Origin of the sequence: Pantoea nemavictus (genome assembly GCF_037479095.1) — a bacterium.
Lineage (GTDB): Bacteria > Pseudomonadota > Gammaproteobacteria > Enterobacterales > Enterobacteriaceae > Pantoea > Pantoea nemavictus.
Window position 1 is genome coordinate 346,028 of the sequence record NZ_JBBGZW010000002.1, and the last position, 115,343, is coordinate 461,370.

At 54.6% G+C, this 115,343-nt stretch carries 75 protein-coding genes (2 of these 75 running past the window's edge); 27 read left to right on the top strand and 48 right to left on the bottom strand.

What is annotated here, in order from left to right; translation table 11 throughout:
• The 5 genes from proP to WH298_RS21355 form a co-directional block, all read left to right on the top strand.
• On the top strand, window positions 1–64 hold the 3' end of the coding sequence (gene proP, locus WH298_RS21335) for a glycine betaine/L-proline transporter ProP (protein WP_007891707.1). The gene continues 1,376 nt to the left of window position 1, outside the view; the window shows 64 of its 1,440 coding nt (coding positions 1,377–1,440); the start codon falls outside the window, past its left edge; its stop codon occupies window positions 62–64.
• A gap of 259 nt (window positions 65–323) precedes the next feature.
• On the top strand, window positions 324–2,108 hold the full coding sequence (gene treZ, locus WH298_RS21340; protein WP_180823960.1) for a malto-oligosyltrehalose trehalohydrolase: 1,785 nt from the start codon (window positions 324–326) through the stop codon (window positions 2,106–2,108).
• Window positions 2,105–4,591: a malto-oligosyltrehalose synthase gene (treY, locus tag WH298_RS21345; protein ID WP_180823961.1), complete on the top strand. Its 2,487-nt coding sequence runs from the start codon at window positions 2,105–2,107 to the stop codon at window positions 4,589–4,591. Before treZ ends, treY begins: the two co-directional genes overlap by 4 nt.
• A 34-nt stretch (window positions 4,592–4,625) precedes the next feature.
• Entirely contained in the window at window positions 4,626–6,701 is a 2,076-nt protein-coding gene (glgX, locus tag WH298_RS21350; protein WP_049853297.1) for a glycogen debranching protein GlgX, read from the top strand.
• Window positions 6,702–6,937: 236 nt separating this feature from the next.
• Window positions 6,938–8,581, top strand: a complete 1,644-nt coding sequence (locus WH298_RS21355; protein WP_180823962.1) for a methyl-accepting chemotaxis protein — start codon at window positions 6,938–6,940, stop codon at window positions 8,579–8,581.
• A gap of 51 nt (window positions 8,582–8,632) precedes the next feature.
• Here the strand turns inward: WH298_RS21355 and WH298_RS21360 are convergent, their stop codons facing one another.
• The 10 genes from WH298_RS21360 to WH298_RS21405 all read right to left on the bottom strand — a co-directional run bounded on the left by WH298_RS21360 (window position 8,633) and on the right by WH298_RS21405 (window position 22,848).
• The gene (locus WH298_RS21360) at window positions 8,633–12,145 is read right to left on the bottom strand and encodes a transporter substrate-binding domain-containing protein (RefSeq protein WP_180823963.1); all 3,513 of its coding nucleotides are present in this window, start codon (window positions 12,143–12,145) and stop codon (window positions 8,633–8,635) included.
• 155 nt (window positions 12,146–12,300) lie between these two features.
• The gene (locus WH298_RS21365; protein ID WP_180823964.1) at window positions 12,301–12,930 is read right to left on the bottom strand and encodes a LuxR C-terminal-related transcriptional regulator; all 630 of its coding nucleotides are present in this window, start codon (window positions 12,928–12,930) and stop codon (window positions 12,301–12,303) included.
• Between the two features lie 5 nt (window positions 12,931–12,935).
• On the bottom strand, window positions 12,936–13,655 hold the full coding sequence (locus tag WH298_RS21370) for a response regulator transcription factor (protein WP_180823965.1): 720 nt from the start codon (window positions 13,653–13,655) through the stop codon (window positions 12,936–12,938).
• 51 nt (window positions 13,656–13,706) lie between these two features.
• Entirely contained in the window at window positions 13,707–15,650 is a 1,944-nt protein-coding gene (locus tag WH298_RS21375) for a TolC family protein (protein WP_180823966.1), read from the bottom strand.
• 2 nt (window positions 15,651–15,652) lie between these two features.
• Complete coding sequence (locus WH298_RS21380; protein ID WP_176972936.1) at window positions 15,653–16,897, bottom strand: HlyD family type I secretion periplasmic adaptor subunit; 1,245 nt, start codon at window positions 16,895–16,897, stop codon at window positions 15,653–15,655.
• Window positions 16,894–19,185 carry a type I secretion system permease/ATPase gene (locus WH298_RS21385; protein WP_180823967.1) on the bottom strand — a complete coding sequence of 764 codons (2,292 nt, stop codon included), beginning with the start codon at window positions 19,183–19,185 and terminating at the stop codon, window positions 16,894–16,896. Before WH298_RS21385 ends, WH298_RS21380 begins: the two co-directional genes overlap by 4 nt.
• A gap of 253 nt (window positions 19,186–19,438) precedes the next feature.
• Window positions 19,439–19,945, bottom strand: a complete 507-nt coding sequence (locus WH298_RS21390) for a hypothetical protein (protein ID WP_180823968.1) — start codon at window positions 19,943–19,945, stop codon at window positions 19,439–19,441.
• Window positions 19,946–19,986: 41 nt separating this feature from the next.
• Entirely contained in the window at window positions 19,987–21,273 is a 1,287-nt protein-coding gene (locus tag WH298_RS21395) for an Ig-like domain-containing protein (protein WP_180823969.1), read from the bottom strand.
• Between the two features lie 177 nt (window positions 21,274–21,450).
• Window positions 21,451–22,263 (bottom strand): DUF2846 domain-containing protein, encoded by an 813-nt coding sequence (locus WH298_RS21400; protein ID WP_180823970.1) that lies wholly within the window; start codon window positions 22,261–22,263, stop codon window positions 21,451–21,453.
• Window positions 22,264–22,446: 183 nt separating this feature from the next.
• A complete protein-coding gene (locus WH298_RS21405) occupies window positions 22,447–22,848 on the bottom strand; it encodes a hypothetical protein (RefSeq protein ID WP_180823971.1) in 402 nt (133 codons plus the stop codon).
• Window positions 22,849–23,263: 415 nt separating this feature from the next.
• Here WH298_RS21405 and WH298_RS21410 point away from each other — a divergent pair, with 415 nt between their 5' ends.
• Both WH298_RS21410 and WH298_RS21415 read left to right on the top strand, forming a co-directional pair.
• Window positions 23,264–26,851, top strand: a complete 3,588-nt coding sequence (locus WH298_RS21410; RefSeq protein ID WP_180823972.1) for an ATP-binding protein — start codon at window positions 23,264–23,266, stop codon at window positions 26,849–26,851.
• A 98-nt stretch (window positions 26,852–26,949) separates the two neighbouring features.
• Window positions 26,950–27,567 carry a response regulator transcription factor gene (locus WH298_RS21415; RefSeq protein WP_180823973.1) on the top strand — a complete coding sequence of 206 codons (618 nt, stop codon included), beginning with the start codon at window positions 26,950–26,952 and terminating at the stop codon, window positions 27,565–27,567.
• A 434-nt stretch (window positions 27,568–28,001) separates the two neighbouring features.
• On the opposite strand, the gene WH298_RS21420 is transcribed toward WH298_RS21415, so the two are convergent.
• The 7 genes from WH298_RS21420 to WH298_RS21450 form a co-directional block, all read right to left on the bottom strand.
• Window positions 28,002–28,373 (bottom strand): ASCH domain-containing protein, encoded by a 372-nt coding sequence (locus WH298_RS21420; protein WP_180824297.1) that lies wholly within the window; start codon window positions 28,371–28,373, stop codon window positions 28,002–28,004.
• 238 nt (window positions 28,374–28,611) lie between these two features.
• The gene (locus WH298_RS21425) at window positions 28,612–29,520 is read right to left on the bottom strand and encodes an OmpA family protein (protein WP_180823974.1); all 909 of its coding nucleotides are present in this window, start codon (window positions 29,518–29,520) and stop codon (window positions 28,612–28,614) included.
• Window positions 29,521–29,586: 66 nt separating this feature from the next.
• Complete coding sequence (locus WH298_RS21430; protein WP_180823975.1) at window positions 29,587–39,267, bottom strand: Ig-like domain-containing protein; 9,681 nt, start codon at window positions 39,265–39,267, stop codon at window positions 29,587–29,589.
• A 313-nt stretch (window positions 39,268–39,580) separates the two neighbouring features.
• Complete coding sequence (locus WH298_RS21435) at window positions 39,581–45,664, bottom strand: Ig-like domain-containing protein (RefSeq protein ID WP_180823976.1); 6,084 nt, start codon at window positions 45,662–45,664, stop codon at window positions 39,581–39,583.
• A gap of 346 nt (window positions 45,665–46,010) precedes the next feature.
• A complete protein-coding gene (locus WH298_RS21440; protein WP_180823977.1) occupies window positions 46,011–51,161 on the bottom strand; it encodes an Ig-like domain-containing protein in 5,151 nt (1,716 codons plus the stop codon).
• A gap of 287 nt (window positions 51,162–51,448) precedes the next feature.
• Window positions 51,449–55,483 (bottom strand): Ig-like domain-containing protein, encoded by a 4,035-nt coding sequence (locus tag WH298_RS21445; RefSeq protein ID WP_180823978.1) that lies wholly within the window; start codon window positions 55,481–55,483, stop codon window positions 51,449–51,451.
• Between the two features lie 219 nt (window positions 55,484–55,702).
• Window positions 55,703–56,185 carry a cold-shock protein gene (locus WH298_RS21450; RefSeq protein WP_180823979.1) on the bottom strand — a complete coding sequence of 161 codons (483 nt, stop codon included), beginning with the start codon at window positions 56,183–56,185 and terminating at the stop codon, window positions 55,703–55,705.
• Window positions 56,186–56,375: 190 nt separating this feature from the next.
• Between WH298_RS21450 and WH298_RS21455 the strand changes: the two genes are divergently transcribed.
• Entirely contained in the window at window positions 56,376–57,074 is a 699-nt protein-coding gene (locus WH298_RS21455; RefSeq protein WP_180824299.1) for an RluA family pseudouridine synthase, read from the top strand.
• Window positions 57,075–57,090: 16 nt separating this feature from the next.
• Here the strand turns inward: WH298_RS21455 and WH298_RS21460 are convergent, their stop codons facing one another.
• A complete protein-coding gene (locus tag WH298_RS21460) occupies window positions 57,091–57,630 on the bottom strand; it encodes a DUF2058 domain-containing protein (protein ID WP_007886025.1) in 540 nt (179 codons plus the stop codon).
• 133 nt (window positions 57,631–57,763) lie between these two features.
• A complete protein-coding gene (gene eptB, locus WH298_RS21465; protein ID WP_180823980.1) occupies window positions 57,764–59,422 on the bottom strand; it encodes a kdo(2)-lipid A phosphoethanolamine 7''-transferase in 1,659 nt (552 codons plus the stop codon).
• 467 nt (window positions 59,423–59,889) lie between these two features.
• Between eptB and WH298_RS21470 the strand changes: the two genes are divergently transcribed.
• The 4 genes from WH298_RS21470 to licT all read left to right on the top strand — a co-directional run bounded on the left by WH298_RS21470 (window position 59,890) and on the right by licT (window position 63,574).
• Window positions 59,890–60,873, top strand: a complete 984-nt coding sequence (locus WH298_RS21470) for a DUF1852 domain-containing protein (protein WP_049853282.1) — start codon at window positions 59,890–59,892, stop codon at window positions 60,871–60,873.
• Window positions 60,874–60,899: 26 nt separating this feature from the next.
• Window positions 60,900–61,931 (top strand): methionine synthase, encoded by a 1,032-nt coding sequence (locus WH298_RS21475; RefSeq protein WP_007886022.1) that lies wholly within the window; start codon window positions 60,900–60,902, stop codon window positions 61,929–61,931.
• 233 nt (window positions 61,932–62,164) lie between these two features.
• On the top strand, window positions 62,165–62,512 hold the full coding sequence (gene yajD, locus WH298_RS21480) for an HNH nuclease YajD (RefSeq protein ID WP_007886021.1): 348 nt from the start codon (window positions 62,165–62,167) through the stop codon (window positions 62,510–62,512).
• A gap of 198 nt (window positions 62,513–62,710) precedes the next feature.
• Window positions 62,711–63,574: a BglG family transcription antiterminator LicT gene (gene licT, locus WH298_RS21485; RefSeq protein ID WP_180823981.1), complete on the top strand. Its 864-nt coding sequence runs from the start codon at window positions 62,711–62,713 to the stop codon at window positions 63,572–63,574.
• A gap of 47 nt (window positions 63,575–63,621) precedes the next feature.
• Here licT and WH298_RS21490 read toward each other — a convergent pair whose 3' ends face one another.
• From WH298_RS21490 to WH298_RS21505, 4 genes are all read right to left on the bottom strand, one after another.
• Window positions 63,622–65,016, bottom strand: coding sequence for a glycoside hydrolase family 1 protein (locus WH298_RS21490; RefSeq protein WP_007886017.1), 1,395 nt, complete (start codon window positions 65,014–65,016; stop codon window positions 63,622–63,624).
• 15 nt (window positions 65,017–65,031) lie between these two features.
• Window positions 65,032–66,912, bottom strand: coding sequence for a PTS beta-glucoside transporter subunit IIABC (gene bglF, locus WH298_RS21495; RefSeq protein WP_180824300.1), 1,881 nt, complete (start codon window positions 66,910–66,912; stop codon window positions 65,032–65,034).
• A 215-nt stretch (window positions 66,913–67,127) separates the two neighbouring features.
• Window positions 67,128–67,844, bottom strand: a complete 717-nt coding sequence (locus WH298_RS21500) for a YoaK family protein (protein WP_180823982.1) — start codon at window positions 67,842–67,844, stop codon at window positions 67,128–67,130.
• Window positions 67,845–67,908: 64 nt separating this feature from the next.
• Window positions 67,909–69,363, bottom strand: a complete 1,455-nt coding sequence (locus tag WH298_RS21505) for a sugar porter family MFS transporter (protein ID WP_007886011.1) — start codon at window positions 69,361–69,363, stop codon at window positions 67,909–67,911.
• Window positions 69,364–69,663: 300 nt separating this feature from the next.
• Here WH298_RS21505 and WH298_RS21510 point away from each other — a divergent pair, with 300 nt between their 5' ends.
• The 3 genes from WH298_RS21510 to map all read left to right on the top strand — a co-directional run bounded on the left by WH298_RS21510 (window position 69,664) and on the right by map (window position 71,185).
• Window positions 69,664–69,849, top strand: a complete 186-nt coding sequence (locus tag WH298_RS21510; RefSeq protein WP_007886009.1) for a con-10 family general stress protein — start codon at window positions 69,664–69,666, stop codon at window positions 69,847–69,849.
• 311 nt (window positions 69,850–70,160) lie between these two features.
• Window positions 70,161–70,406 (top strand): ParD-like family protein, encoded by a 246-nt coding sequence (locus tag WH298_RS21515; protein ID WP_007886008.1) that lies wholly within the window; start codon window positions 70,161–70,163, stop codon window positions 70,404–70,406.
• Window positions 70,403–71,185: a type I methionyl aminopeptidase gene (map, locus tag WH298_RS21520; protein ID WP_180823983.1), complete on the top strand. Its 783-nt coding sequence runs from the start codon at window positions 70,403–70,405 to the stop codon at window positions 71,183–71,185. The genes WH298_RS21515 and map overlap by 4 nt, the downstream gene beginning before the upstream one ends.
• Window positions 71,186–71,271: 86 nt before the next feature.
• Here map and WH298_RS21525 read toward each other — a convergent pair whose 3' ends face one another.
• Together WH298_RS21525 and WH298_RS21530 are read right to left on the bottom strand one after the other, a co-directional pair.
• Window positions 71,272–72,837: a methyl-accepting chemotaxis protein gene (locus WH298_RS21525; protein WP_180823984.1), complete on the bottom strand. Its 1,566-nt coding sequence runs from the start codon at window positions 72,835–72,837 to the stop codon at window positions 71,272–71,274.
• A gap of 402 nt (window positions 72,838–73,239) precedes the next feature.
• Window positions 73,240–73,746 (bottom strand): DUF892 family protein, encoded by a 507-nt coding sequence (locus tag WH298_RS21530; RefSeq protein WP_007886004.1) that lies wholly within the window; start codon window positions 73,744–73,746, stop codon window positions 73,240–73,242.
• A gap of 449 nt (window positions 73,747–74,195) precedes the next feature.
• Between WH298_RS21530 and WH298_RS21535 the strand changes: the two genes are divergently transcribed.
• The 3 genes from WH298_RS21535 (at window position 74,196) to WH298_RS21545 (ending at window position 76,382) form a co-directional block, all read left to right on the top strand.
• On the top strand, window positions 74,196–74,399 hold the full coding sequence (locus WH298_RS21535) for a con-10 family general stress protein (protein WP_007886002.1): 204 nt from the start codon (window positions 74,196–74,198) through the stop codon (window positions 74,397–74,399).
• Window positions 74,400–75,077: 678 nt separating this feature from the next.
• Window positions 75,078–75,500: a hydroxyisourate hydrolase gene (uraH, locus tag WH298_RS21540; RefSeq protein WP_007885995.1), complete on the top strand. Its 423-nt coding sequence runs from the start codon at window positions 75,078–75,080 to the stop codon at window positions 75,498–75,500.
• Window positions 75,501–75,650: 150 nt separating this feature from the next.
• Window positions 75,651–76,382 (top strand): hypothetical protein, encoded by a 732-nt coding sequence (locus tag WH298_RS21545; protein ID WP_180823985.1) that lies wholly within the window; start codon window positions 75,651–75,653, stop codon window positions 76,380–76,382.
• Here the strand turns inward: WH298_RS21545 and WH298_RS21550 are convergent.
• On the bottom strand, window positions 76,371–77,375 hold the full coding sequence (locus WH298_RS21550; RefSeq protein ID WP_180823986.1) for a helix-turn-helix domain-containing protein: 1,005 nt from the start codon (window positions 77,373–77,375) through the stop codon (window positions 76,371–76,373). The two genes, WH298_RS21545 and WH298_RS21550, sit on opposite strands and share 12 nt — an antisense overlap.
• 116 nt (window positions 77,376–77,491) lie before the next feature.
• Here WH298_RS21550 and WH298_RS21555 point away from each other — a divergent pair, with 116 nt between their 5' ends.
• Window positions 77,492–78,985 carry an MFS transporter gene (locus tag WH298_RS21555; protein WP_180823987.1) on the top strand — a complete coding sequence of 498 codons (1,494 nt, stop codon included), beginning with the start codon at window positions 77,492–77,494 and terminating at the stop codon, window positions 78,983–78,985.
• On the opposite strand, the gene WH298_RS21560 is transcribed toward WH298_RS21555, so the two are convergent.
• From WH298_RS21560 to WH298_RS21575, 4 genes are read right to left on the bottom strand one after another with little or no spacing between them, the layout of a single operon-like run.
• Window positions 78,986–79,540: a pyridoxamine 5'-phosphate oxidase family protein gene (locus WH298_RS21560; protein WP_180823988.1), complete on the bottom strand. Its 555-nt coding sequence runs from the start codon at window positions 79,538–79,540 to the stop codon at window positions 78,986–78,988.
• A gap of 34 nt (window positions 79,541–79,574) precedes the next feature.
• Window positions 79,575–80,150 (bottom strand): TetR/AcrR family transcriptional regulator, encoded by a 576-nt coding sequence (locus WH298_RS21565; RefSeq protein ID WP_180823989.1) that lies wholly within the window; start codon window positions 80,148–80,150, stop codon window positions 79,575–79,577.
• Window positions 80,147–80,740, bottom strand: coding sequence for an NAD(P)H-dependent oxidoreductase (locus WH298_RS21570; protein WP_180823990.1), 594 nt, complete (start codon window positions 80,738–80,740; stop codon window positions 80,147–80,149). Before WH298_RS21570 ends, WH298_RS21565 begins: the two co-directional genes overlap by 4 nt.
• A 56-nt stretch (window positions 80,741–80,796) precedes the next feature.
• Window positions 80,797–81,255, bottom strand: a complete 459-nt coding sequence (locus WH298_RS21575) for a GNAT family N-acetyltransferase (RefSeq protein ID WP_180823991.1) — start codon at window positions 81,253–81,255, stop codon at window positions 80,797–80,799.
• Window positions 81,256–81,308: 53 nt separating this feature from the next.
• On the opposite strand from WH298_RS21575, the gene WH298_RS21580 reads away from it, so the two are divergent.
• Window positions 81,309–81,749, top strand: a complete 441-nt coding sequence (locus tag WH298_RS21580) for a GNAT family N-acetyltransferase (protein WP_049853266.1) — start codon at window positions 81,309–81,311, stop codon at window positions 81,747–81,749.
• Window position 81,750: 1 nt separating this feature from the next.
• Here the strand turns inward: WH298_RS21580 and WH298_RS21585 are convergent, their stop codons facing one another.
• Window positions 81,751–82,629, bottom strand: a complete 879-nt coding sequence (locus WH298_RS21585) for a LysR family transcriptional regulator (RefSeq protein ID WP_180823992.1) — start codon at window positions 82,627–82,629, stop codon at window positions 81,751–81,753.
• A 157-nt stretch (window positions 82,630–82,786) separates the two neighbouring features.
• On the opposite strand from WH298_RS21585, the gene WH298_RS21590 reads away from it, so the two are divergent.
• Window positions 82,787–83,623: an MBL fold metallo-hydrolase gene (locus tag WH298_RS21590; RefSeq protein ID WP_238344500.1), complete on the top strand. Its 837-nt coding sequence runs from the start codon at window positions 82,787–82,789 to the stop codon at window positions 83,621–83,623.
• A gap of 21 nt (window positions 83,624–83,644) precedes the next feature.
• Here WH298_RS21590 and malT read toward each other — a convergent pair whose 3' ends face one another.
• Window positions 83,645–86,347: an HTH-type transcriptional regulator MalT gene (gene malT / locus WH298_RS21595; protein WP_180823993.1), complete on the bottom strand. Its 2,703-nt coding sequence runs from the start codon at window positions 86,345–86,347 to the stop codon at window positions 83,645–83,647.
• Between the two features lie 278 nt (window positions 86,348–86,625).
• Here malT and malP point away from each other — a divergent pair, with 278 nt between their 5' ends.
• Complete coding sequence (malP, locus tag WH298_RS21600; RefSeq protein WP_180823994.1) at window positions 86,626–89,019, top strand: maltodextrin phosphorylase; 2,394 nt, start codon at window positions 86,626–86,628, stop codon at window positions 89,017–89,019.
• Between the two features lie 8 nt (window positions 89,020–89,027).
• Window positions 89,028–91,070 (top strand): 4-alpha-glucanotransferase, encoded by a 2,043-nt coding sequence (gene malQ / locus WH298_RS21605; protein WP_238344501.1) that lies wholly within the window; start codon window positions 89,028–89,030, stop codon window positions 91,068–91,070.
• A 245-nt stretch (window positions 91,071–91,315) separates the two neighbouring features.
• Here malQ and malM read toward each other — a convergent pair whose 3' ends face one another.
• The 3 genes from malM to malK form a co-directional block, all read right to left on the bottom strand.
• Complete coding sequence (gene malM, locus WH298_RS21610) at window positions 91,316–92,239, bottom strand: maltose operon protein MalM (protein ID WP_007885962.1); 924 nt, start codon at window positions 92,237–92,239, stop codon at window positions 91,316–91,318.
• A gap of 97 nt (window positions 92,240–92,336) precedes the next feature.
• Window positions 92,337–93,638, bottom strand: coding sequence for a maltoporin (locus tag WH298_RS21615; RefSeq protein WP_049853262.1), 1,302 nt, complete (start codon window positions 93,636–93,638; stop codon window positions 92,337–92,339).
• A gap of 41 nt (window positions 93,639–93,679) precedes the next feature.
• Window positions 93,680–94,789, bottom strand: coding sequence for a maltose/maltodextrin ABC transporter ATP-binding protein MalK (malK, locus tag WH298_RS21620; RefSeq protein WP_061719670.1), 1,110 nt, complete (start codon window positions 94,787–94,789; stop codon window positions 93,680–93,682).
• 363 nt (window positions 94,790–95,152) lie between these two features.
• Between malK and malE the strand changes: the two genes are divergently transcribed.
• The 3 genes from malE to malG are packed head-to-tail and all read left to right on the top strand — an operon-like array spanning window position 95,153 to window position 98,824.
• A complete protein-coding gene (gene malE, locus WH298_RS21625) occupies window positions 95,153–96,343 on the top strand; it encodes a maltose/maltodextrin ABC transporter substrate-binding protein MalE (RefSeq protein ID WP_180823996.1) in 1,191 nt (396 codons plus the stop codon).
• Window positions 96,344–96,403: 60 nt separating this feature from the next.
• Window positions 96,404–97,924, top strand: coding sequence for a maltose ABC transporter permease MalF (gene malF / locus WH298_RS21630; protein WP_180823997.1), 1,521 nt, complete (start codon window positions 96,404–96,406; stop codon window positions 97,922–97,924).
• A 9-nt stretch (window positions 97,925–97,933) separates the two neighbouring features.
• Window positions 97,934–98,824: a maltose ABC transporter permease MalG gene (gene malG, locus WH298_RS21635; RefSeq protein ID WP_007885946.1), complete on the top strand. Its 891-nt coding sequence runs from the start codon at window positions 97,934–97,936 to the stop codon at window positions 98,822–98,824.
• A 181-nt stretch (window positions 98,825–99,005) separates the two neighbouring features.
• Here malG and WH298_RS21640 read toward each other — a convergent pair whose 3' ends face one another.
• From WH298_RS21640 to WH298_RS21690, 11 genes are all read right to left on the bottom strand, one after another.
• Window positions 99,006–100,217, bottom strand: a complete 1,212-nt coding sequence (locus WH298_RS21640; RefSeq protein WP_180823998.1) for a DUF4236 domain-containing protein — start codon at window positions 100,215–100,217, stop codon at window positions 99,006–99,008.
• Window positions 100,218–100,495: 278 nt separating this feature from the next.
• Window positions 100,496–101,014 carry an O-acetyl-ADP-ribose deacetylase gene (locus WH298_RS21645; RefSeq protein ID WP_180823999.1) on the bottom strand — a complete coding sequence of 173 codons (519 nt, stop codon included), beginning with the start codon at window positions 101,012–101,014 and terminating at the stop codon, window positions 100,496–100,498.
• A 31-nt stretch (window positions 101,015–101,045) separates the two neighbouring features.
• Window positions 101,046–101,525: an Hcp family type VI secretion system effector gene (locus WH298_RS21650; RefSeq protein ID WP_180824000.1), complete on the bottom strand. Its 480-nt coding sequence runs from the start codon at window positions 101,523–101,525 to the stop codon at window positions 101,046–101,048.
• Between the two features lie 1,039 nt (window positions 101,526–102,564).
• On the bottom strand, window positions 102,565–103,044 hold the full coding sequence (locus WH298_RS21655) for an Hcp family type VI secretion system effector (protein ID WP_049853256.1): 480 nt from the start codon (window positions 103,042–103,044) through the stop codon (window positions 102,565–102,567).
• Between the two features lie 198 nt (window positions 103,045–103,242).
• Window positions 103,243–103,941, bottom strand: coding sequence for a hypothetical protein (locus tag WH298_RS21660; RefSeq protein WP_180824001.1), 699 nt, complete (start codon window positions 103,939–103,941; stop codon window positions 103,243–103,245).
• A gap of 235 nt (window positions 103,942–104,176) precedes the next feature.
• Window positions 104,177–104,983 carry an ABC transporter permease gene (locus WH298_RS21665; protein WP_180824002.1) on the bottom strand — a complete coding sequence of 269 codons (807 nt, stop codon included), beginning with the start codon at window positions 104,981–104,983 and terminating at the stop codon, window positions 104,177–104,179.
• Complete coding sequence (locus WH298_RS21670; protein ID WP_180824003.1) at window positions 104,976–105,842, bottom strand: ABC transporter permease; 867 nt, start codon at window positions 105,840–105,842, stop codon at window positions 104,976–104,978. The genes WH298_RS21665 and WH298_RS21670 overlap by 8 nt, the downstream gene beginning before the upstream one ends.
• A complete protein-coding gene (locus WH298_RS21675; protein ID WP_180824004.1) occupies window positions 105,842–106,924 on the bottom strand; it encodes an ABC transporter ATP-binding protein in 1,083 nt (360 codons plus the stop codon). Before WH298_RS21675 ends, WH298_RS21670 begins: the two co-directional genes overlap by 1 nt.
• Entirely contained in the window at window positions 106,921–107,997 is a 1,077-nt protein-coding gene (locus WH298_RS21680) for an ABC transporter substrate-binding protein (RefSeq protein WP_180824005.1), read from the bottom strand. Before WH298_RS21680 ends, WH298_RS21675 begins: the two co-directional genes overlap by 4 nt.
• Window positions 107,984–110,011 (bottom strand): hydantoinase B/oxoprolinase family protein, encoded by a 2,028-nt coding sequence (locus tag WH298_RS21685; RefSeq protein ID WP_180824006.1) that lies wholly within the window; start codon window positions 110,009–110,011, stop codon window positions 107,984–107,986. The genes WH298_RS21680 and WH298_RS21685 overlap by 14 nt, the downstream gene beginning before the upstream one ends.
• Window positions 110,008–112,065: a hydantoinase/oxoprolinase family protein gene (locus WH298_RS21690; protein ID WP_180824007.1), complete on the bottom strand. Its 2,058-nt coding sequence runs from the start codon at window positions 112,063–112,065 to the stop codon at window positions 110,008–110,010. The genes WH298_RS21685 and WH298_RS21690 overlap by 4 nt, the downstream gene beginning before the upstream one ends.
• Before the next feature lie 210 nt (window positions 112,066–112,275).
• Between WH298_RS21690 and WH298_RS21695 the strand changes: the two genes are divergently transcribed.
• Window positions 112,276–113,748, top strand: a complete 1,473-nt coding sequence (locus WH298_RS21695; RefSeq protein ID WP_180824008.1) for a Sapep family Mn(2+)-dependent dipeptidase — start codon at window positions 112,276–112,278, stop codon at window positions 113,746–113,748.
• A gap of 100 nt (window positions 113,749–113,848) precedes the next feature.
• On the opposite strand, the gene WH298_RS21700 is transcribed toward WH298_RS21695, so the two are convergent.
• Together WH298_RS21700 and WH298_RS21705 are read right to left on the bottom strand one after the other, a co-directional pair.
• Window positions 113,849–114,616, bottom strand: a complete 768-nt coding sequence (locus tag WH298_RS21700) for a 3-oxoacyl-ACP reductase (RefSeq protein ID WP_180824009.1) — start codon at window positions 114,614–114,616, stop codon at window positions 113,849–113,851.
• A 107-nt stretch (window positions 114,617–114,723) separates the two neighbouring features.
• On the bottom strand, window positions 114,724–115,343 hold the 3' end of the coding sequence (locus WH298_RS21705) for an acyl-CoA reductase (protein ID WP_180824010.1). The gene runs 829 nt beyond the window's last position; the window shows 620 of its 1,449 coding nt (coding positions 830–1,449); its start codon lies beyond the right edge, outside the window — the gene reads right to left on this strand; its stop codon occupies window positions 114,724–114,726.

The window sequence follows — 115,343 nt, forward strand, 5'->3', positions numbered from 1 at the left end:
AGCGGAAGCGCATCGCTTGATTGATAAGCTGCGTAAACGCAAAACGAAGCATAAACCGGCTTAACTTACAGCCTGCGAAATCAATGAGGTTGCTGCTGCTGGCAACCTCATCTGTTACTAAGCGAAGCGTTAAAATCCCCCTCTTATTCGATAATTTCCGAAACCCGCCTGAAATCCGTTGGTAAGCGCCAGAAAAGGCCAAAATATCGACTATGATTTGATGTCCGACCCAACTTTTATCCCGATTTTTATATCGTTTTCAGCCAGTAGCGAATCGCTTGATGTCGTCCATTGCCCCTGCGTGGGCTAAACGAGGCAATTGAATGGAATTCAGATCATTTGAAAAATCCTGGGGCGCTGAGATTCTTGCGGATAGCAGCGTCCGTTTTCGTGTTTGGGCACCTGGGCAGCGGCAGATTACGTTGAGACTTGCCGACAAGGATACGGCCATGGCGCAGGTGGGCGACGGCTGGTTTGAGCTGCAGCTCAGCGGCGTGGTAGCCGGTGCAGAGTATAACTTTGTGCTGGCTGACGGCACGGTGGTGCCGGATCCCGCCGCACGCGCGCAGCAGGGCGACGTCAATGGCCCTTCCCTGGTGATCGATGCGCACAACTATCGCTGGCAGCACACCGCCTGGCAAGGTCGGCCTTGGCAGGAGAGCGTGGTGTATGAGTTGCATATCGGCACCTTCACACCTGAAGGCACCTTTCGGGCAGCGATTGAGAAGTTGCCGTGGCTGGCGGAGTTAGGGATCACTCAGCTGGAAGTGCTACCGGTTTCGCAGTTTGGTGGCAATCGCGGTTGGGGCTACGACGGTGTGTTGCTCTACGCACCTCACTCCGCTTACGGTTCGCCGGATGATTTCAAAGCCTTTATCGACGCCGCGCATGCGCACGGTTTATCGGTGGTGCTGGATATCGTACTCAACCATTTTGGTCCGGAAGGCAACTATCTGCCGCTGCTGGCACCTGAATTCTTCCATCAGGAGCGTATGACGCCGTGGGGCGCGGGCATTGCTTATGATGTCGATGCCGTACGCCGCTATATCGTTGAAGCGCCACTTTACTGGCTGCAGGAATATAACCTCGATGGCCTGCGTTTTGATGCCATCGATCAAATTGAAGATAGCTCCAGCAAGCATGCTCTGATTGAGATCGCCGAGCGTATTCGCCGGGAGATTCCCGACCGCCCTATTCATCTCACCACCGAAGATTGTCGTAACGTCATCTTCCTGCATCCGCGCGACAAACAGGGTAACGCGCCGCTGTTTAGCGGCGAATGGAACGATGATTTCCACAATGCGGTGCATGTGTTCGCCACCGGTGAAACCCACGCCTATTACCAGGATTTCGCCGACGTGCCAGAGAAGTTGGTGGCGCGCGTGCTGACCGAAGGTTTTGCCTACCAGGGCGAACTGTCGCCGCAAAGCGGTCAACGTCGTGGCGTGCCCAGCGCCGGACAGCCACCGGTGGCGTTCGTCGATTTCATTCAGAACCACGATCAGGTCGGCAACCGTGCGCAGGGTGATCGATTAATCACCCTCGCCGGCAGCGATCGCACTAAGGTGCTGCTGGCGACGCTGCTGCTGTCACCGCATATTCCGCTGCTGTTTATGGGCGAAGAGTACGGCGAAACTAATCCGTTCCTGTTCTTCACCGATTTCCACGGTGATTTAGCCAAAGCGGTACGTGAAGGCCGGGCCAAAGAGTTTACCGGCCACGCCGGTCATGACGAAGAGGTGCCCGATCCCAATGACCCGCAAACCTTCACGCGTTCGAAACTCGACTGGAACAAACTGCAAACGCCCGCAGGCCAAAGCTGGCTGGCATTGACGCGCGAGCTGCTGGCGCTGCGCCAGCAATATATTGTGCCGCTGCTGGCAGATGCCGGCGGCAACAGCGGCAAGGTGCTCGCCACGGCTGAAGGCTTTGTTGCCGTTAGCTGGCGTTTCCCGCAGGGCGAGCTGTCGCTGGCGTTGAATATCGGTACACCAAACCAACCGTTGCCGGATATGCCGGGCAGGACGATTTTCGCCTGGCCGCAAGAGGCTGAAGCATTGCCACAACACGCCATCGTGGTGCGTTTGGCACAGGGAGCAACAACATGAGTATTCCAACCGCGACGTACCGTATTCAGTTCCGTAACGGCATGACCTTTGATCGCGCTGCTGCGCTGGTGCCTTATCTCAAACGCCTCGGCATCAGCCATCTGTATGCCTCGCCGATTTTCAGCGCCACCGCCGAATCGACGCACGGCTACGACGTGATCGATGCCAATGAGATCGAACCGGCCATTGGCGGTCGTGCCGGTTTTGATCGTTTGGTTGCGGCGCTGCAGCAGGCGGACATCGGTTTGATCCTCGATATCGTGCCGAACCATATGGCGGCCTCGCTGGAGAATCGCTGGTGGCGTGATGTGATTGAGTATGGCGAAAGCAGCCGCTATGCCAATCACTTTGATATCGACTGGACGCGCCGCCTGACGCTACCGTTTCTTGGCGACAGCTTTGACAACGTGCTGGAAAACGGTGAGCTGAGCATTCAGGCAGATCCGCAAACGGGCCATCCGGCGCTGGCCTATTTCGACAGCTTCTATCCGCTCACGCCGGCGAGCTGGCAGGATCGCGCTGATGAAGTGCTTGCCATTACCGATGCCAAAGCGATTGCTGAACTGCATGATCAACAGCCGTGGCGCCTTATCAGCTGGCGCGACGCACGCAGCGAACTTTCCTATCGCCGCTTCTTTGAGATTACCGGTTTGGTGGGCGTGCGCGTGGAGGATCCGGCCGTATTTGCCGATTCTCACCGCTTGATTCTGGAGCTGGTGCATTCCGGCGCAGTCAGCGGTTTGCGTGTCGATCACGTTGATGGCCTGGCCGATCCGCAAGGCTATCTGCAGCAGCTACGCCGCGCCACCGGTGAGGATTGCTATATCACGGTGGAAAAAATCCTCGCCGAAGGTGAGCACATTCCCGCCGACTGGCCAATTTCAGGCACCACCGGTTACGAGTTTATTGCTGCGCTCTCACATGCGCTGATCGACGATGCGCAGATTGATACGCTGCATCTGGCGTATGAGTCCACCACCGGCGAACGCAACAACGTTGAAGCCGGATTACGCGTGGCGCGTGAACTGATGGTCGATCGCAATTTCGCCGGTGAATTTTCCCGCCTGCTGCAGCTGGCGACGCAGATTGCCGGCTCGGAACACCGCAACCTTGGCGAAGCGGAACTGCACGTTGCGTTGCGTGAGATCCTCATCGCCTTCCCGGTATATCGCACTTACGGTCAGTTGAAGGGCATGCCGCTGGAGGGCGAGGAACTGCTGCAACAGGTGCTGGAGATCGTGAAAAACAGCGCCTCGCCGACGGTGCTGAGTTTGCTGCAGGCGATTTTACTGGGCGCGGTATCTGAAGAGAGCGAACACCATGCCCATGAATTCCGCATACGCTTCCAGCAGTTAACCGGACCGCTGATGGCGAAGTCGGTGGAAGATACCCTGTTCTTCCGCAATCACGTGGCGTTAGCCATCAATGAAGTAGGCGCTGAACCGTTGCCGCACGCCTTTTCGCTGGCGCACTTCCACAGCGAAATGCAGACGCGGCTGCAACAGCAGCCTGACGGCATCTCATCCACGTCAACCCACGATACTAAACGCGGTGAAGATGCGCGCGCGCGTCTATATACGCTAAGCGAAGCCCCTTCGCTGTGGGCCGAAAATGTCACGCGCTGGCGCCAGATTAATCAAGCGCAGGTAGTTGAACTGGAGGACGGTGCCGCACCGGAACCCGCGGTGGAGTGGATGCTGTATCAGGCATTAGCTGGCGTGTGGCCAACGACTCTGCAACCGCAGGACGCCAGCGAGCTGGAGTCGCGCTTTATCCCGTTTGTCGAAAAAGCGTTACGCGAAGCCAAGCTGCGCACTGACTGGGCTGAGAACAACGAAGCCTATGAAAAAGCGGTGCTGGATTACGCGCGCCACCTGCTGTCGCCTGCCAATCAGCTGTTCCTCAGTGATTTCAGCCACGCCCTGCAGCCGTTTATTCAGGCTGGGCTGATCAACAGCCTGACGCAAACGGTGATCAAACTGACCGCGCCGGGCGTACCGGATATCTATCAGGGCAGCGAAGCGCTGGATTTCAGCCTGGTCGATCCCGATAACCGCCGCACACCCGACTTTGAGCAGCTGGAACAGCAGCTGGATGAATCGGCGTCTCCCGACTTTAACGATGCGCAACACTGGCTAAGCGGCAAGCTTAAACAGCAGGTGATTGCGCGCTTACTGCAGCTGCGTCGTGATTATCCGCAGCTGTTTCGCATGGGTGATTATCAGCCATTAAACGTTAGTGGCGAACATCAGGAGAAAGTGATTGCCTTTGCGCGCCAGGACAGCGACCACGCGCTGCTGGTGATCCTGCCGCGCCTGAGTTTCGACAACGCCCAATGGACGCAAACTGAAGTGGTATTGACCGAATCACTTGCCCATCGCCACTACCGCAATCTCTGGACCGGCGCAACCGTGACGATTGGCGATTATATCGCGCTGGATGAGGCGGCCTCGAGTGCGCCATTAGTGCTGCTTAGCAACTAACACATTGTCTGTTAACGCTGTTTGAGGAAATAACATGGAAAACGGTAAGCCTACAGAAATTACAGCAGGTTCGGGACAAGTGCTTGGCGCTAACTTTGATGGCGAGGGCGTGAATTTTGCCCTGTTCTCGGCCTGTGCCGAGCGGGTTGAGCTGTGTTTATATGACGAGAGCGGTGAAAATGAGATTGCGCGTTTCGATTTGCCAGAATATACCCACGAAGTGTGGCACGGCTATATTCCCGGCTTACAGCCTGGCGCGCTGTATGGTTATCGCGTGCACGGCCCGTATGAGCCGGAAAACGGTCACCGCTTTAATCCCAACAAACTGTTGCTTGATCCTTACGCGCGCGAGCTGGCGGGCGAACTGCATTGGGATGAATCGCACTTTGCCTACGATTTGCTGCACGAAGATAAAGATTTAAGCTTCGATACTCGCGACAGCGCGCCGTTCACGCCGAAATGTCGCGTCATCGATCCTAACGAGTTTGACTGGCAGGATGCCAATCGCCCGAATATTCCGTGGTCGAAAACGGTGATTTATGAGGCGCACGTGAAAGGCTTCAGCCAGCTCAATCCGGCGGTGCCCGCTGAAATGCGCGGCACTTATGATGGTTTGAGCAATCAGGCTTCGATCGACTACATCAAAAGCCTCGGCGTCACCACCGTTGAGCTGCTGCCGGTGCACGGTTTTCCAGACGATCAGCATCTACTGGATCGCGGCCTGAAAAACTTCTGGGGCTATAACACGCTGGCCTTCTTCGCGCCGGCAACGCGCTACTTTGGTCCGCGCGGCATTCAGGGTTTCCGCGATATGGTGCGCGCTTTCCACGATGCCGGGATCGAGGTGATTTTGGATGTGGTGTACAACCACACGGCCGAAGGCAATGAGCTGGGCCCAACCTTGTCGTTTAAAGGCATCGACAACTACTCCTATTACCGCACGCTGCCAGATCAGCATCGCTACTACATCAATGACACCGGCACCGGCAACACGGTAAATACCTCACATCCTCGCGTACTGCAGATGATCCTCGATTCGCTGCGCTACTGGGCTGAATCCATGCACGTGGACGGTTTCCGTTTCGATCTCGGTACCGTGCTGGGACGTGAACCGGAAGGCTTTGATCAGCGTGGCGGCTTCTTCGATGCCATCATGCAGGATCCGGTGCTCTCCAAACTGAAGCTGATTGGCGAGCCGTGGGATATCGGCCCGGGCGGCTATCAGGTGGGCGGCTTCCCGCCAGGTTGGGCGGAATGGAACGACAAGTATCGTGATACGGTGCGTGAATACTGGAAAGGTGACATGGTCACCAATGATTTTGCAGCACGCCTGCTCGGTTCCGGCGATCTCTACGATCAGCGCGGCCGTCGGCCCTGGGCCAGCATCAACTTCCTCACCGCCCATGATGGCTTCACCCTGAATGATTTGGTTTCGTACAACGAGAAGCACAACGAAGCCAATGGTGAAGATAATAATGATGGCCACAACGAGAACCGTTCGTATAACTACGGCGCTGAAGGCCCAACCGACGATGAAGGTATCAACGCGGTGCGCGAGCGGCAGAAGCGCAACTTCCTCGCCACCCTGCTGTTCTCGCACGGTACGCCAATGCTATTGGCGGGAGATGAATTTGGCCGTAGCCAACTCGGCAACAACAATGGCTATTGTCAGGACAGTGAAATCTCCTGGCTGCATTGGGAGAATTTGCCGCCCTCAGCCGATGCACTGCGCGATTTTACCCGCCAGGTACTGGCGTTGAGAGCCGCGCAGCCGCTGCTGCGCCGTGAAAGCTGGCGCGATGGCATGGATATCAAATGGTTCAACGCCGGTGGCGGATTCCAGCAGGCCGACCAATGGGATGATGGCACCACGCTCGGCGTGTATCTAGGCCGCCCTGACCTGCAGCCGGAAGATGGCATCTGGCATGACGTGCTGATGCTGTTTAATCCGTATGAAGGCAACGTACCGTTCCGCATCCCGCAGTTCGGTGAAGGTGGTTGGGTGCTGGAGCTTTCTACCTCCGACGGCGTGGAAAAGGGGTTGGTGATTACCAAAGAGAAGGATTTCGAGCTGGAAGGCCGAAGTATGGCGCTATTCCGCAGGCCTTGATCATCCCTTGCTGAATGCGCAATAAATTGCGCCGCTACAGAATGAGCACACGTATCCGTAGCGGCGCGATTTATCGCGCTCTGTTGTTATTCTCGCCAACGCTCGCTTTCCGCAACGATTTTTGCGCCCGCTGATAAAAATAAATTAACTAAATTCCCTCATCTGCCGATGGTTATTAATCTGCCCTGTTCTCTGCGCGCCGTTCGCAGGGAGGCTTTTAGATTAAGGATAATAAGATGAACATCTCCCAACGCCTGTTCCTGACCTTTTCCATGCTGTTCGCCGCCATCATTCTGCAAGCCGTGCTCGCCATTAGTTTGCTTTCCGGCTTTCAGGATCGTTTTGAATATGTGCAAGCCAATGCGATTCCCTCGATCAAAGATCTCGGTAAGCTGATCGACGGAAGTAATCGTCTGGCGCTGACGCTGTATAAACATAAAAGCCAAACCGATGACAACAAAATTCCGGCGGTTGAAGAGGAGATCGCTAAGCAGCTGGCTGAGTTGAAATCGCTTACCGATTACTACATGGCACACGATATCTCCAGCGATGAAGATAAGCGTTTAACCGAACTCGCTTACGACAATATTCAGCGGGTGAGCGCCGCGCTCCCGGCCTTTCTGACGGCTTCCCGCGCCCATCAAAATGACCTTAGCCTGGCGTTGATTGAAGAGCAAAACGGCATCGGCGGCGCGATTCGTCAATTGATTGCGGATTACCAAAAGCAGCTGGCGCTGAATATTGCCATCGGCGATGAACTGCGCGCCACCAACCGTAGCACCTTCCATTCGGTACTCTGGACCACCATCACCGGCGTCACCGCCACCGTGGTGATTTTTGGCTTGCTGTCGCTGTTCACCGTGTTGCGTATCCGTCGTAGCTTGTCCGCCGCCGGCAAGGTGATGATGGCCGCCAGCGAAAACCTCGATCTGACCCTAAAAGCAGACGAAAGCCGTCGCGATGAAGTCGGGAATATGGCGCATTCGTTCAATATCCTGATGGAGCGTGTGTCAGGCGCCCTGTCGTCTGTGCGTCAGGCTTCGCAATCGGTCAGCAGCGCCTCCGTGCAGATCTCCGCTGGCAACGAAGATCTCTCATCACGTACCGAGCAGCAAGCCGCCTCGCTGGAGCAAACCGCCGCGAGCATGACCGAGCTAAGTGAAACCGTGCGTCAAACGGCGGATAACACCCATCAAGCCAGCCAGCTTGCCGCTAACGCCAGCGGACTGTCGGAAAAAAGCAGCGCATCGCTTACCACCATGCTTTCGACCATGGACAACATTCGCGGCAGCTCGCGCAAGGTAACGGAAATCGTCTCGATCATTGAAGGCATTGCCTTCCAGACCAATATTCTGGCGCTGAACGCCGCAGTAGAAGCCGCGCGTGCCGGTGAGCATGGGAAAGGGTTTGCGGTGGTGGCAGGCGAAGTGCGCAGTTTATCGCAACGTTCAACCACCGCCGCGCGTGAGATTAAGACGCTAATCGAAGAGTCGCACCGTCTGACCGAAGCGGGTGCTGAGCAGGCGAGCGATGTCGGCCGCAACATGAGCGTGATGAACGATGCCATCCATCAGGTGAGTCAGCTGGTGGAAGAGATCGCCGCGGCCGCCGTCGAGCAGAGTCAGGGCATTGTGCAGGTGCAGCAAGCGGTAAATCAGATGGATGACGTCACGCAGCAGAACGCCGCGCTGGTGGAGGAGGCCTCTGCCGCTTCGCAGTCACTGCAGGAGCAAGCCGGGAATCTTAATCAGCTGGTGGGTAAATTTCACGTTGCAGAGACTGCAGAGGCTCATCGCCCCGCAGCGGTGGCGCGCACGCCGTCACCGGTGAAATCCTCGCGCGTTGCGCTGGTGAATGACGCGGATTGGCAGAGTTTTTAATGCGCTGCCCTCCACAATGCTCTTGTGGAGGGCATTTATGCTGTTAGCGCTTTACGCTTGATCAAGTAAGACAGCTAACTGCTGTAAAGCGCTTTGCAATTGATATCCCGCCTGAATCCGCTCCACTTCATTGGCTTGCTCAACGCTGTCACAGGCACGCAGGATAAAATCTGCGTGAATACGCTGTGCCGAAGCACGAATTTGCGCATTGAGCTCAAGTAACGATTTGCCATCTCTTTTTGCCAGCAGTTGGTTCAGCTCTTCCTGATAATCGGCATTACTGCGTTTGAGTTGCCCGATGATCTGCGCGTTAAGTTGACTATCGTTGCCGGTTATTTCAGCCAGATGGAAGGTCGGCACGGCTTCGGAGGGTTGAGCGAACACCTCAAGTAGCGCGCGCCGCACGTCGTCCAGCGTACAGGGTTTGAATAAGCAGCCATTCATCCCGGCCTGTAAACAGCGATCGCGTGCTTCATTCATGGCATCAGCCGTAAAACCGATAATCGGTAGCGCGGGCAGTTGCTGAGCTTGCTCCAAATCACGAATGGCGCGGGTCAGTTGATAACCATCCATGCCCGGCATATTGCAGTCGGTAATGACCAGATCCCAGCGTTGGTGATTAATCAACGCCAGCGCCGCCAGCCCGTCTGCCGCTTCTGTCACCTGATGCCCTAAATGGCTTAACTGTTTATTCATCAGCAGGCGGTTGGCAACGTTGTCATCCACCATCAGAATGCGCATTTCACTGAGGTTTTTGCTGATCGGCATAGCAACCTCAGCGGCGGGTAATTGACTGGCCACCGGCAGTAAAATCGTTGCGGTTACGCGCGTGCCCTGCGACGGCTGGCTCTCAAGCGTAATGTCACCATTCATCATGCGGCAGAATGACTGGCTAATATAGAGTCCCAGCCCGGTGCCTGTTCGACGGTTATCCGCCTGTTCAAAAGGCTGAAACAGCTGGGATTGCTGCTCCAGAGGGATACCAATACCACTGTCACTGACGCGCAGCGTAATTTCAGCCTGTTGCGTCATCTGGTTTAACTGCTGCTCAACTTCCAGTAGCACGCCGCCGCTGTCGGTAAATTTAATCGCATTACTTAATAGATTGGCCATCACCTGCTTAATACGCAGCGCATCGATCTCCACATTCTCAACCGTATGAGACGGAACTTGCAGGGACAAAGATATCTGTTTTTGTAACGCCAACCCTTTAAAGGTATTCACCACACTCTGCGCGATATCCACAATATTGCCGGGTTTAGGCATTAACTCCACTCGCCCATTTTCGATGCGCGAGATGTCGAGAATATCGCCGATCAACTCGACCAATCCCTCTGCGGAATCTGACGCCACTTCCAGTGCCTGCATATCCAGCTCGCCAGTTTTGCCTTTACGAATCGCAATATCGAGCATGCCAATAATCGCATTCATCGGGGTGCGAATTTCGTGGCTCATGGTGGATAAGAAGGTAGATTTAGCCCGGCTGGCCTCTTCGGCCTGCTCTTTAGCAATGCGCAGCGCTTCCGTCATCTGCATGCGTTCAGTGATATCCATCCACCCGCCTAATACGCCGGCTATGTGCCCGGAGGCATCCTGATAAGGTAAAAACCAGGAGTAAAAAGCCATGAACTTCTTTTTCCCGGTGTTGGGATTTACATCAAAGGTTTCATCGACAAAATAGGGTTGGTTATTTTTCATCACATCCATAAAAATCTGGTGGATGCGAACTGCATGCTCCTGCCGATGAAAAGGCGCTTCTTCCAGAATGGTTTTGCCCAGCGCCTGCGATCTTTCCAGACCCACGATATCAAGATAATGACGGTTACAGTCGATCAGGCGTCCCTGCACATCGCGGGTAAACATCGGGAACGGCATGCCATCCAGCAGATGACGCATTTTTTGGTTTTGATCATCCAGAGCCTGTTGCGCTTGCTCTTTCAGTATCGTCTGGCGACGCAGATAAAAGGCCCAAACGGCGGAGATGAGTACTAACGCTAACGCAGCACTTAATGAGCCGATAATGACGGTGCTATAGCGATACCAGAAGCTGTCCTCCACCACCATGTTATGAGGTCGCCAGCGGTTACCAATAAGATCTAATTCATCCGGGGGATAAGAGAGTAAAACTTTATCAATAATATTTTGTAGCATCGGTTCATTTGCAGAGACCGCAAAAGCAATAAAAGCAGGATTATTGCCGACCGTATTAACGATTTTAAATGCGTCGTTGTAGATGCTGACTAATTGATATTCGGTGTTAACCATCGTATTGACTACCGCATCCACCTTGCCCTTATCCAGCAGCTTCATCACGTGATTAGCATCAGTGGCATGAACTATTTTGATGGTGGGATATTGCTGCGCGATCATCGGTTCTACTGCGGTGCCGGCAATAATGCCCAATCGCTTACCTTGTAAATCCGCTACTGACAGAGTCTGTCGATCTTTTTTAGGCACCACTAATACAAAGGCATTACGTAAATATCCGCGGGTAAAACGCAGTTTTTCCAGCCGACTGGCGCTCGGCGTTAAAGCCACCAGCATGTCTGCTTTATTTTCAGTGACCTGTTCAATCATCGATTCGACATTATCGCCACGAATAAAACGAAAATTCAAGCCCGTGGTGAGCGCCACCATTGACAGCACATCCGGCCCCACGCCTCTTACATTACCGTTATTATCAATAAACGAGACGGGTGCATAATTTTTAAGCGTTAATACATCTAATTGCGGGTGATTTTTAATCCACAATAGCTCTTCGCTATTGAGTGGAATGGGCTGACCTTCCTGCAATAGTCCCGATCGCCCAGGCAACCAGAATTGTAAAATCTTGCGAGAGAATTCCGCTGGCAGTGCATTTAGCGCCTGATTCAAAATAGTCAGCAAGGTTGCGTTGTTGGTATTTACCGCAAAGCTGATTTTCGTTTCAGGTGTGCTGGCGTATTGAGCAATGCGCAAATTATTTAGAAAATTACGACTGACTGGATAGGCATCGCCGAAATAGACCTCTGCGCGACCAAAAGTCACCGCACTGATTGCATCCTGGTAATTATCATAGATTTGCAGTTTCGCCAGTGGATAATAACGCTTAAATGTTGCTTCAGGCATAAAACCGCGCGCCATTGCCACGGTACGATCGGTAAGATAATACCCCGGCTGCTGATTTTGTCTGGAGGGTACGGCAATAATTGATTGTACGCCGGTATAAGGCTGAGTCAGTTGACTTCCCTGCGGCGCTCCCCACGACGTTACGGTAGGAATGAGATCAATTTTGTCATCTTTTAACGCTTGCCACAGTGCCTGCTCACTCTCAAAGCGGGTAACCTCAACCGAAACGCCCAACATAGCGGTAATTTGATTAAGATATTCAGCAGAAATTCCCTGCAATTCGTTACGACTGCTGCGAAAGGTGAATGGCGGCCAGTCACGTGAAAAAACGCCAACTTTTAATACCGGATGGTGCTTAACCCACTGTTCACCTTCAGGAGATAACGTTAGCGGAATAGTGGCATCGACTGCATCGTTGACACGACTGAGCAGGGTCATTTGTTCGGTTGCAGCCATAACCTGAGTCAATCCACAACTTAGGATAAATACGCTGAGAGATAACTGTAATCTGACCCGACGCCAAAATCTCATAATGCTCCTTTCACGTTAAAACCCTCATTTGTAGCAGGTCAACTCGATAACCCTCAGCGGCTTCTCTTCTTAATAGCGTGTCAAAACAGCTTTGTCGCGGGAGATAACTTCCCGACCAGCTCAACCAAATTTCTTGCCTGGGTCTTTTGTAACACACGCGCTTTATAGGTGCTGACCGTTTTACAGCTCAGCCCCATCATTTGCGCGATTTCACTGTTACTTAATCCACGCAGCAGGAATTGCAATACTTTATGCTCTTGCGCCGAGAGTTTATCTTCCAACGAGTGCGGTGAATTGCTGGCACTTAATTCCACCACATCACTGCAGGTTTGCAATGGAAAAAAAGCATAGCCGTCCTGAACGGCATCAATGGCGCGCGGCAGATCCTGGGGAAGATTATCTTCGCCAATCAGTGCTGCCGCGCCACAGCGACGAAAAGCCTCCGTTGATTGTTGCTCGGGCTGCGCGGCAATCAGGATAGTTTTTCCCGTATATTGACGTTTATTGAGCAGTTCCAGCACCTCAATAGCCGAAATAGCGGGTAATTCCGTGCTCATTATTACTGTATCCGCCGCAACGGTTTCTACCAGTTGCAGGGCTTCATAACCATTAGTTGCACTCCCTAATACCCGCATATTTTGCGTGAGTAATACAGACTGAATGACTCTTCGTCTTTGCTCGAGCGTTTCGACAATGATTACGTTATTCATAATGATCAGTTGAATAAATCATCGCGATATTTGAACAGCTCAATATCGCTTTTGATACCCAGCTTACGCATGCCGGATTGTTTATGGCCGCTGATGGTCTTGCGACTGCGCTTTATTTTGGCGGAGATTTGCAAAATCGTCATGCCATCGAGGAAGCAACGCAAAATTTCAGATTCACGCGGAGTAAGCAATTGCACATTACGGAAAACATCTTCACGACTTTCCGCCGCTTCACCTTCTACGCCCTCTTCGCCCTTATTTATGGGGGCAGATGGCGCTTTTACCGGCATGGCCAGCAGCTCATGTTTAATATTTTCCGGGCGGTAAATCTGACCACTCGCGACCTGACGAATAGCATGAAAATACTCTTCCATCGTCGCGCGTTTACTCACGTAGCCACGAATACCAATGTTATAAGCCGTGCGGATCACCGCCAGGCTCTCAACTGAAGAAGAGAGCAAGATTTTCATCGCCGGATAGTGATTTAAAATCTGACGAATCAGCGATAATCCATCTAACTCTTCATCGCCTAAAATATAATCGAGGATCAACACATCAGGCCGATCGGTACGTAAGTAACGCATTAACTCGTTGCTCAGGCCAAAACAGCCGCTGAGCACAAAGTCTTTTTCATCCGTAATCACCATCTGCAGCGAACTGCGGATAATGGGGTGATCATCCAGTAGAACGATAGATATTTTTTTGTTATCAGATAACCAACTCATCTTTAATGACCTCAGTAAATAATCTCTTTGTTTGACTGATATCCAGTGAAATCAGCGTAAGTTGCCACTCAGCCATGGAATGAGCTGGCCTGCGCTGGCGTAGCCGCGGAAGGTGGCACTGTAACTGTCGAAGCGATTGGTCACTTCGGCCACGCGGTTGTTGTAGTAATCAGATTCTGCAGATAACACGTCAAGCAAAGTCCTTTTCCCAAGGTGGTACCACTGGTCAAAGAACGCCAAGCGAATACGATCGGACTCAACCGTCAAATTACGGTAAAGATCAGCACGCTGCAGCATGGAGCGCGCGTCCTGGTCGGCGTTACGTATACGATAGTCAAGATCGCGCTTTTGTTCTGCAATTTGTTCGCGCTGCGCTTCAGCACGTTGCAGTGCAGCCTGTTCTGCAGCGGTACCTGAACCGCCACGGAAAACACCCCAGGTAACATTGACACCGGTCTGCCAGGCTTGCTGACGACCAAATTGATCCTCAGCGGTATTTTTACTCACTACCCAGTTAATCTTAGGCAAATTTGATGATCGCACCGCTTTCGCTTCAGCGACAGCGGCTTCAGTTTGCGCGCGCGCCTGACGAATCACCGGATGGTTATCCACTGTGCCCAGCAAACGCTCAATCGACGCCAGGCTGACATTCCACTGCGCGGTGCGCGGTAACGGAATATCGGTCTGCCCGATTAACTTATGCAAAGTAATTTCGGTTTCGCGCGCTTTGGCCAGTGCATTATCCAGCGAGGATTGCGCCTGCAGCTCACGTCCTCTGGCCTGGGTTAATTCACTGCGGCGGCCTGGGTCCGAACCGACAATGCCACTCAGCATTCGCACCAGCTCTTTCATCCGCGCCACATACTGCTGGCTGAGCTCGATAATCAGGCGCTGTTTACTCAGTTCAACCAACGCAGAGCTCACCTGCCATGCCAAATCTTCTGCCGATGCATTAACCGCAATACCGGCCGCCTGCGCGGTTTTCTGGCGGCTCTCAATGGTGTTGCTGGTTTGACCGAAGTCATACAGCGTAGTCGCCATGTTGAGATTCACTGCCGGCGTATTGCTCTGCTTACTCTTCTCGCCACCGCCAAACTGATACGAACGCGAACTGGTGCCCACATCAACCTGCGGCCAGCGTTGGCCTTTCGCTTCGTCGACGCTGGCATCGGCGGCCTGAGCACTGAACTGCGCGCTACGCAGCTGTGGGCTGGTCTGCAACGCAATTTGGGTGGCGCGATAGAAAATGGCTCTGAGCGCATTTTCATCCGGACCACCAACATGATGGCTGCGATTCAACGCGCTAGCAGGCGGTAACGCATTAATCCGGTTAAGTTGGTTCGCTTCCTTAGTAGAAGCCGCAACCGGCTCTTCCGGTACGGCGGTGAACGGATCGAAATCCAGCTTTTGTTGCTGATACAGCTCCTGCGCCGCCTTTTGCTGCGCTTGCGTGGTTACCGCAGGGCCTTGACCTTTATTCACCTCCACCGGTGTGGCGACTTTCTCCGCCACTAACGTGGGTTGTGGCAGCACAGAGCTGGCCGAAGCTTGCGGCGCACGTTGTCCGGCTGGCTTGGATGGCGCCGTTTCCCACACCAGCATGCCGCCGGTTCGATCCGTCGCGCGCGGAGCCGTCACAGGCACCGGCGGTTTGGCGGGTACCGGCGTGGGCACTGCCGCTCGAATCGGTGCCGGTGTCTGGGTTGCTACAGGGCGCGGCGGTACTGCGGTCAGCGGCGCGGATCGTGCCACCGGCGCAAGCACAGGTGCTGGAGCCGGTGCGGATGGGATGATGACCGCAGGTGCAGGCATTCTTACCGGCGCCGGCGCAGGTGCCGGCACAGGTTTAGCTGCGCCCTGCTGCGCCACCGTAACGAACGCTAACAGCTCGTCATCTTCTGTGCTGGCATCTGCCGGAACCATCCAAAATTGCGCAGCAATTAACAGCGCCAGCAAGCCAACCTGCGTTTTCATCTGTGAAGTAGAGTTATTCATTATTAACGCTCACGGAATGCTTCACGGGCTTTCATCACCGGTTTCAGCAAGTAGTCAAGGATGGTTTTCTCACCGGTACGAATTTCAACCGTGGCGATCATTCCAGGGATAATCGGCAGTTCCTTGCCACCTGCGTGCAACGAACTGTTATCCGTCAGGACCATCACGCGGTAATAGGTGTCATCCGGGCGACCCGCAGCGGATTTCTGGTCATCTTTTAAGGTGTCGGGACTGATAAACTCCACTTTCCCGGTCAGACCGCCATAAATCGCATAGTCGTAGGCAGTGATCTTCACCATCGCCGGTAAGCCAGGACGCAGGAAGGCGACATCAGAAGGACGGATTTTTCCCTCCACCAGCAGCTGATCTTCCAGTGGAACGATCTCCATGATGTGTTCGCCCGGCTGAATAACGCCGCCGATGGTATTGACGCGCACATTCTTCACCGTGCCGCGCACCGGAGCACTAATGCTGGTACGGTCGAGCACGTCAGAGCGACCAATCAGGTTTTCCGAGGTTTGCGACAGCTCCAGCTCCAGTTTGATTAACTCGGAGTTGGCATCGGCCTGGAAGCGGTTCTTACGCTCCACGATTTGCGACAGCAGATCGTTGGCTGAACGGCGCATACGCAGCAGCTCGACTTCTGACAGCAATCCGCGTTTCGCTAGCGGTTCGGCCAGCGAGACTTCGCGCATCGAGAGCGCATAGCTACGCTGTAAGGCTTCAACGCTCTCATCCAGCGCTTTCATACGCGAGTTGTAGGCACGCGTCTCCTGCTGAACCACCGCCGGGTCGGACATCACCTGCTCATCAAACTTCAGCGGCATTTGGTAAGCTTCAGCACGCAAACGCGTAATGGTGGCTTTCAGGCCAATGACTTTATTCAGCACTTCGCGATAGCTCGATTGCGCACGCGTTGGGTCAATTTTCAGCAGGATTTGCCCCTGCTCGACGATGCCGCCTTCGCGCACGTTCATCTCCGCCAGGATACCGCCTTCAAGACTCTGAATAACCTGCTCGCGGCTCTTAGAAATAATGGTGGCGTCGCCGCGCGTGATCTCTTCCACCCTTGCCAGACTGGCCCAGATAATGGCGGAGCTAAAAATAAGCAGAATCATCCACAGCACCAGGCGCGAGCCCGGCGTGCTCTGTGACATCAGTGATTCCTGGATGTCACTCATAAATTGGGCATCGGCGGCAGAGACCGTTTTCTTCTTTTTGCCGAAACCGAAACGGAGCCATTTCATACTGTCTTCTCCTCAGCTTGCGCCTCTGGGTTCACGGGCTCGTTCGCTGAGGCCTGCGGGGTGGCAACGGCTTTCTGTTGCGCCCGCGGCTGAGCGTTATCGCCACGCAGGCTCGCCAGAATTTTGTCTTTAGGACCGTCAGCGGCCACCTTGCCGTTTTCGACGATGATGATGCGATCAACCAGTGCCAGCAGTGAGGGACGATGTGTCACCACCACCAGCGTCTGTTCCGCCGTGGCACGCTTCAGGTGCTCAAGGAAAATGGCCTCGGTTTGGTTGTCCATCGCGCTGGTGGGTTCATCAAGCAGCAATACTTTAGGGCGCAATAACAGGGTGCGCGCCAGGGAGACCAGCTGACGCTGCCCACCCGACAAGGCGTTGCCGTGCTCGCCGACCGGCAGGTTGATCCCGCTTGGATGACGCGCAGCAATTTGATCCAGTCCGGTAAGACGCAGCACACGCAGCAGTTCATTGGAGGTGGCGTCTGGCTGGCCAATCATCACGTTTTCACGCAGGGTGCCGTAAAACAGACGTGCATCCTGGCCGACGTAGCCCACCGAACGACGCCAGTCCGCAGGGTCGATCTGGTTAATGTCCAGCCCACCGGCAAATACCTGCCCTTTCACGGGTTGATACAGGCGCGCCATAATGCGCAGCAAGGTCGATTTACCGCTGCCGATGCGTCCCAGAATCGCCACACGCTCACCCGCTTTAATGTTGAAACCGATACCGGTGAGGATTTCCGGATTAGGGCGCATAGGCGGTGCTGGATAAGAGAACGCAATCTCTTTCAGCTCAATGTCGCCATTGAGTTCTGGCTCCGGCAGATAGTTCTGCTGTGGGTCACGATCGGTCGGCATATCCATCAGCTTGTTAAGCGAATCGAGAGCCGCTTTCGCCTGCTGGAAACGCACCGCTAACCCCATTACCTGGCCTAGCGGCGCCGTGGCGCGGCCCGACAACATCACGGTCGCGATCAGCGCACCCATGGTCAGCGTGCCATCGGAGATCAGATACACACCAATCACAATCAACAACACGGTCTGGAACTGCTGCAGGAACGTCACGGCACCCATCGCGGCGGTAGAAATACGCTTTGATTGCATGCCGCTGGTGGCCTGCATGGCGCTGAAGTTCTGCCAGCGGCGCTGCATGTGGGCTTCACCCGCTACGGCTTTGAGGGTTTCCATGCCTTCAATCGATTCAATCAACACGCCTTGCTTCAGTGAGGCTTCCTGCAAGTTACTGCGCATGATTTTCTTCAGCGGCCACTGAATAATCAGGCTGACCAGGATAATGGTTGGAATCATCATCAACGGCACCCATCCCAGCGGGCCACCGATGGTGAAGATGACGGCAACAAACAGCAGGACAAACGGCAAGTCAGAAATTGCTGCCAGAGTTGCAGATGAAACAAAGTCACGTACCGATTCAAACTCACGCAGCTGGTTAGCAAACAGGCCAGATGAGGACGGCTTATTCTCCATGCGCACCGCCAGAGCCTGGCGGAACAGCACGCTGCCCAAAATCAAATCTGCTTTTTTCCCCGCCACATCAAGCAGGTGCGCACGCACGTAACGTGTGACAGCTTCAAATACCATCGCTACCACCACGCCAATCGCTAATGACCACAGCGTGACAAACGCCTGGTTTGGAATTACTCGGTCGTAAACGTTCATGGTGAAGAAGATGCTCGCCAGCGCCAGCACGTTGACGATCACTGCCGCCAATGCAGCGCTGCGATAATAGCGGCGATACACCCACAAGGTGCTGAACAACCAATGCTTCTGGTTTTGTGGCAGGTCTTCTGCCACTTGCGGATCCACTTTCGCGGTGGGTTTCACCAGAATGGCGAAACCGGCGTACCACTCCATCAGCTCTTCATGTGTGATCTCTACCGGTGACATGCTGACTTCCGGCATGATCAACTGGTAGTAAACCGTCATCTTATCTTCTTCGTTTTTGCGACGTTCACGGCCTAACAACAGCGTCCCGCCCGCGCCTTTGCGAATCAGAATAATCGGCATAACCTGCTCAGGCAGCTCCCACGCCTGACGCTCTACCAGACCGCCGGTCATGCCGGCATTTTCCAGCGCCTTGAGTGCCAGCGATGGCGTCAGCAGCGTGCCTTTTGGCAAGCCGGCCATTAAGGCGTCATCACTTTTACCTAAACCGTAGTAGTGGCAAACCCAGGAGAGGCTTTGCAGTAGTGTGTCGTCAATACGTGTTTGCACGCGCGCAGTGGCTTGCAATTCAGATTGTTGCTCTGTCAGCGAATTCGCATCCATTTCAGCATCTCAGTCGGTGTGTCGTTGGTGGCAATTCTTCGTGCAGGAATATTCCTGCGATTTGAGAAAATTCTGACAGACGGGAGGGAGGGGAGATACAAGCCGGGTCTTGGTTGCTTTAAGGTTTCAGGCACAGAAATAAGAAATTTCTTTTTCTTTTAGGATTAAGATGATTGGAAAAAAGATCGATATGGCAAAAAACCCAATAAACCTTAATCTAATTAGGGTTTATTGGGTTGATATGAAGTAACAATTAAGGCGCGACAACGCCCTTGTGACAAACCTGAATGGTAGATGCGCGCGAAAGTAAATGGATACTTTTATCCAGTCCACTTAATTCATTAAGCGCCATTGACGCGGGTTTAATAACCGAGCGACCGTTAATTTCACTGTCTACGCGCAGATATACCGTTTCACCTTGCGCCAGTTGATATTCGCCAGTCAACGCTTCCTTGCCTAAATAGTGCGGCGCTTCCTTTGTCCAGGCACTGATAAAGTGTTCCCCTGGCGTCAGGCAAAATACCACATAGCTGTTTGGCTGCAGCGAGGCGTGATATTCACCGTTCACATATAAATTAGCCGTTCCCTCAGTAAAACGATCGTCTTTACGATAATAAACGATGCGCGCCTGATCCTGACCAAGCTCACTTTGTACGAAGGCTGATTCAATGGTTGAGGCATTTTCTGGGGTGGGGTGAATTGCAAAACCATTTTTCATCCACAGCATGAAAAGGGTCAGAAGAAAAATTCTTTTTGTCATCGGAGTTTTGCGGGTATTGATTAAAATACCCGCCTTCCATCTTAATAGGTATTATCTGAGAGTCGGTTATCCTGCAGCGGCTCGAGCGGATTAGCCACAAAGCTGGCGACATCACCCAACTGCGTCAGCATCAATGTCTCTTCCTCTTCCCACAGCGTGATGCCGCCTTGTGGATGAATCAACATTTGCAGGCTTATTTCATCCAGTGGTGGCGACAGCTCCAGCGGCATTTCGTCTAAGAACAGATCTGATTCACCCACTGGCAGCAATTCACTGAGACCAAAAGCAAAGTCAACTTTAGCTGGCTGAATAACCGGTTCAACCGGCGTCAGATTAATCGGTGAAGCGGTGTCAATTAACGGCACGGTGGTGATGAGCGGAACCGCGCTGACCAAGTCCGACAGACTTACATCATCGCTCTCCACGGGTTTGGCCTGAACCACGACCAGTCGAATCGGTTCTGCCGCGATTTCACGTACACCTTGGGTGTCAGTGGTAAACAGCCGGAACTCATAATCCCCTTCCGCCAGTGGTTTTTGTAGTTGAATAAACCAGTTACCGCTGGCATCTACCACGCTGCTGCCCATCACTTCACCATGCTGGTTAAGGACTTCAACCAGCGTTGCAGGTGCGGCTTTCCCGGCGAACGTCAAACGATCTTCATCAGATAGCGTGGCATCCAGCAGAGATTCCTGACGCTGATTGAGCACTTCAAAGCTGAAGTTGCTGGCGTCATTCAGCGATGAATCAATCACCGCTTCGTCTAACAGTTCAAGTTCACTGGCAGCCAGTTCGAGCTGGGTGAAACCGGCATCTGCTCTCTGTGACTCGGCCTGCATATTTAACGGGATATTTTCAATCTCAGATACGATCTCGTGCAGAGTTTCCGTTGCGAGAAAAACGTCGCTCTCTTCAGATTCAGCTTTAGACGTCTGCGGCTCTTTTGGCTGCGCAACTTCTGTATCAGCAGCGATGGCCGCCCACTGGTCTACCAGCTCGACTTTAGTGACTGCCGCGGCGGCTTTCGCACTCGCCATCACCATTTCATAACTACTTTCACGGTCCATTGCCGCCATGCCGCCAAGCGCCAATAACGAAGCGGCGGAGCCGTGCACCAACATGCCATGCAACGTCATTACGCCGTTAGCCTGGTTTAAGGACTGCATCAATTGCCCGCCTTCGGACCATGCATGGCTGCGCACATCAACATTCTGCCAATCATGGGCTTTGAACTTATCAGTGCGATCTGTAGACAAGTTTTGCTGTATCAGGTTGGACAACCACGCAGTCGGGGCGGTGCCAGCCAGGGTAGGAGTAAATAATTTCATTGTGAATATCCTCATTCGCCGCAGAAGTTGCAGTTTTCTTCACATCAGAATTGCTGAAAGACGGGCTGCACTCGCTGTCCCGCCATATCAGACAATTCTGGTGTTCTGGCGATAACTTCACCACAAGCCAGGTCTTGATTGTGCCGATTGTGTTATCGCGGATATTGCCAACTGAAATTAATTGACCTGCAGAACAAAGACGTTTTGCTGCGGCAGCGCATTGCGCACGAAGGTGATGCTGTCGGGAGAGATAGCGGCATCGATAAGCGCCTGACGGAACTGCGCTTCACGCTGCTGTTGCGCGGGCCGGGTGCTACCTGGATCGACCATATTGACTTGCAGCTGATTGATCCACGCGTGGTCCTGGCGGATTTGCACCACTAAATCGGCGATGGCTTCGCGTCCCTGCTGCGACAAAGTGGTGTCAGATAAGAACAGCGATTGGCTGGGTAACAGATAATCTACCCTGGGCTGCGTCAAGGCATAATCAAAGGCACAGGGCAGCGCGGACGTGGCGCGGGACAGCAAATGCGCCTGGCGACGCGTCTGTTTTAACTCATCTTCCCCTAACGCAGATTTGACCGATTTAGGCGGTTCATGCATCAAGGTATGCTCATCTACCCGCAAGAAATAGGTGCGTCCGGGCTTCATGGTGGTCACAAACTGGCTTTTATCCTCTCCCGTGGCAGGTAAAAACCGCCCTAACCTTACGCCAAGATGGTGAGTGCCGGGTTGTACACAGAAAGAGGTGTAACCGCCGGGCAATAAGCTGGTGTGCATTTTTCCATTGATATAGATATTTGCTCCACCACTGGCGGTGACAAGAGCATTCTGCCGGTAAAATACCACCTGGCTCAGGGCTTGCGTCACCGGTTGATGTTTCCGATAAGCCTCACCAAAAGGATTGGTTGAAACAGTCGAGGCAATAACCGAAGGTACAACGGCAGCAAACAGCAGCGAGCCAATCACCAGACGCTTAGCAGCAGGCATTTTAGATTTCCCTGGAAATGTCTAAATAGAGCGGCAGCATACCGCCACCTTCTACAACGTTTTAATTGCCGCCAGCCTAGGTAAATTGAGTTTTTATTGGAACAAGATGTATCCCGGTTTTAAAACCCGATAAAACCATAAACCCCGTTCTTTTGCTGAACAGGGTTTAAATGATGATGTTCTTTAAGCTGCCTTAATAATGCTGGTCGCCAGCTCGCTTTTTACCCGGAAGCACACATCGCGAATAGCAAATTGATATTTAGGCATCGCCAAATCATTTACATCACTGCTGATACCATTTTTAACTTCGAGGTACTTTTTCAATTGGCCAGCGGTTCTATCAAACTCATTTTTAAATTGCTGATGTTTAGCCACGTTATAGGTCTGCAGTGCATCCAGTTCTTTACGGCACTGCATAATACGCGAGGCGTAATCCTGGGTCTGAGATTCGGCAGCAGAAACACGTAAAGGTTGTGCCGGGGCCGTTACCACGGATTTTACTTCAGGTGCAGGAGTCGATTTATTGGCTGCCACGCAACCGGACAGTAATAAAGCGGCGCTAATGGCAGTGACGATACTTTTCATTTTAAACCCTATGTTGAGATAGAAATATCGCAACTGACTCATTGGTTAGACGCGATATCGGATGCGGCAGATAGTAGGAATTTTCTTACATATCGGATACAAGACTCATCTTGGTTTATTTCGGGCGCGGTGTTTTGCCGCTTTTAGCAAGCAAAATGTCACCTGAACACGCTGTCAGTGACGCTTATCTGCCAATAAGGAAATTAGCGCTAAATGAATATTGCTGCGTGATTTGATGGCACGCGCTGATTATCGGCAAGACGTGTCTTGCATTGATTCATAACCATGATATTTCTTCGTCGGGCATCCAGGAAAAAGCTACACTTCCCGCCTATCTTTACGCTTAACAGCAACCTGATCCCTCCGTTAACCTGCGGTGATCTACGCAAATTTTCCTACAGGACCACACGTTTTTATGCTGCGAAAACTTCTTAACTCAGGAATTGCCTTGGTGCTATTAAGCCTGCTGGCCACTGCGGTATCAGCGGCTTCCACACCTCTGACGTTAGTTCCACGCAGCGAGGTCATCACTACGCAGGTTAAATTTGATGCGCCCATCACCCGTTGGCTGGCTCAGCATCCAACCTTAAAAGTGGGCGTTTGGGGCCCCGATCAGCCGCCGATTTATTTGAGCGTGGATCCCACAACCTATGAAGGCTTAGCGGCAGATTACATCCATGTGCTGGAACGCGCGCTAGATGTCAAAGTTGAAGTGCATCGCTTTGCCAGCCCTGCAGACGCGCAGGCCGCATTAGCGGCGGGCAGCATCGATTTACTCAGCGCCTACAATGCCGATTTGTACCCAAGCGACAACATCGTTCCCAGCCTGCCCTGGTTGCTGGATCACTCGGTATTGTTGTTACGCGATAAAGAGCCAGCGAACTCGCCGCTGAACTTAACGGGACGTACGCTGAACTATATTGCCGATTACAGTCGCGCTTCGGAGCTGGCGCAGGCTTATCCGGATGCCAGTATCAAACCCGAATTAAGCTACATCAATGCCGTTTCTGCCGTGGCGTGGGGGCAAAGCGACGCGACCTGGATTAATCGCTCAACCGCCGATTTCATTATCCGGAATGGTTTCGCGACTAAGTTCCGAATTATTCAAAGCCCGGTACTCAGTAATCTCAATCTCTCGTTTGGCGTGAGTAAAAGTAATCCACTGCTGCTGCGGGCGATCAATGAATCCTTAAACCGCATCCCGCTCGCCAGCCGTATTGGCATTGCCAATCGCTGGGGATTAACCAGCGACAATGTGATTAAAGCCAATCCGCTCGCACTCACGGCGGAAGAGCAGAACTGGCTGCGCACCCATCCGGAAATCACCGTGCTGTTCAACGCCACCACGGCGCCCAACGCTTTTATCAATAAAGAGGGCAAGCTCAACGGTGTGGTGGTGGACTTGATGAATACGCTGGCGTCCCGCTATGGCATGAAGTTTAACTTCATCGCGGCACACGGGCGCGCCGAAATGATCCGCTTGGGTCAGCAACATCCGGATGCGCTCTACGCGGTGGTGCCGATGACGGCAGATTACCAAACCACCTGGAATGTACTGACCACTCGTCCCTATCTGATGACGCCGGTGGTGCTGATGGTTAATGCCACCTCGCCCACCCTCAGCAGCTTGACGGCGATGCGCGGGCGCAAAATTGCGGTAACGCAGTTCAATCCGATAACGCCGTGGCTGCAGCAGCACTATCCCGATATCGCCATCGTGACCAATCCTTCGGTGGAGATGGGTTACGCGATGATGAAAAAAGGGGAAGTCGACGGCGTGGTGACCACCCAGTTTGACGCGAATTATCTGCTCGCCTCTGATCCCGAGCGCGGCTTCAAAATTGGTATTCGTTTAGGCGATGACATCGCCCGAATTGCCATGGCCGCTAACCCTGATAATCCGCTGCTGGTCAGTATCATGAACAAAGCGCTGCTGGATCTACCGCCTGAATCATTGCAGCGCATTAATGCGCACTGGCAACCGAAAAACAACGTGCTGCGCCAGCCATCGTGGCGCGACTGGCAGGGTGTGATTGTGAAAGTGGCGGCGTGCATTGTGCTGGTGGTTGCGCTGCTGCTGCTGTGGACCCGTCACATTCACCGCATCAGCCGGCAGCGTGAAAGCGCGCGGCGTGCCCTTGCCGATCAGCTCGCGTTTGTGCGCACGCTCATCGATGCCTCACCGATTGCGCTGTACGTGATGGATCGTGAAAAGCGCCTGGTGCACTCCAACCCGGCATTACGTCAGGCATTGAACGCGGGAGAGGATAAGACGCTCGCGGAGTATTTACTGGAAAGTGACCATCTGGATGAACAGGTTAAGGATCGTCTGCGAACCATCATTAAACGGGTAATGACCGATGGCGTGCCGGAAGTTTACGAAGGCCCGCTGAAGTTAAATAACGCCATCTGCTTTGTTCACCACTGGATTGTGCCGTGGCGTGACACCAACAACGAGGTGGTGGGCGTGATTGGCGGCTGGCTCGACATCAGCGAAAAAGAGAAGCTGGTGAATGACCTGCGCAGCGCCAAAGACGAAGCCGATTTGGCTAACCAGTCGAAGAGTGTGTTCCTCTCCAGTATGAGCCATGAAATTCGCACGCCGATGAATGCGATTATTGGGCTGCTTGAGCTGGAGGTGAATGAGCATCAGCAGCAGGGCATCAACAACGAGAACGTGCGCGTGGCCTGGGAATCGGCCAAGTCACTGCTGCTGTTGATTGGCGATATTCTTGATCTGTCGAAGATTGAGTCGGGCACCTATGAGCTGCGTCCGAGCTGTATTGATGTGCCGCAGCTGGTCAGCAGCGTGGTCAATCTGTTTGAGAATCGCGCGCGCGAAAAAGACCTGGAACTGACGCTGGAAGTCGAACTGGAACATACAACCTATCTGCTTGATCCGCTGATGATTAATCAGCTGGTTTCCAATCTGGTCAGTAACGCTATCAAATTCACCGACAGCGGCAGCGTGACGGTAAGCGTTTATCAATCTCAGGAGGTTAATGACGGGCGCAGCGATCTGGTGATCGATGTGACCGACACCGGACCAGGATTGACCAGCGAACAGCAGGAACGCATTTTTGCTCCGTTTGTTCAGGTTGAAGGACGCAAAGCGCGGCTCGGCACCGGACTGGGCTTGAGTATCTGTCGACGCTTAGCGGAGTTAATGGGCGGTGAACTGCAGGTTGAAAGCGAACCCGGCGAGGGCGCGAGTTTCCTGTTTTACTTCTCCGCTGAGGCCTGCGCCGCAGAAACCATCGCGCTAAGCGCCGACGATGACGAGCGCTCGATGCATGTGCTGATTGTTGACGATCATAGCCCCAATCGCCTGCTGCTAACCCAGCAGCTGGAGATGATGGGCCACCAGGTAATAGCCGCCGAGAGTGGCGAGCAGGCGCTTGAAATCCTGCATTCTGGCGTGGCGGTCGATCTCATCACCACCGATGTCACAATGCCTGGCATGGATGGTTTTGAACTGACGCGCCATATTCGCCAGTTGGAGCTGCAGCACAATAAAGCGCCCAAGCCAATTCTGGGACTGACTGCGCATGCGCAATCCAGCGTGGTGGATAAATGCCGCGAAGCCGGCATGAACGAATGTCTCTTTAAGCCCGTGCGCAGCGCACAATTACATGACGCGGTGAATCGATTAATGGGTCGCAGCGCATTCACCCCGGTCAAAGATATTATCTCCGACGATCAGAAACGTCTGCAGGCATTAAAGTTTTTACACGAAGAAGTTATTCGCACCAATCGCAGCGATCTGCACAAATTGACAAAAATGGTGGAGAGCGGTGATCGTTTGCAAATAGCCAAAATGGCGCACCGATTACTCGGAGGTGCACGAATTATGCAGAGAAATGAACTGGAAGAAGCCTGTGCCCTGCTGGAAAATATCAGTCAGGACGAAAGTTGCACTATTAGTGATTTTCGTGAAGCATTAATAGCGATCACAGAGAGAGTGGATGAACTTGAACGTCAGTTAACCGCTGACGGAGAGTAATTCTCCTGTGATATTTTTTAAAAGACACGTCTTGGTCATTATCCGCTAAATGCTGTGTTACAGTATTTTACGGTTGTTTAAAGGAGGATTATTTCAGGATGACCACTATTTCTGTAGTTGAAACGAACCCGCTTATACGTCGCGGATTAAAACGTATTTTAACCGAACGCGGTTATAACATTGCTGTTATCGCCGAAACGTTAGATGAGATGCTGTTTAGCAACATTAATCACAAACCGCAGATCCTTATCCTGGAGCCGTTATTTCAGGATCAGTTAGCCTATGAAAAACTGGAGCTGCTGCGCAGTTACAACCCAAAACTTAAAACATTAATTCTATCTATTTCAGAGAGTTACTATCATATTCAGCAAAGCCTGCAGATGGGCATTGAAGGCTATGTGTGTAAATCCTGGCCGTTAGAGACGTTATTTGAGTCCATTGAGGAGATTGAAGAGGGTAAACACGCTTACTCTAAAGAGCAGTTCCAGCACAAAGATAAATATCCGAATGATGCCCGTATTTTATCCTCGCTTACCCGCCGCGAGTTTCAGGTGTTACGGATGTTTGGCGCTGGAAAGTCGATTAAGACTATCTCTCAGGAAATGAACCTGAGTAATAAAACCATCAGTACCTATAAAGTGAAAATGATGCAAAAAATGGCGACCAATAACGTCATTGATATTGTTGACCTGGCACGTAGAAATTTTCTTTTTTAGCTTCAATTGGCAGTCTTCGGAAGCATTTGATATCTTGCTGTCGCTACGGTGACAATAAAATAGATACAAATTTGAATTATATTGATAGGCACACATCAACAAGATTCACGCTGTTTACTGAAACATCTCCTCTTCATTAAGTGAAGCTGGTGACGTTTATAAATACGCCAGGGAAACCTAACGGCAATGAGCCATAATAATTGCAACCGATAATTATGGCTGCCCTTCCTGCAAACGCGGATGGGCGTAGTCTATTTCCCATTAAGGCTATTCAGTAACGCTTAAACCAGATGCATGCTTTAATCTGCGTAGTTGCACTGCCCACAGCAATACTCTTCAAACATCCCAAAGAGATGATGACGCTTTCTGCTATTCTACGGGTTTCAGACCTGATGATATTTAAGTGGAGAGCAGGTGCCAGGCACCTGCAGAGATCAGATATAGCGGAAGGATTGTGGCGGTACCGCCCCCGGCACCATTTCAGATAAGGTTAACGGCTCGGTGTAGCGCTTGGGATTTTTGATTTCAATTGCAAAACCCGTCGCTCTTTTCATGAAGTAAGCATCAAAGAACGCGCGCGTAATGCCCGCATACTTTTTAGTTTCCTGCCATAACTCACCCGGTTCACGCGCCAGAATAGTGCCGATGTCAAACTCACCAATCACCTTACCTACCGGCATGGTGGCATAAATGACTACGGTCTTAACCTCTTTGTTTCTGAAGATCGATTTCCTGAATTCAAAGCGTTTCTCACCAGCAAGAATCGACTCAGCAAACTCAGGTTTAATTGACAATAAGACTCGCATTGACTTCTCCATTCATCCGCTATTTTCTCGTGAGCGTCATTCAACTGCATTGCCACTTTAATCGCATTGATTTGCATTGGTAATGGCGCATAAAGCGCTGCTGTCGAGATATCGCCATTGCCGGGGCTTAAAGATTTAAGCAACCTAGTGACAGGCATAAAAAAAGGCCGGTATTAACCGGCCCTGAGAACTTTGCTGCATTACTGCGCGGGGGATATCGCCCCACCGCGCAGCCTGCTTACTCCTGCACTTCGCTGCTGCCGTCTACGCGGATGGCCACGCGGCGGTTAGGTGCGTAGCAGGCGATCTGCTCGGCTTTGCTGCCGTAGCAGTCGTGCACCAGCGGCTCGCTCATGCCGGCGCTGGCGGCGGTGATGTCACGCGCCGGAATGCCGGCCTGCACCATCAGCAGACGAATGGTTTCCGCACGGCGCTGACCCAGCGCTTCGTTGGCGGCGGCGGAACCGATCTGGTCGGTGTGGCCGATCACCTGCACGTTGCGAAGCGTGGTGTTTTCACGGCGGATCTGCTGCACCAGCTCACGAATCGCGGTGTGGCCGTTGCGGGTGATATCCGCACGGCCAGATTTACCGAAAGCAAACAGCACGTCACTGGAGAGCGAGTAATCCTTATACTGCTTCTCCGCCACGCCGATGTACTGGCAGGCTTCGACGGTAGAGGCACGAGACAGCGTGTGCGCCTGCTGGCGCATGGCTTTCATGGCGCGCTCGGCGTCGCTGCGCGTCACCGACTGCGGCATACCGCTCAGGCCGTCACCCACTTTGACGAAGTAAGTTTCGCCGCCCGACAGGTTAGCGCGGAACGGCTGACTGCGCTTACCGGCGTACATCGGTGCGTCTTTAACGAACGCGCCGAGGCTGTGGGTGCCCGGTGCCACGCAGAAGGTGGTGAAGCCCTGGGGCAGCAGCGCCGCCTGGAATTCGCCGTCAACGTAAACGTTGGCGCTGCCGGCGTGCTGGTCGGCTTCACGGTAGAAGACGATCTGCGCCTGCGATGCCGCCACTTTGGCCACCGGCTGATAGTTGCCGGCAAACGCGGTGGCTGCTGGCGCGGCCGTGCCTGGTGCTGCAGCAAACAGCGCGCCGCTTAGTGCCAGAACAAGGGCTGAAGATTTAAAAATAGTCATGACTCCTCCACGGCTCCCTGGTTCAGGGAGCCGGAATTAAATAATGGTTAATAAGGTTAAGGGTTATCAGTTATTCAACAGGTTGGTCTGGATCCCCTCCTGCACTAATAACTCTGCTTCCAGCGAGCTGTGCTTATAAACCTCATAGCGGACGCCGGAAACCTGCACCGTGCCTTCCACTTTCGCCCAGTCACCCGAATCGGCGCCTTCAACTAAATCGCTGAGGTTTAATACGTCGCCTTCATTGCCTTTCACCATCATTTGTGTGGTGTCGTCATTAATAAACAGGTTAGTGCCGCCCTGCGCCAGAATATCGCCGAGGCTGATATTCAGCGTATTATTACCGGTTCCGGTCAGGTCGATCACTTCCACCGATTTCACCATCTCACCGAGACGGGTCAGATCGATCAGCTGATCTTCGCCCTGTACGGTTAAGACATCGAGTTTACCGTCGGTACCAATAATGGCTTGTTGTGGTTCGCCTTTTTCAATATAAGCTAGTTCAATCAACTCCTCATTTAACAGCAGACTGTCTTCTTCAGTAAATTTATTGGAAAACATAACTGGAGGTATTTCAGCCATATCTCCCCAAGCAATATTATCCAGGTAGAATGTTTTGTCTCCAACAACCTCTATACGACCGATCATTGTACCAGATGGTGCTTCATACGCATTTTTAATAAAGCCCCAAGTTTCATTAAAATCGATGTTTTTAGTTGTTATTAAGTTGCCACTTATATCGTAAATACGCATGTATCCAACAGTATTTTGATCAGCAGCCATAAAATCAAAGGAAATACGATTAGTGGCTCCAAAGTCTATTTTAAGCAATACTTCATTATTAAGTGTAGATCCATTCCTTTGAGCCGCAATATATTGCTCAGATGTTCTCGTGGAAATCCAAGCATTGTTCACGCCAGCTGATATTTTTAAACCTTTAACTGTAGTAAATGGCTGGCCATTTTCAGGCAAGTTTACAGTCCACCGAGTGGCACCGTTTTCGAAAGCCTCATGCCCCGTGAAATCTTCAATTGCTGGCGACGGAGCAGGTGGCAACCCAGAAACAATATCCAAATCCACCCCATTGGCCATCTCGGTTTTATTACCGGCTTTATCGATAATCACCGCTTTGATGTTGTAGCTTTCACCCACGGTCAGCTGTGGCGTGACCAGCACTTCCCAGCGTCCGCCAGCCTGCACGAAGCCGGTACCCAGCAGATTATCGTTGGCATCACGCAGCTCAATCTTCGATCCCACTTCCGAGGCATCGGCGGTGCCGATAAACAGCGGATCGCGGTCCGAGGTGCTGCCGCTAATGGCGCCGCCGTCGTCATCCTCAACGCGAGTAATCACCGGTACGTTCGGACGGGTGATATCCACCGTCAGGCTTACCGCTGCGCTCGCCGGGCCTTCGTTACCCACGCTGTTAGTGGCTTTGGCCGTCAGCGAGTAAACCGCTTCTGCCAGCGCCGGCTGTGGAATCACTTCCCAAACGCCGCCCTCAACACGCGCCGTACCAATGATAGTGGTGCCGTTATAGACGGTCACAATGGTGCCGTTTACGCCGGTGCCGCGAATCGCTGGCGTGGTGTCGTTGGTGAAGCCGTTGGTGATCGCCACATCCGTTGGGCCATCATTGTTAAACATACCGGAGATCGCCGGTGCCGCCGGAACGCCCAGGGCGTTGTTGATCTCGAAGTTCAACGCGTCGCTGCGCTCACTCTCGTTCTTCGCTTTATCACGAATCGCGATGCTGATTTCATAGCTGGCGTTAGGCAGATCCGTCGGTGGCGTCCAGGTCCAGGTGCCGCCTGGCTGAATGGTCACGGTCATCAGCTCGGTGTCGCCGTTGTAAATCACCACGAAGTCACCCACGAACTCGTCCAGCCCGGCACCTTTGAACTCCGGACGGGCGTCATCGGTGATCGAGGTTTCCGCAATCCAGCCGGTCTGGTCGCCCTGGTCATCCCAGGCGCCTTCGAACGCGTTGCCCGGTCCAATCTCACTTTCTGGAAGCACCGGCGCGGTGGTGTCGATGGTCAGATTGATGGTGTCACGCATCGGCGTTTCGTTGTTGGCACGGTCAATCAGCACTGCAACCAGGTTATAGGTCCCTTCGTCCAGCGCCGGATCGATCGGTGCACGCCAGGTGCCATCTTCCATTACGATGCCAGTACCCAACACGTTGCCATCCGGGTCGCGGATTTCAATGCGCCCACCGGCTTCACTTTCCGGCGCGGTACCATAAACTATCGGTGCCGGATTGTTGGTGATCATCTCAATAACGTCGAACAGTGTGACGCCCTCGCCAGGCGTGGCGCTCTCAATGCCGATAACTTCCGGAGCTTCTGGCGGTGTAACGTCCACTTCCAGCTGAATCGGTGGACGAACCATCGGTGTTTCGTTGCCAGCTGGATCCACAATCACCGCTATCAGCTCGTATTCACGCTCTTCCAGTTCCGGGGCGAGCGGTGCCGTCCAGCTGCCGTCTGGCTGCACGATGCCTGTTCCCACCACGGTGCCATCCGGTTCGCGAATTTGCACGACCAGACCCTGGTCGGCCGGAGTCGCCGTCCCGACAACCACCGGATCAGTGATATTAATTACGTCGCCCAGCGTATTGCCATCTTCGTCTTCGATACCAATTACTTCCGGTTCGCCCGGAGGCGTGATATCGATTTCCAGATCAATCGGTGCACCGGTCTTCGGCGTTTCGTTACCGGCCGGGTCTTTGATCACTGGCGTCAGCGCATATTCACCTTCCTCCAGTTCCGGATCGATAATCGCTTTCCATTCACCGTTCTCGTCAACCACGCCGGTCCCTACTACGCTGCCGTCTGGTTTGCGAATTTCGACAATCAGACCTTCATCGGCTGGATCTGCGGTACCGACAATCACTGGCTTGGTGACATTGGTTATGTTGCCGAGCGGATTACCGTCAGCGTCTTCAATGCCGACAAACTCCGGTTCGCCTGGTGGCACGGTGTCCACTTCCAGCTCAATCGGTCCACCCACCATTGGGGTTTCGTTACCAGCCGGGTCGACAATGACTACAATCAAGCGGTATTCGTCGTCTTCCAATTCAGGATCGAACTCTGCACGCCACTCGCCGTTTTCATCGACCACGCCGGTACCCAGCACATCGCCGTCTTCATTACGAATTTCAACAGTTGAACCCTCGTCAGCCGGATCGCCGGTGCCGATAATCAACGGGTTCTTGTCGTTGGTCGCGCCGCCAGTAATCGGGTTACCGCTACTGTCTTCAATACCGCCCACTTCCGGTGCGGCCGGAGGAACGCTATCGATAATGAACACGAACTCATCGCTCAGTTCGCTTTCGTTGTTGGCCGGATCACGCACCTTAATGGCAACTTTACGCTCGCCCTGGCCCATATCGGCCGTTGGCTCCATGCGCCATGTTCCGTCGATACCCACTATCTGGGTGCCCAGCAGCACCGGTGGCGTGACCGTCACGTCATAAACGTAAACGGTATGACCAGGTTCCAGACCCGCGCCGTGGAACTCAGGACGCACGTCATTGGTGTAATCGTCGACGTTAATCGGCCCGATACGCGGTGCAATGTTATCCCACGCGCCTTCCAGCACGCTGCCTGGCACACCCACTTCGCCTTCGCCCGGCAGTACCGGTGCGGTCAGGTCCACGTCGAGGTTGATCGGCGTAGGCACCGTTGCGGTGTTGCCCGCCGGGTCCTTGATGCTGATCGAGATTTGATACTCTTTCTCTTCCAGCGCCGGTGATACCGCCACTTCCCAGTTGCCGTCGCCGTCTACCACGCCGGTGCCGAGCAGCACGCCGTCCTGATCACGCAGCTCGATGGTCGAGCCCACGTCGGCCGGGTCTGCGGTGCCTTTAAACACCGGTGACGCATCGTTGGTGGCGCCGCCGGTCACCGGGATCGGGTTGCCGTTGCTGTCCTCAATTTCGGTCAGCACCGGTACGGCCGGGTCGGTCACGTCGACGATGATTTTCCACGCCGGGGTACTCGGCGAGGTTTTGTTGCCTACCGGATCCTCGAACACCACGCGCAGGTTGTACTCCTGCTCGTTCAGCGGGTTGGGGGTGATGCTCCAGCGGCCGTCGCGCGCAACCTGCGTACCAATCAGCCCCAGCACGTCGTCGTAGATGTAGACAATCGTGCCGCTCGGCGCGGTGCCGGACATAATCGGCGCGCGGTCGTTGGTGTAGTCACCGTTGCCCAGCTCCACCGCCGGGGTTTCAATCGGGTTGCCGACGTTGTCGACGATGCGGTCAAAGGTGCCGACCGGTGGCGTCACGTCCAGCTCCACCACGAAGTTGTTGCTCGGCGCGGCGCTGCCCGCCACGGTGGCGTGGATGACGTAAGACTTCTCACCGTCCGCCAGCGCTATCGGCGCTTCCCAGCGCCCGCTGGCGTCAGAGGTCGCGGTCGCGTAGAACTCGTTGTCGATGTAGATGCTCACCACCGAGTTCGGCGTCGCGGTGCCCTTCAGGGTCGGCGTGGTGTCGTTAATCACGCCGTTATTGCCCACTTCCAACGGGCTGGCGTTAGCGTCGCCGACCAGCAGCGTCACGCTGACGCCGACGCCGGAGGTGTCAACGGTAAAGTCCAGCGCCGGTGAAGCCGGGCCGAGGTTACCCGCCAGGTCTTCGACCTGCGCCGTCAGGCTGTGGTTGCCGTCGCCCAGCTCAGGAACCGTGTACTCCCAGGTGCCGTCAGACTTCACGTCGGTGGAGCCGATGGTCTGGCCCAGGCCGTTCTTGATGTAGACCACTCCGCCGATTTCCGGCGAGGTGCCGCGCAGCGTCGGGGTGCTGTCATCGGTGGTGTCGCCGCTGCGGATTTCGCCGGTCACGCCGACGTCATCCCACAGCGTTACGCCGCCCGGCGCTGCCGGATCGGTGGTGTCAACGATGATCTGATAGTCACCGGTCTGGCCGCTTTCGTTCATCGCCGCATCGCGCGCCGCCACGTTGAAGTTATAGGTGTCATCGGCCAGCGGTGCGGTCGGTTTCCAGCTCCATACGCCACCGGTAACCCGCTCGGAGCCGATGATGTTACCCGGGCCCGGGCCGTTACGGATGATGATGAGGGTGCCGTCGGTGCCGGTACCGGTTATCAGCGGCGTGCTGTCGTTGGTGTGGTAGCCGTTGTCGATACGGACCAGCGTATCGCCGTCATCGTTAAAGATGCCGTCCACGCCCGGCAGTGACGGACGTCCGCCCGCGCCGATGGTGAAGTCCAGCGAGTCAGTTTTCGCCGATTCGTTGCCCGCGACGTCGCGGATGGCAATCGCCACGCTATAGTCCGCGTTCATCAGCGGTGCGTCCGGCGTCCAGCTCCAGCTGCCGTCGTCACGCACCACCACGCTGTGCATCACGGTGTCGCCGTTGTAGATCACCACGATGTCGCCCGGGATCAGGCCCACGCCCTTGAACTCCGGACGCGCGTCGTCGGTCACGCTGTTGTCGGCAATCCAGCCGGTGTAGTCGCCCTGGTCATCCCATGCGCCTTCGAACGGCTGACCATCGCCAATGCCCGGGCTCGGATCGGCCGGTGCTTCGGTGTCGACGATAAAGACGAACTCGTCGCTGAAGTCACTTTCGTTGTTTGCGGGGTCCTTAACCTTGATCGCCACGCGCTGCTCGCCGTCACCCATGTCAGAAGTCAACTCAAAGGACCAGGTACCGTCCTCTTCGACCACTTTTGAACCCAGCACGACCGGCGGTGTGCTGCGCATGTCGTAGATAAACACGATGTCGCCCGGTTCGAGGTTGGCACCGCGGAACTCCGGACGCGCATCGTTGGTTGGTACCGTCGGGTCGATCCAGCCCGTGTGCGGATCGACGTTATCCCACGCGCCTTCCAGCGCATTGCCTGGCTCGCCCACGCCGCCCTCTTCCGGCAGCTCCGGTGCGGTCAGGTCCACGTCGAGGTTGATCGGCGTAGGCACCGTTGCGGTGTTGCCCGCCGGATCCTTGATGCCGATCGAGATTTGATACTCTTTCTCTTCCAGCGCCGGTGATACCGCCACTTCCCAGTTGCCGTCGCCGTCTACCACGCCGGTGCCGAGCAGCACGCCGTCCTGGTCACGCAGCTCGATGGTCGAGTTTACGTCGGCCGGATCTGCGGTGCCTCTGAATACCGGTGACGCATCGTTGGTGGCGCCGCCGGTCACCGGGATCGGGTTGCCGTTGCTGTCCTCAATTTCGGTCAGCACCGGTACGGCCGGGTCGGTCACGTCGACGATGATTTTCCACGCCGGATCGCTCAGCGCGGTTTTGTTGCCAACCGGATCCTCGAACACCACGCGCAGGTTGTACTCCTGCTCATTCAGCGGGTTGGGGGTGATGCTCCAGCGGCCATCACGCGCAACCTGCGTACCAATCAGCCCCAGCACGTCGTCGTAGATGTAGACAATCGTGCCGCTCGGCGCGGTACCGGACATGATCGGCGCGCGGTCGTTGGTGTAGTCACCGTTGCGCAGATCCACCGCCGGGGTTTCAATCGGGTTGCCGACGTTGTCGACGATGCGGTCAAAGGTACCGACCGGCGGCGTCGTGTCCAGCTCCACTACGAAGTTGCTGCTCGGCGCGGCGCTGCCCGCCACGGTGGCGTGAATGACGTAAGACTTCTCGCCGTCCAGCAGCTCAATCGGGTACTCCCAGCGCCCGCTGGCGTCAGAGGTCGTGGTCGCGTAGAACTCGTTGTCGATGTAGATGCTCACCACCGAGTTCGGCGTCGCGGTGCCCTTCAGGGTCGGCGTGGTGTCGTTAATTACGCCGTTATTGCCCACTTCCAGCGGGCTGGCGTTAGCGTCGCCGACCAGCAGCGTCACGCTGACGCCGACGCCGGAGGTGTCAACGGTAAAGTCCAGCGCCGGTGAAGCCGGGCCGAGGTTACCCGCCAGGTCTTCGACCTGCGCCGTCAGGCTGTGGGTGCCGTCGCGCAGCTCAGGAACCGTGTACTCCCAGGTGCCGTCAGACTTCACGTCGGTGGAGCCGATGGTCTGGCCCAGGCCGTTCTTGATGTAGACCACTCCGCCAATTTCCGGTGAGGTGCCGCGCAGCGTCGGGGTGCTGTCGTCGGTGGTGTCGCCGCTGCGGATTTCGCCGGTCACGCCGACGTCATCCCACAGCGTTACGCCGCCCGGCGCTGCCGGATCGGTGGTGTCAACGATGATCTGATAGTCACCGGTCTGGCCGCTTTCGTTCATCGCCGCATCGCGCGCCGCCACGTTGAAGTTATAGGTGTCATCGGCCAGCGGTGCGGTCGGTTTCCAGCTCCATACGCCACCGGTAACCCGCTCGGAGCCGATGATGTTACCCGGGCCCGGGCCGTTACGGATGATGATGAGGGTGCCGTCGGTGCCGGTACCGGTTATCAGCGGCGTGCTGTCGTTGGTGTGGTAGCCGTTGTCGATACGAACCAGCGTATCGCCGTCATCGTTAAAGATGCCGTCCACGCCCGGCAGTGACGGACGTCCGCCCGCGCCGATGGTGAAGTCCAGCGAGTCGGTTTTCGCCGATTCGTTGCCCGCAACGTCGCGGATGGCAATCGCCACGCTATAGTCCGCGTTCATCAGCGGTGCGTCCGGCGTCCAGCTCCAGCTGCCGTCGTCACGCACCACCACGCTGTGCATCACGGTGTCGCCGTTGTAGATCACCACGATGTCGCCCGGGATCAGGCCCACGCCCTTGAACTCCGGACGCGCGTCGTCGGTCACGCTGTTGTCGGCAATCCAGCCGGTGTAGTCGCCCTGGTCATCCCATGCGCCTTCGAACGGCTGACCATCGCCAATGCCCGGGCTCGGATCGGCCGGTGCTTCGGTGTCGACAATAAAGACGAACTCGTCGCTGAAGTCACTTTCGTTATTCGCGGCGTCCTTAACCTTGATCGCCACGCGCTGCTCGCCGTCACCCATGTCAGAAGTCAACTCAAAGGACCAGGTACCGTCCTCTTCGACCACTTTTGAACCCAGCACGACCGGCGGTGTGCTGCGCATGTCGTAGATAAACACGATGTCGCCCGGTTCGAGGTTGGCACCGCGGAACTCCGGACGCGCATCGTTGGTTGGGGTTGTCGGGTCGATCCAGCCCGTGTGCGGATCGACGTTATCCCACGCGCCTTCCAGCGCATTGCCTGGCTCGCCCACGCCGCCCTCTTCCGGCAGCTCCGGTGCGGTCTGGTCAATCTCCAGGTGCACCGGGTTAGTCATTTCGGTTTTGTTGCCGGCTTTATCGGTGATAACCGCGATAATTTCGTACTGTGCCTCGGCCAGCGCCGGAGAGATACGGACAACCCAGGTGCCGTCATCGCCGACGATGGCGGTGCCCAGCAGGTTGTCGTTCTGATCGCGCAGCTCAATTTTACCGCCCGCTTCGGATGGTTCTGCGGTGCCTTTAATCACCGGTTCAGCATCCGCGGTACTGCCGCTGGTGACTGGCTGACCCGCCGAATCTTCGATGACGGTGATCACCGGCTCGGCCGGTGCCTGAGTGTCAATGATGATGCTCAGCGTCGGTGAAGGGCGACCGGTGTTGCCAGCTTTATCGCGGTTCACTACGTGGAAGCTGTAACGGTTATCCGCCAGCTCATTGGTGAATTCAAAACGCCAGCGGCCATCGGCACCGACGTCGGCTTCGCCAACCTTGACGTTATTCAGATAAATATCAACAAAAGTGTTGCGCTCACCGGAACCGATCAGCGTCGGCTTGTTTTTATTGGTGTAGTACTCGCCTGCATTGAAGGTGCTGGCAATTTCGAAAGAAGGCGGGTTGATGATTGACGCGCCGTCTTCATCGTGCAGATCATCGATGATGGCCTGGCCTGGTGCCACGGTGTCGACCACCAGTTCAAAGCCTGGCAACGGCAGGCTTGGCTTATCGGTGATAGGATCGCGCTCAACCAGAACGATGTCGTACTCACCATCTTCCAGCGGCGGTCTTGGTGTCCAGGTCCATTTGCCATCGCCGCCGATAGTCACTGTATCAATGACTTTACCGTCATCGGTTATCTCAATTTTGTTACCCGGCTTACCGGTACCGACAAAGATCGGTGATTTCTCAGAGCTGTGATCGCCTGGATTAATCACGTTACCCTGCTGATCGCTCACGCTGCCAATTACGATGGAAGTCGGGATGTTCGGGCCGCCGTTGCTGCCGTCGTCGTGATCACCACCGCCGTTGTCACCACCGTTGTCGCCGCCGTTACCGTTGTCGCTATCTTTCTTGCCAAAATGTTTACCGGCCAAAAAGCCCAGACCGGTCGCTGCTGCCAGTGCCGCCAGTGCGCCCAGCGCAATCAGCGCCGGAGACATCGCAAAGCCTGCCATGGTGAGGTTGTTAAGACCCGCTGCGCCCGGGAACTCTACTGCGCCCAGCGCTACTGCGCTGCTTTCGCCATCCTGCAGGAAAGCCGCTTGATCGTCGTCTTCACCGCTGGTTGCGGTGTATTCATGCCAGTGGCCGTCTTCGCCTTTACCGACCAGTTCACCGGCGTTGTCATAGTAGCCGGTGATAATCAGTGCCGGGTGCTCAAGGTCTGCACCTTCCAGCACCACGTGCAGATCTTTACCTACGCGTTTTAATGTGATGTTTTCCGGTGCATAGCCATTCTCACCTTCTGAAAGAATATATTTGCCGCCCGGAATCGCTTTAACCTTGACCGCTTTCGCGCTGGTTAATACATCCGCTTTGACAATCGTGTTGTTCTCAACGACTGCCACATTTACCTGAACTGCACTCATGGATGATCCCTTAAGTGTGAATTGATTTTGACGTCAACCTTCCGGGCGACGCTGAGTGAGCCTGAGAGAGTCTTTTCGAGTTGAGACATTCCCCAGATGTTAGGATCCTACCAACTATAAGAATCGTCTGAATCAAGCCGGGTCTTGGAATGTAGGAATGCGGAGGATTTAGCTGTAGGAAAGAGGGTTTTTCTACGTTATTTCAAAGAAATACGGTGAAGACAAGCCTGTGAGTTTACGTGTGCGTTACAGCGGTTAAATAACAAAACCGCTGCTTTCAGGGCAGCGGTTTAATTTACAGACTGAAATAAAGTTAGTGATTATCTAACGTGGTATGAATGCCCATCTGCACCAGCAGTTCCGCCGATTGGTTACTGTGCTGGAACACCTGATACTCCACGCCCGCCACTTTTACGTTACCGACGCTGTTCCATTCACCGCTGTCCGAGCCATCCGGCATTAAGTCACTTAGCGTCAACTCGCGTCCCGCTTCACCGGTGACTTTAAACTGAATCTTGCCGTCATTGATAAACAGGTCACTTTCGCCGCCACTGAGCACATCCTGCAGATTCAGGCTCAGCGTGGAGAGGTTTTGCTCGTTCATATCGATTTGATGTGCAGCGTCGCTGGACGCAATGGCCGGTGCATCTGCCAGGCTAGAAACCGCTGGCGAGGGTTCGGCCTCTTTGTGCAGCGCAATGGCAATATCATCGATCCAGAAGTCATTACCATGGCCGGAAGCAGTGCGGTTGTTGATGGCCAACGTAACGGTACCGGTAGTGGTTGCCACCCACGACCCTTCCACTTTTTGTGGGGTATCTGCCACCGTGTAATAGGCACTTACCGGTACCCCATCCACCGTTAACGCCAGAACGGCTTGATTCACCAATGTGTACGAAGTGATACGACTGAGAATAAAGTTGAAGTCATAGGTTTCGCCTGCCTGAACATTGATCTGCAGGCTCATGATGTCACCGCTGTAGTCAACCGTAGTACTGCGCGTAATGAACTCCAATTGGTAACCCCCACCTGCAGTGGCTCTGACGAACGTGTCATCAGGGCGCGCGTGATGGCCGAGGATAGTCCAGCCGTTAAAGGTGCCGTCATTGAAATCCCACACCGTGCCGAGTTTGAAATCATACGGCTCGGAGATCGCAGATTTGTTCCCCGCCGCATCACGGCTATAGGCGGTGAGATTGTGCAGGCCAGGCATCAGTTCGGGCAGCGTCCAGTTCCACGCGCCCGTGCCGTCGGCCCGGAACGAACCGAGGAAGTTATCGTTATCGTACAAATACACCACCGAGTTCGGCTCGGCCGTACCGCTGAAGGTCGGCGTGGTGTCATCCGTAATGCGCCCTTTAAAGATCGCTTCGGTGAGTGCTCCGACATTGTCACTGCCGATGGTAATGACCGGTGCGACCGGCTCCGAGGTGTCCACGTTGATGGTGAACGGATCGGACAGCGCCGAGATATTACCGGCCTTGTCCACCGCTTGTACCCGCAGCACGTGCTCGCTGTCGCTGAAGCGCTCGGTTGCCGGGTACTGCCACGTCCAGTCTGAGGTGGTGGAGACAAAGCTGTGGATTGCCGTCGCGCCGTCGTAAATGGTGATCAGGCTGCCCGCTTCTGTCGTGCCGCGAAGCACCGGGCGCGCATCGTTGGTGAGACCGGTGCCATCGTTCGGCAGCGCGCCGGTGACGCCGCCCGCTACCGTGTCGGTCACGCTGGTGATGGTGGGCTGCGCGATTTCTGTGTCGACGTTGATGGTGAACGGATCGGACAGCACCGAGGTGTTGCCGGCTTTGTCCACCGCCTGCACACGTATCACGTGCTCGCCGTCAATGAAGCGCCCGGTCGTCGGATACTGCCACGTCCAGTCTGAGGTGGTCGACACGAAACTGTGGATCGGCGTAGTGCCGTCATAGATGGTGATCAGACTGCCCGGCTCGACCGTGCCGCTGAGTACCGGGCGGTTGTCGTTGGTGAGGCCGGTGCCATCGTTAGTAATCGCGCCAGTCACGCCGCCCGCTACCGCATCAACGAGGCTGGAAATAGTAGGCTGCGCAATTTCCGTGTCGACGTTGATGGTGAACGGATCGGATAACGTCGAAGTGTTGCCGGCTTTGTCCACAGCCTGCACCCGCAAAACGTGCTCGCCGTCGCTGAAGCGACCGGTCGTCGGATACTGCCACGTCCAGTCTGAGGTGGTGGAGACAAAGCTGTGGATCGCGGTGCTGCCGTCGTAGATGGTGATCAGGCTGCCCGGCTCGACCGTGCCACTGAGTAGCGGGCGGTTGTCGTTGGTCAGCCCGGTGCCGTCGTTGGCGATCGCGCCGGTCACGCCGCCTGCCACCGCATCAATGATGCTGGAAATCGTTGGCTGTGCGATTTCTGTGTCGACGTTGATGGTGAATGGATCGGACAGCACCGAGGTGTTGCCCGCTTTGTCCACCGCCTGCACCCGCAAGACGTGCTCGCCGTCGCTGAAGCGTGCGGTGGTTGGATACTGCCACGTCCAGTCTGAGGTGGTCGACACGAAACTGTGGATCGCAGTGCTGCCGTCGTAGATGGTGATCAGGCTACCCGGCTCGACCGTACCGCTGAGTACCGGGCGGTTGTCGTTGGTCAGGCCGGTGCCGTCATTGGTAATTGCGCCGGTCACGCCGCCCGCTACCGCATCGACCACGCTGGTGATAGTTGGCTGCGCAATTTCCGTGTCGACGTTGATGGTGAACGGATCGGACAGCACCGAGGTGTTGCCGGCTTTGTCCACCGCCTGCACGCGTAACACATGCTCGCCGTCAATGAAGCGCCCGGTCGTCGGGTACTGCCACGTCCAGTCTGAGGTGGAGGAGACAAAGCTGTGGATCGCCGTCGTGCCGTCGTAGATGGTGATCAGGCTGCCCGGCTCGACCGTGCCGCTCAGCACCGGGCGGTTGTCGTTGGTCAGGCCGGTGCCGTCGTTGGCGATCGCGCCGGTCACGCCGCCCGCCACGGCATCAACGATGCTGGAGATCGTTGGCTGTGCAACCTGGGTATCGACGTTGATGGTGAACGGGTCCGATAGCACCGAGGTGTTGCCGGCTTTATCCACCGCCTGCACGCGCAAAACGTGCTCGCCGTCGCTGAAGCGCCCGGTCGTCGGGTACTGCCACGTCCAGGTCGATCCGGACACAACAAAACTGTGAATCGGCGTATTACCGTCGTAAATAGTGATAGTGCTGCCCGGCTCAACCGTGCCATTGAGTACCGGACGGTTGTCGTTGGTCAGGCCGGTGCCGTCGTTGGTAATCGCGCCGGTCACGCCGCCCGCTACCGCATCAACGATGCTGGAAATCGTTGGCTGTGCGATTTGCGTATCAACGTTGATGGTGAACGGATCGGACAGCACCGAGGTGTTGCCCGCTTTGTCTATTGCCTGCACCCGCAAGACGTGCTCGCCGTCGCTGAAGCGACCGGTCGTCGGGTACTGCCACGTCCAGTCTGAGGTGGTCGACACGAAACTGTGGATCGCGGTGCTGCCGTCGTAGATGGTGATCAGGCTGCCCGGCTCGACCGTACCGCTAAGTACCGGGCGGTTATCGTTGGTCAGCCCGGTGCCGTCGTTGGTAATCGCGCCGGTGACGCCGCCCGCTACCGCATCAACGATGCTGGAAATCGTTGGCTGTGCAATTTCCGTGTCGACGTTGATGATGAACGGATCGGACAGCAGCGAAGTATTGCCGGCTTTGTCCACCGCCTGCACGCGCAACACATGCTCACCGTCAATGAAGCGCCCGGTCGTCGGATACTGCCATGTCCAGTCTGAGGTGGTAGAGACGAAACTGTGGATCGCGGTGCTGCCGTCGTAGATGGTGATCAGGCTACCCGGCTCGACCGTGCCGCTCAGTACCGGGCGGTTGTCGTTGGTCAGCCCGGTGCCGTCGTTGGCGATCGCACCGGTCACTCCGCCCGCAACCGCGTCGGTCACGCTGGCAATGGTTGGCTGTGCGATTTGCGTGTCGACGTTGATGGTGAACGGATCGGACAGCACCGAGGTGTTGCCGGCTTTGTCTATTGCCTGCACGCGCAGCACGTGCTCGCCGTCGCCGAAGCGCCCGGTCGTCGGGTACTGCCACGTCCAGTCTGAGGTGGTGGAGACAAAGCTGTGGATCGCGGTGCTGCCGTCGTAGATGGTGATCAGGCTGCCCGGCTCGACCGTGCCGCTCAGTACCGGGCGGTTGTCGTTGGTGAGGCCAGTGCCGTCGTTTGTAATCGCGCCGGTGACGCCGCCCGCTACCGCATCAACGATGCTGGAAATCGTTGGCTGTGCGATTTGCGTGTCGACGTTGATGGTGAACGGATCGGACAGCACCGAGGTGTTGCCGGCTTTGTCCACCGCCTGCACCCGCAGCACGTGTTCGCCGTCAATGAAGCGCCCGGTCGTCGGGTACTGCCACGTCCAGGTCGATCCGGTCACAACGAAACTGTGAATCGGCGTATTACCGTCGTAAATAGTGATAGTGCTGCCCGGCTCAACCGTGCCATTGAGTACCGGACGGTTGTCATTGGTCAGCCCGGTGCCGTCGTTAGTAATCGCGCCGGTGACGCCACCCGCCACCGTATCAACGATGCTGGAAATAGTAGGCTGCGCGATTTCCGTGTCGACGTTGATGGTGAACGGATCCGACAGCACCGAGGTGTTGCCCGCTTTGTCCACCGCCTGCACGCGTAACACGTGCTCGCCGTCGCTGAAGCGTGCGGTGGTCGGATACTGCCACGTCCAGTCTGAGGTTGTTGAAACGAAGCTGTGGATCGCGGTGCTGCCGTCGTAAATGGTGATCAGGCTGCCCGCTTCTGCCGTGCCGCGAAGCACCGGGCGGTTGTCGTTGGTGAGGCCGGTGCCGTCGTTACTAATCGCGCCGGTCACGCCGCCCGCCACGCCATCAACGATGCTGGAAATCACCGGCTGCGCAACCTGCGTGTCGACGTTAATGGTAAACGGATCCGACAGCACCGAGGTGTTGCCCGCTTTATCCACCGCCTTCACGCGTAAAACGTGCTCACCATCGCTGAACTGCCCGGTCGTCGGGAATTGCCACGTCCACGTTGAGGTGGTGGATACAAAACTGTGTATTGCCGTGCTGCCGTCGTAGATGGTGATCAGGCTGCCCGCTTCGACCTTGCCGCTCAGTACCGGGCGAGCATCGTTGGTCAGCCCGGTGCCGTCGTTGGCAATCGCGCCGGTCACGCCGCCTTCAACCGCGTCTGTAATACTGCTGATGGTCGGTTTCGCAATCTGCGTATCCACTTCAACACGGTAATCCGCGGTCGGCTTGCTGGTGTTGCCCACTGCGTCCATGGCGGTGACGCTGATACGCTGCGCGCCCTCTTCCAGCACCGGCGTGCGGAAACGCCAGTTGCCGTCGGCGTCGGTTATTGCCGTGCCAACTACCGCGCCGTTAATGGTGATTTCAATTTTTGCACCGGGCTCTGAGCGTCCGCTCAGCCACGGCTGCGTGTCGTTGGTCAGCCCACCGGAGGGAATATCGCCGGTCAGGCTGCCGACGTTATCCGCCAGATTATCCAGCGATACCGCCGGCGGCGTGAGGTCAATGTGCAGCTCAAAGTGAACCGACGCCGCACTGATTTTGCCCTGTGGCGTGCTCTCTACCGCCGTCAGCTGATGTCGCCCTTCCGCCATAGCCAGCGGCTTAATTTTCCAGCTGCCATCTTCCGCCACCACCCCGGAGCCCAGACATTCGCCGTTGCTGTAGATATGAATCAGGTTGCCCGGCGCGCTGCCCTGGCCGCTGATATCCGGCTGCGCATTGCCGGTGACCGCGCCATGCTGCAGGCTGGCGGATTCGTCGCCGCGCTCATCATGCCCCTGCACAATGGTTGGTGCCGGAATCGGGCTCTCTTTACCGCTGTGCTGGTTCTGCAGCGCCAGCACGCCGCCGCCCAGCGCCAGCAGACCGGCAAAGGCCGCCATGGCTTTTAAAAAGCCGTTGTCGCCCAGCGGTGAATAGGCGGAGACCGGCCCCTGCGAGCTGCGGCTCATGATCATCACCGCGCTTTGATCGTCAGTAAATGCATCAGCATCAATGCTGGCATCGGCGGCATGAATGTACTCGTGCAGCGCGCCGCTGGCATCCAGCCCCATCACATCGCCGGGCAGATCGTAGTAATCCACAATGATCAGCTGCGGTTCATCCTCCCCGGGCTGGCGGATCTCGAGGTTTTTGCCCTTACGTTTAAGCAACAGATGTTCAGGACCCGCCGCCGTTTTCTCCGCGCCCTGGGTGATCACATAGCGGTTGCCCGCCACGGCCTGAAGCCTGAATGCTTTGCCTTGCGGCAACGTGAGCCGCTGCGAAGCAACGCCATCGTTTAACAACGTAAGATTTAATGTCATGTCTGAATCCGCCTGAGTGTTGTACAGAACCAGCCCTGTAGGAAGATGGGTGGTGTTATATGGGAATTGTCTCAAATGAACAGTGGAGGTAATACGAGACGCGGCTTGGATTTTTAACCGCAGGATTGACATTAGAAGTAATTAAATAACGACATCAGCTCGTTACTGTAAGAATGAATGTCATAAACAGATACCGTTAAACGGTCACTTGAAGTGCGGTTAATACTCGCAGGGACAACATAAAAATAAGTAGATAAACAATCAAGGCTAGAAATAATCCGGCCTTGATTTTTAATTTAAACTTTATATTGCTGCTTACGTTGGGCGCTTAAACTGTAAATAGAAATTAATGCCCGTGTAGATTAATAATTACATCCTGCTGGATCAAAAACTCAGCGTCGACTTCAGAATGTTGCAGGACCTGATAATTCACACCTGCATGCGTCACATTACCGGCTTGATTCCAGCCATTCATTTCCGCTCCTGCTGGCAGTAAATCTGACAGGTTAACAACGTCTCCTGCATCACCGTTGATCATCACCTGTTTGATCCCCTCATCGAGGAATAGGTCATCATTACTTATCACCAGCAGGTCAGACGCTGTGACCGTCAATTGCGGCTGCCCATCGACCCGCTCTGTGGTTTCCAGCGCGGAAGGTTCAACTGCACTTGCCAGATTGATGGCGGAATCCTCATAAGCTTCACTATGCAAACCAAAAGCACTAAAGCTTACGGGGCCAGAATCCGCGCTAGTAGCTGCTGACAGATCGTAGTTAGTTTTGCCCATGACGATATTATCAATCCAGACACCTGAAGTGTTCAGTTCAAGAGTAACCTTGGAAAACGTCTTACCAAACGGCAGCGTTGCCCTTATTTCCTGAATAAGTCCAGAACCCGGCGTGAGTATTTGACGATCAACTTCAACACCCATGTTGTCATAAAACACCACGGTAAACCGTTCTGTATTATTAAAATCCCCTGCGGTAAACGAAATATAGTCACTGTCTGCGTTAGGCAATACCAGTTCAACTTTGGTCGTTCCCCAGAAGGTCAACGCCATGGTAGGAGACGGTGATTCCCAGCCGGCAATACCGCGGAAAAATCCTCCTGATGCGGCTCTAATTACATTGACGTCGAAACCCGCAAAATTAAAAGTTTGCCCGTTGGTAAAGGATACTGAAGCCTGCCGTTCAAAATTTTCCTGATGTAAAATTGAACTGTTGCTCTCCAGCGTACGGCCTTCAGATATATTTCCGGCCAGGTCTATCACCTTAACCAGCAGTTCATCAAAGTTACCGCGTGCGGCTGAAGACCATGGCACGCTCGCGCTTCCAGCGGCCAGATGGGCACTATCCAGCGGAAGTCTGACTTCAGTCCCGTCAATCAACAATATTAACGTATCGCCCACTTGATATTCGCTGCTATCAAATCCAATCGTCAGCGTTTCGCCATCCCATGAGACATCAGCAACTGCAGGAGGAAGCGTGGTATCAACGGTAATGATGAAGCTATCAGACGGTGCAGAGACATTCCCCGCGATGTCGGACGCTCTCACGGTCAGCTCGTGAGATCCATCGGCAAACATCGCGCTACCCCTGTATTGCCAGCTCCATGCGCCAGTCACGGCGTCGGCACGCTCGCTGCCAATCGGCAGTCCATCACGATAAATCGTGACCAGGCTACCAGGATCTGCCGTGCCGCTCAGTACCGGACGCGCGTCGTTAGTTAGCCCGGTGCCGTCATTGGTTATAGCCCCAGTCACGCCACCCGCCACCGCATCAACGATGCTGGCGATGGTGGGCTGAGCAATTTCGGTGTCCACGTTGATGGTGAACGGATCGGATATCGTCGAAGTGTTGCCGGCTTTGTCCACCGCCTGCACGCGTAACACGTGCTCACCGTCGCTGAAGCGTCCGGTCGTCGGGTACTGCCACGTCCAGTCTGAGGTGGTGGAGACAAAGCTGTGGATTGCCGTCGCGCCGTCGTAGATGGTGATCAGGCTGCCCGCTTCTGTCGTGCCGCGAAGCACCGGGCGCGCATCGTTGGTCAGCCCGGTGCCATCGTTCGGCAGCGCGCCGGTGACGCCGCCGGCTACCGTGTCGGTCACGCTGGTGATGGTGGGCTGAGCGATTTGCGTGTCGACGTTGATGGTGAACGGATCCGACAGTGCCGAGGTGTTGCCCGCTTTGTCTATTGCCTGCACGCGCAGCACGTGCTCGCCGTCGCCGAAGCGCGTGGTGGTTGGATACTGCCATGTCCAGTCAGATGTTGTTGAAACGAAGCTGTGGATCGCCGTCGTGCCGTCGTAGATGGTGATCAGGCTGCCCGGCTCGACCGTGCCGCTGAGTACCGGACGGTTGTCATTGGTCAGCCCGGTGCCGTTGTTGGTAATTGCGCCGGTGACGCCGCCCGCTACCGCATCGACCACGCTGGTGATGGTGGGTTGCGCAATTTCTGTGTCGACGTTGATGGTGAACGAATCCGACAGCACCGAGGTGTTGCCGGCTTTGTCCACCGCCTGCACGCGTAACACGTGCTCGCCGTCGCTGAAGCGACCGGTCGTCGGGTACTGCCACGTCCAGTCTGAGGTGGTAGAGACAAAGCTGTGGATCGCCGTTGTGCCGTCGTAGATGGTGATCAGGCTGCCCGGCTCGACCGTGCCGCTCAGCACCGGGCGGTTGTCGTTGGTCAGGCCGGTGCCGTCGTTGGCGATCGCGCCGGTGACGCCGCCCGCCACGGCATCAACGATGCTGGAGATCGTTGGCTGTGCAACCTGGGTATCGACGTTGATGGTGAACGGATCCGACAGCACCGAGGTGTTGCCGGCTTTGTCCACCGCCTGCACCCGCAAGACGTGCTCGCCGTCGCTGAAGCGCCCGGTCGTCGGGTACTGCCACGTCCAGGTCGATCCGGTCACAACGAAACTGTGAATCGGCGTATTACCGTCGTAAATAGTGATAGTGCTGCCCGGCTCAACCGTGCCATTGAGTACCGGACGGTTATCGTTGGTCAGCCCGGTGCCGTCGTTAGTAATCGCGCCGGTGACGCCGCCCGCCACCGCATCAATGATGCTGGAAATAGTAGGCTGCGCGATTTCCGTGTCGACGTTGATGGTGAACGGATCGGACAGCACCGAGGTGTTGCCGGCTTTGTCCACCGCCTGCACGCGCAAAACGTGCTCGCCGTCGCTGAAGCGTCCGGTGGTCGGGTACTGCCACGTCCAGTCTGAGGTTGTGGAGACGAAACTGTGGATCGCCGTCGTGCCGTCGTAGATGGTGATCAGGCTGCCCGGCTCAACCGTACCGCTGAGTAGCGGGCGGTTATCGTTGGTCAGCCCGGTGCCGTCGTTGGCGATCGCGCCGGTGACGCCGCCCGCCACGCCATCAACGATGCTGGAAATCGTTGGCTGTGCAACCTGGGTATCGACGTTGATGGTGAACGGGTCCGACAGCACCGAGGTGTTGCCGGCTTTGTCCACCGCCTGCACGCGCAAAACGTGCTCCCCGTCGCTAAAGCGCCCGGTGGTCGGGTACTGCCACGTCCAGTCTGAGGTGGTGGACACGAAACTGTGGATCGCGGTGCTGCCGTCGTAGATGGTGATCAGGCTACCCGGCTCGACCGTACCGCTGAGTAGCGGGCGGTTATCGTTGGTCAGCCCGGTGCCGTCGTTAGTAATCGCGCCGGTGACGCCGCCCGCTACCGCATCAACGATGCTGGAAATAGTAGGCTGTGCAATTTCCGTGTCGACGTTGATGGTGAACGGATCCGACAGCACCGAGGTGTTGCCGGCTTTGTCCACCGCCTGCACGCGTAACACGTGCTCGCCGTCGCTGAAGCGTGCGGTGGTTGGATACTGCCACGTCCAGTCTGAGGTGGTGGACACAAAGCTGTGGATCGCGGTGCTGCCGTCGTAAATGGTGATCAGGCTGCCCGGCTCAACCGTGCCGCTCAGTACCGGGCGGTTGTCGTTGGTGAGGCCGGTACCGTCGTTAGTAATCGCGCCGGTGACGCCGCCCGCCACTGCATCAACGATGCTGGAAATAGTAGGCCGCGCGATTTGCGTGTCGACGTTAATGGTAAACGGATCCGACAGCACCGAGGTGTTGCCCGCTTTATCCACCGCCTTTACGCGTAAAACGTGTTCGCCGTCGCTGAACTGCCCGGTCGTCGGGAATTGCCACGTCCACGTTGAGGTGGTGGATACAAAACTGTGTATTGCCGTGCTGCCGTCGTAGATGGTGATCAGGCTGCCCGCTTCGACCTTGCCGCTCAGTACCGGGCGAGCATCGTTGGTCAGCCCGGTGCCGTCGTTAGTAATCGCGCCGGTCACGCCGCCTTCAACCGCGTCTGTAATACTGCTGATGGTCGGTTTCGCAATCTGCGTATCCACTTCAACACGGTAATCCGCGGTCGGCTTGCTGGTGTTGCCCACTGCGTCCATGGCGGTGACGCTGATACGCTGCGCGCCCTCTTCCAGCACCGGCGTGCGGAAACGCCAGTTGCCGTCGGCGTCGGTTATTGCCGTGCCAACTACCGCGCCGTTAATGGTGATTTCAATTTTTGCACCGGGCTCTGAGCGTCCGCTCAGCCACGGCTGCGTGTCGTTGGTCAGCCCACCGGAGGGAATATCGCCGGTCAGGCTGCCGACGTTATCCGCCAGATTATCCAGCGATACCGCCGGCGGCGTGAGGTCAATGTGCAGCTCAAAGTGAACCGACGCCGCACTGATTTTGCCCTGCGGCGTGCTCTCTACCGCCGTCAGCTGATGTCGCCCTTCCGCCATAGCCAGCGGCTTAATTTTCCAGCTGCCATCTTCCGCCACCACCCCGGAGCCCAGGCATTCACCGTTGCTGTAGATATGAATCAGGTTGCCCGGCGCGCTGCCCTGGCCGCTGATATCCGGCTGCGCATTGCCGGTGACCGCGCCATGCTGCAGGCTGGCGGATTCGCCGCCGCGCTCATCATGCCCCTGCACGATGGTCGGTGCCGGAATCGGGCTCTCTTTACCGCTGTGCTGGTTCTGCAGCGCCAGCACGCCGCCGCCCAGCGCCAGCAGACCGGCAAAGGCCGCCATGGCTTTTAAAAAGCCGTTGTCGCCCAGCGGTGAATAGGCGGAGACCGGCCCCTGTGAGCTGCGGCTCATGATCATCACCGCGCTTTGATCGTCGGTGAACGCATCAGCATCAATGCTGGCATCGGCGGCATGAATGTACTCGTGCAGCGCGCCGCTGGCATCCAGCCCCATCACATCGCCGGGCAGATCGTAGTAATCCACAATGATCAGCTGCGGTTCATCCTCGCCGGGCTGGCGGATCTCGAGGTTTTTGCCCTTACGTTTAAGCAACAGATGTTCAGGACCCGCCGCCGTTTTCTCCGCGCCCTGGGTGATCACATAGCGGTTGCCCGCCACGGCCTGAAGCCTGAATGCTTTGCCTTGCGGCAGCGTGACCCGCTGCGAAGCAACGCCATCGTTTAACAACGTAAGATTTAATGTCATGTCTCAATCCGCCAGAGTGTTTACTGAACCAGCCCGGCAGGAAGACGGGTGGGGTTATATGGGAATTGTCTCAAACGAACAGCAGAGGTAATACGAGACGCGGCCTGGATTGGTGAAATTCAGGTTTTAGTTATTGATTTGTCGTTGTTTTCGCAATGCAGATTGCAATGAAAGGCGTTTGCATAACGCCAACATTTCAAAAAAAAAGCCGCTATCTTAAGCGATAGCGGCTTGGTCAAGACCGTGGGCGATAGGGATTTCAAGCGACGCCCACGACGGGTAACTGATTATGCTTGCAGCAGATCCTGCATCTGTTCAGCTGACAGCGCGTCACTGCTCATCAAGGTGTTAACCCCGTCTAAGCCGGTTTCAACCTGCATATCCGCGTCACTGATGACCAACTCCATCTCTGGCTGTGCAGCTGAGGTGCTAAACGCCTGGAACAGTTGTGGCGCTTCATCTGCCAGTAATGCGTTGTAGCTAAACGTCTCTGCCATCGACTGCGCTTCCTGCTCTGCGGCTTGCTCTGCGATGTATTGGCGCAGGCTGTGGGCGTTCACCTTAATCTGCACCGGCTCGCTGCTCAACGAACCTACTTTGACCTGCAGAGTATGCTCGGTGCTGATGAAGTAACGGCTGGCGCTCCAGTTACCGTCAGCATCGGCATATTCCGTCAGCGATAAACGTCCATTCACCCACAACTCTACTTTTGCGTGCGGTGGCGCGAATCCGGTAATGCGCGGCTCGTTATCGGTCAGGCCGTTACTCTGTTGCACCGCATCCACGTTGCCTGCCGAGGAGATAACGGAGGAAATGGCCAGTTTTGGCGCAGGTGCTGGCTCTGGCGCAGGTTCAGTTACGATTGGGGTCAGATTTTCCTGCTCGTTCGCCTCTTGTGCGGCAATGAATTTACGCAGGTTATAGGCTGAAACGGTAATTTTCACCGCTTCGCTGGTAAGAGAACCGACCTTGATTTGCAGGGTATGTTCCGCATCAATAAACCAGCGACTCGCGCTCCACTTGCCGTTCGCATCGGCACGTTCAGTGAGCGAGAGGCGTCCATTCACCCAGATCTCAACCGTTGAATGCGGCGGTGCGTAGCCAGCGATCAGCGGCTCTTTATCAGTCAGGCCGTTGCTCTGTTTCAGCGCATCAATGTTGCCTTCCGAGGAGATCACTGACGTGATGGCCAGTTTTGGCAGCGGCTCAGGTTCTGGCTGCGGTGCCGGTTCGGTTACCAGGGCTTCAACATGGACTCCCCACTGGAAATCCAGTCGTTGACCATTGATGGCGATTTCCAGTTGATGCTGACCTGCGGTGAGCGTGGTCTGGGCAACCCATTTACCTTCAGCATCAGCCCTGGCGCTGCCAACAACATTTTTGCCTGAATAGATGAGCACCAGTTCGCCTGCAGGTGCCGTACCGGTGACAAACAGGTCGTTTGACTGCGTTTTTGCGCCTGAATCGATGATCTGAGACTGCGCCTCATCCTCCCAGACACCGGTGATCCACAGTGGAGTGGGTTCCGGGGTGGGTTCCGGGGTGGGTTCCGGAGTTGGCTCTGGCGTTGGCTCTGGCGTTGGCTCTGGCGTTGGCTCTGGCGTTGGTTCCGGAGTTGGCTCTGGCGTCGGTTCCGGTTTCGGTTCTGGAATAGGTTCTGGAACTGGCTCAGGAATAGGTTCCGGCGTTGGCTCAACCTCTTCAACGGCAATAACGTTCAGGTTAAAGCTCTGACTCGCGATACCGTTGGCTTTCACCACAATCTGGTTAGCACCGGTTGCCAAAGCAGATTCAGGTTCAAAACTCCATGCGCCCAGCGCATCCGCTTTGGTGCTGCCGATAAACTGATTATTGGCGTAGATTTCAACCACCGCGTTACGCGTGCTGGTGCCGAACATTTTAGGCTGTGCATCATCAGTGGTGCCGTTATGGCGGATAATGCCGCCTTCACCCACATCATCCAGCATGCTGGTGAGCGTTGGGCTTGGGAAGCGGCTGGCATCGACGTTGACCTGATATTCAGCGCTTTGCTGATCGCCGGAAACCACATAGAAGCCATGATTACCACCGCGGCTCACAATCACTCTCTCATCCCAGTGACCGCTGGCCTGGCTCATGGTGCTACCGATTTCTTTGCCATCAACATAAATACGCACCAGCGTATTCGGTTCGGCAAAGCCCATCAGCAGTACAGATGCCGCATTCACCGCGCTGCCCTGAATAGCCGCATCGATAAACAGAGTTGGCTCTGGCGTTGGCTCAACTTCTTCAACCGCGATAACGTTCAGGAAGAAACTCTGGCTGGTGACACCGTTGGCTTTCACTTCGATTTGGTGCGGGCCGGTCACCAGAGGCAAAGTCGGTTCAAAACTCCATACACCCTGCTCATTGGCTTTTGCGCTGCCAATAAATAGGTTGTTGGCGTAGATATCAACTATCGCATTACGCGTGCTGGTGCCGGACATTTTTGGCTGTGCGTCGTCGGTGGTGCCGTTGTTGCGGATGATGCCGCCTTCGCCCACATCATCCAGCATGCTGGTGAGCGTTGGGCGCGGGAATCGGCTGGCATCGACGTTGACCTGATATTCAGCACTTTGCTGATCGCCGGAAACCACATAGAAGCCATGATTACCGCCGCTGCTCACAATGACTCTTTCATCCCAGTGACCGCTGGCCTGGCTCATGGTGCTACCGATTTCTTTGCCATCAACATAAATACGCACCAGCGTATTCGGTTCAGCAAAGCCCATCAGCAGTACGGATGCAGCCGTGACGGCGCTGCCCTGAATGGCCCCGTCGATAAACAGAGTCGGCTCTGGCGTAGGCTCAACTTCAACGGGGATGACGTTCAGGAAGAAACTCTGGCTGGTGATACCGTTGGCTTTCACTTCGATTTGGTGCGGACCGGTGGCCAGAGGCGAAGTTGGTTCAAAACTCCATACGCCCTGCTCATTGGCTTTTGCGCTACCGATGAAAATGTTGTTGGAGTAGATATCAACTATCGCATTACGCGTGCTGGTGCCGGACATTTTCGGCTGTGCGTCGTCGGTGGTGCCGTTATTGCGGATGATGCCGCCTTCGCCCACATCATCCAGCATGCTGTTGAGGGTTGGGCGTGGGAACTTGCTGGCATTGACGTTGAAGCTAAAATCGGCGCTGCGCTGATCGCCCGCCACGACATGGAAGTCATAATTCCCGCCGCTGTTAACCTCGACTCTTTCATTCCAGTCGCCGCCGGCGTTACTCATCGTGCTGCCAATCTCTTTGCCATCAACAAAAATACGCACCAGCGTATTCGGTTCGGCAACCCCCACCAGCAACACCGATGCAGCTGTTACAAAACTGCCCTGAATGGCGAAGTCAATTAGTAATGGTGAACTGAACTCCTGCGCGACCTCTTCCTCAACCACCACCGGCGAGTAATTAACCACGAAAATATCGCTGCTACCGCCCTCTTCAGTCACCAGTCTGATTTCATTGCGACCTTCCTGGAGCTGGGCTTCGAAGTGCCACTCACCTTTATAGTCGGAATAGTCGCGATAAACGCGCTCACCATTGAGGTAAATCTCTACCGTGGTGTATTGCGAGGTCACTTTGCCGCCTAGCTGCAGCGTTGCGGAACCGACGGTTTCATCGTGGTTGACCGGCGCCCATTCGCCGTTCGGCAGTAACACCTCAACGTTATCAATCTGCGTTTGGCCAACAAAATCGACGTATGAATCATGCACATCAATGCTGAAAGGCTGGCTGGATTCACCGCCAGCACTGATATGTAACTGCTGCGCGCCCGGCGACAATTTCTCTGCCAGCATCCAGCTACCATCTTCACCTGCGCGCACGCTGCCCACTGCCTCATTATTGGCGTACAGCGTTACGATTTGGTTTGGCTGCGCGGTGCCGTAGATTTTCGGTGACTGGTCGTCAGTAGACTGTCCCGGGCGCAGATAACCTTCGCTGCCGATGTTGTCATAGATATGGCTGATTTGCGGTTCGCGTGGATGAATAGCGGCGACATTAAAACTGTACTCGTCACTGCGCATGCCTTCTGCTGTCATGACACTTAAACGATGTTCGCCGTTGGCCAGAACGGGAGTAAAGCTCCAGTTTCCTTTTGCATCGGCTGTTACCACCTTAATCACATTATCGCCGTCCATGATGCGTAGCATGCTGAACGGGGCAGCACTGCCCGCCAGCGTTGGCGTGCGATCCAGCGTGGTTGCGCCGGGTAAGATTAAACCGGCATCCTGAGCATCGGATGTAATGGAAATAATAGCGGGACGGGAAAGGGGATTTGCTGAGTGTGATACATTTCCTGGTATCATATTTGTAACTCCTTGATAAACGAATTATATATTTTCTGACTACATTTATAACGTTCAGAAATTACCAATAATGCGTCGTCTCAGGCTACAAGCCGGGTCTTTCTTAGGTGCGCTTTTTGCTTCAGGGGTTGCGGCGGTAGAGCATGGAAGTGTATGGCGAGGTTTTTAAGGTGCGCAGAGTGCGCACCTGAATAATCAGCAATAATGGACAATAGTGGTTTACACCTTGAGCATTTTCACCGTGGCATCCACGTCAATCTCATCTGCCGAGAAAATGAGCGTGCTTCCCTGGAAGGTGGTGATCGCCAGCTTTTTCAGCGTGCGCATTTCATCAGGCTTAACATCTTTTTTCGGCTTAATGCTGTTCATCAATATACCCACCGACAACACCGGATTCTCTTTATCGATACGGGTTTCGACCGGCACTTCTTCGCTATACACCACGTAATTTTTGATCGAGGTGAGTTTCAGGCGTTCGCCAGCAATATAGATGTATTTGCTTTCGGGTGACACTTTCACCGCGTAGGCTGACAAGCCCTTGTTATTGGTGGTGGGTTCAAACGTGACCGCGGCATCTTTTTTAATCAGCTCAGGATTAGCGACCTTAATCACATGAAAATAGCGGTTATCGCCATTCTCATCTTTGATAAATCCAAAACCTTTATCCTGAAACCAGGTTGTGATCGTTCCGTTCATCGCCATTACCGCCTACCTAATCGTTATCTACTCAGTTTTTTCAGCGCGCAGTGTAATGCACAATGCCTGCGCAGACTACGTCTACCGGGTAAGTGTGGACGATAAATTTCCGCGCGGCGAATCTGCGGCGGGTCAGATTCGCCAGTCAGCGGAAAATTGGTTATTATCCGCCCCCACCTTCCAGCCGGGCAGCCTGATGTCTTCCATTATCGATACCTTTATTGCCCCGCCCTGTACTGAAGAGATAGAGATTGTTTATCAGGACGAACACCTGCTGCTGATCAACAAGCCTGCTGGCTTGCTCAGCCTGTCCGGGAAAAATCCGCAAAATCTCGATTCAGTCCATCACCGGCTGGTAAAAACGTTTCCCGGCTGCACGCTGGTTCACCGCCTTGATTTTGGGACTTCAGGTTTGATGGTGATTGCCCGCAATAAAGCGATGAATGCCGCGCTGTGCCAGCAATTCAGTCAGCGCAGCGTGACCAAGGAGTACAACGCACTGCTGTGTGGGCATCTGGAGCATGATCAGGGCGTGATAGACGCGGCGATAGCGAAAGATCCGGCGCTGTTCCCCAGGATGTCGATTTGCGCCATCCTCGGTAAGCCCGCGCGTTCGCGCTATCAGGTGATTGAGCGTTTTTATCACGAGTGTGAAGATGGGACGTTACTGCCGTTAACGCGGGTGGCGCTAAGCCCGGAAACCGGGCGCACTCACCAGCTGCGTATTCACTGCCAGCAGCTGGGCCACCCGATTTGGGGCTGTGACCTGTATGGCGGCCGCCTGTTGCCGGGGACCGAACCAATCTCACGGCTGATGCTGCACGCCAGCGCGCTGCATTTTGTTCATCCCATTACGGAAGAGTGGATAACTGCACGCAGCAACAGCCCGTTCTGAAGCAGAATTAACGGGATTACCACATCAAATCATCAGGCACTTTGAAATCAGCGTACGGATCTTCTTCATCCTGCTCTTCCTGACTCAGGGCGCTGTTTAAGACAATGCTGTTCGCATCTCGCTGCGCAATTTTATCGGCTACGCTGGCGGGAATGATGGCGTATTGACTCTCACCATTGTTATCAACCACCAAACGCGCAATAGCCAGACGACCACTAATCAGCTGAGCCTGAGTGGTTTTATCCACCATTATTTTTTTAATTAAATTACCGTCGGTGAAGTTGAAACCAATATTGCCTTTCGAAATGTCGATGCGGTTCATTTCAATCAGTTGCTTCACCTGAGCCTTATACTCTTTGGATAAAGCCGCTTGCTTTTGTTGTTCGCTCAACTGCTTATCGCGCTCAAGCTGCGCTTTTTTATTCTCTTCCACAGCCTCTCTTGCTTCACGCGCCTGAACGCGTGATTTTTTGGCCGTTCTTTGCACTTTATCCATCTTTTTGCTGGTGACTAAGCCAGCTTTAAGCATCTGCTCTTGTAAGGTGAGTTTTGTCATTGTTAGGTCTGAACCGGTTGAAGAATTTGGGGGATTATAGCTGGAATGTCCGCGGCTGTGCCAGCCTGGTGACCGTAAGAGGGGAAGCGATGATAGCCACTTTCGCCTCAGTCACGCTATGCAGCAATAACCCCTATTCCGTATGGGCGCACCAGTTTCTCGCCGGATTAATACCACCATCAGGAGAAGTAAAGCCAGAACAGCCTAAAATAGTGTCGAATAGCTTCTCGTGAAACACCGGCGTTTTATTATTTTGCAGCTGCTCTAATTGTGCGAACGAGGCTTTGTGATCCTTATTACTCAGGAATTTATCCGAGGCCCAGACCATAATTGGAATAGTGCGCTGCGCCATAGGTGCATGGTCACGCGGCGTGCCGTGGAAATGCAGGTTATCGGAAATCGATTCACCATGATCGGAGGCATAAAAGACAATGGCATTTTTATCTTTCAGGCTATCAAACGTCTGCTTAAGAAAGTAATCGGTATACAAAATGCTATTGTCATACGAATTAATCATCTCCTGCGTACTGCATGCATCATCAATGCCCTGGCACTCCGGTTGATAACGCGCAAATGAACGAGGATAACGTTCCGTATAAAGATAGTGCGAACCTTTAGTATGCAGAATAACGATATGCTTGCCCTGAGGATGGCGCTGAATGGAATCCTGGAGTTCCGTGACTAACGCCATATCATCCACCGGTTGCCCTACATGGCGTTTTTCCGCCTGAATAGATTCCCGTAATGCATAGCTGTCTGCCATAACTTTGTTATAGAACCAGGCTTCACTCTGCATAGAATAGAGCTCTTCAGAAAAGCCCTGTTTCTTCATTACCGTGAATACGTTCATCTCTTTCAGCGTTCGCTGCGGGGCTTCTGACGCCCCGCCTTCGCGCACAAACATGCAGCGCAGCGAGAGTTTAGTTGAGGTATCACAAGAATAACCCTGCAGGTGAACCAGATTTTTTTCATGGTCGAGATAAGGCGTGTTGTCACGGTCATAACCGTAAAGTCCCATATGATCGCGGCGTGCGCTCTCGCCAATCACAAACACGATATAGAGGTTGTCAGCATCCTTGGGCGGGTTATAGCGATAATGATCCGTTGGGTCGTAAAGATTACGATTATCTTCCGCCTGGCTGTAGGAACTGTAAGCCAGTAATCCCACGCCTGATAACCAATTCGAAGGAGAATAGGTCCCGGCCACGATACCGCCGTAGCTGGCCATCATGCGATTGTTGTGTTTGTCTTGCTCATCTTGCATTTTACCCATCAGGTTGAGCGGTAACCAACAACCCATTGCAGCAACCAGAATGGCCACGGTTTTATAAGACCAGTAGCGTTTTTTATTAATTGTGGCAGCTGAGCTGGTGCGTAACCCACGCCAAATCAGCCATAGCGGAATAATATTGACTGCCACCAGCCATAGCATGAAATGCCAGCCAATGGATTCCTTTGAGAGATCAATTGAATCCGTCGCCAGCACCGCAGCAATAATTCCATAGCCAATATCAATATTGAAAAAGATCATGTAGTAGCTGGCGGCGCTAGAAAATATCACCAGCAGCGTCATCAATAGCCGAGAAATCATCTTGCCGGTTAATGACATTAATAGGGTTAAAAACATCACCAAACAAAATGCGGCGACGACTTCAATGATGACCGACAGAACATTGTCAAATTGCAGTTGATGATAGCGACGAATGAAAATAGGAATATTAAGTAAAATGCCGACATACAACGATACCCATCCCGGTACGTAAAATTGCTCAAGCCAACCCCGTTTAAACATCTTTGCCTCATTATTAGTGTAACTAGATTAATTCGTTCCCTGTAAAAAACGTGCCATTGCTGAGACGACGAGGTTGAGAATGGGTTCAATCTAGCGAGAAGAATGAGCATGTTATAATGTAACAATATGTTGTAGATGGTGGATGGCGCCAAGGCTTCCTAAGTCATCAACCTCTGCCAGCGCTGGGCAAACACCTTTGCCATCCCGCAGTGTCGCTAGCCATAAACTGGGATTTTGGCTCCTACTGCATCTGCTCCATGCCTCATCCTGCACGCCATCATGAAATTCGTTCATGTTCGTTGAAATTAAATCACTTTTTTTCACCCAGAGACTGAGGCATAAAAGATGCATTGTTAATAACTTAAAATAATATCAAGCCTACTCCCTGAGAGTACCAGCGAAGAAAAACCTGGGAAATCCTGCAAGTTAATCGGGCTTGATATTCGACATTAGGGTGCCAGATTGCGATGACTAACCATTTTGACTTTGCTGTGAAGACGCTGCGTTTCGACGAAAATTACAATCCTTCCGAGAACACGCGTATCACCACCAACTTTGCGAATTTAGCGCGGGGCGAAAAACGCCAGGATAATTTACGCAACGCTTTAGTGATGATTGATAACCGCTTCAATTCTCTGGCGCATTGGGATAACCCGAAAGCGGATCGTTACGCTGTTGAACTCGAAATCGTCTCCGTTGAGTTAAAGATCGCCACAGCAGGCAATGACAATACCTTCCCGGTGATTGAGATATTAAAAACCAATATCGTTGATAAAAAAACCAATGAACGTATTGAAGGCATTGTTGGCAATAACTTCTCATCTTACGTGCGCGACTATGACTTCAGCGTATTGCTGTCCGAGCATAATAAAAATCATCCAGAGTTCCGCACCCCGGATAACTTTGGTGAACTGCATGGCAACGTCTTCAAATATTTTGTTAACTCGGAGGCGTATAAAAATAACTTCAAAAAAGCGCCGGTTATCTGCCTCAGCGTTTCAAGCAAAAACACCTATTATCGTACCGGCAATGAACATCCGGTGCTCGGCGTAGAGTATCAGCAGGATGAACTCTCCCTGACGGATGAATATTTCGGCAAAATGGGATTACGTGCGCGTTATTTCATGCCTGCTAACAGCGTTGCGCCTTTAGCATTTTATTTCCATGGCGATTTACTCAGTGATTACACCAATCTTGAGCTGATCAGTACCATCAGCACGATGGAGACTTTCCAAAAGATCTATCGTCCTGAGATCTACAACGCTAACTCTGCAGCCGGAAAATACTATCAGCCAAGCCTGAACCACCTCGATTTTTCGTTAACTCAGATTGTTTATGATCGAGAAGAACGTAGCCAGTTGGCTATTGAACAAGGAAAGTTCACTGAAGAGAACTTCATCAAACCATATCAAACTATTCTTGAGCAATGGTTTGCCAATTCCGTTCTTTGATTGATAAAAAAATAAGGTCACCTGCGATGAAAAAATTATTACCGACGTCCACTGCGGGCAGTTTGCCTAAACCTTCCTGGCTTGCTCAGCCGGAGACGCTGTGGTCACCGTGGAAATTGCAAGATCAGGAATTAATCGACGGCAAACAAGATGCGCTTCGTTTGTGTCTGGAAGATCAACAACAGGCGGGTATCGATATTGTTAGTGATGGTGAGCAAACGCGCCAACACTTTGTCACTACCTTTATTGAACACCTCAACGGCGTTGATTTTGAGAAGCGTGAAATTGTTAAAATCCGTAATCGCTATGAAGCGAGTGTTCCAACCGTGGTTGGTCCGGTAAGCCGCCAAAAATCGGTGTTTGTTGAGGATGCTAAATTCTTACGCTCCCAAACTGACCAACCGATTAAATGGGCGCTGCCTGGTCCCATGACCATGATTGATACGCTGTATGATAATCACTATAAAAGCCGTGAAAAGCTGGCGTGGGAATTCGCTAAAATCCTCAATGAAGAAGCCAAAGAATTAGAAGCGGTGGGTGTCGATATTATTCAGTTCGATGAACCCGCATTTAACGTTTTCTTTGATGAAGTGAATGAGTGGGGCATTGCCACGCTGGAAAGAGCCATCGAAGGCCTCAAGTGTGAAACCGCTGTGCACATTTGCTACGGTTATGGCATCAAAGCCAATACCGACTGGAAAAAGACGCTGGGTACAGAGTGGCGTCAGTATGAAGAGATCTTCCCTAAACTGCAGAAATCCAACATCGATATCATTTCACTGGAGTGTCAAAACTCGCATGTGCCAATGGAGCTGATGGAGTTGGTTCGCGGTAAAAAGGTGATGGTTGGTGCGATTGATGTGGCGACCAACACCATCGAGACGCCTGAGGAAGTTGCTGCTACGCTGCGAAAAGCGCTGCAGTATGTCGATGCCGACAAGCTCTATCCGTGCACCAACTGTGGCATGATCCCGTTACCGCGTGGTGTCGCGCGCGGCAAGCTGGATGCGTTAAGTGCCGGCGCAGAGATCGTGCGCAAAGAGCTGCAGGCGAAATAATCGCGCCGAAGAGTTGAGCAATTGAAGTTAACTCAGTCCGGATTGCGCGGTCAGGTTTCCCGCTCCTGAACCCGCAACCGGACTGAGTGCTAGCCACGCTGTAATCGCCACGATTTCCCCTTCCCGTTTTAAGGGCCAATAGCTGAATCTGCCCGCCACTTGCAGTACCCTGCTGTCTGGATTAGTTTGCTGCAATCAAAATAAATCACTCTCTTTTAACAGGTACCTCGGCAATGGCTTTGATTCCCAAAAACTACACCCGGTTGGAAAGCGGCTACCGTGAGAAAGCATTAAAAATTTATCCGTGGGTGTGTGGACGCTGCTCGCGAGAATTTGTTTACTCCAACCTACGTGAATTGACGGTGCACCATATCGATCACGACCACACCAATAATCCGGAAGATGGCAGCAACTGGGAGTTATTGTGTCTCTATTGCCATGACCATGAGCACTCTAAATACACGGAAGCCGATCAATACGGCACTAGCGTGGTAGCGGGGGAAGATGCGCAAAAGGATGTCGGTGAAGCCACCTATAATCCTTTTGCGGATTTAAAAGCGATGCTTAATAAAAAGAAATAATTAAGGTCGACTAAACCCTAATCGCGCCGGGTTAATCGTCCAGAAACATGATGCATTTCACATTTAACTGTCGCTCTGCTTGTCGGAAATCCTCAGCCGATTATGATCTCGCGAGATTGTTACTGCGTTCAGCGCAGGCAAAACCTGACACGCCGTCCTCCCGGTGGGTCAGGTTTTTTATTTTCAGGGCTGAGAAAAATGAAAATCGCGAAAATCCTCAACAATAATGTCGCGGTGGTGCTGGGCGACAACGGCAAAGAGCAGGTGGTGATGGGACGCGGTTTAGCGTTTCAGAAGCGCGTCGGCGACACACTGGATGCGCAGCAGATCGAGAAAGTGTTTGCGCTACAAAGCGATGCCTTAACCGGACGGCTCAGCGAACTGCTGTCGGATATTCCGCTGGAGGTGATTACCACCAGCGAACTGATTATCACCAACGCACGTCAGCAGCTTGGCCAACCGCTGCATGAAAGTCTCTCCATCGCGCTGTGCGATCACTGTCACTTTGCCATTGAGCGTCATCAGCAGGGCATTCCGATTCGCAACGTGCTGAAGTGGGAGATTAAAACGCTGTATCCGAAGGAGTTCTCGCTTGGCCTTGAAGCGCTGGAGATGATCAGTAAGCGACTGGGTGTCATGCTGCCGGAAGATGAGGCCGGCTTTATTGCGTTACATCTGGTGAATGCGCAGCTCGGCAGCGACTTCGCTGATGTCTCGCACATCACGCAGTTTATGCAGGAGATTCTGCATATCGTGAAGTATCGGCTGCAGCTCGATTACCGCACCGATAGCCTGAGTTACAACCGCTTCGTCAACCACCTGAAGTTTTTCGCCCAGCGCATGTTGGGTAAACGCGGCGTGTGGAGCGAGGATGAATCACTGCATGATGTGGTGCGCGACAAATATCCCCTTGCCTATCAATGTGCGATGAAAATCGACCAACATATTCAGCAGAAATATCTGTATGAACTTTCCAGCGAAGAACGCATGTTTCTGACGATTCATATTGAACGCGTGCGCAAAGAGACGCTGGCGTTGCAGGAAGATGCCGACGAGGCTTAAACAGGGTGCGCATCAATGCGCATCCTACGAAAACCTCGCCACCTACGTTATTTCAACGCTTCACCATGACTGCGGATCACGTCCTGATACCAGAAGAAACTCTTCTTGCGCGAACGTTCCAGCGTGCCGTTGCCGGCATCATCACGATCAACATAGATAAAACCGTAGCGCTTGGAAAACTCGGCTTTGGATGCGCTGACTAAATCAATCGGGCCCCAGCAGGTATAGCCCATCACCTCGACGCCATCCTCAATCGCTTCGCGCACCTGCACCAGATGATCGTTGAGATACTGAATGCGGTAATCGTCATTAATAGTGCCATCGGCTTCTACCACATCTTTGGCGCCTAGCCCGTTTTCCACGATAAACAGCGGCTTCTGATAACGGTCGTAAAGAATATTGAGCAGAATGCGCAGCCCTTCTGGATCAATCTGCCAGCCCCAATCAGAACTCGGCAAATGTGGATTCGGTACCATTGAGAGAATGTTGCCGCGCGCTTTCTGATTATCCTCTTCATTGGTGGTGACGCAGCCGGTCATGTAGTAGCTGAAGGAGATGTAATCGACGGTGTTTTGCAGGTCGCGTTTATCTTCGTCGGTCATCGCAATAGTGATGCCGCGATCGGCAAAGAACCGCTTCATATACGCCGGATAAGCGCCGCGTACCTGCACATCGCCAAAGAACAGCCATTCGCGGTTTTGCTGCAGGGTTTCCAGCACGTCCGCCGGTCGGCAGCTCAATGGATAAAGCAGCGCGCCCAGCAGCATATTGCCAATTTTGCCGTCCTGCACGATTTCATGGCAGGCTTTTACCGCGCGACCACTCGCCACTAGCTGGTGGTGAATCGCCTGATAAATCGCCTGCTGGTCGCTCTCTTCCGCCAGACCCACGCCGGTGAAAGGCGCATGCAGCGACATATTGATTTCATTGAAGGTCAGCCACAGCTTAACCTTGTGCTGAAAACGGGTGAACACTGCGCGCGCATAACGCTCGAAACAATCAATGGTGATGCGATTGCCCCAGCCGCCGTACTTTTTGATTAAGCCATACGGCATTTCATAATGTGACAGTGTCACTAGCGGCGTGATGTTGTATTTTGCCATCTCATCGAACAGACGATCGTAATAGGCCAGCCCCGCTTCATTCGGCTCGGCTTCGTCGCCCTGCGGGAAAATGCGCGTCCAGGCAATTGAGGTACGCAGCACGGTAAAGCCCATTTCGGCGAATAGTTTGATGTCTTGCGGGAAGCGGTGATAGAAATCGATGGCGGTATCTTTGATACCAAAGTCATCACCGCTGCGCTCCACACGCGCGCCAAAAATGCCTTTCGGTTGTAAATCCGACGTAGATAAGCCCTTACCGCCTTCCTGATAAGCCCCTTCAACCTGATTGGCGGCAACCGCGCCACCCCACAAAAATTCATCCGGGAAACGTTTAGTCATTTGCTTACTCCTTGGTTATTTCAGCACGGCCAACAGCGGAGCGCCTTCGCTCACCGCCGTGTGGCTCAGGGTTAATACATCCACAAAATCATCACTGTTACTCACCAGCACTGGCGTGGTGAGATCGAATCCTGCGGCTTTGATTGCATCGTGATCGAATTCCAGCAGCACATCCCCCACCTTAACCGGCTGATCGTTCGCGACCCTGGGGTGGAAAAATTGTCCGTCCAGCTTCACGGTGTCGAGGCCAACGTGGATCAGCACTTCCGCGCCCTGTTCTGAGGTCAGGCCGATGGCATGACCGGTGCGGAATATCGACGACACCACGCCGTTTATCGGGGAAACCACGCGCCCCTGCTGCGGGATAATCGCCGCGCCTTTGCCCAACAATCCGCTGGCAAAGGTTTCATCTTTGACCTGCTCCAGCGGAATCACTGCTCCCGCCATCGGGCTCACCACGCTTTCGCGTCGCGTGAGGCTGGCAGGCGGTGCAACCGCGGCGGGCACCGGTGTTACTGCCGCTGCCGGCGTGGCGGCTACTTCGCTAAGGCCAAATAGATAGGTGGTGACGCAGGCAAACAGCAGCGCCACCGCTGCACCGGCGAATGCCGCCAGCACGCTGGCATCAATGCCACTGTTCGGCACCACCTGAATAAAGGTGAAGACGCTCGGGAAGCCAAAGGAGTAAATGGTGGTGTGCCAGAAACCGAGAATCGCCGCGCCCAGCGCTCCGCCAATGCAACCGAAGATAAACGGACGACGGCGCGGCAGCGTGACGCCATATACTGCCGGCTCGGTGATGCCAAAGATGCTGGCGGTGAAGGCCGATCCCGCCATCGCTTTCAGCTTAGCCTCTCGGGTACGCAGGAAGATGCCCAGCGTTGCGCCCGCCTGCCCCAGCACCGCAGGCATCAGCAGTGGCAGCAAGGTGTCGTGACCAAAGTTGGCGAGGTTATTCAGCATAATCGGCACCAATCCCCAGTGCAGACCAAAAATGACGCACACTTGCCAGATGGCGCCCATCACCGCACCGGCAATCATTGGGCTCAGGCTATAAATCCACAAATAGCCTTCGGCCAGCATGCGGCTTAACCAGGTGGCCGCCGGGCCAATGGCGAGAAAAGTCAGCGGCACGGTAATCAGCAGGCAGCATAACGGCGTGGTGAAGTTACGCACCGCGCTGGGCGAACGCGGATGCACCCAGCGCTCAATCAGGCTGGAAACCCAGGCGGCAAAGATAATCGGGATCACTGAAGAGCTGTAGTTCAGCACTTCCAGTGGAATGCCAATGAACGTCAGCGCGTTGCCCTGTTGCTGCTGTTGCAGCACCTCAAGAATCATCGGATGCACCAGCGCAGCGGCAATCGCCATGCTGACAAACGGATTGCCGCCAAATTTTTTCCCGGCGCTGTAGCCGAGCAGAATTGGCAGGAAATAGAACAAACCGTCGCTGGCAACAAACAGCACCTTGTAGCTGCCGCTGCTGGCATCCATCACGCCGATCACCAGCGCCAGCGCCAGCAATCCTTTAATAATGCCGGAGGCGATCATCACGCCAATAAACGGGGTGAAAATGCCGGAAACCAGATCGATAAAGCGGGCAAACAGGCCTTGTGGTGCCTCGTTATCGGTGGCGGCGCTCCGATCGTCCAGCGCATGTCGTGCGGTCAGTTCGCGATAGACCTCAGCAACCTGATTACCAATCACCACCTGATATTGGCCGCCGCTCTCCACCACCATGATCACGCCAGGATTGTTTTTCAACGCCGCCGTTTGCGCCTGTTGACTGTTTTTGAGCTTGAAGCGCAAACGCGTGGCGCAGTGCATCACGCTGATAATGTTCGCTTTGCCGCCGACGCCGGCAACGATCTCATCCGCCAGTTCCTGATATTGCATCACTCTTTCTCCTGAACAATGCCCTGCATTGATGCCCCGAATTTCGCGCAAAAAAAAACCTGAGGCGCGCCCTCTTCGAAATGAAAAAGGGCGCGCCTCAGGTTTTGCCTGCCGAACAGTAACAATCCTTAACGCGGGCTATCTTGCTTACAGCGTGGGGAAAGTGGCAAGCAATTTTCCGCAGCGGCGTAACAAAGCGTGAAGCACATCACTGTTTACTGCGACGATGCGCTCCGTTTAAGCGCGGTTAACGCGAGCACGCTCAGCAGCGCACCAATCACGATTAACAGTAGATAGCTCATCACCTGCAGCAGCCAAATCCCCAAAACGCCGCCGCCAAGAAAGGCCAGTACGGTGTAGCAATGCAGTTTCAACCGCTCGATATACAGTGGCGCATCTTTGGGGGATTCTTTGCGGCGCAGCACATCAAACAGCATCGCTAACTCAATGCCGATGTCGGTGGCGGTCCCCGAAACATGCGTGGTACGGACGCGCGCGTTGGAGATGCGCGTCACTACCGCGTTCTGCAAGCCCATCAGAAAACTCAGACTAAGCACTAACAGCACGCCAGAGCCGCTGAATCGAAACGCGCTTTCCATCACGCCCAGCGCCAGCAGCGCAATGCCTTCAATCAGGATATTGATCGCGTAGATGCCGCGGATTTGGCGTCTTCTGCCAGAGTTAATAATCAACGTTGAGACCGATGAACCGGCGATAAACAGCAAGACGATGAGGAGAAAAAACAGGCCGACGTGCAGATTGGCTTTCGCCAAATGATCGGAAAGCGAGGAGACATTGCCAGTCATGTTTGCCGAAAAGAAACCGACGGTCTCGAACGCGGCGGTGTTGAGCGCGCCGGCTACCGCAGCCAGCGTGCAGGCCAGGCGAATGTCGGTATTAAAGGTGCGGGTGTTCTCGGCGGTGATCAGCATGGCAATTCCTGGCCCGGTGAAAGATGCGTATCTTCCCCCCGCAGCCAGGAATTCTCAAGCGCGGTTAAGCGACGCCGTCTGCTGCTTCCTGATCCTGCTCGCTAAAACGATCGCGCATCTCATTTTCGATCTGCTCAAGCGATTTGCCTTTGGTTTCCGGCAACATCGTAATAACGAAGATCAGCGATGCGACGTTAATGGCGGCAAAGATAAAGAAGGCAGCGTTACCGGTAGCGGCCAGCAACGGTGGGAAAGCAAAGGCCACCGCCGCGTTGCAAATCCACTGGAACGACACCGCCGCACCGGTTAGCACGCCGCGCAATTTCATCGGGAACAGCTCGGACATCAGCAGCCAGTAAACCGGTGAAATACACATCTGCATAAAGAACAGGAACACCAGAATGGCCGCCAGCGCGAACATACTTTGCGTCATGCTTTGTGGCATCAACAGCAGCACACAACCCAGCGCCAGCTGCATGGCAATGACTACCGTCAGCCCGGTCATCAGCATGGTACGACGTCCAAAACGCCCCACCGCTTTGATACCGACTATGGTTGCAATGACTGATACCACACCGTTTCCGATGGTCGCGGCAATCGAGGCGTTGGTGCCCATGCCGGTGGTTTTCAAAATCACCGGCGTGTAATACATAAAGGCATTCACGCCGGTGAACTGGATAACAATACCCAACCCCGCACCCACCAATAGCAGCCTCATCACCCACTTCTGCTGCAACAGTTCACGAGCGGACGGTCCCTGTCGCGAAGCTTTGGCATGCTGACGCATCTCCGCCATCTCTTTTCGCACTTCGCGCGGCGTTTCACGCAGCTTGTGCAGAATACGGCTTGCTTCTTTGATGCGCCCTTCTGCCACCATCCAGTGCGGCGAAGCCGGTACAAAGAAGGTACCGATAAACAGTAACGCACCCGGAATCATCGCCAGCGCTAACATGTAACGCCACATATGCGAATCATTGAGCAAATAGCTCATTAGCGCACTGACCACATACGCCAGCAGCTGGCCGGAAACGATCATCAGCTCGTTGCGACTCACCAACGGTGCGCGACGTTTAGGCCCGGCGATTTCTGCAATAAATACCGGCACGGTTGACGATCCGCCACCCACCGCGATACCCAACAGGAAACGCATCGCCACCATCACATGCAGATTAGGCGCCAATGCGGTACCAATGGCGCCGGCGACGAAGATCAGCGCCAGGCTGCGCAGCGTAATGCGGCGACCAAAGCGGTCGGAGAAGTAACCGCTAAGAAAAGCGCCAAGTGCGGCGCCGAAGATCAGTGATGACGTCACTAAACCTTCGGTGAAGGGGGTGAGATCGAGGCCGCCCTGATCGGGCGGTAAGGTCATATACGGTAATGCGCCGGAAATAATCCCGGTGTCATAACCAAACGCCAGCGCTCCCATGGTGGCCACCAGCACCACAAAAAACAGGCGCTGTTTCACGGTAAGGTTGCTTAGTGCTGAGTCGTCTTCATTGTTTTGCTGCGATGTTTCCATTCCTGTTCCCTGCATATTGAACGCGCCGCGCGGGCGCAAAGGCGTAATCCCAAAAGGCAAAAGTATAGACAGGATTTTTAAAATGTGACGAAGGTCACTGTTAATCGGTTAGAAAACGCACTGTGAAGGGTGTGATCGACGTCATTGCTTATTGGAACAACGCGATAGCCAATAAAACTTCTTTTGATCTGTTTCAAATGATCATGCTTTTCGCCCTGGCTTTACCAAAACCACCGACTAGAATTTCAGCGTGACTAGCTAGTCCTTAAATCTAATGGAACATTGATAAGAGGTCTTCCTATGAACAAACAGAGCTACAGAGGCGGCGCAGGGAATTTTGCTAACAATCCGGAACGTGCAAAAGAAGCTGGCAGTGCGGGAGGCAAAGCCAGCGGTGGCAACTTCAGAAACGACCCTGAAAGAGCCGTTGAAGCGGGCCGGAAAGGAGGCAAAATAAGCCGTCGTCCTCCAACGAAGTCTGAGTAAGGCGCCTTAGGATGTTGTTCGCCATGGATTGGCATCCCCTATTAACCGTCAAAGGGTTTTCCGCTAACCAACCCACTGCGTTTTTCAATCGCCGCACATGTCGTAGCGGCGCAAATCATTGCGCAAGCGGGTTTAGATGTTGCCTCAACACCCGCGCTGCAGCATCAAATCATTTTTTTGATTCATCACCACTGTAACGCCTGTAGGATCGCCATTCATGGCGACCAGGTGCAAAAATACGTCTTTACATATCACGCGCCAAACAGGTAGCCTATATACATAACGCATATGTTTTATATATAGGCCACATCATGGGTATCGTAAAAATCTCCGACTTAATGCATGAGAACTTGCGCATTGCCAGCACGGCCATGAGCCGTTCCATCAACGCACAGGCAGAACACTGGATGAAGATCGGCATGCTGGCCGAGATTTATCCCACCCTCAATCATCAGGAATTGACGCGCTTACTGATGCGCGTCGAACGCGACAGCGGCGCTGATTTAGCGCAACTGCTCGACCATCCTTTATTCACATCGCAGGGAATCGCGTCATGAGCATCAAACTGCACACCGCTGAAGAGATCGAACTGGCGCGCGCCGCCGGGCACGCCGCCGCCAAAGTGCTGGAGATCATCACGCCGTACGTCAAACCTGGCGTCACCACTGATGAACTGGACGCGATTTGCCACGACTATATCGTCAACGAGCTCAACGTGGTGCCCGCCAATATCGGCTATCAGGGCTATACGCGCACCACCTGTACCTCGGTCAATCACGTGGTGTGTCACGGCATTCCAGGTGAGAAAAAGCTCAAGGATGGCGACATCGTGAATATCGACGTCGCCATCATTAAAGATGGCTGGTACGGCGATACCAGCCGCATGTATTACGTTGGCCAACCGTCGGTACGGGCGAAAAGACTGGTGGAGATCACCTACGAATCGATGGTGGCGGGCATTAACGTGGTGAAGCCGGGCGCGACGCTGGGCGATATTGGCGCAGCCATTCAGCAGGTCGCAGAAAAAGCTGGCTTCTCGGTGGTGCGGGAATATTGTGGTCACGGCGTCGGCGAGGTGTATCACGGCGATCCGCAAATCCTGCATTACGGCACGCCGGGTGCGGGATTAGCGCTGCAGGCCGGGATGATCTTCACTATCGAGCCGATGATCAACGCCGGCAAAGCGGGCACCAGCGTGTTGTCAGATGGCTGGACGGTGGTGACCAAAGACCGCTCGCTGTCAGCGCAGTGGGAACACACCATCGCCGTGACGGAAACCGGTTTTGATTTGCTGACGCCGTGGCCAGAAGGCACTGGCGACTATGCGCCGATTTAGCGCAAGCTTATAACCGCTCTCGCTAGTTTCTCTTAGAGGAAAAAATAGGGGAATACAGAATCCGCAGGGGATTCTGTATCCGCAACTTATGCCGTTCTGCGCAGCGTAAACACGCTAACGCTGTTCACCATATTGTTTGCCTGCTCGTTCAGCATCGCCGAGGCCGCCAGCGACTGTTCTACCAGCGATGCATTTTGCTGCGTGGTGATATCAATCTGGCTGATGGCGGTATTGATCTGGCTGATGCCATCCGCCTGCTCGCTGCTGGCCTGGTTTATCTGCACCAGTAATTCTTTCATGCTGGCAACGTTGGACATCATGTCGGACATCAAGGTATTGGCGTCGGTGACCATATCGCGACCATCCGCAATACGCGTCGAAGACTCTTCAATCAAGTGACGAATCTCATGCGAAGAGGTAGCGGTTTTCTGAGCCAGAGCTCGCACCTCCTGCGCCACCACGGCAAAACCACGGCCATGTTCGCCGGCGCGTGCGGCCTCGACAGCGGCATTGAGCGCCAGAATATTGGTCTGGAAAGCGATAGAATCGATCAGGTTAATAATGTCCGCCATGCGGCTAGCGGAATCATGAATCTCGGCCATTTTGGTCGCGACATTGTCCATCATGCTGGCATTCTGCCCCACGGCGCTTTCCGCTTTGGTTGAAAGATCCGCCGCTACATGGGTATTGTTGCGGGTGTTACTGATAGTGGCGCTGAACTCCTCAACCGAAGCCGCGGTTTGTTCCACCGAACTGGCCTGCTCTTCCGTACGGGCAGCGAGATCGTGGGTGCCCGACATTATTTCGCTGGCCCCACCGGATATCTGTTCTGCGCTAATACGAATATGGCTAACAATCCCCGACATTTTCTCCTGCATTTGCTGAATGGCATTAATTAGCTGCCCCATTTCATCTTTACGCTGCTCATGAAAATCAGAGCTGAGATCGCCATCAGCCACCCGACCAAGAAACGCAATGACTTTTCTTAGTGGCACAGTAATCGAACGGATAATAATCCAGCCAATAAACGCCGACAGCAAAATAGCCACAATAAAAATAATGATCATGGAGATTTTAGTGTTGCTGTAGGACGCCATAAAGCTATCGTAAGAACCATTCATCTGCTGCTCTTGCAGCGTAATAAAACCCTCCACTTCCGCAATATAACTCTTTTGCGCTGAAGTCAGCGCGGTAAAATAGAAATCTACCGCTTTACTCACATCACTATTTATCAATTCGAAGAAGGCCATTCTCTCTTTAAGAAAATCTGCCCGCTTGGCCTGAACTCGGGCAAGAAACGTTTTTGACTCCTCATCCGTCGCCAGTAGCGCCAATTGCTTGTAAGTCTCCGTGATTTTATTCGAGGCATCCTGGAGATTGGTTTGAATCGCGGCCCGACGCTGCGCATCGATAGGGCTCAGCAGCAGCGCCTGCTGCTGTATCGTCACGTTTATTTCATCAATCAGTTGGTTGCCGAGCGCGATGGTTGGGTAGTCATCTTTCATCATGCCATTAACGCCGGTTTCCGCTAACAACAGCGAATTTAAGCCAAGCGTCGCCACTAATAGCAGCATGGAGATATTGAGCACAGAAGATATTGTTAATTTAGTCCGCAACTTTACATTACGCGAAAATCTTTGAACTACGTCCATTTAGAAACCTCAATGATTTTGATTGAAAAGTAGTGAAGAGAACAATGTAATTTTATCAATAGACGATGTTCCGCAACTTAAATTGCGGCATCTCTGCTGTTATCGTCAGCCAGTTGTTTAACATTAGAGGCAGGAAAGTAATTAATTTGAAATCGATTTCATTGATCAGTATTACTTCTTTATCAAAAATTAATACTCGAACCAACACCGATTTCTTTGCTTAATTTATAGAAAAGCACGCAATTGATCGCCATTTCTTTTAAATAATGATCTTTTTAATCGCATATACGTTAATTTGACTCAACATTAATAGATTGCATTTCTAAATATATTGATTAGGCATTTTCTGCCAGCAAACGAACGCGGTCAGCAACGTCAAACGGCTGACCGATTTTTCAGCGATTAAACCAGGCCGGGCATATCCACTTCCGTGCGCCGTAAAATCGCCTCATTTGCCACCTCCGGCAGCTGTAAAAGCAACCAGTCGGCCATCTGTGTTTCATGTTGCAAAATACGCTGGAAGGTTTTCACGCCCTCAGCGTCTTCCGCCTGCTGCGCGGCGGCCAGCAGTGCGGTGTAAGTCGCCACTTTATAGTTGCAGAACACATAGCTGCTCACCGCGATGCGCACGCCCTCTTCATCGCGCAGCATATCGCTGGCCGCTTGTCCCACTGCCGACATACGGCCAAGCGCCTCTTTCAATGCCGACCAGCTGCTGTCGTATCGCTTCAGTGCCTCTTTCACCTGCTTCTGCTGTTCACAGGTTTGTTGCATGTACTGTTTGATACGCGCCTGCAGTAGCGGGAATGCGTCCAGACGCAGCGCTGCGGCCTGCAGCAAAGACTCGGCATGTTTTTCCATGGCATGCGCATCGCGCAACCAATCCAGGTAAACAATTTCTTTGGTCATCAATTCGCTCCGAAAGTGGAAAGCAGGGTTACAGAACGGTTTGCTGGTGGAACACCGTCGATAGCGACCCGTGGGGATTACATCGGCTCATTACGTTAATAAACTGGAAATAAGCGAAGCGTTAATTAAAACCAAACGAGCAGATTAATTAAACGTAGCAAGCAAGTGCCGCTACGCAAGTAATGAATCGAAGAAATGCGAGAGCGGTTAAATGTAACAACCCCACCGCTTCGCTTATTATTCTTGCAATGAAAGCTTCCCTCTTTACGTTAAAAAAATAATAATCAGCATTCATGGAATTTGCATGACGACAGGAATGAAAAACTGACCGATAGTCAGACAATCAAGATTCTTAAATTAAGCCTTAAGATTAATCCTGGCTTGAATCTGGTAAAAATGGCACTACATTTATTTTGCATCATGTTGGTATTGAACAGAGAGGAGAACCAATGACGGACGCTAAGAAGCTACCCGATGAGGAAGAAAAAAAGCCGCAACGTCGTGGTGGCGCGGGCAACTTCGCAGAGAATAAGGAACGCGCAGCCGAGGCTGGGCGCAAGGGCGGTCAGGCTAGTGGCGGCAATTTCAAAAACGATCCAGACCGCGCCATTGAAGCGGGAAGGAAAGGAGGAAAAATTAGCCGACGCAAATAACATTAGCCTAACAACAATACATTTTTAACCGCGTTTTACTTCTGCACAACACTCTCCTGACTCTGTATTTACGCTTCGCTTAAATACAGCTTTCTTCATGTCAGGAGAGTTATTTCACGCAAGAAACCATTAGGTTGATTAATTATTGATCAATCTAATCTTATTTGCCGCTTCGCTTATTCATGATCAAATAACATTTGCAGCCTAATAATCAGGTATGGGCTGACAGCTATATTATTTAGTGCGAATTATGAACTTTCTGTTCACGCCCAGCATATTCTTAATTACCTTTTGGATTAATCACTCAGGTTAGCAAAAAGATAAAAAAGGGAGCCGAAGCTCCCCATTAACTTAATGCGCCGCTATTTGTGGTGGCAGTTTTTACGGCGCACGCGCTTTTGCAACTTCAGCCGCAATGGGAAACCAGCGGATACTACCTGGTTAAGACCCATAGCATTAGCTTTAAGATCATCATCGGTTAGGTTTTGCGCCCAGCTGAAACGTGTGACTGCGGGAAATGTGGAGCAATAATAAACATTACTGTTCATATTCCAGGCGCATTGTCCTGGTACCGCTTCTCTAGATCGGAAATTTCACATTTAGTCTCATCAATTATTATTTTGTCGATTCTGATTCTACTCTTAGCGCTCATTTACCTGTAGAAAACGGATATTTTTTATGAAAACTCACCTCTTCACGCTTAGCGCACTGCTGTTAACCACCAGCCTTTCAGCCGTTACTGCTCAGGCTGCGACCACAAAAAATCCGCTTAGCGTGCACGTATTAAATTTGCAAACCGGCTCACCCACTTCCGGTATTGAAGTGGAACTCGATCAAAAGCAAAATAATAACTGGGTGAAATTAGCAACCGGCAAAACGGACAGCAACGGCCGTATAAGTGCGCTGTTCCCTGAAGATAAAACGGCTAGCGCTGGCAGTTATCGCGTGGTGTTTAAAACCGGTGACTATTACAAAATGAGCAATCAGAAAACATTTTTCCCGGAAATTCCGGTTGAGTTCAATATGGAAAGCAACGGCGAACACTACCATATTCCTCTGCTGCTGAGTCCGTTTGGCTATTCAACCTATCGCGGTAACTAAATTCATCGCTAAATAATGCGCAATCTGTTGCGCATTATTTTATCTCTCTATCCGCCTCATCTCGTCCGCAGTACCTTTCAACGCTAAAGTTTTTCTCACCTATGCCGATGCTGCCACTTATCAAGGACCAACCACTCTATGGATTAAAAAATGCCACGCCAACTCATGCTCCCTCTGCTTACCCTGATTTCACTGCTGTCCGGTTGTGCCAACGATAAGCCCCTGCCACCCACCTCAAAAGTGGTGCAGACGCAGAAGATTATCTCCGCTAACCAATCACAGATAGATCTCGAGGGCGTGCAGATGCTCGAAACGGATTTTAGTCGCCCATCGGACACCCAGTTGCGCTACGTCACGCAAGGCGATACGTCTAAAGTCGCGGCGCTTAAAACCCTGCAGTTTGTGTCGATGATGTTTGCTGGTGGCGGCAACGTGCCGGGTTTTACCAAAGACGAACTTAAAGGCACTGAAGTTGCCGGCTTTATGAACCCTTCTCTGCCCTATTTAATGCCGCGCATCACAGAGATACTCAAAACCGAGCTGGATAAACATCCCAGTAAGAAATATGACAATGCGGTAACCATAACGCCAATCACCTGGAAACTGGTTTATAAAAATCTGGCGGGTGGCGATGATAATTATCAGCTGCTGTTTAGCACTATTATTCATCGTTCGGGCAAGGGCGTCGCGAATTCCTCTCTCTCGCAGGACGTTAATTGTGGGGATGATGTGAATGTACAGGAGTATACCCTGCAGCAATGGCAGGCCAATAGCTACGCCAAAGTCACCGAAGAAACGCAGAAAATGCTGGAGAGCTGCGTAGTGAAATTCTCCGGTGCCGCGCGACTATTCCTGTTTGATGCCACCACGCTAACCCAATAACGCACGTTGGCTGAATGCCTTGCGCCAGCGGGTCGGCGTGGTATTCAGCCGTTGTCTGAAGTGATGCCTTAAGGTCTCCGGTGAGCCAAAACCGGCCAACTCGGCGACCTGATCGATGCTCAGCTTGCCGTTTTCCAGCAAGCCGCAGGCTTTCTCCAGCCGCACGCTCAGCATCCATTCGCCGGGCGTAGTGCCGGTCGCGTCATGAAAACGGCGCATAAAGGTGCGACGGCTCATGCCGGCTTGCCTGGCAAGCTGGTCAATCACCAGCGGCGTATTGAGATGATTGCGCAGATCGTCGAGCAGCGGAGCGAGACTTTTGGCTCGTCGTTGCGGCACCGGCTGCTGAATCAGCTGCGCCTGATTACCTTCGCGCAGCGGCGGCGTTACCATGCGGCGCGCGGTACGGTTGGCAACGTCAATACCATAGTCCCGACGAATCAAATGTAGACACAAGTCAACGCCCGCCGCGCCACCCGCCGAGGTGATTACGCTGCCTTCATCAACATAAATCATGCCATGCTCAACCTGCGCGTCTGGAAAGCGTTGCGCCAGAATGTCGGTGCTGTTCCAGTGTGCGGTCGCGCGTTTTCCGTTGAGCAATCCCGCCGCACCGAGCACAAAACTTCCCGCGCAGATCGAGACAATTCGCGTGCCGTTGCGGTGCGCTTTTTGCAGCGCCGCAAGAAGTGCTTCCGAGGCCGGTTCATGTACGCTGCGCCAGCCGGGAATCACGATGGTGCCGGCATCCTCCAGCAGTTCCAGCCCGCCATCAACCACTAAGCGCACGCCACCCTGCGCGGCAAAAATCCCCTCTTCAACCGATGCCACAGACAATTCATACAGCGGTGCGCCGAACACTTCATCTACGCGGCCAAATGCTTCGACAGCAATGCCGAACTCAAACGTACACAGGCATTCATAGGCCAGCAGCACCAGGCGACGATTTTTCGGTGCAGCATGTCTGACATCAAGCGGAGCGGTGATATGCATAACGGGATTACCTGTAATTTGGCACGATCTTGACGATATATGGCATGCGCACAGATTTCCACTGCCGCCGCAATCTTTCATGCTGGCACTCTCTTAACGTTTCGCAGGGATTGACTATGAAGAACATGTTGGCGCTGATGGCGGTTTGTTTGGCCGCGTTAATGTCAGGGCTGGAGATCTCCAGCGTACCGGTGATTTTGCCCGTGCTGGAAAAGCAGATGCACGCCAGTTTCCGCGAGCTGCAGTGGATCATGAACGCCTACACGCTGGCCTGCACCGCGGTGTTAATGGCCACCGGCACGCTGGCGGATACTTATGGACGTAAGCGCATCTTCATTATTAGCATTATCGCCTTCGGGCTGACTTCGGTGATGTGCGGGCTAGCGCAAAGCCCGCTGTGGCTGATTGTCGCGCGCTTACTGCAAGGGTTAAGCGGTGGCGCGATGTTAACCTGCCTGATTGCCATTCTGTCGTTCCAGTTTCCACAGGGAAAAGCGCGCAGCCGTGCTTTCGCCGCGTGGGGAATCACCTTTGGTTTTGGCCTGGGCTTCGGGCCGATCATCGGCGGTATGCTGGTGGCGTGGTTTAGCTGGCAGTGGGTATTTCTGGTACACGGTTTTATCGCGTTGCTCACGCTGATGCTGGCAATGAAAAACGTGGTGGAATCGCGTGATAGCGAAGCGAAAAAACTCGATCTTAGCGGGCTGATCACCTTATCGCTCACCGTGGTTGGTGCAACCTTTCTCATTACTCAGGGCGGCAGCCTCGGTTGGCGCAGCCTGAGCGCACAGCTTATTTTGCTGATCACCCTGCTCAGCGCGCTGTTATTTGTCTGGATTGAACGTCGTCATCCTCATCCGATGTTTGATTTCTCGGTGTTCCGCATTCGCGCCTTTTCCGGTGCGCTGATGGGCTCGATAGGTATGAACTTCAGCTTCTGGCCGCTGATGATCTATCTGCCGGTCTATTATCAGAGCGGCTTAGGCTACAGCAGCATGGCCACTGGGCTGGCGCTGCTGGCCTACACGTTGCCAACCTTATTGATGCCGCCGCTGGGAGAGAAGCTAGTGGTTCGCATTGGTGCGGCACGCATGATCCCGCTGGGTTTATTTACTCTTGGTGCGGGTTTTATGCTGATGAAATTCTCGGTATCACAGCAAATGAGTTTACTGCCGGGTGCGCTACTTTCGGGCATTGCGCTCGGGCTGACCAATACACCGGTGACCAACACCACCACCGGTTCAGTGCCGGGAAATCGTGTGGGCATGGCGTCGGGAATCGATATCAGCGCGCGACTGATCACCTTGTCAATTAACATCGCGCTGATGGGCAGCCTGCTGGTGGCAGGCGTAGCGGCAAGTCTGCAACGCATCATGCCCGCCATCAATGATGCCCAGGATATGGCCGAGCGCATTGCGGGTGGTAGCGAGGTTGCGCTGACCGGCAATGTTGCTGCGCGGGTGCTGGCAGACGGATTTTCCGGCGTGCTGTTATACGGCGCCGCAGGCGTGTGGGGATTGGCGCTGGCGAGTTATCTATTGTTCAACATCAAGTCTAAGCGGGCGATCGCGCGCACGGATGAGATGAATAAGAAACAGTGCGCGCCCTAGCTAAGGATTGATCCACTGAGCGCTGGCAAGGCTTCCCGAGGCGCTATAACGCAACAAGGCTCTTTGATTGTTTTCCCTGGCAAGCCTGCACCAATCCAGCAGGCTAGCCTGAAACAGCAATACACCGAAATTGCCCTTGCCGCCGCCAGCAGCGTTGTGTTCGTTATCAACATCGCTGCCCGGCGTGGGGCCGGCATAGGTTTGCTGCGTCCAGGGAGATAAACGCTGCCATGCCGCCTCAGCCCGTTCACTCTCCGCGCCATGCAGCGTAATCGTCCCCTGCAAGCGCAGCTGGGTTTTGTCGCAATACCCTAAAACCGTTACCTGCGGATTAAATGCCAGCGCCTGCCATTTGGGGCTGCGCATATCGGTGTGAAACTCCAGCGTACGCCTGAGGCGATCAACCCGGCGCAGCACCAGCGTTCTGGCCTGCGGCTGGCCCAGCGCATCGACAGAGGCGAGGGTTAAAAAGTGAAAACCCGCATCGGGCGCATCCGCCCCGCTTGCCAGTTTATTCCAGCAATCCCGATCAAGCTCTTCTGGAGGCAGTGACATCAGCGTTTCCTTTTGGGTTGAGTCGAAGTGTGAGTTAGCAGTAGCGATCCACCAGCGCCAGAATCAGCGCCTCAAGTTCAGCCAATCCTTGCTGCTGGCTGATGTCGCCGCATACCACCGCATTGGAAATCGCATCGGCGGCACCAAGAATCCCCCACATACTGGCTTGCGGCAGCGTTGCCTCGGCAAACCAGCTGCGAAATTTTTCAATAAAATTGAGCTGGTATTTGCGTTTCACCTCAGCCAGCTCTGGCGTGCTATCAAGCGCCGACAGCACGTCCGGAATCTCGCGCCCCTGCGTTAATACGCAATCAACGTAGCTTGATGCCACCACCTTAACCCTTTCGCCAAGGCTGCTGCCTGCCGCTACCATCGCCGCCTCAATAATCACGGTTTGCCGCTGATCAAAATCCTCGTACAGCGCAGCGAGCAAACCGTGGCGGGTACCAAAATGATCGTACACCACCGGTTTGCTCACGCCCGCCTCTTCCGCTACTCGCCCTAAGGTCAGCGCATCGCTGCCCTGCTCGCGCACCACATTCCACGCGACGCCGATCAACTGCTGGCGACGTGCTTGATGCGTCATGCGCTGGCGGATGGGGTGATTCATGCCAGTTCCTTCAGCGGAAAAAGTCGCTGTCCAAGTTGCTGTGCCAGCCTGTAGTGAGACTCGGGATAATTGTCATCCGTGGGCAGCAGCAATTCGCTGGTCACCACCGGTGCGCCGCAATAACCGAAAATCCCCTCATCGATCTGTGTGCGCATGCTGCTGAAATAGCCGCGACGTACATACGTCCGCTGGCTCGCTGCACCCAGCGCCAACAGATGCACCTGCAATTTTCCCAGCTTTTTCACCACGTTTAGGCCGTCATCTTCGTAGGCCCAGCCTTGGGTGAAGACGCGATCGATCCAACCTTTTAGCTGTGCCGGGAACGACCACCAGTAAATAGGATAAACAATGATTAACGCGTCGGCGCGATCCACTCGCTGCTGCTCCGCCACGACATCGGCGGGTGACGGCGCACCGCTTTTGAACTGGTCAAAATCGGCCTGGTTAAAACGCGGATCAAACTGTTCTGCTGCCAGGTCAGCGATCTCATAACTGTGTCCCGCTGCGGCAATCCCTTGCGCGACCTGCGAAACAATGTGGTGCGTGTGGGAAGCCGCGTCCGGATGTGCAGTAACGATCAGAGCGTGCATGGTGAAACCCTCGATTAAGCATAAGCTACTAGTAGTAACTTACCATCGGTAGGTTGTCAAACTCTCCATACTTTGTGCAAGCAAACCGATTCCGCTCGACCGATATAAGGTCCGTAGTTTTCTATTTCCTGATAGTCATAGCGTCGATAGAACGCAACTGCCCGTTGATTGACGACGCGTGTCGAAAGGCGGATTTCACTGTATCCCATACTTTTGGCGCGGCTTTCCAGATAGGCCAGCAACGCCGCGCCCACACCGGATACGCTACGGTCGGAGTACATGCGTTTAACTTCGGCCACGTAAGTGGATAGCGGCCTCAGCGCTGCGCAACCGACGGCGTTGCCCGCGTCATCTCTGGCCAGCAGCCACAGCGATCGCTCACGGGTTATCTCCTCAGCGTTGAAGTGACTTTTCCCGTTATCACCGGTAATCACCGCAAGTTCTGCAGACAATTTCTCCACCAACGCTTGGGATTCAGACGAAAACGGATCGGCTTGTGTGATGGTGATCTTCATGACGACAATATGATTTCCTGATTCAATGATGAAAACATACCCAAGGATATTTAATGATGATCAAAGTGCGCAACGCAGAAGCGAAAGATTTTGCGGCATGGTCAGTGCTGTGGAAGGGATACCTGAATTTTTACGGCAGCGAATTGGACGAGAGCGTGACTTTAGCGACGTGGCAACGGGTGCTGACGCCTGGCTCAGGTATGCTGTGTCGGCTCGCGGAAAGCGATAATCACGTGGTTGGCTTCGCGGTTTGCGTTTTGCATCCAGGGACGTGGGTAACCGAGCCACTGTGCTACCTTGAGGATCTTTATGTTGATGAAAATCAGCGCGGCATAGGTGCAGGAAGAGCGTTGATCGAAGCGCTGCGTGATGAGGCCCAGCAGAAATCATGGTCGAAAGTGTACTGGGTTACCCGTGAAAGCAATCCAGCCCGGGCGCTTTACGACAAGCTGGCCCTGCTGGATGATTTTGTCCGTTACACCATCAAAATTTAGTTTAGCAAGCAACATGCTCTCTCAAGGCGGCAAGTAAACGAGTAACCAGTGGTTTTGCTTCGTTCTTCCGCCAGACAGCATACAGGGTGACGTTCAGCCCAAGCCAGGGCAGTTCAGCGATGGTAACCGCCGGCGAAGCCAAACGAGCAAGACTTCGCTGGATTAACGTATATCCCAGGCCCGCTTCAACGCATGAAAGTGCAGCCAACGGCCCGCTGACTTCAAGCCGCACATCAGGTGCGAAACCCGCACGTTCACAAATATCCATCAGCCTGCTCGACGCTGTGGTATTTAAACTTTGCTTATCTGCAATCCAGCGCTTCTTATCGAGCTGCTCAGGGCGAGGATGTTCAATCGCCTGCTTGCCTGGCATCGCCAGTACCACCGGCTCACTCAAGACGCACTGAAAAGCAAAAAGGTCATTCGCCTCAGGCGGGGCATAAACCAATGCCAGATCCAGCGCGTGATTCGATAGCGCATCGATTTGCGGCTGTGAACGTAGGGCATGCAGTTGAATATCCACTTCCGACGAGCAGTCTAATCGGGCAAGGCTGTCAGGAAGCAAAAGTGAGTGGATAGCGGCTTCAACATAACCAATATCAAGCCGACCCGATTGACCCTTTCTCAGGCTCCTGCCTAACCCATTCAGGCGATCGTGATGGGCGAGCAGCGCTTTCACTTCTATCAGGAACTGCTTTCCCTCGGCGCTAAGATACAAACGTTTCTTTTCACGATGAAAAAGTGCAACCCCCAACTCATCTTCCAACTGCTGGATCTGTCGACTCAAAGGGGAGGCAGAAATATGCAATTTCTCGGCGGCCTGGCCAATATGCTGCAGCTCGGCGACAAGCGCGAAAGAGCGCAATAGCTTGATGTCCATAACTTATCCGGTCACAACTCAGTCGAGAATGATGATAGCCACACAATAATCTATGCCGCAACATGTTACGCAATGCGGCAAGAGGCGTGATTTCGGCGTTAAGTAGCCCAAACGATTTTAATCGCAGTGTTAAAAACTGACATTTATCGAGGTATTCTTGAACACTTTATTTCACTCTTATGATATTGGCGATTATCACGTCACCGCAATAAGCGACGGCGAGATGACAGCCAGCCTGAATTTATTATCAGGAATTGAAAATAGTGCAGCCGTAAATATTCAGCAGTGTAATGGCATCATTGCACCGGATAATATTCATATTTACTGTTATCTCATCCGCGGACAGGGCCGGATTATATTGGTCGATGCAGGTATGGGAAAACTTAATCATGTGGGTGGAGAATTAAAACAGAACCTATTTTTATTGGGCGTCGCGCCTGAAGATATAGATACCGTGCTGTTAACTCACGGGCATCCCGATCATATTGGTGGTCTACAGGATGAGAGAGGACGACCCACTTTCGGCAACGCTGAACTCTATCTAAGCCAGGCAGAAGCCGACTTCTGGCGGGATGAAGCGCAGCTAAGTCACCTGAATGAACGCGCGCAGATGAACGGAACGCGGGTTCGTCGCACGCTTGACGCATATCAGCCAAAGCTACGGTTTACGGAAAACGCCGTGATTGCTAAAGGGATCAGTGCGGTCTGCCTGCCGGGACATACGCCAGGCCACACAGGTTATCTGATTGAATCATGCCAGCAGAGACTGCTGATCTGGGGAGATATCGCGCATTATCCCCACATTCAAATAGCCCACCCGGAAATTTCCATCGCTTTTGATAACGACCCTTTGCTGGCAGAAAATACCAGAAAGGAGCTACTGGCACGGGTAGCACGAGAAAATCTATTAATTGCCGGTATGCATTTTGGCGTAACGGGATTTGCCTATATTCGCTGCGCTGCAGAAGGGCAGTATGTACTCGAATATGTCTAATCTCTCTCCGGCGAATGCTGCCTACACATATCCCATCATCTGCAGCATTGACTGCGCCTGATTCATCGCCTCTGCGCGATGCGTCACGCCCAGTTTCTGATACAGATTACGGATATGAGTTTTGATGGTGGTCGCGGCGACGTCCAGCTCGCCGGCAATTTGGTCATTACTGTAGCCCGAGTAGATCAACCCCAAAACCTGCCATTCGCGCTGGGTAAGCGGGCTGGTGCGGATCAGCTCGGGCACGTCAGGATGATTGAGCAGGCGACTGACAAAGCCTTCGTCGAAATGGGCAAATTTATGGCGATGATATTTATTGATCTCGCTAAGGATCCTGCGGGCGCGATGATTATCCAGTTCATCCAACGTATTCAACTGGATAAGCTGACGCAGCTGCTGCGCCATGGCTTCGCCTTCAATCACGAAATGGCTGACGAAGCCGGTGCTGCGCGCCAGTTTCAGCGCTTCAATCAGAGCCTGCTGCGCTTCGGCTTTACGATCGGTTTGCCAATAGATCTGATTTAATAACAGCAGATTGCGGTTCATATCGCTCATCAGCTGCAGCGCGCGAGCATTGTCGTTCAGCTCATCCAGCACCACTTCCGCCTGACTCATATTGCCCAGCAATATTTGCGCCCGCGCCACGTTGCGCCACTGACCTTGCAAGAAATGATTATTGGCAAATTCAGGTTTCGCCGTCTGACGCATCCAACTGCTGGCACTTTGGCTATCGCCGGTCATCTGCCAAAAAATCACTCTGACTTTATCGGCATTAGCGATCCAGTCACTGTGCAAGCTGCCGTTATTCAGCAGGTTCTCAAGGCGACTGAGATGGCTGCGGGCGTTATCAAGATTGCCGCGCGCCAGCGAGCACTGCACCAGCAACCCCAGACACTGAATCTGCTGCTGTGGTTGATACCCTTTCAGTACTTTAATCCCGTCGCGCGCGGCCTGTTCGGCTTCATCCAGCCGGCCCCACGCCCACAACAGCTGCGCGCGGATGCGCAGCAGAAATTCATGCATCGGGAACTGCGCCAGATGCTGCTCATTAACCAGCGCAAACGCCCGCTCCTGCATCTCATAGGCGGACTGCAAAAAACCCTGCGCAAACAGAATTTCACTTTGCTGAATCAGACTCCACAGCGCGTAGTTCCAGGCCTCTTCGCGACGCGCCATCTGTTCCGTCTGCCGCATCAGCTTGAGCGAACTGCTCAGTTCACCTTTGCAATGCATCACTTCACCTAAGACCGACGTGGCAACAATGCAGCTGTAAGGGCGACTTTTGGGCAGCACATCAAGCGCCAGCAAAGCCAGCCGTTCCGCTTCCTCGGCGTTGCCATCGTTCATCGACACTTGCGCCAGCAGCGCATTGAATTCGCCACGCAGCACCTCATCAATCTCGTTGGGGCATGACTGCTCAAAGCGCGTCAGCAGCGTATTCACTTCGGAAAAGCGATGCTGACTTTGCATCAGCCACGCCTGCAGCAGCAGCAGCTTGGGGTTTTCCCGCAGGATCTCCCACGGCAGGGCTGTTAGCGAATTTTCTAACAGCGTGAGTTCGCTCTGATTAAACAGCGTCCAGGCGTACTGCAGCAGTACATCGCGTAGCATCAGCGCATCACCGGCGGCCAGCGCATGGTGAATCGCTTCTCCGGGAAAACCCAGCTTCATCCAGCTCTCAGCCGCAGCGCGATGCAGATCCGGCAGCTCAGCGGCGAGTTCCCACTGGCAGCGCTGGCGCAAAAAGTTGCCGAACAGCGGATGATAGCTAAACCATTCGCCGGAGTTATCCATGCGCTGTAAAAACAGCCCCTGACGTTCAATCTCTTCCAGCCGCATCTGGCCTTGCTCTTCGCCGGTCACGCAGGCGATCAGCGTATCGTTCATGGATCGCAGCAGCGCGCTTTTCAGCAAAAACTGGCGCGTGGCGCTATCCACGTTGTTCAGCACTTCTTCAACCAGATAATCTGCCAGATGACTGGCGTTGATGCCGGACAGGCGGCGCGCCGAGTCCTGCGCTGAACTGGCGCCCTGGCGGGTGGAGAGCGCGATCAGCTGCAATGCCGTTGCCCAGCCCGCCACATCGTCACACAAACGGCCGCTCTCTTCCGATTCCAGCGGCGTAGTCAGGCGGCAATCGAAAAATTGTTTCGCCTCGTGGTGGGTAAACGCCAGCTGCTGGCTGCCGAGCTCAATCAGCTGTTCACGCACGCGCAGGTTGGCAATGCCGAGCTGCGGCAAGTTACGCGACAGCAAAATCAGCGTGACGTTTTCCGGCTGATTGCGCAAAAAGAAGCGCATGGCGTCATGAATAGCGGGATTGGTGATGTGATGGTAATCATCGATGATTAACCAGATCGGCTGCTGCCACGCCGCCAGTTCACTGAACAGCTGGGCGAACAGCGCATTGAGGTTAATATATTGCCGCTTCTGCGCCAGCGCTTCGCTGCGCGCGCAGCCGCCAAGCGTTGCCTGCTGCAGCGCCGCAATCAGGTAATCAACGAAGCGTTCCGGCTGATTGTCGCCCTCATCCAGTGAATACCAGCCCAGATGCGGTTTCTCCGCCGCCCATTGGGAGATCAGAGTGGTTTTGCCATAACCCGCCGGACTGGTCACCAGCACCAGACGATAATTCCCTGCGGCGCTCAGTTTCTGGATCAAACGCTCACGCGTGACCGTGCTTTCGAGGCGGACAGGACGGCTGAGTTTTGCAGGTATTAACATCGGCGAACGCTTCTCCCTTAACGTGGCGCATCATTATTTTACGCTTCGTAATTAATAGTCACATACGTTCAGACATTCGTTTACCTAATGCAAGCGAACCCATTAAGCAAACTTAACAAAAGCGAGGGTTATCACATTCTTGTCGCGCTTTCAGATTTCCCTCAGCCTCTCCACCCCGATCATCCTCCCCCCTGAATTTTGTGCAGGAGGAGGAGCGTCCCATGCCCGTCGCGCAGAATGACCGCTACGCACCTCCGCCCTTACAGGACAACCCGGCTATGAAATTTGATCGCTCTCGTTTTACACAAGCGCTGACCCGACAGTGGCAGCGTTTTGGTCTGCACGACGCTAAAGAGATGACGCCTGATCAGTGGTGGCAAGCGCTGAGTGGCGCGCTGGCCGATATGCTGGCAGAGAGGTCCGCGCCGCCTGCGGCGACCACACAGCGTCACGTTAACTACATCTCGATGGAGTTTTTGATTGGCAGGCTGACCGGCAACAATCTGCTCAACCTTGGCTGGTATGACGCGGTAAACGAGGCGCTGGCCGTATGGGATATTTCGCTGAGTGAGATTGAAGAGCGTGAGACCGATCCGGCGCTGGGTAATGGCGGGCTGGGTCGCCTCGCGGCCTGCTTCCTCGATTCGATGGCGACAGTGGGACAACCCGCTACCGGTTACGGACTCAACTATCAGTACGGCCTGTTTCGCCAGCATTTTGTCGATGGCGCCCAGCAAGAGCTGCCTGATGACTGGCAGCGCGACTGCTATCCGTGGTTCAGCCACAACGCGGCGCTCACGGTCGAGGTTAACCTGGGCGGCAAAGTCATGACGCAAAACGGTGTGCATCGCTGGCAACCGGCGGTGCAAATACGCGGTGAGGCCTGGGATCTGCCGGTGGTGGGTTACCAAAATGGTGTGACGCAACCGCTGCGCCTGTGGCAAGCGAAACATGCTCAGCCTTTTGATCTGCAGCGTTTTAATAACGGCGATTTTTTGCGTGCTGAACAGCAAGGTATCGACGCAGAGAAACTCACCAAAGTGCTGTATCCCAACGACAATCATGACAACGGCAAAAAGCTGCGCCTGATGCAGCAATATTTTCAGTGTGCCTGTTCGCTGGCGGACATCCTGCGTCGTCATCATCGCGCCGGGCGCAGCATTGAATCCCTGCCCGATTATGAGGTGATTCAGCTCAACGACACGCATCCAACCCTGGCGATCCCGGAGCTGATGCGTCTGCTGCTGGATGAGCATCAAATCAGCTGGGAAAACGCGTGGCAGATTACGCAGCGCACTTTTGCCTACACCAACCACACCTTGATGCCTGAGGCGCTGGAATGCTGGGATGTGCGCATGGTGCGCGCCCTGCTGCCGCGCCATCTGATGATCATCAACACCCTGAACGCCCAGCTGAAAAAGCAGGTTGAGGCGCGCTGGCCGGGTGATGACGCCACCTGGGCGAAGCTGGCGCTGGTACACAACAACCAGCTGCGCATGGCTAATCTCTGCGTCACCAGCGGCTTTGCGGTCAACGGTGTGGCGGCGCTGCACTCGCAGCTGGTGGTGAAAGATCTGTTCCCGGAATATCACGCGCTGTGGCCAGCAAAGTTTCATAACGTCACCAACGGCATTACGCCGCGCCGCTGGATAAATCAGTGCAACCCGGCGCTGGCGGCATTGATCACTAAAACGCTCGATCGCCCGTGGCTGACCGATCTTGATCAGCTCAAAGGACTAGAAATTTACGCCGACCACGCGGCATTCCAGGCACAATACCGCGCGATTAAACAGCAAAACAAGCTGTCGCTGACGCGCTGGATCGCCGAACGCACCGGCATTAGGGTCAATCCCCAGGCGCTGTTTGATGTACAAATCAAGCGTCTGCATGAGTACAAGCGTCAACATCTGGCGCTGCTGCATACCATTGCGCTATGGCAAACGCTGGTGAGCGATCCGCAGGCCAATCTGGCGCCGCGCGTGGTGCTGTTTGGTGCGAAAGCCGCGCCGGGTTATGTGCTGGCGAAAAATATTATCTACGCGATAAACAAAGTCGCAGCCACCATCAACAACGATCCGCGCATAGGCGATCGCCTTAAAGTGGTGTTTATTCCGGATTACAACGTATCGGTTGCCGAGCGACTGATTCCGGCAGCGGACTTATCCGAGCAAATTTCCACAGCGGGTAAAGAGGCATCAGGCACCGGCAACATGAAGCTGGCGCTCAACGGCGCCCTGACCATTGGCACGCTGGATGGCGCCAACGTAGAGATTGCCGAACAGGTAGGCAGCGAAAATATCTTTATCTTTGGCCATACCGTGGACGAGGTCAGCGCGTTAAAAGCCGCGGGTTACTCACCCGATGGGTGGCGCAAAAAAGATGCGCAGCTCGATCGCGCGCTCACAGCGTTAGAGGATGGCACCTTCAGCGACGGTGATGTCAGCGCCTTCGCGCCCCTGCTGCACAGCCTCAGCTCGGCAGGCGGCGATCCTTATCTGGTGCTGGCCGATTTCCGTCACTACCTGAATGCCCAGGCGCAGGCAGAAACTTTATGGGCCGACCAGGATGGCTGGACGCGCGCCGCGATTCTTAATACTGCGCGCTGCGGGATGTTCAGCGCCGATCGCGCAGTTCGCGACTATCAGCAACGTATCTGGCAGGCCGCGCGATGAGTAGCACCATGACACCAACATTCAATCCCGCACCGGAAATTGCCACCGATTACATCGATGCGCATGGTCGTTTGCAGTCTGTCTCTCCAGTTACCCGCCAGCGTCTGCTGGCGGCGATGCACCCCGCCCGCCCAGCGGTATCGCCGTTGCCGCCGGTGCTGATCGTCCAGGGCGAGCAGGCTGAAATAGTGCTGCCCGCGCCTGGCGTCACCGCCGATTGGCAACTGGTCAGTGAACAGGGCGAGAGCTGGAATGGCAGCTGCATCGCCAGCCAGCCGATCCGTTTGCCATCGCTACCGTATGGTTATCACCAGCTCAGCGTTAACGCGCATCCGCAGCCGTTGCACTGCCGGATCATTGTCGCGCCTGTTCGTTGTTACGAGCCGCCCGCCATCGTTCAGGGCAACTCGCTGTGGGGCGCCTGCATTCAGCTTTATACCCTGCGCTCAGCGACTAACTGGGGGATCGGCGACTTCAGCGATTTACAGCAGATGCTGGCAGAGGTCGCGCAGCGCGGCGGCGCCTGTATTGGCCTCAACCCGCTGCACGCGCTGTTCCCGGCAACACCGGAAAGCGCCAGCCCCTATAGCCCCTCTTCACGTCGCTGGCTCAATATGCTGTATATCGATGTCGCCGCCGTGCAAGATTTTCAACACAGTGAGGAAGCGCAGCGCTGGTGGCACTCGCCGACTACGCAGCAGGCGTTACAGGCGGCGCGTGACGCTGAGTGGGTTGATTACTCTGCCGTTACCGCGCTGAAGCTGGCGGCACTGCGTCTCGCATGGCAGCACTTCAGAAAGCGCGCGGCGGACGACCAACAGGTGGTCGCTTTTGACACCTTTATGGCGCAAGGCGGGGAAAGTTTGCTGCATCAGGGCGTTTTCGACGCGCTACACGCCGCGCAGATCGCCGAGGATGCGCAGCGCTACGACTGGACGACATGGCCTGCGGAATTACAGTCGCCAGACAGCGCGGCGGTGCGGGCATTCCGTATCGAGCACACCTATGAAGTGCGTTTCTATCTGTGGTTACAGTGGCTGGCCGCCGAACAGTTCGCCGCGTGCTGGGCGGTTTGCCAGCACTATGCGATGCCGATTGGCTTATATCGCGATCTAGCGGTTGGCGTGGCGCAGGGCGGCGCGGAAACCTGGAGCGATCGCCAGCTGTATTGCTTGCAAGCCAGCGTGGGCGCACCGCCGGATATTCTCGGGCCGCTGGGCCAGAACTGGGGATTGCCGCCAATGGATCCGCAGGTGATGCAGGCGCGCGCCTACGAGCCGTGGATAGCGCTGCTGCGTGCCAACATGCACGACTGTGGCGCGTTGCGTATCGATCACGTGATGGCGCTGCTGCGCCTGTGGTGGATTCCGCAGGGCGAAAGTGCTGCCGAAGGCGCCTACGTGCACTATCCCATCGACGATCTGCTCGCCATTTTGGCGCTGGAGAGCCAGCGTCACCAGTGCATGGTGATTGGTGAAGACTTGGGAACGGTGCCACAGGCGATCGTCGGCAAACTGCAGCAGGCGGGCGTCTACTCCTACAAAGTGCTCTACTTTGAACAGACGTCAAAAACGGCATTTCGCTCGCCATCGCACTGGCCACGTCAGGCCATGGCGGTGGCCACCACGCACGATATGCCGACGCTGCGCGGCTGGTGGCAAAGTGACGATCTACGCCTGGGCAGCGAGCTTGGGCTGTATCCCGATAAACAGATTCTGGCCGGCCTCAACAAGGCGCGTCTAGCCGCACGTCGCGCGCTGTTCAGCAGCCTGCAACGCAGCGGATGTCTGGCAGCACAGCGCGAGCCGCAGGTGATGAATCGGGCGTTAAGTGAAGCGATGCAGCGCTATCTGGCTGACAGCCACAGCGCGCTGTTGGGCCTGCAGCCCGAGGATTGGCTGGATATGGCCGCCCCGGTGAATATTCCCGGCACCACCACGCACTACCCCAACTGGCGGCGCAAGCTCAGCGCCTCGCTGGAGGAGATGTTTGCTGACCCGCAGATTAACGCGTTGCTGGCAGATATCGATCGTCGGCGAAAGCGGGTTTAATTTTTGTATTGATTCGAGCCTCGGTCCGTGCTGGCTGACCGTGCTGGCTGTCCCCCTCCTCGGTCCTCCCCCATAAATGGAGGAGGAAGATGCTGCTATATGTGAGTTCTGAAGCTGCATGTGGCAGCGTCTCCTTCCCCCGCAAGCGGGGGAAGGCCGGGATGGGGGACAGCCAGCACACACCAGGCAAAAAAAAGGTGCGCCGCAGCGCACCAGATGGAACAAATCAGCACTGTCGGGGTGCTTCACCCCTTGCCTTTAACACTGCTGACAAAAACTTTCCTCGCGGAGGTGGAGCCTAAACGCTCGGCCTCATCCAGCAGTTTCAACGCTTTATCAATGTTGCCCTGATCGACGGCCTGCCGGATGTTCTGATTAAAATAGCCTTCGGTATCGGTCATGATCGGCTCACGTTTGGCTTCAGGTGCAGCGGCTGCATGGTACACCGCAGGCGCCACCGGCTGGGTATTGCCGACCGTCACCGGCGCGGGGCCCGATGAACCAAACAGCGGCCCGACTAAAATCGACGAGCCTGCGCTGGTTTTCACTTTGAGCTTAAGCGTGCCTGCGCGGCTATGACGGGCAATGGGATCGGGAATATCCGGCACTGCATGGCCGGTGCCTTTGGCATACGCCTTCGCCGGATCCATCAAAGTGGTGGTTTCAATCAGATCTTTCTCGGTGGTGAATACCAGCAGATAGATCTTTTGCTGTCCAAGTGCAGGCGTCAGCTTCATTACGCCTTCAAGACGATCGGCTGCCATCACGCCCGGTTGTTGATAGGTAAAAAAGCGCGCCGGAAACCAGGCCGCCGGGCGCATGTTCTCATCCAGTACCAGCACATTCGGCGCAAACACCTGATTCTGATGCACTTCGCTGCTCAGCGTAATGGTGAGTTCACCGATGTTTGCCGGCAGGCTGTAGGCCGCGACCGAACCCGTTACGCCCGCAGCGTTGAGGTTGGCGCCATTTTCCGCCAACGTGCTAACCTGGGTGCGCGACGTATCGACCGGCAACCAGCTTAGCGTCTGCAGGCTGGCGGGCGGAATGGTAGGTGCAGCGGAGAGATCCTGTGGCACCAGATTCACCTCGGCGAAGGCCGGTAAACTCTGGCCAGCCAGCAGCGCCGCACTTAGGCACAGCGCAAAAACCGTTTTTTTCATTTTCATTGTGCTACCTCAAAAAGCTGTCAGGCAGCGGCGCGAACCAGGCAATGGCGCGCCGCGCCGAAAAGAGATGGTCTCAGTCAGGTCATCAGCGGGAGCTTTACCACCAAATCTCCATCTGCGCACCGAACGTCCACTCATCGTTGTTGCCACGGCTGTTGGTTAAGATGCCGTTGCCGCTGCTGTCGTTAGACGCAAATGAGGTCAAATCACCTGCGCTGTCTTTGCTATAGCCCCACTTCTCATCCCACTTGGCGTAAGTGGCGAACAAACGCAGTGCCGGGCGCGACCAGATGCTGTCGCCGGCCTGCCACTGCTGCGCCAGCGTCACTTTGTATTGGCCATTGCGCTCGCTAACCTGCTGTGACTTCACGTTGTCGTAGCCCACTTCCAGCAGGGTGCTCATGATCGGCGTCCATTTGTACATTGGGCGCACGCCCACGGTGTACCACTCGGTCCCGCGGTTGTTGTCGAGGTCGGTATTCTGGTACATGGCGACATACATCAGATCCCAGCGATCGGCGAGATTGATCGCACCGTGATCGAGCACGCGGTACATGCTGCCGCTGTTGTTGATGTTGGTGCCCTGCGGCAACCCTTTGCCCTGCGAGGTCAACGCATCGGTGGCGTATTGCAGCACGAATTTGTTGTAGCCCTTCATCATGCTTTGGGTATGTTCTGCGGTGAACATCCAGCCATCTTTGGAGGCATTGTCCTCAAGGCGATAGCCGTCACGCGCATTGGCACGGCCATAATCTACGCCCAGTTCCAGCACGCCGTTCGGGTTGGTTTCAAGCCCGGCCAGGCGCACGTCAAACACGTCGTTCGCCGTGCTGGTGGCGTAGTCGCGGATCTGATCGCTGGAGAAAGTGTAAGAACCACCCGCTTCAGAGGAGCGCGTGGCGGCGAATGAGAGCTTACCGAAGCCGAGATCAACATCTTCAAGACCGGCACCTGGACCGGAGATATCCCAGTAGTAGAAGTCGATCATGTGGACGTCATGACGCTGATAGAAACGCTTACCGGCCCAGATGGTGGAGCCAGGCAGGGCTTCAATCAGATTTTTACCTTTCACGTTGGCTTCACGAAATGCCGGAGAAGTCGCTTCCCAGTCATTTTGTTGAGAAACCGAATAGGCGACGTTGGTATCGAAATAGAAGCTTTTATCGCCCTCTTTCCACACTTCCTGGCCCAGTTTCAGTTCAGCGTAGGTTTCACACTCGTTGCCCAGACGGTATTTACTTTGAGCACCGGTGGCTTGAAAACATTGCTGTTCCCCGCCGCTGCCGGTCCAGCCGATGCCGGAACGGGCATAGCCGGTAAAATCGACTGCCATCGACGGGGCAGAGAGCGTACCCGCCGCGATAGCAACCGCGAGAGGGAGTTTGCGCAGAGTTAACATTTTCTATCTCCTGAGGTCATTGCTTTTATTGTTTTGCAGGGCTAAACACCGGGCTCCTGATGCAACCTGCGACAGGCGCTGCCATCTTCACGGAAAAGATGGCAACGCTCTGGCGGCAGGCCGATACCCATCAGGGCGCCCTCTTCTACCAGCACGACGTCCTCCTGGCGGTACACCAGGCTTTGACGAATAGCGGGAATCTGGATGTGAATTTGCGTTTCGTGACCCAACTGCTCGACCACCGTCACCTCACCTTCAAGGGTGACATCGGCAATATCGCTGGAGAGCAGATGCTCGGGCCGGATGCCTAACGACATGTTGCTGCCCACCTGCACGCCAGCGCTGTCGACCGGCAGCCACACCAGCTGGGTGTTGGGTAAGCGCACCTGAACCTGATCGATGGCGGTGGCGGTGACTTTTACGGGTAAGAAATTCATGCGTGGCGAGCCGATAAAACCGGCGACGAAACGATTGGCGGGATAGTGATAAAGCTCGAGCGGCTTGCCGACCTGCGCAACGTGTCCGCCATCCAGCACCACGATCTTATCGGCCAGCGTCATCGCTTCGGTTTGATCGTGGGTGACGTAAATCATGGTGCGCTTCAGGCGCTTATGCAGGCGCGAGATCTCAATCCGCATCTGCACACGCAGTGCCGCATCGAGGTTGGAGAGCGGCTCATCCAATAAAAACACGCGCGGTTCCGCCACCAGCGTACGGCCAATCGCCACGCGCTGGCGCTGCCCCCCGGAAAGCGCTTTAGGACGTCGCTCCAGCAGATGCGCCAGCTGCAGCACTTCCGCCACCTGGTTGACCCGCTGCTGGATCTCCGCTTTACGCGTACCGGCCAGCTTCAGGCCAAATGACATGTTCTCTGCCACCGAAAGATGGGGATACAGCGCGTAGGACTGAAACACCATGCCGATACCGCGCTCAGCCGGCGGCACCTCATTCATGCGTTTGTCACCGATAAACAGATCGCCGCTGGTGATGGTTTCCAGACCGGCAATCATGCGCAGCAGCGTCGATTTTCCGCAGCCCGACGGCCCGACAAACACCACAAACTCGCCTTCCGCGATCTCCAGGCTGATGTTTTTCGACACCTCGGTTTCGCCCCAGACCTTAGAGACACTGCGCAACGTAACGCTCGACATGATGTTTTCCTCTCAGCTCACTCATCCTTGTCCGCAAGTCGGCGGACAGACCCCGGCGACAACTATGGGCAAGGTTATTGGGGCCGACATCCTCCACCGCAGCGCATCTGTGTGGGGGAGGAGACGGGAGGAGGAGAACGCCAGGGCAAGCACGGCGCAACGCCGCCGCCGCGGGTTTTTGTGATCGATAACGCAGAGATGAGCGGCGATTCTGTGCGCCAGTCCGTGATAACCCGCTTGTTTTGCAACGCAGATCACATCAGATGCACCGCAGGCGTAGAGCCGGGGAGGATGAGAAGCCGCAGCAGAGGCTCACAATGTGGCGGGTAAAACGATTTCCGTTTCCGCTAACAGGATGGAGTTATGACAATGAAAACCGGTGCACGCACGCTTGCCCTTTCCGCCCTGACGGCCGTGCTGTTTTCAGCTTCCGCCGTTGCCAAAATTGAAGAAGGAAAGCTGGTCATCTGGATCAACGGCGATAAGGGCTATAACGGCCTGGCTGAAGTGGGTAAAAAGTTTGAGCAGGAGACCGGCATTAAGGTGACGGTGGAGCATCCGGACAAAATGGAAGAGAAGTATCCGCAGGTGGCCGCCACCGGCGACGGACCGGACATCATCTTCTGGGCGCACGACCGTTTTGGCGGTTACGCGCAGTCCGGCCTGTTGGCGGAGATCTCACCGGATGCCAATTTCCAGCAGAAGATTTTCCCCTTCACCTGGGACGCGGTGCGCTTCAACGGCAAGCTGATCGGTTATCCGATTTCAGTTGAGTCTTTATCGCTGATTTACAACAAAGATCTGCTACCTGAGCCGCCAAAAAGCTGGGAAGAGATCGCCGCGCTGGATAAGAAAATGCGCGCGCAAGGCAAGAGCGCCATGATGTTCAACCTGCAGGAGCCGTACTTCACCTGGCCGCTGCTGGCAGCGGGTGGCGCTTATGCGTTCAAACTTAACGATGGCCGCTACGATGTGAAGGATACCGGCGTCGATAATGCCGGTGCTAAAGCAGGCATGAGCTTCCTCGTCGATCAGGTGAAAGCCAAAACGCTGAATGCCGACACCGATTACTCCATCGCCGAAGCCGCCTTTAACAAGGGGCAAACCGCCATGACCATTAACGGTCCGTGGGCGTGGAGCAACATCGATAAGAGCAAAATAAATTACGGTGTCACGTTGTTGCCTACGCTCAACGGCAAACCGTCCAAAACTTTTGTCGGCGTGCTGAGTGCCGGGATCAATGCTGCTAGCCCAAATAAAGAGCTGGCGAAAGAGTTCCTGGAAAACTACCTGCTAACCGATAGCGGTCTTGATGCCGTCAACAAAGACAAGCCGCTGGGCGCAGTGGCGCTGAAGTCTTTCCAGCAGACGCTAGAGAAGGATGAACGCATCGCCGCCACCATGAATAACGCGCGTAACGGCGACATCATGCCAAACATTCCGCAGATGGCCGCCTTCTGGTACGCCATGCGCACCGCAACGCTGAATGCGCTGAGCGGGCGTCAAAGCGTGGACGCGGCACTGAAAGATGCGCAGGCGCGTCTCAACAAGTAATCCTCTCTACCAGAGCCGGATCGCTCCGGCTCGTTACTGGCTGTTAAGGAAAACCGCATCATGTCAGGAAAACCGAAAACAGCACGCTACAGCGCCGTGCTGAAGGCTCTTTTTCTCGGTATCTGCTGTCTGCTGGTCGGCTATCTGCTCGTGCTGATGTATGCAAAAGGTGAATATCTGTTTGCGCTGGTGACGCTGATTATTAGCGCCGTCGGCATCTGGATTTATGCTAATCGTCGCGCTTACGCCTGGCGCTATGTCTATCCCGGACTGGCGGGCATGGCGCTGTTCGTGCTGTTTCCCCTCGCCTGTACCGTTGCGATTGCCTTCACTAACTACAGCAGCACCAACCAGCTGACGCTGGAGCGGGCGCAACAGGTGTTGCTCAGTCGACAATATCAGGATGGCTCGGCGCTCAATTTCTCGCTGTTTCCGGCAGGCGATCGTTGGCAGCTGGTACTGACAGAAGCCGCCAACGGGCAAACTTTCGTCTCACCTGCGTTTGCCTTTGGCGGCGCGCAACAGCTGAAACTCACCAGCGCCCCGCCGCCTGCCGGTGAACGTGCCACGCTGCGCATCGTCACCACTAATCGCCAGGCGCTGAACCAGATTCAGGCAGAACTGCCGGATGGTCGTCGCGTGGTAATGAGCTCGCTGCGCCAGTTCTCCGGCACGCGTCCGCTGTTTGTGCTGCAACCTAACGGCGATCTGAAAAATCAGCAAAGCGGCGCGCTATATCAGGCCAATCGTGACACCGGCTTCTATCAGAACGCCAGCGGTGAAGCGCTCAGCCCGGGCTTCACGGTGAATAGCGGCTGGAAAAACTTCATCCGCGTGTTTACCGATGAAGGGATTCAGAAGCCGTTTCTGGCCATCTTTGGCTGGACGCTACTGTTTTCGTTGGTGACGGTGATTCTCACCGTGGCGGTCGGCATGGTGCTGGCATGTCTGGTGCAGTGGGAAGCGCTGAAAGGCAAAGCGGTGTATCGCGTGATGCTGATTTTGCCTTACGCCGTGCCCGCGTTTATCTCGATACTGATTTTCAAAGGCTTGTTCAACCAGAGCTTCGGTGAAATCAACGTGATGCTGAAAGCGCTGTTCGGCTTCCAGCCCGCGTGGTTTAGCGATCCGACGCTGGCGCGCACCATGCTGGTGATCGTCAATACCTGGCTCGGTTATCCCTACATGATGATTCTCTGCATGGGCTTGCTGAAAGCCATTCCGGACGATCTCTATGAGGCGTCGGCGATGGACGGTGCCGGGCCGCTGCAGAACTTCTTCCTGATTACCCTGCCGTTGCTGTTAAAGCCGCTGATGCCGCTGATGATCGCCAGTTTTGCCTTTAACTTTAATAACTTTGTACTGGTGCAGCTGCTGACCAACGGCGGACCGGATCGTATCGGCACCACTACGCCAGCCGGCTACACCGATTTACTGGTGAATTACACCTGGCGTATTGCGTTTGAAGGCGGCGGCGGGCAGGACTTTGGCCTGGCGGCAGCCATCGCCACGCTGATCTTCCTGCTGGTGGGTGCGCTGGCGGTGATCAATCTGAAAGCCGTGCGGATGAAATTCGATTAAGGAGGCGTTATGGCTATGGTGCAACCCAAGTCGCAAAAGCTGCGTCTGTTAATGACGCATCTGCTGCTGCTGATGTTTATTGCGGGAATTCTGTTTCCGCTGCTGATGGTATTCGCCATCTCACTGCGCGCCGGTAACTTCGCTACCGGTTCGCTGATTCCGGAGCAGATTTCCTGGGAACACTGGCAGCTAGCGCTAGGCTTCAGCGTAGAGCACGCCGACGGACGCGTCACGCCACCGCCGTTCCCGGTGCTGCTGTGGCTGTGGAACTCGGTGAAGATCGCCGCCATCAGCGCCGTCGGTATTGTGGCGCTCTCCACCACCTGCGCCTACGCCTTTGCGCGTATGCGTTTTGCCGGGCGCGCAACTTTGTTAAAAGGCATGCTGATTTTCCAGATGTTCCCCGCTGTGCTGTCGCTGGTGGCGCTCTATGCACTGTTTGATCGCCTGGGGCAATATCTGCCGTTTATCGGCCTCAACACCCATGGCGGTGTGATCTTTGCCTACCTTGGCGGCATTGCCCTGCACGTCTGGACCATTAAAGGCTATTTCGAAACCATCGATGGATCGCTGGAAGAAGCCGCCGCGCTGGATGGCGCCACGCCGTGGCAGGCATTCCGCCTGGTGTTGTTACCGCTGTCGGTGCCGATTCTGGCGGTGGTGTTTATTCTGGCATTTATCGCCGCGGTGACCGAAGTGCCGGTTGCGTCGCTGCTGTTGCGCGATGTGAACAGCTACACGCTGGCAGTCGGCATGCAGCAATATCTGAACCCGCAGAACTATCTGTGGGGCGACTTTGCCGCAGCGGCGGTGTTGTCTGCGATTCCCATTACGCTGGTGTTCTTACTGGCACAACGCTGGCTGGTCAGCGGCCTGACGGCCGGTGGCGTGAAAGGCTAACCTAATTATTGCCCTCCTTCCTCAATGTTCACTGCAATTGAGGTTTTTGGCGGCCTGAGGGCCGCTTTTTTTATTTGGCGGGGGTTATCAAAAGACCTTCTGCCACGAGATTTAGACAAAATGAATGCAATCGCGTCAAAAAGGTTATGGTTCCCGGGTAATAAAGGTCGCGACTACATTCTTAAGCAATAGGTGTAACTGGCTGAAAAATGAAAGTAGTGCTCATGCGACGCTGTGTTTGGAATTGATCGAATGCTTCAATTGGGCTGACATTTTCCAGATTACTAAAGTTGAGCCTTTCAAATAAATGACGTTCAATACGTGAGGATATGATGTATTCGTCATTAAGGTGCCCTGTCTGTTTGCTAATTCTCTGAGTAAAACCGCTGACGATAACTGTATTGAAAGGCAGCGCGCAAAAAGCCATGCCAGCCAGCCGCAATACGATCCCGTGCACATGAAGAGCATAACGTTCTCGCATGGCCTTTTGTGACAACTCTTTCTCAATGATCTCTGTGCCTCGGGCATTCACCCGCACCGATAAATTGGGCAGCATTTCATGCTCTGGCAAATCCACTTCCATGAGGATTTCAGACGTGGAAGTATTTACCTGAAACGACACTAGCGTCTCGCGTGGCCAATCAGCAGCCTGAATGACTTCGGACAGAAGTGATTCGAAATAGTTATTATCGCTGGCGAATTGAGATGCAATGTTAATCGCTTTACTCGCAATCTTTTTTTCATGCTCAGCCGCATCGTATTGCCAGTTAGCGTACTGCTCCGCCCAGACCTGGCGCATCGCCTGATATCGCTTCAAATGAAGTTCGTTTTCCTGTTTACACTCTTCGACTTTGCGTTGCCATTGCTCAATATTTTGTGTTTGCCGTTCCTGCCGCGCAGAGGCTGATTCATATATTCGGCCAATAAGACTTCGGCCTTGGTTGTCTTCAGGTTGTTCAGGGGCAACAAGGGGAGCGGGCTTTTCGGGACGGACAGGTGCAGGCACATTGTAGGGCTGCAACATCAACTGGCGATAATGCGATTCCAGCTCGGAGTAGGAATGCCCCATGCGAGGATCAGGTGTAAGAAGATAGATATTCACAATATCGTCTACTGCCTGATTAAGCGCTTCAAGCTCTTGCTCAAGCTCTTGCCGTAAATGAGGGTCCTCTTGTTTAGAGGCATTACGTTTTCTGCTCGCTGCACTTGCCCGGTCGAGCCGGGTACGGTAGCTCAGCCCTGTCCCTGGAAGCCCAAGATTGGCAAAAGTACCGCACTTGCCAAATGAAACGGAGGCCCCTCGCGGCCCAACACTCAGACTCGCACCGGAGGTGCTCAGGTTCATCCTTACACCTGGAATAATGCTAATCGATTTTCGAAACCTAAATCCCATGTTACTAACTATTCCTTATAATTATTGAATGTGGGTCAACTGTTGCCATTATTCCCGTCTTACTGCGTCAACAGAATAGTCATTGACCTTATCTACCCTACCGCAAATATCACGCTAACAGTATGCGGATGTTTATCGACTGAGTCAGTGAGCATTTTAACTAATGATTGTAATCGGCATACATCGTTTGCCCAATTTACTTGAGAGGTGAAACACGGTGAAAATCGTCGCCATCAACTCCTTTAAGCAGCCTTTTACCGAGTGAATTAATCAGAACTTTATTGGGCCAGCATTTTTGAATAAATGTCGTGATTTTCCTCATCAAAGCATACCAAATTGACTCGCTCGATTTTGGAGTTATCACGCAAACTTTGCTTAATTACGCCCAATGCGATCTCAGCCGCCAATGCCTTAGGAAATCTGTATATACCGGTGCTGATATTCGGAAACGAAACGGTTTGAAGGCCATACTCTTCTACCAGTTTAAAACAGTTCAGATAGGCATTTTCTAACAACGTTTCTTCGTCATGTTGCCCGTCATGCCAGTGTGGTCCAACGGTATGAATGACATATTTTGCCGGCAAATCTCCCGCCGTAGTGATGACTGCATCCCCGACTTTACAGCCACCTTGCCGATTCCTGATTTTCTGACATTCAGCCAAAATCGCTGGCCCGCCTGCCCGATGGATGGCGCCATCAACCCCGCCTCCGCCCAGCAAAGAGGTGTTGGCGGCATTCACAATAGCGTCTGCCGGAACTTTGGTTATGTCGTCTTTAAATAATGCTATTTTGTTCATGTTAGTTCTACTCCTCAGGGTTAGCCAAAGGCTATGCAATCATCCTCTCATTCCATCCATCCTTAAACACAATGTTGCCGTCCACATATTTCCATGTGATCGTTTCATATCGTAGCTCAATATTTTCCAGGTGCGTGCTGGTCTGGCCGTTTGGCAGCAGGGCCGGAGAGATACTGGAGATTTTGACGTTATCCAGGAGGATATTAAAATACTCAACCTCAATACCCGCTTCGTTAATTCGGTACATCTTGATGGTCGCTGATTTCAGCGTTCTGGCCTGACACAATGCACGAAACAGCACCGGCGTTGTTCTATCGAACTCCTTTTGAACGGATATCGGTGCATGAATTCGTGTGGCTGTCAGCCTTCCCGTATGCGAATCCACCGGAATTGTAATATTGTGCATGACCGAGTTGAGCTCTATCGAACCCAGTCTTGTCGGCATCATGCACGAACCCATAATCGGAGAACCACTTTCATCTTCTAACCAGAGATGTGCTGGAGTTGACATATTAATTCCTCTGAATTTAGCGAAATTTATAAACAGAAATTATTAGCGTGAGAAGATATACAAGGCCCACGCTCATTATTCCACTCTCGGGATAAAAATAAACTTTAAGCACACCAAATACGAGTGCACATAAAACCGGAACATAGATGCATAACAACAATTTTAATTGTTCTACTAACCATCTCTTCAAATACCCCATCCTAGTTCACTCCAACCTACTCGTATGCAAACCTGAAGAGCATTATGTTTCAGCACGCTAAACATACTCTATTTCACTATTAAATTTAACGACATTTGTAGATAACAAATGAAAGAGTGCACAGATAAAATATCCCTACACCTAACATACTGCTATCTGGAAAAAAGTAGATGTGTAGCAGCGCAAAAATTATTGTTGATACTATCGGCACGTAAGTGCAGATCAGAAATTTCGATTCTGATATAAACCATTGTTTTAAAAATTTCCTCATTATTTCCCTAATAACTTAATCAATCCCTCAGCGACTTCGTGATCTGAAAGCGAGTGGCTTTTTAGCGCATCAGCGCGCATGAATGAAGGTTCGATAAGGAAATGCATCATTTAGAGCTCACGTATATATTATGCGTGATAAGGAGAGCCTGATCGCCCCTTTATTGTTCTTACTGGCCTGACCGGAAACTGCATCAATAACGCCAGAAACTGTGTTGTCGAATTTTTCTGCCAGAATCCTTTGCGCCTGAAGCTGTTTTATGACTGCATCACTGTGGTACATATATATCCCTATTTTAATTCCATTAACCTTGCAAACCATAGGGCAATGATACTATACCGTGAAGCTAAATCTCAGTCTTCAACGTTTTAGGAAATCTATGTACCCCGGTGCTGATATAGGGAAACGAAACGATTCAGTGTCTTATTCGCCTACCCGTTAAAAACGGCTCAGGAGGTATTTGTCGCGTTCAAAAATACGTCTGCTGATACTTTGGTTATATCGTCTTTGAGCAATACTATTCTTTTCATCTATTTCTAATCCTCAGCGTCAGCTGTATTAGCCAGAAGCTAAGCAATCATCCTCTCATTCCATCCATCCTTGAACACAATATTTCCGTCCACATATTTCCATGTGATCGTTTCATATCGTAGCTCAATATTTTCCAGATGCGTGCTGGTCTGGCCGTTTGGCAGCAGAGCCGGTGAAATGCTGGAGATTTTGACGTTATCCAGGTGGATATTAAAATACTCAACCTCAATGCCCGCTTCGTTAATTCGGTACATCTTGATGGTCGCAGATTTCAGCGCTCTGCACTGGCACAATGCACGAAAAAGCACCGGCGTTGTTCTATCGAACTCCTTCTGAACGGATATCGGTGCATGAATCCGTGTGGCTGTCAGCCTTCCGGTGTGCGGATCCACCGGGATGGTAATATTGTGCATGACTGAGTTGAGCTCTATCGAACCGAGTCTGGTCGGCATGATGCACGAACCCACAATTGGCGAACCGCTTTCATCTTCTAACCAGAGATGTGCTGGAGTTGACATATTTAATCCTTTAAAGTTTTCGACATTTATAAACAACAAAAATATACGCACACAGGTAAACGATCCCCACGCTCAGCATGCCGCTGTCGGGGTATAGGTAAAATTTGAACATACCGTACAGCACGGTAATAATAACCGGCACGTAGATACGCAGCAGCATTTTTGATTGGGACCTCAGCCATTGCTTTAGGAAACGTTTCATGCCTTTCCCATTAGTTTCGCGAGCACCTGAGCGAGTTCATATTCGGAAAGCCTTTTATTCGTGAGCGCACCTGCCCGGATAAATTCGTCCTCAATGAGAAAATACATCATTTCAAGCCTGCGTATGTATAGCGCCTGATAATAAGCCGGATGCATGACCTGCAACCTTTTGGCGCTTTCTACCGCATTCTGGACAATACCGTATATTGTCAGCACCCCCACTGCGTCGCCAAAATAACCACCAATACTTTTGGCAACCGGAAACCTGATATTCATTGCCACAATCACTGCCATTGTCGCCCCGACCGCAAAGGCGTTTGATGTCAGCGTGCTTGCCGCAATGTGAATATTCAACCGCATCAGCTGGCTTTTAATTACCGCAATCTGCCGCATAGAACGGTTCTCAAGCTGATATTCGATGTAGGTTTTTAGAAGTTCGAAAACTATGCGCCGGTCTTTTACTAACTGTACCATTCCCAACATGAAACGCTTATCTTCGATCGCCTGTTTTTTACAGACGTCCATATATTCATCAGTAAAACACGATGCATAAAATGAAAGCCGGGTCGCCCCTTTATTGATCTTGCTGACTTGATCCGAAACTGCATCAATAACGCCTGAAACAGCGTTGTCGAGCTTTTCTGCCAGAATCCTTTGCGCCTGAAGCTGCCGTATGACCGCATCACTGTGGTACATATACATCCCTATAGTTAATTCCGTTAACCACGAAAACTATAGGGGCATAATAAAATTCACTGAAGCTAAATTTTAGCCAGTTGTGATCCGTATTCATAAAAAAAACCGCACTTACCAGTACGGTTTACTCGTTTAACTAAAGAAATTTCTGAGATGGTTCAGCAAATACAATATTCATTGTTTACTGCGCAACGAATCCGTTATTTCCCCATCACGGCGGCGATAAGCTAACGAGCTAACTCAACTTCACTAACCCAATCGTTTTCTCAATCACCATCAAAATCAGCACCGCGAAGATGATAAAGATTACCGAAATAGCATTCACCGTGGGATCGAAGGTCTGATCGACATAGTTGAATACCCGAACCGGCACGGTGATGGTGTCTGGCGCGCTGAGAAACAGGCTCACCGAAACTTCACCAAAAGAGGTCACCGCCGCAAATACCGCACCGGCCAGAATGCCGGGCTTAATCAGCGGCAGCGTGACGTGCCGAAAGGTATACCAGCGACCCGCGCCCAAACTCATCGATACCGCTTCAAGGCGTTTATCCATCGCCGCCAGACTGACGCTGACGGTGCGCACCACATAGGGCAGCGCTACCACCACATGACCAATCACCAACCCGCTGATCATTCCCGCAATTTCCGCCGCGGTCAGCACGTAGAGCAGCGCAATGCCCAGCACCACTTGCGGAATCATCAGCGGTGACAGAATAAAAGCCTGCAGGGCTTCGCGATAGCGGAAATCCAGCCGCGCCAGCGACCAGGCGGCAAAGGTGCCGAGCACCACGGTAACCGGCGTGACCACCACCAGCAGCAAGGTGCTGATCCACAGCGATGCAATCCACCCATCATCCTGCAATAACGCGCTAAACCAGCGCAGCGAAAATCCCTGCGGCGGAAACTGCGGATAAGGTTCCGGACTAAACGCCGAGAGCACAATCACCAGCACCGGCAGCGCTAAAAAGGCGTAAATCACGATGCCAGCCAGCGTCACGCCGAACTGCGTCAGGCGCTGCGATAGGCTTTGAGTGTTATCCATGATTCTTCTTCTCCCAGCGTTTCAGGAATACGCCCGCAATCCCGGCGACAATCAACGTCATCACCAGCAACGTCAGCGCTAGCGCTGCGGCTAGCGGCAGGTTGGCGATCTGCATCGCCTGCTGATAAATGGCAATCGGCAGCAGCGGCTGTAAGCGCCCGCCAATCAGCAACGGCGTGATGTAGCTGCCCGCCGCGAGGGAAAAGACGATGATGAACCCAGTCAGCATGCCGGGCAGCGTCAAGGGTAAAACGACGCGACGGAAGGTGGCCGCTGGGGTCGCGCCAAGGCTCATCGCCGCCAGCCGCAGCGAAGGCGCAATCTCGTTTAACGAGGTAATCAACGGCAGCACGGCAAACGGCAGCATGACTTGCACATAGGCGATGATCACCGCATTCATGTTCCACAACAGGCTGAGCGGCTGCGGAATCAGGCCGGTAAACAGCAGGAAACCGTTGATCAATCCGTTCTGCGCCAGCAGCACAATCCACGCAAAAGTACGGATCACCACGCTGGTGAGCAGCGGCGAAATCAGTATGACGTACAGTAGCGTGCGCCAGCCGCGCCGTTGCGTTGTCACCAGCAGCCACGCCGCAGGCCAGGCTAAAAGTACGGTGATGGCGGCGGTCAGCAACGACACCCACAGCGTGGTCCAGAGCGCGTGCAGATATTGCGGATCCGCAAACACCGTCACATATTGCGCCAGGCTGTTGCCTGGCAGCGGATTGAGCAGGCTATCGACGTTGGTCAGGCTTTGGTCGAACAGCAGCAGCAGCGGTACCAGCAAAAACAGCAGCAGAAACAGTAACGATGGCGTCAGCAGCAGCCAGGGAAATAGATTACGCGTGGCGATCTTCATCAGGCGTGCTCCAGCGCGGGCAGCACGATAACATCCGCCGCCTGCCAGTGTAGATAGCAGCGATCGCCGGGTGCGGGCAGCTGTGAAAAATGTGCTTCCGCTGGCTGCACGCGGATCTCGCCACCGCCCGGCAGCTGGCACACCACACGTAAGGTGGCGCCGGCAAAACTCACCTCTTTCACGCTGGCGACGCTGCCGTTGCTGGCAAATTCCTGCGGTTCGGTTGAGAATTGCACGCGCTCCGGACGCACAATCAGCAACGATGACGCGCTTGCTGGCTGCGCGGCGCTGAGTTGCAGCGCCTGCCCAGCGGCGACGAAATGATCGCGCGCCTGGTAAAGTCCGTTTTGCGCGGCGACATGGAACAGATTGGCCTGTCCGACAAACTCCGCGACAAAGCGATTCGCCGGTTGACGATAAAGCTCGGAAGGTGCGCCAATCTGCTGCAGTTCGCCCTGCCCGAGAATGCCGATGCGATCGGATAGCGTAAGCGCCTCTTCCTGATCGTGCGTCACCAGCACCGTGGTGATGCCGACGCGCTGTTGCAACGCGCGCAGTTCGTCCTGCATCTCCTTGCGCAAGCGCGCATCCAGATTCGATAGCGGTTCATCCAGCAACAGCACCTGCGGCTCGATGGCCAACGCGCGCGCAATCGCCACGCGCTGTTGTTGCCCACCAGAAAGCTGATGCGGCATACGCTGCGCCAGCCCTTCCAGTCGCACCTGTTTAAGCGCTTCCGTGACGCGGCGCTGCTGTTCAATGCGCGACACGTTGCGCACCTTGAGGCCAAAGGCGACGTTATCGCCCACGCTCAGATGCGGAAACAGCGCGTAGTTTTGAAACACCATACCGATGTGGCGCTGATACGGCGGCAGCGCGGTGACATCCTTGCCACCGATCAATACGCGGCCACGGTTGGGCGCCAAAAATCCGGCGATGATATTCAGCAGTGTGGTTTTGCCGCAGCCGCTTGGCCCAAGCAGGGAGAAAAACTCGCCCTGCTCAATGGTGATGCTGACGTCATTCAGGGCGCGGTGGTTATCAAACTGCCGCGCTACGCCGTCAATGACGACTGAACTCATTTCGCACCGCCCAGCGCCTGGCTCCAGCGACGCGTCCAGTCCGCCAGCTGCGGCGTTGCAGTGCTGTAATCGATCCAGATCAATTTGCTGTACGCCTCTTCACCGACTTTCACCTGTTTCTTCAGGTTGTCGCTGTACTGCACGTCCTTGTTGGTCATGCCATACAGTGATTTATCGGAGAAGGCTTTCTGCACTTCAGGCGCCGACATGGCGTTTACCACTTTGTAGGCGTTGGCGAGGTTCGGCGCGCCCTTTGGAATCACCCAGTTGGCCGCGCCGACCACCGGACCGTCGGACGGATAGACGAAATCGACTTTCATGCCCTGCTGCTTTAGCGCAAAGACGCGGCCATCCCAGTACGGCACCACCCACGCATCGCCGCGCTCCAGCAAGGTTTGAATCGCGCCCGGGCTGTCCGGGAAGGCCACCGCGTTGCCGCGCAGTTCCCCGAGTTTGGCAAAGGCTTTATCCACTGCGGCAGGCTGATTCAGCTCACCGCCCAGTGCGTGCACCAGGCCTGCGAAGAACTGCAAACCGGCGGCGTAAGTCGGCGATGAAATCGCCACGTGGCCTTTGTATTCCGGATTCCACAGATCCAGCCAGCTTTTCGGCGGCGTTTTCACCAGATCGCTGCGATAGGCGAGTCCGAGCTGGCCGAGGCTAAAGGCGGCGGCGTAGGTTTGATTGTCATAAACAAAGCGCGACTGCACACTTTTGTACAGATTATTCAGGTTGGGAATATCCTTGGCATCAAGCGGCTGCAGCAAACCCGCCGCCTGGGCGCGCTGCACGGTATCGGGCTGGAACACCACCACGTCATACGGTGAGCGACGGCCTTTGGCGGCACGCAGCTTGGCAAACCATTCGGCATCAGCGCCGGGCACCACGGTGAGCTTAAGGTGATTATCTTTGGCAAACTGCTCCAGACCGGAAGCGCGGATATTTTTCTCCCAGTCACCGCCGTAAACCCCGACGATCACTGAATCACTGGTTTCAGCCGCGTGCACCGCACCGCTGATCAACATGCCCACCAGCGCGGTGAGCAGGATTTTTTTGTTATTAACGAGGCGCATGGCCATCTCCTGGTATTGAAGTAATAAAAGCTGAAAGCTCAATCTCAAGCGCACGCAGCGCATCAGCAAACGCCTGGCGCGCTGTGGCAATCTCTGGAGACGTTGAGCGGGGAAAGTTAGCCGGTAACCGCGCCAGCGCTGCGGCAAAAACCGCTGAGCGATGTCGCTGGCGCTCGGCCGGACTGAGTGGATAAAGCAGCTGATTAAGGCGCGTCAGTGCATCGCCGTCGACGAGCGTCTGCCAGTTATCGCGCGCTACGCCGAAGGAGGAGGAGGTTTCGCGCGGTGAGTTGCGTAAGGCAGCGGTGGCCGCTACATCCAGGCCGCGATCGGTCAACACCACGCCATAGTGCTGCGCCGCATCGGCATGGCTCAGCAACTGGTTAGTAACGTCGTTTTGTACCGCCAGTGGATCGCGCTTAAAGGGATCGCCCCAACCGCCGCCGCCGGGCGTTTGCAGCAGCACTTCGTCACCGGCATTGACGCTCAGCAGATCGATTTTACCGAGCGACGCGCCGCCGTTTGCATCAGGATTGAGCGTCAGCGTGGTCGATTGACCGGGCTGGCCGCCCTGCACGCCCCACGGCTGGAACAGCATACGCTCCATGCCGCGCGCCAGCAGCGTGCTGTCATTCTGCAGAATGCGCACGCGAATCTGCTGGCCCATGCCGCCGCGCCACTGGCCTGCGCCAGCAGAACCCGGTCGCAACGCGTATTGGCGGATTTCGACCTGGGTTTCCGCTTCCACCATCTCCACCGGATTATTCGCCAGGTTGGAGATGCTGTTGTCGCGCCCGTCGATGCCGTCGCGACCAAAGCGCGCCCCGCCGCCGCCGACCATCGGTTCAATCACCTGCACATTCTGCTCGCGGCCATTACGCGCCACTTCGGCAATCACCAGCGGAATGATGGTGCCACCGCTGGCGGCAGGCATCACCTCGGGCAAAGGCTGGCCCAGCAAGCCGTTAAGCAGATCGTTGACCCGCACCGCCGCCGCGTGGCGCACGCCCACCGCTGCCGGATAATGCGGATTGACCAGCGAACCGGCGGGCGCAAACAGCGTCACCGGTGCCAGCAAACCGGCATTCAGCGGTACGCCTTTATCCAGCGTGCACACCAGCGCCAGAATACGCAGCGTCAGCCATGCATGCGGATCGCCGTGGCTGGGAATGTTGATCGCTGCGGCTACCTGCGCGTCGCTGCCGGTGAAGTCGAGATGCACGTTGCCATCGTTGAAGGTGGCGGTGATGGCGAGCCGCACCGGCAAACCGCTGCCCGCCGCATCATCAAGGTAATCTTCAAACGGGTAAACGCCGTCGGGAATGCGGCGCAGCACCTGACGCGCGCGAATCGCGGAGTAAGCCTGCAGATCCTGCTGCGCCTGCACCACGTTGTTTACGCCATGCTGCGCCACGATACGATTGAGGCGATCGCGTCCGGCATTGAGCGCGGCCAGCATCGCCTGAATATCACCGGCAATCGCATCAGGCGTGCGGCTGTTGGCGGTGAGGATATTCATCACATCGCGATTGAGTTCGCCGGCGCGTAGCAACTTAACCGGCGGAATTTGCAGCCCTTCCTGATAAATATCGCTATTAGTCGGTGAGATGCTGCTCGGCACGCGGCCGCCCACGTCCGAGGCGTGCAAAAAGGCCCAGCCCCACGCCACCAACTCCCCGTCGATGAACCACGGCGCCAGCACCTGCAAATCCGGCAGGTGGGTGGCCAGCCCGCGCGAGCGCCAGGGATCGTTGGTTAGAATCACATCACCGGGCGCGACATCGCCCACCGCCTGAATCGCGGTGAGCGCATTCAACCCGACAAAACCGGAAACGCCGATGCCTTTCGGATAGGCAAAGAAGCGGCCCTGTAAATCGGCTATCGCGCAGCAAAAATCTGCGGTCTCTTTTACGTACAGCGTGCGACCGGTGCGCTGCAGGATGTGGCACATTTCTTCAGTCAGCGCGGTGAGTTTTTGATTAAGGATTTCAAGGGTAATGGCATCCAGTTTCATGCCGCATCCTCCGTTACACGCGTGATCAGCAGATTGCCGCTGTCATCGGCGCGTGCCGTCCAGCCAGGCAAGATCAGCGTGGTGGTATCATCTTGCTCAATCACCGCCGGACCGTCGATATGGATCGCCTGGCCGACGTTTACGCGCTGCCAGATATGCGCGTTCACCCAACCTGCGCGCAGATAAACCGGACGCAAACCGGGTTGCTGATTTTGTACATCGGCGCTAAACGGTTTGTCCGTCGGACGCGGCAGCGCAGCATTCAATGACAGGCGCAGCGTAGTCAGTTCGATGGCCGCATCCGGCGTGTTAAACCCATAGCGCTGCTGATGCAGCTGCTGAAAACGCGTCAGCAGCTGTTGATGGCTGATCGCTTGCGGGCTATCGAGATTAACGCTTAGCTCATAAGCCTGGCCGGCATAGCGCATATCCGCTTCCACCCGATACTGGACGTGATTGCTGAGGCGGCTGGCCTGTTGGGCAAACCACGTTTGCGCCAGCTGGTGCAGCTCCTCAACGGTCTGCGCGATTTTGCCGTAGCTTTCCGTCGTGACGTTAATACGCAGGCTGCGCACAAAGTCACGGCGAATATCGGCACTGATCGCCCCCTCGGCGCAGAAAGTACCAGGACGCAGCGGCACCAGAATGCGATGGATGCCCGCCTCTTCGGCGAAAAAGTTGGCGTGCGTTGGACCCGCTCCGCCAAAGGGAATCAGGGTTAATTCGTCTGCGGTTAATCCGCGCTGCGCCAGCGCTTTATTCAATTCGGTTGCCATCTGCGCCGTCGCCACCGCCATTGCGCCGCTCGCCACCTGTTCGGCATCCAAACCTAAGGGTTTGCCCAACGCACTCAGTGCGCGATGGGCGGCGGCATGATCCAGCGTAATGGTTCCCGCCAGCGCCGCGTCAGCGGATAAGATGCCACTTATCAGATAGCAATCGGTCAGCGTGGGCTGGCTTCCTCCGCGCCGATAGGCAACCGGCCCCGGATCGGCGCCCGCGCTTGCTGGCCCGACTTTGAGAATGCCGAAATCATCGACATGCACGATAGAACCGCCGCCCGCACCAATCGCCGAAACCCCCACCACCGGCAAAATCAGCGGCAGCCCGCCAATTTCGGTGCGGTTAACGCGTTCGATCTCGCCGTATTCGGAAAGCGAGATGTCGCTACTGGTACCGCCCATGTCAAAGGAGACAAACCCCGTACCTGCAGCCAGATGCGCAGCAGCGATCACCCCGGAAGCCGGCCCCGAAAGCAGCGTATCGACCGGACGCTGATGCGCAGCCTCCAGCGGCAGCACGCCGCCGTTGGAGGCGGTAATCAGTAACGGAACCTCAATCGCCTGCTGCGCCAGTAAATCACTCAGCCGGTTAAAGTAGCGCTGCATCAGCGGCTGAATATAGGCATTAAGCCCGGCCACCAGCGTGCGTTCATATTCACGAATTTCCGGCCACAGCTGCGCCGAGGAGAGCACCGGCACCTCACCCAGCTTGGCGGCCAGCGCGGCAGCCAGTTCCGCTTCACGCGTTGGGTTGGCGTAGCCGTTGATGGTGACCAACGCCACCGCGCTGACCTTGAGCGGCAACACATCGGCAGCGACGCGGGCCAGCTCATCCTCCGTTGGCCACTGCGTTACCTCACCGGCGGGACTAAAGCGCGCCGGGATCTCCAGCACGCGCTGACGCGGTAAAAAAGGCGGTTCACGATCGGCATGAAAATCAAAAGAGGACGGCATCCGCGCACGGGCGATCTCCAGCACATCGCGAAACCCGCTGCTGATCACCAGCGCGATGTCAGCGCCGCGCCGCTGGATGATGGCGTTAAGGCCAAGCGTGGTGCCGTGCAACACCAGCGACAATGCGCTGGCGGACAGGCCGCTCTTTAGCAGCACGGCGCGCAGCCCGTCTCTTACTGCCAGAGCGGGATCGGCAGGCGTACTGGGCTGTTTATGGAAAAAGCGTTGCTGGCGTTGCGGATCAAATAAAACAAAATCGGTAAAGGTTCCACCGACATCCACGCCGACTGTCGCTCCGGCTGCGGGGCTGTTATCCACCTTAATTCTCCTGCATTACTGGTGACTTAGCGTTGTAAGGCGTTAATCTCCGTTGCTTTGCCATGCAATACGAGCAACAAAAATGACTAAGCTTTGCTGGAATGCGCATGAAGCGGCGCTTAGCTGCGCGCTGGCAATGTTTCGCGCAAATGCGTCTAAGCCCGCGCGGCGGAATGTTTTATGTTGTGCATAAATTTAAGGAGAACCCTCATGTCCGCGTCGTTATCACCTCAGGAAAGCGCGCTGTTGCCGCAAATTCAGCAATGGATCGCCGCCAATCGTGCCGCATTAACCGCTGATTTAGCGGAATGGATTGCCATCCCCAGCATTAGCCGCGCCGATCGTGCTGCGCCTGGCGCGCCTTTTGGTGCCGAGTGTGCAGAAATTTTGCAGAAAGTTTTGACTCAGGCCGAGCAGGCCGGTTTTAAAACTGAGCGTCATCAGGGGTATGCCGGTTCGGTGATTTATGGTGAGCACGCGCGTGATATCGGGCTGATTAACCATCTTGATGTGGTGCCAGCGGGCGATAACTGGACCTATCCGCCCTTCGCGCTGACACAGCACGGCGATTTTGTCATTGGTCGCGGCGTGGCCGATAACAAAGGTCCCGGCGTGCTGAACTTCTATCTGTTAAAGCTGATACGCGATCTCAACATCCCGCTGCACCACAATCTGCGCATCGTTTATGGCCTGGCGGAAGAGACCAATATGGCCGATATGGCGTGGTTCGCGCAGCACGGCCCGGTTCCGGATTATTCGATTGTCACCGATGGCATGTTCCCGGTGAACAATGCGCAGAAAGGACAGTTGTCGTTTACCCTCGCGGTGCCGAATGCTGGCCTGCTGGCAGGCATCGTCGCCGGTTCCGCCAGTAACAGCGTGCCGGATTTTGCCAGCGTGCACATTGCAAATGCCGATCTTGATGCGGTGGGCGAAAAACTGGCGCGGCTGCAGGGTCTTGCCGCGAGCTATGTAGCGATCAAGCCGCAACAGAATGGGTGTTTCACGCTGGAGGCGCGCGGCAACGGCGGCCATGCTGCCTTCCCCGATGGCACGCTGAATGCTACCCAGGTGCTGCTCGCCGCGCTGATCGAGCTGGAGCTGTTGGACGATCATCAACGTCAGCTGGCCGAAACGTTGGTGCAACTGTTCGCTTCGCCTTATGGTGTCGGCGCCGGATTGGGGCTGGAAGATGCGGAGTCCGGCAAACTGACGCTGAACGCGGGCGTGTGGTACAGCCATCAAGCCGATACCTTGAGTATTGATGGTGATATTCGCTATCCGGTTTCATGGCGCGGCGAACAGATCGTGGAGATTCTGCAGCAGCAACTTGCCGCCACAGCGATTACCTTGCAGCCAAACTGGCGCGATGTGGCACCTTTCTTCCTGCCCGCATCGCATCCGGTGATTTCGCTGTTGCAGCAGGTGTGGAATGACACCACCGGCAGAAACGATCGCCCTTATGCCATGGGCGGCGTGACCCATTCGAAGAAGCTGCCGAATGCGATTACCTTTGGACCCGGCTACCGTAAAACCGCCGCAAACACGCCTGAATTTTTACCGGCAGGCCACGGTTTGCCGCATGGCGCGGATGAGACCATTCATCTGCCGTCGTTGCTGGAGGCGTTGCCGAAGTATGTTATTGCGTTGATTAGGTTGGATAGTTATTTGATTACGCAGTAATAACCCTCCTGGTCATCACCAATGGCGGCTCTGATTCCGTAAGGCGTGCATTTATGCGCACCAGGAAAACCGGTCGCCATGAATGTCGCCCCTACAAAGGTCAGCTCATCACCAAACCACCATCCACATGCAGCGTCTGCCCGGTGACAAACTCGCTCCAGTCTGACGCCAGAAACAGCACCGGCCCGGTGATATCTTCCGGTCGCGCGATGCGGCGCAGCGGCGTTTGTGCCGTCAGGAAATCGCGCACCTCTTCGCGGGTTGCCTGGCTGGCATCGGTGGGATAAACCAGTCCCGGTGCCACACAGTTGACGCGAATGCCCAGCGGACCCAGCTCTGTCGCGAGCGCGCGGCTAAAACCGATCAGCCCCGCTTTCGCCGTTATGTAGTCGTGATAAGGCACGGAGGGACGCGCCACCAGATCGGTGACGATATTGACGATGCTGCCACGCACCTGCGTGCGCATTAAGGGCAGCGCCGCCTGGCACACGTTGTAGGCGGATTGCACCGCGCCGTCGAACTGCGTCTGGTAAGCTGACCATGGCGTTTCCCAGAAGCGCTGGCGGTTGTCCGTGTCGAAAACGTAAGGAGCGAAAGCATTGTTGATCACCGCATCGAGTCGGCCGGTGGCGTTGACGATCTGCTCCATCATCGCATTGACCTGCTGCTCTGAGGTGACATCCGCAGCGATCGCTAGCGCGTCACCGCCGAGCGCGCGGCACGCCTCGACCACGCCTTCCGCCGCCGCTGCATTGCGCAGATAGTTGACCACCACCAATGCCCCTTCAGCGGCGAAGGCTTTGGCAATCGCGGCACCGATACCGCGGCTGGCGCCGGTGACCAAAACCGTACGGTTGGAGAATTTCATCCTGGCTCCTATAAAAATATCTTGAGTGATTTTGCCTGGTGCGCATGTATATGCACCCTACAGAACCGCACTATCCCGTCGTAAGGCCGCCATTCATGGCGACCACATCAGTCCGCGTAAGGCGCGAACCCATCGGCAGCGGCTTCGGCACCCTGCTCGATTTCCGTAATGCTCACCAGATCAAGCAAGCTAAAACGCCCATCGTGGTGCCAGCCCGCCTGCGGCGACGTCATCTGGCCGAACGCGGTAATGCGGGTCACGCCAACCTGCCCAAGTAGCGCGGCAAGGCGGAACAACTCCTGCGGCGTGGCGGCAACGCCTGCCGTCTGCAGAAAGTCGCGCTGCGGCGCTATCAAACCGATCGCGTTATCCAGCACATCAACCGGCACCACTTTCAACGTTCTCCCCAGCGCGGAGGGAGCCAGCGCTGCAGCCTGGGCGACACACACCACCGCCCAGCTGTCGGCAGGCGCGCCGTACAAGGTGCGATTGCCCGCCAGCGCGCGCAGTTCTTCACCATTGCGCCACGCCGCGATGCTGTTGATCTCTTCGATCGCCAGCGCACGACGTGGATGTTTATATTCCAGCGCGGCCAGCTCATGCGCGACGTAAGCCGCAAACTCATCGGGTGAAATCTTGCCGCCGCACTCCACAAACAGCATCTGCGGCGAGTAACATCCGGCCTGGTCGTAACGCATCACGTCATACGCCACGCGGCGTGCCAGAT

Excerpts from the sequence above, each read along its gene's own strand:
- treZ (WP_180823960.1), top strand. The coding sequence starts at position 324 with ATGGAATTCAGATCATTTGAAAAATCCTGGGGCGCTGAGATTCTTGCG.
- treY (WP_180823961.1), top strand. The coding sequence starts at position 2,105 with ATGAGTATTCCAACCGCGACGTACCGTATTCAGTTCCGTAACGGCATG.
- glgX (WP_049853297.1), top strand. The coding sequence starts at position 4,626 with ATGGAAAACGGTAAGCCTACAGAAATTACAGCAGGTTCGGGACAAGTG.
- WH298_RS21355 (WP_180823962.1), top strand. The coding sequence starts at position 6,938 with ATGAACATCTCCCAACGCCTGTTCCTGACCTTTTCCATGCTGTTCGCC.
- WH298_RS21360 (WP_180823963.1), bottom strand. The coding sequence starts at position 12,145 with ATGGCTGCAACCGAACAAATGACCCTGCTCAGTCGTGTCAACGATGCA.
- WH298_RS21365 (WP_180823964.1), bottom strand. The coding sequence starts at position 12,930 with ATGAATAACGTAATCATTGTCGAAACGCTCGAGCAAAGACGAAGAGTC.
- WH298_RS21370 (WP_180823965.1), bottom strand. The coding sequence starts at position 13,655 with ATGAGTTGGTTATCTGATAACAAAAAAATATCTATCGTTCTACTGGAT.
- WH298_RS21375 (WP_180823966.1), bottom strand. The coding sequence starts at position 15,650 with ATGAATAACTCTACTTCACAGATGAAAACGCAGGTTGGCTTGCTGGCG.
- WH298_RS21380 (WP_176972936.1), bottom strand. The coding sequence starts at position 16,897 with ATGAAATGGCTCCGTTTCGGTTTCGGCAAAAAGAAGAAAACGGTCTCT.
- WH298_RS21385 (WP_180823967.1), bottom strand. The coding sequence starts at position 19,185 with ATGGATGCGAATTCGCTGACAGAGCAACAATCTGAATTGCAAGCCACT.
- WH298_RS21390 (WP_180823968.1), bottom strand. The coding sequence starts at position 19,945 with ATGACAAAAAGAATTTTTCTTCTGACCCTTTTCATGCTGTGGATGAAA.
- WH298_RS21395 (WP_180823969.1), bottom strand. The coding sequence starts at position 21,273 with ATGAAATTATTTACTCCTACCCTGGCTGGCACCGCCCCGACTGCGTGG.
- WH298_RS21400 (WP_180823970.1), bottom strand. The coding sequence starts at position 22,263 with ATGCCTGCTGCTAAGCGTCTGGTGATTGGCTCGCTGCTGTTTGCTGCC.
- WH298_RS21405 (WP_180823971.1), bottom strand. The coding sequence starts at position 22,848 with ATGAAAAGTATCGTCACTGCCATTAGCGCCGCTTTATTACTGTCCGGT.
- WH298_RS21410 (WP_180823972.1), top strand. The coding sequence starts at position 23,264 with ATGCTGCGAAAACTTCTTAACTCAGGAATTGCCTTGGTGCTATTAAGC.
- WH298_RS21415 (WP_180823973.1), top strand. The coding sequence starts at position 26,950 with ATGACCACTATTTCTGTAGTTGAAACGAACCCGCTTATACGTCGCGGA.
- WH298_RS21420 (WP_180824297.1), bottom strand. The coding sequence starts at position 28,373 with ATGCGAGTCTTATTGTCAATTAAACCTGAGTTTGCTGAGTCGATTCTT.
- WH298_RS21425 (WP_180823974.1), bottom strand. The coding sequence starts at position 29,520 with ATGACTATTTTTAAATCTTCAGCCCTTGTTCTGGCACTAAGCGGCGCG.
- WH298_RS21430 (WP_180823975.1), bottom strand. The coding sequence starts at position 39,267 with ATGAGTGCAGTTCAGGTAAATGTGGCAGTCGTTGAGAACAACACGATT.
- WH298_RS21435 (WP_180823976.1), bottom strand. The coding sequence starts at position 45,664 with ATGACATTAAATCTTACGTTGTTAAACGATGGCGTTGCTTCGCAGCGG.
- WH298_RS21440 (WP_180823977.1), bottom strand. The coding sequence starts at position 51,161 with ATGACATTAAATCTTACGTTGTTAAACGATGGCGTTGCTTCGCAGCGG.
- WH298_RS21445 (WP_180823978.1), bottom strand. The coding sequence starts at position 55,483 with ATGATACCAGGAAATGTATCACACTCAGCAAATCCCCTTTCCCGTCCC.
- WH298_RS21450 (WP_180823979.1), bottom strand. The coding sequence starts at position 56,185 with ATGGCGATGAACGGAACGATCACAACCTGGTTTCAGGATAAAGGTTTT.
- WH298_RS21455 (WP_180824299.1), top strand. The coding sequence starts at position 56,376 with ATGTCTTCCATTATCGATACCTTTATTGCCCCGCCCTGTACTGAAGAG.
- WH298_RS21460 (WP_007886025.1), bottom strand. The coding sequence starts at position 57,630 with ATGACAAAACTCACCTTACAAGAGCAGATGCTTAAAGCTGGCTTAGTC.
- eptB (WP_180823980.1), bottom strand. The coding sequence starts at position 59,422 with ATGTTTAAACGGGGTTGGCTTGAGCAATTTTACGTACCGGGATGGGTA.
- WH298_RS21470 (WP_049853282.1), top strand. The coding sequence starts at position 59,890 with ATGACTAACCATTTTGACTTTGCTGTGAAGACGCTGCGTTTCGACGAA.
- WH298_RS21475 (WP_007886022.1), top strand. The coding sequence starts at position 60,900 with ATGAAAAAATTATTACCGACGTCCACTGCGGGCAGTTTGCCTAAACCT.
- yajD (WP_007886021.1), top strand. The coding sequence starts at position 62,165 with ATGGCTTTGATTCCCAAAAACTACACCCGGTTGGAAAGCGGCTACCGT.
- licT (WP_180823981.1), top strand. The coding sequence starts at position 62,711 with ATGAAAATCGCGAAAATCCTCAACAATAATGTCGCGGTGGTGCTGGGC.
- WH298_RS21490 (WP_007886017.1), bottom strand. The coding sequence starts at position 65,016 with ATGACTAAACGTTTCCCGGATGAATTTTTGTGGGGTGGCGCGGTTGCC.
- bglF (WP_180824300.1), bottom strand. The coding sequence starts at position 66,912 with ATGCAATATCAGGAACTGGCGGATGAGATCGTTGCCGGCGTCGGCGGC.
- WH298_RS21500 (WP_180823982.1), bottom strand. The coding sequence starts at position 67,844 with ATGCTGATCACCGCCGAGAACACCCGCACCTTTAATACCGACATTCGC.
- WH298_RS21505 (WP_007886011.1), bottom strand. The coding sequence starts at position 69,363 with ATGGAAACATCGCAGCAAAACAATGAAGACGACTCAGCACTAAGCAAC.
- WH298_RS21510 (WP_007886009.1), top strand. The coding sequence starts at position 69,664 with ATGAACAAACAGAGCTACAGAGGCGGCGCAGGGAATTTTGCTAACAAT.
- WH298_RS21515 (WP_007886008.1), top strand. The coding sequence starts at position 70,161 with ATGGGTATCGTAAAAATCTCCGACTTAATGCATGAGAACTTGCGCATT.
- map (WP_180823983.1), top strand. The coding sequence starts at position 70,403 with ATGAGCATCAAACTGCACACCGCTGAAGAGATCGAACTGGCGCGCGCC.
- WH298_RS21525 (WP_180823984.1), bottom strand. The coding sequence starts at position 72,837 with ATGGACGTAGTTCAAAGATTTTCGCGTAATGTAAAGTTGCGGACTAAA.
- WH298_RS21530 (WP_007886004.1), bottom strand. The coding sequence starts at position 73,746 with ATGACCAAAGAAATTGTTTACCTGGATTGGTTGCGCGATGCGCATGCC.
- WH298_RS21535 (WP_007886002.1), top strand. The coding sequence starts at position 74,196 with ATGACGGACGCTAAGAAGCTACCCGATGAGGAAGAAAAAAAGCCGCAA.
- uraH (WP_007885995.1), top strand. The coding sequence starts at position 75,078 with ATGAAAACTCACCTCTTCACGCTTAGCGCACTGCTGTTAACCACCAGC.
- WH298_RS21545 (WP_180823985.1), top strand. The coding sequence starts at position 75,651 with ATGCCACGCCAACTCATGCTCCCTCTGCTTACCCTGATTTCACTGCTG.
- WH298_RS21550 (WP_180823986.1), bottom strand. The coding sequence starts at position 77,375 with ATGCATATCACCGCTCCGCTTGATGTCAGACATGCTGCACCGAAAAAT.
- WH298_RS21555 (WP_180823987.1), top strand. The coding sequence starts at position 77,492 with ATGAAGAACATGTTGGCGCTGATGGCGGTTTGTTTGGCCGCGTTAATG.
- WH298_RS21560 (WP_180823988.1), bottom strand. The coding sequence starts at position 79,540 with ATGTCACTGCCTCCAGAAGAGCTTGATCGGGATTGCTGGAATAAACTG.
- WH298_RS21565 (WP_180823989.1), bottom strand. The coding sequence starts at position 80,150 with ATGAATCACCCCATCCGCCAGCGCATGACGCATCAAGCACGTCGCCAG.
- WH298_RS21570 (WP_180823990.1), bottom strand. The coding sequence starts at position 80,740 with ATGCACGCTCTGATCGTTACTGCACATCCGGACGCGGCTTCCCACACG.
- WH298_RS21575 (WP_180823991.1), bottom strand. The coding sequence starts at position 81,255 with ATGAAGATCACCATCACACAAGCCGATCCGTTTTCGTCTGAATCCCAA.
- WH298_RS21580 (WP_049853266.1), top strand. The coding sequence starts at position 81,309 with ATGATGATCAAAGTGCGCAACGCAGAAGCGAAAGATTTTGCGGCATGG.
- WH298_RS21585 (WP_180823992.1), bottom strand. The coding sequence starts at position 82,629 with ATGGACATCAAGCTATTGCGCTCTTTCGCGCTTGTCGCCGAGCTGCAG.
- malT (WP_180823993.1), bottom strand. The coding sequence starts at position 86,347 with ATGTTAATACCTGCAAAACTCAGCCGTCCTGTCCGCCTCGAAAGCACG.
- malP (WP_180823994.1), top strand. The coding sequence starts at position 86,626 with ATGAAATTTGATCGCTCTCGTTTTACACAAGCGCTGACCCGACAGTGG.
- malQ (WP_238344501.1), top strand. The coding sequence starts at position 89,028 with ATGACACCAACATTCAATCCCGCACCGGAAATTGCCACCGATTACATC.
- malM (WP_007885962.1), bottom strand. The coding sequence starts at position 92,239 with ATGAAAATGAAAAAAACGGTTTTTGCGCTGTGCCTAAGTGCGGCGCTG.
- WH298_RS21615 (WP_049853262.1), bottom strand. The coding sequence starts at position 93,638 with ATGTTAACTCTGCGCAAACTCCCTCTCGCGGTTGCTATCGCGGCGGGT.
- malK (WP_061719670.1), bottom strand. The coding sequence starts at position 94,789 with ATGTCGAGCGTTACGTTGCGCAGTGTCTCTAAGGTCTGGGGCGAAACC.
- malE (WP_180823996.1), top strand. The coding sequence starts at position 95,153 with ATGACAATGAAAACCGGTGCACGCACGCTTGCCCTTTCCGCCCTGACG.
- malF (WP_180823997.1), top strand. The coding sequence starts at position 96,404 with ATGTCAGGAAAACCGAAAACAGCACGCTACAGCGCCGTGCTGAAGGCT.
- malG (WP_007885946.1), top strand. The coding sequence starts at position 97,934 with ATGGCTATGGTGCAACCCAAGTCGCAAAAGCTGCGTCTGTTAATGACG.
- WH298_RS21640 (WP_180823998.1), bottom strand. The coding sequence starts at position 100,217 with ATGGGATTTAGGTTTCGAAAATCGATTAGCATTATTCCAGGTGTAAGG.
- WH298_RS21645 (WP_180823999.1), bottom strand. The coding sequence starts at position 101,014 with ATGAACAAAATAGCATTATTTAAAGACGACATAACCAAAGTTCCGGCA.
- WH298_RS21650 (WP_180824000.1), bottom strand. The coding sequence starts at position 101,525 with ATGTCAACTCCAGCACATCTCTGGTTAGAAGATGAAAGTGGTTCTCCG.
- WH298_RS21655 (WP_049853256.1), bottom strand. The coding sequence starts at position 103,044 with ATGTCAACTCCAGCACATCTCTGGTTAGAAGATGAAAGCGGTTCGCCA.
- WH298_RS21660 (WP_180824001.1), bottom strand. The coding sequence starts at position 103,941 with ATGTACCACAGTGATGCGGTCATACGGCAGCTTCAGGCGCAAAGGATT.
- WH298_RS21665 (WP_180824002.1), bottom strand. The coding sequence starts at position 104,983 with ATGGATAACACTCAAAGCCTATCGCAGCGCCTGACGCAGTTCGGCGTG.
- WH298_RS21670 (WP_180824003.1), bottom strand. The coding sequence starts at position 105,842 with ATGAAGATCGCCACGCGTAATCTATTTCCCTGGCTGCTGCTGACGCCA.
- WH298_RS21675 (WP_180824004.1), bottom strand. The coding sequence starts at position 106,924 with ATGAGTTCAGTCGTCATTGACGGCGTAGCGCGGCAGTTTGATAACCAC.
- WH298_RS21680 (WP_180824005.1), bottom strand. The coding sequence starts at position 107,997 with ATGCGCCTCGTTAATAACAAAAAAATCCTGCTCACCGCGCTGGTGGGC.
- WH298_RS21685 (WP_180824006.1), bottom strand. The coding sequence starts at position 110,011 with ATGAAACTGGATGCCATTACCCTTGAAATCCTTAATCAAAAACTCACC.
- WH298_RS21695 (WP_180824008.1), top strand. The coding sequence starts at position 112,276 with ATGTCCGCGTCGTTATCACCTCAGGAAAGCGCGCTGTTGCCGCAAATT.
- WH298_RS21700 (WP_180824009.1), bottom strand. The coding sequence starts at position 114,616 with ATGAAATTCTCCAACCGTACGGTTTTGGTCACCGGCGCCAGCCGCGGT.